General features: G+C 37.0%; 97 protein-coding genes, 5 tRNA genes, 3 rRNA genes and 1 pseudogene (2 of these 106 running past the window's edge). 54 read left to right on the forward strand and 52 right to left on the reverse strand.

Annotation, left to right across the window (positions count from 1 at the left end):
- A protein-coding gene (locus LB076_RS02070; RefSeq protein WP_066335356.1) for an ABC transporter permease crosses the window boundary here: on the reverse strand, positions 1 to 398 show its 5' portion. 853 nt of this gene lie to the left of the window's left edge; only the first 398 of its 1,251 coding nucleotides appear in the window; it begins with the start codon at positions 396 to 398; its stop codon lies off the left edge, out of view.
- Between the two features lie 196 nt (positions 399 to 594).
- Between LB076_RS02070 and purH the strand changes: the two genes are divergently transcribed.
- The 6 genes from purH (at position 595) to rodA (ending at position 7,826) form a co-directional block, all read left to right on the forward strand.
- Positions 595 to 2,121, forward strand: coding sequence for a bifunctional phosphoribosylaminoimidazolecarboxamide formyltransferase/IMP cyclohydrolase (purH, locus tag LB076_RS02075; RefSeq protein ID WP_066335358.1), 1,527 nt, complete (start codon positions 595 to 597; stop codon positions 2,119 to 2,121).
- A 54-nt stretch (positions 2,122 to 2,175) separates the two neighbouring features.
- Positions 2,176 to 3,204 (forward strand): rod shape-determining protein, encoded by a 1,029-nt coding sequence (locus LB076_RS02080; protein ID WP_066335359.1) that lies wholly within the window; start codon positions 2,176 to 2,178, stop codon positions 3,202 to 3,204.
- A 100-nt stretch (positions 3,205 to 3,304) separates the two neighbouring features.
- Positions 3,305 to 4,129 carry a rod shape-determining protein MreC gene (gene mreC, locus LB076_RS02085; protein WP_066335366.1) on the forward strand — a complete coding sequence of 275 codons (825 nt, stop codon included), beginning with the start codon at positions 3,305 to 3,307 and terminating at the stop codon, positions 4,127 to 4,129.
- The gene (locus LB076_RS02090; protein WP_066335368.1) at positions 4,122 to 4,628 is read left to right on the forward strand and encodes a rod shape-determining protein MreD; all 507 of its coding nucleotides are present in this window, start codon (positions 4,122 to 4,124) and stop codon (positions 4,626 to 4,628) included. The genes mreC and LB076_RS02090 overlap by 8 nt, the downstream gene beginning before the upstream one ends.
- Positions 4,625 to 6,571 (forward strand): penicillin-binding protein 2, encoded by a 1,947-nt coding sequence (gene mrdA, locus LB076_RS02095; protein WP_066335369.1) that lies wholly within the window; start codon positions 4,625 to 4,627, stop codon positions 6,569 to 6,571. Before LB076_RS02090 ends, mrdA begins: the two co-directional genes overlap by 4 nt.
- Before the next feature lie 19 nt (positions 6,572 to 6,590).
- A complete protein-coding gene (gene rodA / locus LB076_RS02100; RefSeq protein WP_066335373.1) occupies positions 6,591 to 7,826 on the forward strand; it encodes a rod shape-determining protein RodA in 1,236 nt (411 codons plus the stop codon).
- A 26-nt stretch (positions 7,827 to 7,852) separates the two neighbouring features.
- Here rodA and LB076_RS02105 read toward each other — a convergent pair whose 3' ends face one another.
- From LB076_RS02105 to LB076_RS02115, 3 genes are read right to left on the reverse strand one after another with little or no spacing between them, the layout of a single operon-like run.
- Complete coding sequence (locus LB076_RS02105; protein WP_066335378.1) at positions 7,853 to 8,686, reverse strand: DNA/RNA non-specific endonuclease; 834 nt, start codon at positions 8,684 to 8,686, stop codon at positions 7,853 to 7,855.
- 24 nt (positions 8,687 to 8,710) lie between these two features.
- Entirely contained in the window at positions 8,711 to 9,817 is a 1,107-nt protein-coding gene (locus LB076_RS02110; RefSeq protein WP_066335379.1) for an ABC transporter permease, read from the reverse strand.
- A gap of 16 nt (positions 9,818 to 9,833) precedes the next feature.
- Complete coding sequence (locus LB076_RS02115) at positions 9,834 to 12,050, reverse strand: carboxy terminal-processing peptidase (protein ID WP_066335381.1); 2,217 nt, start codon at positions 12,048 to 12,050, stop codon at positions 9,834 to 9,836.
- A 206-nt stretch (positions 12,051 to 12,256) separates the two neighbouring features.
- Between LB076_RS02115 and surE the strand changes: the two genes are divergently transcribed.
- The 5 genes from surE to LB076_RS02140 are packed head-to-tail and all read left to right on the forward strand — an operon-like array spanning position 12,257 to position 16,993.
- Positions 12,257 to 13,036 (forward strand): 5'/3'-nucleotidase SurE, encoded by a 780-nt coding sequence (gene surE, locus LB076_RS02120; protein ID WP_066335382.1) that lies wholly within the window; start codon positions 12,257 to 12,259, stop codon positions 13,034 to 13,036.
- Positions 13,029 to 13,301: a hypothetical protein gene (locus LB076_RS02125; protein WP_066335383.1), complete on the forward strand. Its 273-nt coding sequence runs from the start codon at positions 13,029 to 13,031 to the stop codon at positions 13,299 to 13,301. Before surE ends, LB076_RS02125 begins: the two co-directional genes overlap by 8 nt.
- Before the next feature lie 10 nt (positions 13,302 to 13,311).
- Positions 13,312 to 14,424, forward strand: a complete 1,113-nt coding sequence (gene lpxB / locus LB076_RS02130) for a lipid-A-disaccharide synthase (protein WP_066335386.1) — start codon at positions 13,312 to 13,314, stop codon at positions 14,422 to 14,424.
- A 4-nt stretch (positions 14,425 to 14,428) separates the two neighbouring features.
- Positions 14,429 to 14,926 (forward strand): C40 family peptidase, encoded by a 498-nt coding sequence (locus tag LB076_RS02135; RefSeq protein ID WP_066335388.1) that lies wholly within the window; start codon positions 14,429 to 14,431, stop codon positions 14,924 to 14,926.
- A 36-nt stretch (positions 14,927 to 14,962) separates the two neighbouring features.
- A complete protein-coding gene (locus LB076_RS02140) occupies positions 14,963 to 16,993 on the forward strand; it encodes a ComEC/Rec2 family competence protein (protein WP_066335390.1) in 2,031 nt (676 codons plus the stop codon).
- Between the two features lie 4 nt (positions 16,994 to 16,997).
- On the opposite strand, the gene LB076_RS02145 is transcribed toward LB076_RS02140, so the two are convergent.
- The 6 genes from LB076_RS02145 to LB076_RS02170 form a co-directional block, all read right to left on the reverse strand.
- Positions 16,998 to 17,453: a hypothetical protein gene (locus LB076_RS02145; RefSeq protein ID WP_066335392.1), complete on the reverse strand. Its 456-nt coding sequence runs from the start codon at positions 17,451 to 17,453 to the stop codon at positions 16,998 to 17,000.
- Between the two features lie 89 nt (positions 17,454 to 17,542).
- Entirely contained in the window at positions 17,543 to 18,013 is a 471-nt protein-coding gene (locus LB076_RS02150; protein WP_066335394.1) for a thioredoxin family protein, read from the reverse strand.
- 38 nt (positions 18,014 to 18,051) lie between these two features.
- Entirely contained in the window at positions 18,052 to 19,593 is a 1,542-nt protein-coding gene (locus LB076_RS02155) for a peptide MFS transporter (RefSeq protein WP_066335395.1), read from the reverse strand.
- Between the two features lie 33 nt (positions 19,594 to 19,626).
- Positions 19,627 to 21,141 carry a peptide MFS transporter gene (locus LB076_RS02160; RefSeq protein ID WP_066335398.1) on the reverse strand — a complete coding sequence of 505 codons (1,515 nt, stop codon included), beginning with the start codon at positions 21,139 to 21,141 and terminating at the stop codon, positions 19,627 to 19,629.
- Between the two features lie 26 nt (positions 21,142 to 21,167).
- Complete coding sequence (locus tag LB076_RS02165; RefSeq protein WP_066335400.1) at positions 21,168 to 22,682, reverse strand: peptide MFS transporter; 1,515 nt, start codon at positions 22,680 to 22,682, stop codon at positions 21,168 to 21,170.
- A gap of 7 nt (positions 22,683 to 22,689) precedes the next feature.
- Positions 22,690 to 24,858 carry a S9 family peptidase gene (locus LB076_RS02170; RefSeq protein WP_066335406.1) on the reverse strand — a complete coding sequence of 723 codons (2,169 nt, stop codon included), beginning with the start codon at positions 24,856 to 24,858 and terminating at the stop codon, positions 22,690 to 22,692.
- A gap of 651 nt (positions 24,859 to 25,509) precedes the next feature.
- On the opposite strand from LB076_RS02170, the gene LB076_RS02175 reads away from it, so the two are divergent.
- Positions 25,510 to 26,826: a hydroxymethylglutaryl-CoA reductase, degradative gene (locus LB076_RS02175; RefSeq protein WP_066335409.1), complete on the forward strand. Its 1,317-nt coding sequence runs from the start codon at positions 25,510 to 25,512 to the stop codon at positions 26,824 to 26,826.
- A 44-nt stretch (positions 26,827 to 26,870) separates the two neighbouring features.
- Positions 26,871 to 27,788, forward strand: coding sequence for a GYDIA family GHMP kinase (locus LB076_RS02180; protein ID WP_066335410.1), 918 nt, complete (start codon positions 26,871 to 26,873; stop codon positions 27,786 to 27,788).
- An 87-nt stretch (positions 27,789 to 27,875) separates the two neighbouring features.
- On the opposite strand, the gene LB076_RS02185 is transcribed toward LB076_RS02180, so the two are convergent.
- The 6 genes from LB076_RS02185 to LB076_RS02210 all read right to left on the reverse strand — a co-directional run bounded on the left by LB076_RS02185 (position 27,876) and on the right by LB076_RS02210 (position 34,112).
- Entirely contained in the window at positions 27,876 to 29,972 is a 2,097-nt protein-coding gene (locus LB076_RS02185; protein ID WP_066335413.1) for a peptidylprolyl isomerase, read from the reverse strand.
- A 90-nt stretch (positions 29,973 to 30,062) separates the two neighbouring features.
- Positions 30,063 to 31,322 (reverse strand): hemolysin family protein, encoded by a 1,260-nt coding sequence (locus LB076_RS02190; RefSeq protein ID WP_066335417.1) that lies wholly within the window; start codon positions 31,320 to 31,322, stop codon positions 30,063 to 30,065.
- A 3-nt stretch (positions 31,323 to 31,325) separates the two neighbouring features.
- Positions 31,326 to 31,520, reverse strand: a complete 195-nt coding sequence (locus LB076_RS02195) for a hypothetical protein (protein ID WP_066335419.1) — start codon at positions 31,518 to 31,520, stop codon at positions 31,326 to 31,328.
- Positions 31,521 to 31,541: 21 nt separating this feature from the next.
- Complete coding sequence (lptC, locus tag LB076_RS02200) at positions 31,542 to 32,096, reverse strand: LPS export ABC transporter periplasmic protein LptC (protein ID WP_066335421.1); 555 nt, start codon at positions 32,094 to 32,096, stop codon at positions 31,542 to 31,544.
- Positions 32,097 to 32,134: 38 nt separating this feature from the next.
- On the reverse strand, positions 32,135 to 33,385 hold the full coding sequence (bamG, locus tag LB076_RS02205; RefSeq protein WP_066335424.1) for a BamG family beta-barrel-assembly machinery protein: 1,251 nt from the start codon (positions 33,383 to 33,385) through the stop codon (positions 32,135 to 32,137).
- Positions 33,378 to 34,112, reverse strand: coding sequence for a type III pantothenate kinase (locus LB076_RS02210; protein ID WP_066335489.1), 735 nt, complete (start codon positions 34,110 to 34,112; stop codon positions 33,378 to 33,380). Before LB076_RS02210 ends, bamG begins: the two co-directional genes overlap by 8 nt.
- A 100-nt stretch (positions 34,113 to 34,212) precedes the next feature.
- On the opposite strand from LB076_RS02210, the gene LB076_RS02215 reads away from it, so the two are divergent.
- The 3 genes from LB076_RS02215 to LB076_RS02225 all read left to right on the forward strand — a co-directional run bounded on the left by LB076_RS02215 (position 34,213) and on the right by LB076_RS02225 (position 36,725).
- A tRNA-Phe gene (locus tag LB076_RS02215) sits at positions 34,213 to 34,285 on the forward strand.
- Positions 34,286 to 34,686: 401 nt separating this feature from the next.
- Complete coding sequence (locus tag LB076_RS02220) at positions 34,687 to 35,904, forward strand: BaiN/RdsA family NAD(P)/FAD-dependent oxidoreductase (RefSeq protein ID WP_066335425.1); 1,218 nt, start codon at positions 34,687 to 34,689, stop codon at positions 35,902 to 35,904.
- 86 nt (positions 35,905 to 35,990) lie between these two features.
- Entirely contained in the window at positions 35,991 to 36,725 is a 735-nt protein-coding gene (locus LB076_RS02225; protein WP_066335426.1) for a hypothetical protein, read from the forward strand.
- A gap of 82 nt (positions 36,726 to 36,807) precedes the next feature.
- Here the strand turns inward: LB076_RS02225 and LB076_RS02230 are convergent, their stop codons facing one another.
- Positions 36,808 to 37,284 carry a TspO/MBR family protein gene (locus LB076_RS02230; protein WP_066335429.1) on the reverse strand — a complete coding sequence of 159 codons (477 nt, stop codon included), beginning with the start codon at positions 37,282 to 37,284 and terminating at the stop codon, positions 36,808 to 36,810.
- 140 nt (positions 37,285 to 37,424) lie between these two features.
- Between LB076_RS02230 and LB076_RS02235 the strand changes: the two genes are divergently transcribed.
- The 10 genes and pseudogenes from LB076_RS02235 (at position 37,425) to queA (ending at position 46,998) form a co-directional block, all read left to right on the forward strand.
- Entirely contained in the window at positions 37,425 to 38,513 is a 1,089-nt protein-coding gene (locus tag LB076_RS02235) for a diphosphomevalonate decarboxylase (protein ID WP_066335432.1), read from the forward strand.
- 64 nt (positions 38,514 to 38,577) lie between these two features.
- A complete protein-coding gene (locus tag LB076_RS02240) occupies positions 38,578 to 39,516 on the forward strand; it encodes a mevalonate kinase family protein (RefSeq protein WP_066335437.1) in 939 nt (312 codons plus the stop codon).
- Positions 39,517 to 39,586: 70 nt separating this feature from the next.
- A complete protein-coding gene (locus tag LB076_RS02245; protein WP_066335439.1) occupies positions 39,587 to 40,540 on the forward strand; it encodes a geranylgeranylglycerol-phosphate geranylgeranyltransferase in 954 nt (317 codons plus the stop codon).
- Positions 40,541 to 40,757: 217 nt separating this feature from the next.
- Positions 40,758 to 41,198 carry a hypothetical protein gene (locus LB076_RS02250; RefSeq protein WP_066335442.1) on the forward strand — a complete coding sequence of 147 codons (441 nt, stop codon included), beginning with the start codon at positions 40,758 to 40,760 and terminating at the stop codon, positions 41,196 to 41,198.
- 161 nt (positions 41,199 to 41,359) lie between these two features.
- Positions 41,360 to 42,271 carry a pseudouridine synthase gene (locus tag LB076_RS02255; protein ID WP_066335444.1) on the forward strand — a complete coding sequence of 304 codons (912 nt, stop codon included), beginning with the start codon at positions 41,360 to 41,362 and terminating at the stop codon, positions 42,269 to 42,271.
- A 76-nt stretch (positions 42,272 to 42,347) separates the two neighbouring features.
- A complete protein-coding gene (locus LB076_RS02260; protein ID WP_066335450.1) occupies positions 42,348 to 42,710 on the forward strand; it encodes a nuclear transport factor 2 family protein in 363 nt (120 codons plus the stop codon).
- A gap of 162 nt (positions 42,711 to 42,872) precedes the next feature.
- Positions 42,873 to 44,008: pseudogene (gene chrA / locus LB076_RS02265) on the forward strand (chromate efflux transporter).
- A 110-nt stretch (positions 44,009 to 44,118) separates the two neighbouring features.
- On the forward strand, positions 44,119 to 44,445 hold the full coding sequence (locus LB076_RS02270; RefSeq protein ID WP_066335454.1) for a nucleotide pyrophosphohydrolase: 327 nt from the start codon (positions 44,119 to 44,121) through the stop codon (positions 44,443 to 44,445).
- 83 nt (positions 44,446 to 44,528) lie between these two features.
- Positions 44,529 to 45,752 carry a 3-phosphoshikimate 1-carboxyvinyltransferase gene (gene aroA, locus LB076_RS02275; RefSeq protein ID WP_066335459.1) on the forward strand — a complete coding sequence of 408 codons (1,224 nt, stop codon included), beginning with the start codon at positions 44,529 to 44,531 and terminating at the stop codon, positions 45,750 to 45,752.
- Between the two features lie 196 nt (positions 45,753 to 45,948).
- On the forward strand, positions 45,949 to 46,998 hold the full coding sequence (gene queA / locus LB076_RS02280) for a tRNA preQ1(34) S-adenosylmethionine ribosyltransferase-isomerase QueA (RefSeq protein ID WP_066335461.1): 1,050 nt from the start codon (positions 45,949 to 45,951) through the stop codon (positions 46,996 to 46,998).
- A 163-nt stretch (positions 46,999 to 47,161) separates the two neighbouring features.
- Here queA and LB076_RS02285 read toward each other — a convergent pair whose 3' ends face one another.
- Entirely contained in the window at positions 47,162 to 47,896 is a 735-nt protein-coding gene (locus LB076_RS02285) for an SIMPL domain-containing protein (protein WP_066335463.1), read from the reverse strand.
- A 195-nt stretch (positions 47,897 to 48,091) separates the two neighbouring features.
- Here LB076_RS02285 and kynU point away from each other — a divergent pair, with 195 nt between their 5' ends.
- The gene (gene kynU / locus LB076_RS02290) at positions 48,092 to 49,375 is read left to right on the forward strand and encodes a kynureninase (protein ID WP_066335465.1); all 1,284 of its coding nucleotides are present in this window, start codon (positions 48,092 to 48,094) and stop codon (positions 49,373 to 49,375) included.
- A gap of 36 nt (positions 49,376 to 49,411) precedes the next feature.
- Here the strand turns inward: kynU and LB076_RS02295 are convergent, their stop codons facing one another.
- On the reverse strand, positions 49,412 to 50,974 hold the full coding sequence (locus LB076_RS02295; protein ID WP_066335468.1) for a hypothetical protein: 1,563 nt from the start codon (positions 50,972 to 50,974) through the stop codon (positions 49,412 to 49,414).
- A 219-nt stretch (positions 50,975 to 51,193) separates the two neighbouring features.
- On the opposite strand from LB076_RS02295, the gene LB076_RS02300 reads away from it, so the two are divergent.
- From LB076_RS02300 to LB076_RS02340, 10 genes are all read left to right on the forward strand, one after another.
- Positions 51,194 to 51,556 (forward strand): ISAon1 family transposase N-terminal region protein, encoded by a 363-nt coding sequence (locus tag LB076_RS02300; protein ID WP_070786662.1) that lies wholly within the window; start codon positions 51,194 to 51,196, stop codon positions 51,554 to 51,556.
- A gap of 13 nt (positions 51,557 to 51,569) precedes the next feature.
- A complete protein-coding gene (locus LB076_RS02305) occupies positions 51,570 to 52,523 on the forward strand; it encodes an ISAon1 family transposase (RefSeq protein ID WP_198402045.1) in 954 nt (317 codons plus the stop codon).
- Between the two features lie 354 nt (positions 52,524 to 52,877).
- Positions 52,878 to 54,212, forward strand: a complete 1,335-nt coding sequence (locus tag LB076_RS02310; protein WP_066331830.1) for a tyrosine-type recombinase/integrase — start codon at positions 52,878 to 52,880, stop codon at positions 54,210 to 54,212.
- 11 nt (positions 54,213 to 54,223) lie between these two features.
- Positions 54,224 to 55,225, forward strand: a complete 1,002-nt coding sequence (locus LB076_RS02315) for a hypothetical protein (protein ID WP_066331832.1) — start codon at positions 54,224 to 54,226, stop codon at positions 55,223 to 55,225.
- Positions 55,226 to 55,296: 71 nt separating this feature from the next.
- Positions 55,297 to 55,584 (forward strand): helix-turn-helix domain-containing protein, encoded by a 288-nt coding sequence (locus LB076_RS02320; protein ID WP_066331834.1) that lies wholly within the window; start codon positions 55,297 to 55,299, stop codon positions 55,582 to 55,584.
- A 6-nt stretch (positions 55,585 to 55,590) separates the two neighbouring features.
- Positions 55,591 to 55,887, forward strand: coding sequence for a hypothetical protein (locus tag LB076_RS02325; protein WP_066331836.1), 297 nt, complete (start codon positions 55,591 to 55,593; stop codon positions 55,885 to 55,887).
- Positions 55,888 to 55,899: 12 nt separating this feature from the next.
- Positions 55,900 to 57,321: a hypothetical protein gene (locus tag LB076_RS02330; protein ID WP_066331838.1), complete on the forward strand. Its 1,422-nt coding sequence runs from the start codon at positions 55,900 to 55,902 to the stop codon at positions 57,319 to 57,321.
- A gap of 4 nt (positions 57,322 to 57,325) precedes the next feature.
- The gene (locus LB076_RS02335) at positions 57,326 to 57,679 is read left to right on the forward strand and encodes a helix-turn-helix domain-containing protein (protein WP_066331846.1); all 354 of its coding nucleotides are present in this window, start codon (positions 57,326 to 57,328) and stop codon (positions 57,677 to 57,679) included.
- Between the two features lie 169 nt (positions 57,680 to 57,848).
- Positions 57,849 to 58,025 carry a terminase gpP N-terminus-related DNA-binding protein gene (locus LB076_RS13585; protein ID WP_078055239.1) on the forward strand — a complete coding sequence of 59 codons (177 nt, stop codon included), beginning with the start codon at positions 57,849 to 57,851 and terminating at the stop codon, positions 58,023 to 58,025.
- Between the two features lie 267 nt (positions 58,026 to 58,292).
- Positions 58,293 to 58,505, forward strand: a complete 213-nt coding sequence (locus tag LB076_RS02340) for a hypothetical protein (RefSeq protein ID WP_066331851.1) — start codon at positions 58,293 to 58,295, stop codon at positions 58,503 to 58,505.
- A 172-nt stretch (positions 58,506 to 58,677) separates the two neighbouring features.
- On the opposite strand, the gene LB076_RS02345 is transcribed toward LB076_RS02340, so the two are convergent.
- Positions 58,678 to 58,759: transfer RNA gene (locus tag LB076_RS02345), tRNA-Leu, on the reverse strand.
- Positions 58,760 to 58,871: 112 nt separating this feature from the next.
- Between LB076_RS02345 and LB076_RS02350 the strand changes: the two genes are divergently transcribed.
- On the forward strand, positions 58,872 to 60,263 hold the full coding sequence (locus tag LB076_RS02350; protein WP_066331853.1) for a dipeptidase: 1,392 nt from the start codon (positions 58,872 to 58,874) through the stop codon (positions 60,261 to 60,263).
- A 128-nt stretch (positions 60,264 to 60,391) separates the two neighbouring features.
- On the opposite strand, the gene LB076_RS02355 is transcribed toward LB076_RS02350, so the two are convergent.
- Positions 60,392 to 61,750 (reverse strand): saccharopine dehydrogenase family protein, encoded by a 1,359-nt coding sequence (locus LB076_RS02355; RefSeq protein WP_066331855.1) that lies wholly within the window; start codon positions 61,748 to 61,750, stop codon positions 60,392 to 60,394.
- 161 nt (positions 61,751 to 61,911) lie between these two features.
- Here LB076_RS02355 and LB076_RS02360 point away from each other — a divergent pair, with 161 nt between their 5' ends.
- Positions 61,912 to 62,298 (forward strand): DUF423 domain-containing protein, encoded by a 387-nt coding sequence (locus LB076_RS02360; RefSeq protein WP_066331857.1) that lies wholly within the window; start codon positions 61,912 to 61,914, stop codon positions 62,296 to 62,298.
- Between the two features lie 80 nt (positions 62,299 to 62,378).
- Complete coding sequence (gene pckA, locus LB076_RS02365) at positions 62,379 to 63,980, forward strand: phosphoenolpyruvate carboxykinase (ATP) (RefSeq protein ID WP_066331859.1); 1,602 nt, start codon at positions 62,379 to 62,381, stop codon at positions 63,978 to 63,980.
- An 89-nt stretch (positions 63,981 to 64,069) separates the two neighbouring features.
- Here the strand turns inward: pckA and LB076_RS02370 are convergent, their stop codons facing one another.
- Complete coding sequence (locus tag LB076_RS02370; RefSeq protein ID WP_066331862.1) at positions 64,070 to 64,795, reverse strand: PH domain-containing protein; 726 nt, start codon at positions 64,793 to 64,795, stop codon at positions 64,070 to 64,072.
- Between the two features lie 148 nt (positions 64,796 to 64,943).
- Entirely contained in the window at positions 64,944 to 66,119 is a 1,176-nt protein-coding gene (locus tag LB076_RS02375) for a glycosyltransferase (RefSeq protein WP_066331863.1), read from the reverse strand.
- A gap of 124 nt (positions 66,120 to 66,243) precedes the next feature.
- On the opposite strand from LB076_RS02375, the gene LB076_RS02380 reads away from it, so the two are divergent.
- The 3 genes from LB076_RS02380 to LB076_RS02390 are packed head-to-tail and all read left to right on the forward strand — an operon-like array spanning position 66,244 to position 72,119.
- Positions 66,244 to 69,336 (forward strand): glycosyltransferase family protein, encoded by a 3,093-nt coding sequence (locus LB076_RS02380; RefSeq protein ID WP_066331864.1) that lies wholly within the window; start codon positions 66,244 to 66,246, stop codon positions 69,334 to 69,336.
- 4 nt (positions 69,337 to 69,340) lie between these two features.
- Entirely contained in the window at positions 69,341 to 70,579 is a 1,239-nt protein-coding gene (locus LB076_RS02385) for a hypothetical protein (protein WP_066331867.1), read from the forward strand.
- Positions 70,566 to 72,119: a cellulase family glycosylhydrolase gene (locus LB076_RS02390; protein WP_066331870.1), complete on the forward strand. Its 1,554-nt coding sequence runs from the start codon at positions 70,566 to 70,568 to the stop codon at positions 72,117 to 72,119. Before LB076_RS02385 ends, LB076_RS02390 begins: the two co-directional genes overlap by 14 nt.
- Here LB076_RS02390 and LB076_RS02395 read toward each other — a convergent pair.
- Both LB076_RS02395 and LB076_RS02400 read right to left on the reverse strand, forming a co-directional pair.
- The gene (locus LB076_RS02395; protein WP_066331872.1) at positions 72,116 to 73,294 is read right to left on the reverse strand and encodes a glycosyltransferase; all 1,179 of its coding nucleotides are present in this window, start codon (positions 73,292 to 73,294) and stop codon (positions 72,116 to 72,118) included. The genes LB076_RS02390 and LB076_RS02395 overlap by 4 nt on opposite strands.
- 51 nt (positions 73,295 to 73,345) lie before the next feature.
- Positions 73,346 to 74,602 (reverse strand): MATE family efflux transporter, encoded by a 1,257-nt coding sequence (locus LB076_RS02400; protein ID WP_066331874.1) that lies wholly within the window; start codon positions 74,600 to 74,602, stop codon positions 73,346 to 73,348.
- A 328-nt stretch (positions 74,603 to 74,930) separates the two neighbouring features.
- Between LB076_RS02400 and LB076_RS02405 the strand changes: the two genes are divergently transcribed.
- A complete protein-coding gene (locus LB076_RS02405) occupies positions 74,931 to 76,991 on the forward strand; it encodes a surface lipoprotein assembly modifier (RefSeq protein ID WP_066331876.1) in 2,061 nt (686 codons plus the stop codon).
- A gap of 473 nt (positions 76,992 to 77,464) precedes the next feature.
- Here LB076_RS02405 and LB076_RS02410 read toward each other — a convergent pair whose 3' ends face one another.
- The 11 genes from LB076_RS02410 to ruvC form a co-directional block, all read right to left on the reverse strand.
- Positions 77,465 to 78,166 carry a LytR/AlgR family response regulator transcription factor gene (locus LB076_RS02410; RefSeq protein ID WP_066331879.1) on the reverse strand — a complete coding sequence of 234 codons (702 nt, stop codon included), beginning with the start codon at positions 78,164 to 78,166 and terminating at the stop codon, positions 77,465 to 77,467.
- Positions 78,167 to 78,180: 14 nt separating this feature from the next.
- Positions 78,181 to 78,498: a histidine kinase gene (locus LB076_RS02415; protein WP_066331882.1), complete on the reverse strand. Its 318-nt coding sequence runs from the start codon at positions 78,496 to 78,498 to the stop codon at positions 78,181 to 78,183.
- Entirely contained in the window at positions 78,485 to 79,522 is a 1,038-nt protein-coding gene (locus LB076_RS02420) for a sensor histidine kinase (RefSeq protein ID WP_066331885.1), read from the reverse strand. The genes LB076_RS02415 and LB076_RS02420 overlap by 14 nt, the downstream gene beginning before the upstream one ends.
- Positions 79,522 to 80,655 (reverse strand): FIST signal transduction protein, encoded by a 1,134-nt coding sequence (locus LB076_RS02425; RefSeq protein ID WP_066331888.1) that lies wholly within the window; start codon positions 80,653 to 80,655, stop codon positions 79,522 to 79,524. The genes LB076_RS02420 and LB076_RS02425 overlap by 1 nt, the downstream gene beginning before the upstream one ends.
- A gap of 2 nt (positions 80,656 to 80,657) precedes the next feature.
- Positions 80,658 to 82,955 carry a PAS domain S-box protein gene (locus tag LB076_RS02430; protein ID WP_066331890.1) on the reverse strand — a complete coding sequence of 766 codons (2,298 nt, stop codon included), beginning with the start codon at positions 82,953 to 82,955 and terminating at the stop codon, positions 80,658 to 80,660.
- A gap of 4 nt (positions 82,956 to 82,959) precedes the next feature.
- Positions 82,960 to 83,502, reverse strand: coding sequence for a heme NO-binding domain-containing protein (locus LB076_RS02435; RefSeq protein ID WP_066331891.1), 543 nt, complete (start codon positions 83,500 to 83,502; stop codon positions 82,960 to 82,962).
- Between the two features lie 11 nt (positions 83,503 to 83,513).
- Positions 83,514 to 83,927, reverse strand: coding sequence for a response regulator (locus LB076_RS02440; protein WP_066331893.1), 414 nt, complete (start codon positions 83,925 to 83,927; stop codon positions 83,514 to 83,516).
- A 118-nt stretch (positions 83,928 to 84,045) separates the two neighbouring features.
- On the reverse strand, positions 84,046 to 84,228 hold the full coding sequence (locus LB076_RS13945; RefSeq protein ID WP_066331895.1) for an MmcQ/YjbR family DNA-binding protein: 183 nt from the start codon (positions 84,226 to 84,228) through the stop codon (positions 84,046 to 84,048).
- A 31-nt stretch (positions 84,229 to 84,259) separates the two neighbouring features.
- Positions 84,260 to 85,033, reverse strand: coding sequence for a cyclase family protein (locus LB076_RS02450; protein WP_066331922.1), 774 nt, complete (start codon positions 85,031 to 85,033; stop codon positions 84,260 to 84,262).
- Between the two features lie 11 nt (positions 85,034 to 85,044).
- A complete protein-coding gene (gene hemW, locus LB076_RS02455) occupies positions 85,045 to 86,178 on the reverse strand; it encodes a radical SAM family heme chaperone HemW (protein ID WP_066331897.1) in 1,134 nt (377 codons plus the stop codon).
- Between the two features lie 62 nt (positions 86,179 to 86,240).
- Positions 86,241 to 86,795, reverse strand: coding sequence for a crossover junction endodeoxyribonuclease RuvC (ruvC, locus tag LB076_RS02460; RefSeq protein ID WP_066331902.1), 555 nt, complete (start codon positions 86,793 to 86,795; stop codon positions 86,241 to 86,243).
- A gap of 158 nt (positions 86,796 to 86,953) precedes the next feature.
- Here ruvC and LB076_RS02465 point away from each other — a divergent pair, with 158 nt between their 5' ends.
- Together LB076_RS02465 and LB076_RS02470 are read left to right on the forward strand one after the other, a co-directional pair.
- A complete protein-coding gene (locus LB076_RS02465) occupies positions 86,954 to 87,922 on the forward strand; it encodes a lysylphosphatidylglycerol synthase domain-containing protein (protein ID WP_066331904.1) in 969 nt (322 codons plus the stop codon).
- Between the two features lie 12 nt (positions 87,923 to 87,934).
- Positions 87,935 to 89,056: a glycosyltransferase family 2 protein gene (locus LB076_RS02470; RefSeq protein WP_066331905.1), complete on the forward strand. Its 1,122-nt coding sequence runs from the start codon at positions 87,935 to 87,937 to the stop codon at positions 89,054 to 89,056.
- On the opposite strand, the gene LB076_RS02475 is transcribed toward LB076_RS02470, so the two are convergent.
- Entirely contained in the window at positions 89,031 to 89,747 is a 717-nt protein-coding gene (locus LB076_RS02475; RefSeq protein ID WP_066331908.1) for a DUF4184 family protein, read from the reverse strand. The genes LB076_RS02470 and LB076_RS02475 overlap by 26 nt on opposite strands.
- Complete coding sequence (locus LB076_RS02480; protein ID WP_066331910.1) at positions 89,747 to 90,223, reverse strand: hypothetical protein; 477 nt, start codon at positions 90,221 to 90,223, stop codon at positions 89,747 to 89,749. The genes LB076_RS02475 and LB076_RS02480 overlap by 1 nt, the downstream gene beginning before the upstream one ends.
- A 217-nt stretch (positions 90,224 to 90,440) precedes the next feature.
- Here LB076_RS02480 and LB076_RS02485 point away from each other — a divergent pair, with 217 nt between their 5' ends.
- A complete protein-coding gene (locus tag LB076_RS02485; RefSeq protein ID WP_066331912.1) occupies positions 90,441 to 90,938 on the forward strand; it encodes a DUF456 domain-containing protein in 498 nt (165 codons plus the stop codon).
- Between the two features lie 609 nt (positions 90,939 to 91,547).
- On the opposite strand, the gene rrf is transcribed toward LB076_RS02485, so the two are convergent.
- From rrf to LB076_RS02510, 5 genes are all read right to left on the reverse strand, one after another.
- A 5S ribosomal RNA gene (gene rrf, locus LB076_RS02490) occupies positions 91,548 to 91,657 on the reverse strand.
- A gap of 126 nt (positions 91,658 to 91,783) precedes the next feature.
- Positions 91,784 to 94,666: ribosomal RNA gene (locus LB076_RS02495) — 23S ribosomal RNA — on the reverse strand.
- Between the two features lie 124 nt (positions 94,667 to 94,790).
- Positions 94,791 to 94,864 (reverse strand) — tRNA-Ala (locus tag LB076_RS02500).
- A 94-nt stretch (positions 94,865 to 94,958) separates the two neighbouring features.
- Positions 94,959 to 95,032, reverse strand: a tRNA-Ile gene (locus LB076_RS02505).
- Between the two features lie 128 nt (positions 95,033 to 95,160).
- Positions 95,161 to 96,674: ribosomal RNA gene (locus LB076_RS02510) — 16S ribosomal RNA — on the reverse strand.
- Together the 16S, 23S and 5S rRNA genes with 2 tRNA genes alongside form the textbook arrangement of a ribosomal RNA operon.
- Before the next feature lie 704 nt (positions 96,675 to 97,378).
- Here LB076_RS02510 and LB076_RS02515 point away from each other — a divergent pair.
- From LB076_RS02515 to LB076_RS02535, 5 genes are all read left to right on the forward strand, one after another.
- Complete coding sequence (locus LB076_RS02515; protein WP_066334588.1) at positions 97,379 to 97,744, forward strand: ISAon1 family transposase N-terminal region protein; 366 nt, start codon at positions 97,379 to 97,381, stop codon at positions 97,742 to 97,744.
- A 151-nt stretch (positions 97,745 to 97,895) separates the two neighbouring features.
- Positions 97,896 to 98,123 (forward strand): transposase, encoded by a 228-nt coding sequence (locus LB076_RS13815; RefSeq protein WP_257785937.1) that lies wholly within the window; start codon positions 97,896 to 97,898, stop codon positions 98,121 to 98,123.
- A gap of 54 nt (positions 98,124 to 98,177) precedes the next feature.
- Positions 98,178 to 98,543 (forward strand): ISAon1 family transposase N-terminal region protein, encoded by a 366-nt coding sequence (locus LB076_RS02525; protein ID WP_070786667.1) that lies wholly within the window; start codon positions 98,178 to 98,180, stop codon positions 98,541 to 98,543.
- A gap of 10 nt (positions 98,544 to 98,553) precedes the next feature.
- Positions 98,554 to 99,507 carry an ISAon1 family transposase gene (locus tag LB076_RS02530; RefSeq protein WP_198402047.1) on the forward strand — a complete coding sequence of 318 codons (954 nt, stop codon included), beginning with the start codon at positions 98,554 to 98,556 and terminating at the stop codon, positions 99,505 to 99,507.
- Between the two features lie 26 nt (positions 99,508 to 99,533).
- Complete coding sequence (locus LB076_RS02535; protein ID WP_232505670.1) at positions 99,534 to 99,929, forward strand: transposase; 396 nt, start codon at positions 99,534 to 99,536, stop codon at positions 99,927 to 99,929.
- Positions 99,930 to 100,307: 378 nt separating this feature from the next.
- On the opposite strand, the gene LB076_RS02545 is transcribed toward LB076_RS02535, so the two are convergent.
- From LB076_RS02545 to LB076_RS02585, 9 genes are all read right to left on the reverse strand, one after another.
- Positions 100,308 to 100,381: transfer RNA gene (locus tag LB076_RS02545), tRNA-Asp, on the reverse strand.
- An 84-nt stretch (positions 100,382 to 100,465) separates the two neighbouring features.
- Positions 100,466 to 101,395, reverse strand: a complete 930-nt coding sequence (locus tag LB076_RS02550; protein WP_066334812.1) for a DUF58 domain-containing protein — start codon at positions 101,393 to 101,395, stop codon at positions 100,466 to 100,468.
- Between the two features lie 149 nt (positions 101,396 to 101,544).
- Positions 101,545 to 101,862 (reverse strand): thioredoxin, encoded by a 318-nt coding sequence (trxA, locus tag LB076_RS02555; protein ID WP_026712447.1) that lies wholly within the window; start codon positions 101,860 to 101,862, stop codon positions 101,545 to 101,547.
- A gap of 335 nt (positions 101,863 to 102,197) precedes the next feature.
- Positions 102,198 to 103,127 (reverse strand): outer membrane beta-barrel protein, encoded by a 930-nt coding sequence (locus tag LB076_RS02560; RefSeq protein WP_066334813.1) that lies wholly within the window; start codon positions 103,125 to 103,127, stop codon positions 102,198 to 102,200.
- A gap of 238 nt (positions 103,128 to 103,365) precedes the next feature.
- Entirely contained in the window at positions 103,366 to 103,941 is a 576-nt protein-coding gene (locus LB076_RS02565) for a peroxiredoxin family protein (protein WP_066334815.1), read from the reverse strand.
- 62 nt (positions 103,942 to 104,003) lie between these two features.
- Positions 104,004 to 108,530: a DNA polymerase III subunit alpha gene (gene dnaE, locus LB076_RS02570; protein WP_066334817.1), complete on the reverse strand. Its 4,527-nt coding sequence runs from the start codon at positions 108,528 to 108,530 to the stop codon at positions 104,004 to 104,006.
- A gap of 200 nt (positions 108,531 to 108,730) precedes the next feature.
- Positions 108,731 to 111,058, reverse strand: coding sequence for a DUF2309 domain-containing protein (locus LB076_RS02575; RefSeq protein ID WP_066334819.1), 2,328 nt, complete (start codon positions 111,056 to 111,058; stop codon positions 108,731 to 108,733).
- Positions 111,059 to 111,060: 2 nt separating this feature from the next.
- The gene (locus tag LB076_RS02580) at positions 111,061 to 112,494 is read right to left on the reverse strand and encodes a proton-conducting transporter transmembrane domain-containing protein (protein ID WP_066334821.1); all 1,434 of its coding nucleotides are present in this window, start codon (positions 112,492 to 112,494) and stop codon (positions 111,061 to 111,063) included.
- 10 nt (positions 112,495 to 112,504) lie between these two features.
- A complete protein-coding gene (locus LB076_RS02585; RefSeq protein WP_141672831.1) occupies positions 112,505 to 112,822 on the reverse strand; it encodes a hypothetical protein in 318 nt (105 codons plus the stop codon).
- Between the two features lie 658 nt (positions 112,823 to 113,480).
- On the opposite strand from LB076_RS02585, the gene leuC reads away from it, so the two are divergent.
- Both leuC and leuD read left to right on the forward strand, forming a co-directional pair.
- On the forward strand, positions 113,481 to 114,875 hold the full coding sequence (gene leuC / locus LB076_RS02590) for a 3-isopropylmalate dehydratase large subunit (RefSeq protein ID WP_066334824.1): 1,395 nt from the start codon (positions 113,481 to 113,483) through the stop codon (positions 114,873 to 114,875).
- A gap of 170 nt (positions 114,876 to 115,045) precedes the next feature.
- A protein-coding gene (gene leuD / locus LB076_RS02595) for a 3-isopropylmalate dehydratase small subunit (RefSeq protein ID WP_066334831.1) crosses the window boundary here: on the forward strand, positions 115,046 to 115,343 show its 5' portion. 299 nt of this gene lie beyond the right edge of the window; the window shows 298 of its 597 coding nt (coding positions 1-298); it begins with the start codon at positions 115,046 to 115,048; the stop codon falls past the right edge of the window.

Consider the following 115,343-nt stretch of genomic DNA (forward strand, 5'->3'; position numbering starts at 1 on the left):
ACCGGAATTACATTAACATCGCTAACCAATTTGGAGTCAAATTTTATACTTTCGTTTTTAACAAACAATTGATAAGCTACTTTCTCGGTATCCTTCAATGTGCTTTCTAAATAAGTGTATTCGTCATAATTAACATCCGGAAACTGTTCTCTCTTCCATTTTGGAACATCCGACGGACCAAAAGAAAAACGCATCAGATAAATAGTATTTTTATCTAAACTGCTCAAATCTTTAGCAATTTTTTTGTCCAAAGAGTCTACCGCAGCAAGTACCGCAATGATAGATAAAATCCCAATAGTAACCCCTAGCAAAGAAAGCAAAGTGCGTAACTTATTGTTCATCAAAGCGTTTATTGCAAAGACAAAGCTCTCCTTTAGTAATCGAAAATAGACTATCATAAATGTACGTATTTCAGTTAAAGTAAAATTCTACAAATTAAATTCAAAATCCTAACAAAATAGGTTTTCCTTCTTAAAACCGCCCTATTTTACCCTCAAAATAAAATAAGCAGTGTAATTATACATTATCTCTTTTTCAAATGGTTTAATTTTAACTTTAAAAAACTATTTTTGTGCTTTATAAACATAACTACACATGGATACAACAAAAACAATTCAATCTGCATTAATTTCCGTATTTTCCAAAGAAGGTCTTGAACCTATTGTAAGACTTCTAAACAGTCAAAACGTTACACTTTATTCTACCGGCGGAACTGAGGAATTTATTAAAAACCTAGGCATACCAGTTGTAGCTGTTGAAGACGTTACCTCTTACCCATCTATTTTAGGCGGAAGAGTTAAAACATTACATCCAAAAGTTTTTGGAGGCATATTAAACCGTCAAGACAATCCGAGTGATGTACAACAAATGAAAGAATTTGACATTCCTCAAATTGATTTGGTAATTGTAGATCTATACCCTTTTGAAAAAACAGTAGCCTCTGGCGCTAACGAGTCCGATATAATTGAAAAAATAGATATTGGCGGAATTTCTTTAATTAGAGCTGCCGCAAAAAACTTTAAAGATACTGCAATTGTAGCATCTGTTACAGAATACAGCCTATTATTAGGAATGCTTTCTAATCAAAACGGAGCAACTACACTTGCAGACCGAAAACTACTAGCCGCAAAAGCATTTCAGGTTTCGTCTCATTATGACACCGCTATTTTTAATTACTTTAATACCGACGAAACGGTTTATAAAGAAAGTATTACAGACGGAAAAGTATTACGATACGGAGAAAACCCACATCAAAAAGGGTTTTTCTTCGGAGATTTTGAAGCCATGTTTGACAAAATACACGGCAAAGAATTATCGTACAACAATTTATTAGACGTTGACGCAGCCGTAAACCTAATTAACGAGTTCAAGACAAACGGCCCTACGTTTGCCATTTTAAAACACAACAATGCTTGCGGGTTAGCTTCCAGAAATACCATTAGCGAAGCATATAGTGCTGCCTTAGCTTGCGACCCAACATCTGCCTTTGGTGGCGTTTTAATTGCAAACACCAAAATTGATCTTGCAACAGCAACGGAAATCAACAAACTGTTTTGTGAAGTAGTCATTGCGCCAGAATTTGACGCAGAGGCAATTAGCATTTTGCAAGAAAAGAAAAACCGAATTATATTGGTACAAAGAGAAGTAGCCTTGCCATCAAGACAAGTAAGAACCTGTTTAAACGGTTTGCTCATCCAAGACCGAAACACCATTACCGATACTAAAGACGCCCTAAAAACCGTTACCCAAACCAGTCCAACAACACAAGAAATTGAAGATTTGATTTTTGCCTCAAAAGTATGCAAGAACACCAAATCCAACACTATTGTATTTGCAAAAAACGGCACGCTTATTTCCTCCGGAACTGGACAAACCTCTCGCGTAGATGCTTTAGTACAAGCAATTGAAAAAGCCAAAACATTTGGTTTTGATCTACAAGGAGCCTCCATGGCAAGCGATGCGTTTTTTCCTTTTCCAGACTGTGTAGCTCTAGCAAAAGAAGCTGGTATAACCGCTGTTATTCAGCCAGGAGGATCTATCAAGGACGAATTAAGCATCAATTATTGCAACGAAAATAAACTTGCAATGGTATTTACCGGAACACGTCATTTTAAACATTAATTTGTTTAACTTTGTTTGCTCTTAATTTTTAACTTTTAAACCCCTAAAAGACTTATGGGATTTTTTGATTTCATGACTGAGGATATTGCGATAGACCTTGGTACCGCTAATACTTTAATCATACACAATGATAAAGTTGTAATTGACAGCCCGTCAATTGTTGCCAGAGATAGAATTTCTGGCAAAATAATCGCAGTTGGTAAAGAAGCCAATTTGATGCAGGGTAAAACACATGAAAACATTAAGACAATAAGGCCTTTGAAAGATGGTGTAATTGCAGATTTTGATGCTTCCGAAAAAATGATTAGTATGTTTATACGAAGCATTCCTGCATTGAAAAAAAGAATGTTTACACCAGCCCTAAGAATGGTAGTATGCATTCCGTCTGGAATTACCGAAGTAGAAATGAGAGCCGTAAAAGAATCTTGTGAAAGAGTAAACGGAAAAGAAGTATATTTAATACACGAACCAATGGCAGCCGCTATAGGTATTGGTATAGACATCATGCAACCAAAAGGAAACATGATTGTAGATATCGGAGGCGGAACCACCGAAATTGCAGTAATTGCATTAGGCGGAATTGTATGTGATAAGTCCGTAAAAATTGCAGGAGATGTATTCACCAACGACATTGTCTACTACATGCGTACCCAGCACAATCTTTTTGTAGGAGAAAGCACTGCCGAGAAAATAAAAATACAGATCGGTGCCGCTATAGAAGATCTAGAAACAGCACCAGAAGATATGTCCGTACAAGGTAGAGACTTACTAACTGGTAAACCCAAACAGGTGGATGTTTCTTATAGAGAAATAGCCAAAGCGTTAGACAAATCCATCCAACGAATTGAAGATGCGGTTATGGAAACCCTATCCCAAACCCCGCCAGAATTGGCTGCAGATATCTACAATACCGGAATTTATTTAGCCGGTGGTGGTTCTATGCTCAGAGGCTTGGACAAAAGAATTTCGCAAAAAACAGACTTGCCAGTTTATATTGCCGAAGACCCATTACGAGCTGTAGTTAGAGGTACTGGAATGGCACTTAAAAACATTGTAAAATTCAAAAGTATCTTGATCAAATAAGACAATCCAAAAGGTAGCATTTCACTAGATTTAGAATTAATTTACCTTTAGTGAAATGCCGACCCAAGGAAATCTTCAACCACTATAATACAAACAAGAAATGCAGCAAATCTTTAATTTCATATTCAAGAACAGTAATCGGTTGCTGTTTTTGTTGTTATTATGCATTTCGCTATCCCTTACTATACAATCCCACTCGTATCACAAAAGCAGAATAATTAGTTCGGCTAATTATGTAAGCGGTGGTGTTTATGAAAAAATCCATAATGTAAGCGAATATCTACACCTAAAAACACAAAATGACGCTTTGGCCATTGAAAATGCAAGACTTAAAAGCTTGTTATTTAAAACCAAAGACTCTACTGCAATCCAAAAGTTTCAAAATCTAAAAATCCATGTTCCCGAAGACGTTATGGTCTCCAAGGTAATACATAACTCATACAATGTTCATGAAAACTTTTTGACCTTAAACTCCGGTTCCTTAGAAGGCGTAGAGCCAGATATGGGAGTAATTAACAACCTCGGTATTGTAGGTATTGTAGATAAAACTTCGGCACACTATGCAACGGTAATTAGTATCCTCAATGTAAAATCACAAATAAATGCTAAGGTAAAAAAATCCAATCACTTTGGCTCTTTAGTTTGGAACGGCAAAAGTACTGGTTTTGTACAATTAATTGATGTTCCTAGATTGGCCTCAGTCAGAAAAGGAGACACCATTGTAACTGGAGGACAATCTGTGATTTTTCCTGAAAATATAAATATTGGTACCATCAACAAAGTATATATAGACAACAAAACCAACTATTACACCTTAGATGTCAAGCTCTTTAATGACATGACCAACCTAGGCCACGTGTATGTTATTAAAAGTAAAAATAGAGACGAACTTAATAATTTAGAAAAAACAACGAAAAATGAATAGCACTTTGTTAGTCAATATTTCTCGGTTTATTTTATTATTAACCGTTCAAGTAGTTGTTTTTAACAACATGACCTTTTTGGGTTTTATACTACCCATGCCGTATATTCTCTTTATTATATTGTACCCAGTAAATGGCAATAAATCCGGACTATTGTTTGCTAGTTTTATTCTAGGATTAATCATGGATTTATTTTGTAATTCTGGAGGAATACACGCCACAGCCTGTTTGACACTTGCTTACTTAAGACCTTCAATATTTAAATTTTCATTTGGAGTAAGTTACGAATACCAAACTATTAAATTAAACGATAGCCTAACCCCAGAGCGTTTTTCATTTATACTACTAGCGGTGGTTATCCATCATTTTACCTTATTTATACTAGAGGCTTTTCAGATAAGTTTCTTTTTGGACATATTAGTTCGCGCTTTACTGAGTGCTATTTTTACCATAATCAGTTGCATTATTATAATATACCTTATTAAGCCTAATAAACGATGAGAAAATTACTGCTGCCTTCTTTAATCCTTGTTGCAGCATCTTTGCTACTAATTCGGATTTTCTATTTGCAGGTTATCAATGACACTTTCAAATTAAAATCAGAAAACAATGCCATAAAAATAAAATACGACTATCCAGAACGAGGTTATATCTATGACCGAAATGGCAAGTTATTGGTAGCAAACCAAGCCTCTTATGACATTATGGTAATCCCTAGAGAACTCAAAAACATTGACACCTTAGAGTTTTGTAAATTATTACATATAACCAAAGAAGACTATATTAAAAAAATTGCTAAAGCCAAAGTATACAGCCCTAGACTTCCGTCGGTATTTTTGCCACAATTAAACAAAAGTGAATTTGCTGCTTTTCAGGAAAAAATAAGAAAATTTGAAGGATTTTATTTTCAAAAACGTTCTCTACGGGATTACGAAGTAGATTTTGGCGCCAATATATTTGGTTTTATAACCCAAGTAAACGAACGTTTGATCGAAAAAAACCCGTACTACAACAGCGGCGATTTGATTGGCCGACAGGGCGTAGAAGAAAGTTACGAAACTATTTTGAGAGGAATCAAAGGTGTTAAATATTTTCAGAAAGACAAATACAACCGAGAAATAGGTTCTTATAAAGACGGAAAATTTGATACCATTGCCGTACAAGGTGAAGACATTACCTTAGCTCTAGATGCCGATATTCAGCGGTATGGCGAACAGTTAATGATTAACAAAAGAGGCGGTATTGTAGCCATAGAGCCTCAAACAGGAGAAATACTCGCATTGGTAACCGCTCCATCGTATGACCCTTCTATATTGGTAGGTAGAGAGCGTTCCAAAAACTACACCCTTTTGTATTATGATTCTATAGCAAAACCACTCTATGACAGAGGCTTACTTGCAGAATATCCTCCTGGATCTCCTTTTAAAATCATGACCGGACTAGCGGGATTACAAGAGCAAGTTATTGACGAGAACACTTCTTTTTATTGCTTAGGTCGTCGTGGCTTTATGGTTTCAAGAGGACACTTTATGGGTTGTCATAGTACGGCTGGTGCTTTTCAGTTGCATAATGGTATTTACCAGTCTTGTAACACTTATTTTGCCAATGTTTTTATTAATTCTATTGATAAAAATCGCACCCCTAATAAATCCATTGACATATGGAGCAACCATATAAAGAGTTTCGGACTTGGTGAATTTTTAGGATACGATTTACCTACAGGTAGAAAAGGGAAAATTCCCGATTCCAAAACCTATAAAAAAATGTACCCAAATTGGCAATGGAGCGGTAGAACCGTAGTATCCAATTCTATTGGACAAGGAGAAGTTTTAACTACGCCAATTCAGCTAGCAAACATGATGGCTGCTGTAGCCAATGAAGGCTATTATTATACCCCTCACATCATCAAAAAAATTAAAGGAGGTACCATTGACCCTAAGTTTACGGTAAAACACCAAACCAGCATTGACAGAAAATATTTCAAACCAGTAATACAAGGCTTGTATGATGTATATAATCTGGGAACAGCAAGAAGCTTACGCGTAGAGGGAATCCCTATTTGTGGAAAAACTGGAACTGCCGAAAATTTTGCCAAAATTGATGGCAAAAGAGTCAAACTAGAAGACCACTCTATATTTGTAGCCTTTGCGCCCAAAGATAATCCCAAAATTGCCATAGCCGTTTTGGTAGAAAATGGAGGGTATGGAGCGGCAATTGCGGGCCCAATAGCTAGTTTAATGATCGAAAAATATTTGCGAAAAAAAATAACGCGAGTAGATCTAGAAACCCGAATTTTAAACATCAGTCTTAAAGACCGCTACGCAAAATTAGGAGGCATGAAAGAAGGCAAAGCTATTGAATCTACCCCAAAGACAGAAAACACCAAAGAAGCGCCCAAAACAACCAACAATACCGCCGTAAAAGACAGCACAAAGCAAAACTAAAAAAAGATATTCATTTCGAATGAAAAATCAAAGCATCAAGAAAAACCTAGACTGGACCTGTATTCTCATATATTCTGCATTAGTGATTATGGGCTGGCTTAATATTTATTCGTCCTCTCTTTCGGCAACAGACGATACGTCTCAAAAGCAACTGATATTTATATTGCTTACCATTCCGCTTATTTTTGTTTTATTGGCATTGGACGGTAAGTTTTACGAAAAATATGCCAGTATTATTTTTGGTGCTGCATTACTGCTACTAGCTGGGTTGTTTCTGTTTGGAAAAACCATTGCAGGCCAACGCTGTTGGTATGCTATTGGCAGTTTTACCTTACAACCATCGGAATTTGCCAAAGCAGCCACTTCACTTGCTCTAGCTAAATTTTTGAGTGATTCTCAGATTAATTTAAAAGAAACCAATAGACAATTTCAGGCATTGGCAATCGTTTTCTTGCCTGTTCTTTTGATTTTGCCACAGCCCGATCCAGGTAGCGCGCTTATTTATAGCGCCTTTATATTAGTATTGTATCGAGAAGGACTTCCTTCTTGGTATGTATGGACTGGTTTTATAGCCATACTGCTTTTTATCCTTACACTTGTATTTGAGCCATTGTACATAATTTTAATTGCATTGGCTATCCTCTTGTTTTTATATTATAAATCCAGACTAGGAGATCGTAATGCAGTACTTAGCGGTATTATTTTTGCACTGATCTCAGGCTTTGTTTTATCGGTAGATTATGTATTTAATAACGTATTCAAACAACACCACCGGGATCGTTTCAATATTTTATTAGGCAAAACAGTAGATCTAAAAGGCATCGGATACAACACCAACCAATCCGAAATTGCAATTGGATCTGGAGGATGGCTCGGAAAAGGCTTTCTGGAAGGCACTCAAACCAAAGGTGGCTTTGTTCCAGAACAGCATACGGATTACATATTTACAACCGTAGGAGAAGAATGGGGTTTTGCGGGATCACTAGTTGTAGTGGGGCTATTTACTGGTTTATTATTGCGTGTCATCTATCTTGCTGAAAGACAAAAAACAAAGTTCAGTAGAGTATATGGCTATTGTGTAGCAGGAATACTTTTTGTGCATTTTTTTGTTAACATAGCAATGGTAGTAGGTATATTTCCTACCATTGGAGTACCACTTCCATTCTTTTCTTATGGAGGATCTGGACTTTGGGGTTTTACTATTTTGCTTTTTATCTTTCTAAAAATGGATGCCAATAAAGTAAATGAATGGTAACCATTGAGACCAAAGCAGTGCTTTGATTAAAAAGCCCATGCTTTATAACTGCTATTTTGTTCCAAACTATCTTCTAATTGGTCTTCCAATTTAGGAAAAAAATCTATGCCCGTTCTTTTTTCAATAGCATCTACAGACACCACAAAGCTATACAAAGGCTTATCACTCTTTTGATTCGGGATTAAAAAAGCAATCATTTTATAATTTCCGTTCGAGTCATCCAAGATAATTTTATAAAAATAATCTGGCACCAATACTTTTTGTTTTCCAATGGTTTTGCGGGTATTATTTAAAACTCCCGCAGTAACCACATAAACACCATCATACTTTTGTGCCCAATAACGTACTTTTTGCTCTAAGCGATTCCAGACTCCTGCATTAAAATCATGGTTTTGAGGTGCTATATTGGAGGTATAAAAAGTATCGTTATAGGCATCTTTGGCAAACTCCATATCTGCAGCTGGGCAAAGATGGCCTTTATCATAGCCCGAATTTTTATAGTTTCTCCAATCCGCAGACTGGGATTTCACCATCGGATCCTCTATAAAATAGGGTCTTTTAAAATCTTTGTTCACTATATAACTCTTTTTGAGTTCATAAGCCAACCATTCTGCCTGTTCTGCTCTTTCGTTGTAAGACAGTGTATAATATGGGTGTTTTATTATAGAATTAGTGGTAGAGGTGGGCAAATAATCCAAACTTTCCGATAACAGTATTTGGCTGCCCATGGAGGAACTCTTTTGACTACTGCTTGTCTGGCTACTAAAGGAAGAGGGATTGTCTGATTTTATTTCTTTTTTGCAAGAGCTTAAAACAGCAACTATAAATAGTACTTTTATAAATTGTAAGGGTGTTTTCATGCTATATTTTTTATAACTATTAAATTATTGTTTTACATCTAAGGCGTCGCGCAGGGCATTCCCCATCATCATGAAGGCCAAGGTTAGAGCCATAATTGCCAAACCAGGAACCATCGCCAGATAAGGCTTGCCCAAAATAATGTAACTATAATGGTCTTTAATGATGCTACCCCAACTCGGGATGGGTGGTTGTGCTCCTAATCCCAAAAAACTCAGACCACTTTCCACTAATATCGCACTAGCAAAATTGGCTGCAGATATAACAATTACAGGTGCCATAATATTGGGCAAAATATGGTTAAATACAATTCTAAAATCACTAAAACCTAAGGCTCTTGCAGCCGTTACATACTGCATTTCTTTGGCGCTAATTACCTGCCCTCTAACCACACGCGCTACCTCCACCCACATGGTCAAACCTACGGCCACAAATACTTGCCAAAAGCCTTTGCCTAAAGCAAGTGTAATTGCAATAACCAACAAAAGTGTGGGTATAGACCAAATAATAGTAACAATCCACATAATAAAAGCATCTATTTTGCCTCCAAAATAGCCTGCTATAGCGCCAAAAAACACCCCCACAATCAGCGAAATAACCACTGCAACTACCCCTATTGAAATGGATACTCTAGAGCCAATGATCATTCTACTCAACAAATCCCTACCATATTTATCGGTGCCGAGATAAAATGTTTTTTTGGTTATATACTCCTGTGCTACTTGTTTTGTGGATGCCAATCCCAAAAAGGCAGACAAAGGAACTTCTTTGGTTATTACTAAAGAAGGCACATCAGAATAAGCCGTGTAAACAATTGCATCTTCTTTGAGAGAATAACCCGAAATAGGTATTTCGGTTGCACTATTGGCTTGCCCAAAAAAATAATCTGCAAACTGTTTTTTTTGTTTTTCTTCTAAAGGAATAGCAAGCATTTGAACTTCAAAACCCGGAGGCTTAGAATGAATAGATAAATGCATTTGATTGGCATTCTTGGAAGCATCTGGAGCCAAAACGTACGCAAAAATTGCCACCATTACTAAAATAAAAATGAATGCAAAACTAAAAACGCCCCAAAAATTTTTTTTAAATTTTTGGAGCGCAATAGCAGTTAAAGATTGTGTTGTATTATTCATTTAGGGTTTTAAAATTCTAGGATTTTGCTAATTGATCGTCCTTTTGTTTGTCTTTTTTTTGTCTGGCTAAGTTTCTTTTTTGGTCTACACTAGTTTGTAAGTCGTCTAGAACATTTAAGGCTTCTTCAATATAGATATCTTTAGCTAAACTCTCATGCCAACGTACTCTTTTTTCTTTTAAACTGGCATCTTTGTCCATCTCTTGCATCTCATAAGGCAAGGAATTAAATACCAAACCGTTTTTATATTGAGTCAACGGACGGTATTTTTTGGCCTTTTCTTCTATTTGGCTTTGTGTCAATTTAAATTTTTCCATGTTTAAGCTGTAGGTATTATCGTTGCTACGGCTATCTATCCATTTGGCATTTTCTTCAATTAACTGAAACTGCGGATTACTAGCAATCCGTTGTTTACTATTATTAATTGCTAGGTTAAATCGTTGGGTTTTGTTCCAGAGGGTATACGTAGCGGGATCAATTTTGTCCCACGGCATGGCATTATCTACATCACGCTCACCCATTTTTAAATAAGCATATCGGTCTGGCATTACTACATCACTACTAACTCCTTCGAGTTGGGTAGAACCTCCGTTAATTCTATAGAACTTTTGGGTCGTTGTTTTTAATGCGCCCAAATCACCAATGGTATTGCTTCTGATAAATTGGTTTAGATCTATAACATTCTGAACCGTTCCTTTTCCGTAGGTTTGTTTACTTCCTATAATGATCCCTCGTTTATAATCCTGAATTGCTGCTGCCAATATTTCGGAGGCCGAAGCAGAAAAACTATTCACTAAAATTACCAATGGACCATCCCACTCAATTTTTTTGTCTTTGTCATACAAAACTTCTTTTTTTCGGCCCGACGATTTTATCTGCACAATAGGACCTTGTTCTATAAACAATCCTGCAATATCTACAACCGTAGATAAAGAGCCACCGCCATCATCCCTAACATCCAAAACAATTCCGTCTACTGCAGCTTCTTTAAATCGCTCTACTTCTAGGGCAATATCTTTGCCAGCATCTCGGCCATCTTTGTTCTCAAAATCGATATAAAATTTAGGCAAATAAATCACGCCGTATTTCAAACCATTTTTCATAACCACACTAGACTTAGCATAGGTTTCTTCAATTTCGACAATGTCTCTAATTATAGAAATAATTTTTATGGTCCCATCTACTTTTTTAACCGTAAGGCGTACTTCGGATCCTTTAGGACCTTTTATTTTTTTGACTACATCATCCAGACGCATGCCCACAATATCCACGGATTTATCCGCACCTTGAGCTACTTTCATAACAATATCGCCCGCCTCTAGCTCTTTGCCTCTCCAAGCTGGGCCTCCGGATATGAGTTCCGAAATTTCTGTATAATCATTCTTTTTTTGCAAACGGGCACCAATACCTTCTAGTTTTCCACTGATACTTACATCAAAACGCTCTTTTTCTTCTGGAGCAAAATAATTGGTATGTGGGTCAAATCGGGCAGTAATCGAGTTGATATAAACCGAAAACCAATCCTGTCTATCCAAATCATTCATAAAACCAAAATATTCGTCTAATGATTTTTTGGCATTATCACGGGTTTCTTTTTCTAATTCTGCATAGGTTTTAAACGCATCTTCGTTAACTACTTTTTTTGCAGCCGGATCCGGGTTTTTTTTGGCATCTTCATTTTTTGCTTTTAAACGATCGGTCAAAGAGGATAATGTGGATAATTTGATCTGCTTGCGCCATCTTTCCTTTAACTCCGTACTGTTTTTAGCATACAATGCTTTTTCATAATCGGTATTAAAAGACTCCTCCTCTTTATAATTAAATGGTGCTTTTAAGACTTGACTATAAATGTTTTTGCTCTCTTGCATTCTTTTCATCAAACGAGTGTAGGTAAGATTAAAAAAACTCAAGTCTTTCTGTAATAATTGGTTGTCTAATTGGGTTTCAAACTTGGCAAATTCGTCTATATCCGATTGCAAGAAAAACCGCTTAGAAGGATCCAAGGCCTGAATGTAATCTTTGTAAATACCCTTCGAAAAATCATCGTTGATTTCTGCTGGACTATAATGGCCTTTTTCTACCACAAAGGTCAACAATTCTAGCAATAGCTTGTCTCTATCTGGATCGGGTTCGTTTCCGGATTTAATTTTAAATGCAAACAATGTTACCGAGAGTAAAACAATTGTAAGGAGTATTTTATAATTTCTTTTCATAAAGATAATAATTGTATTCATCCATTTTTTAAACTAAGTTACGGTAAAAACTATGCCAGTTATCTGGACCGCTCTATAAATTTTTGTTAAAGATATAAAAATGTTTTTTTGTTTTAGCTTTAATGGCTGATGTTAATAAATTTTGCTTCCTTTGTTTCTAATTCTATCCTAGGATCCTCTTGGAGGATATTGGGATAAATTACAACTAAAATTTAAATTAAAAAAATATGTCCAAAAAAAAACCATTAATATTAGTGACAAATGATGATGGAATTACTGCACCAGGAGTACGTGCCTTGATCGCAGTTATGGCAGAAATTGGAGACGTATTGGTAGTTGCTCCAGACAAACCACAAAGCGCCATGGGCCATGCCATTACCATAAACAACACTTTGTATCTCAACAAAATATCCAAAGAAGGAGACGCCATCACGGAGTATAGTTGCTCTGGAACACCTGTAGATTGTGTCAAGTTGGCCGTAAATGAAATTTTGAAAAAAAAACCAGACCTATGCGTATCTGGTGTAAACCATGGCTCTAACTCATCGATAAATGTTATTTATTCTGGCACAATGAGTGCTGCTGTGGAGGCAGGTATTGAGGGAATTCCTGCCATCGGATTTTCGCTTTTGGATTACGATTGGAATGCGGATTTTGATACCATAAAGCCATTTATAAAAAAAATAACCCAAGAAACCCTAGCCAACGGCTTACCAAAAGACGTTGTTCTGAATGTCAATTTTCCAAAATTAAAGAAAGAAGACATCAAAGGAATCAAAATTTGCCGTCAAGCGAAAGCCATTTGGTCCGAAAAATTTCACAAAAGAATCACCCCACAAGGCAAAGACTATTACTGGTTAGCCGGAGAGTTTGTCAATTTGGATCAAGGCCAAGACACCGACGAGTGGGCATTAGCAAATGACTATATCTCTGTGGTCCCGGTACAATTTGACCTCACAGCCCACCACAGCATCCAACAACTTAATACCTGGAAATGGAATGAATAAAAAAGAATTACTCTACGGTTTTTTATTAGGCGTATTGGGCACCTTGCTAGGGAGCTACCTCTTTGTGACCCTATTTACAGAATATAGCTTTTGGATAGGATTCCAAATAATGAAATCGCAAGGAGCATTAGGCAAACTAATTACCTTAGGCTCTATACCCAATCTGGTTCTTTTTGCGGTATTATTACGACTCAACAAAGAACAAAGGGCACGTGGAGTGGTCTTTGCTTTATTGGCTATAACCCTAATTACGGTACTACTTTAAAACATTCTAAATGAAATATTATATCCTAGCTGGCGAAGCCTCCGGAGATTTACACGGATCTAACCTTATTAAACAAATTATACAACAAGATAAAGAGGCGCAAATACGATGTTGGGGAGGAGATTTAATGCAAGAGGCTGGAGCAGAATTAGTCTCGCATTACAAAGAGCGTGCCTTTATGGGATTTGCCGAAATACTCAAAAACCTATCCTCTGTTTTAAAATTTATTCGCTTTTGCAAAAAAGACATTGCTGCTTTTAATCCCGATGCTTTGGTGTTTATTGACAATTCTGGTTTTAACCTGCGTATCGCTAAATGGGCAAAACCAAAGGGTTTTAAAACCTTTTATTACATCAGTCCGCAAGTTTGGGCCTCCAGACCCGGAAGAGTAGAGACCATCAAAAAAACCATTGATCACATGTATGTGGTCTTGCCTTTTGTAAAACCTTTTTACAAAAAACACCATTATGACGTTACTTATGTAGGACACCCGCTCTTAGACGCTATTGCCAACCAAAAAAGTGTGGACCCAATACTTTTTAGACAAGAAAACCAATTATCTAACAAACCAATAATCGCCTTACTGCCCGGAAGCCGAAAGCAAGAAATCACAAAAATGCTAGCCGAAATGCTACAGATGGCACCCCATTTTCCGGAGTATCAATTTGTAATTGCCGGAGCACCAAGTCAAGAATATGCCTTTTACAAACCATTTATTACCCACAAAAACATTGGCTTTATTAGCAACAAAACCTACGACTTATTAAAAATTGCCACTGCTGCATTAGTAACCTCTGGAACAGCAACATTAGAAACCGCTTTATTCAAAGTGCCCGAAGTAGTTTGTTATAAAGGAAATTGGATTTCATACCAAATTGCCAAACGTATAATCACCCTAAAATACATCTCCTTAGTGAATTTAATAATGGACAAAGAGGTCGTTAAAGAATTAATACAAGAGGATTTTAATTCTAAGAACATTCAAAAAGAACTTGCTAAACTTCTCGAGCCCCATTACAGACAAAAATTACTTGCCGAATACGAATTGCTGGAGCAAAAATTAGGCGGAAAAGGTGCTAGTGAGAAAACAGCCACACGGATCATTCAGGAATTAAAAAAATAAAAACATGAAAACGGTTTTTTATTGCATTGCTATTTTAGTGTTTTTTAGCGCCTGTAAATCCAATACTGGCATTGCAAATGCTAACTCTAAAAAGAAAGAAAAAACCAACTCAGGCTTAGCCGAATCCATTGTTGCTTCTGCCCTGCAAAATTTAGGCATTGGTTATAAAACGGCTGGCACCACCAAAGCGGGTTATGATTGTTCTGGACTTGTATTCACGGTATATGGCAACCACAATATCCAACTCCCTAGAACGTCGCTACAACAATCTAAAACAGGATTGTTTTTAGGAACTGACATTTCAAAAGCAAAAAAAGGCGATCTTATCTTTTTTAGAACCAACAACCAATCGCCAATCAATCATGTTGGAATAGTAACTGCGGTAGAGGATCAAGAGTTAATTTTTGTACACAGCTCCACCTCAAAAGGCGTTATTCTATCTTCAACCAAACAACCGTATTACAAAAAAACATTTGCTCAAGTAAACAGAGTCGTGTTTTAAAGCAGTTATATAGTTAAAATTCTGTACTTTAGAACTATGAAAGTACTTCAATATCCTTTAACGCCTATTACAGTCTTTTTTATATTAGGAATTCTGCTTGCTAATATGGCAAACATAAATCCCAATACTATTTACCACTGGTTTGGCATGGCTATTACCCTACTAGTTGCTGCTTGTTTAATTTCTATTAAAAGAGCTATAAATCCACTTTATTTTTTGTCAAGCGTTTGCTTACTTGCACTTGCACTTGGAACCATTGCACAACTAAGCCATTCTAGCAATTCACAAAAACACCATTACAACCACCACCCTACCGCTTTTAGCCAGACGCAAGAAATAAAACTGCTGGTGCGCGAAAAACTAAAAAACACGCCGTATCACGATCGGTATGTAGCATTACTAACCCAAATAAACGGGCGTAATGCTACCGGCAAAATAATCGTACAGGTTACAAAAGATAAAAAAGTACCGGGTTTAATTCCAGGAAGCAGTCTGAAACTCCAAGGCAGACTACAAAGACATAAAAAAACGCTACATCCAAATCAATTTGATTATGGTAAGTACTTAGATAGCAAGCAAATTCATGCACAACTTTATACCAACTACGCCAACATAGCCATAGGTACGGAGTACCAAAAAGACCTTTGGTATTATAGTGCCCTATTGCGAAACAAAATTGTCCAAAACCTTAAAGAAAGTAATTTTAACCAAACCGAATTAAATGTAGCCACGGCTTTGATATTGGGCCAAAAACAAGAAATAACACCCGAAATCCTACAAGATTACAGATACGCTGGTGCCACACATATTTTATCGGTTTCCGGATTGCATGTTGGTTTTATAGTAGTGCTGCTAAATTTTGTTCTAAAACCATTTGGCAACAATCCAAAGGGACGTTTGATAAAACTACTTTGCACTCTTTTCTGTCTGTTTTTCTTTGCTTTATTAACCGGATTATTGCCTTCGGTGGTGCGCTCGGTAACTATGTTTTCTTTTGTTGCAATAGGATTGTTTATAAATAGAAAAAATGCTATTTATTACACTTTAGTCGTCTCTTTGTTACTTATTTTAGTTTGCAAGCCTTCGTTTTTATTTGAGGTAGGTTTTCAACTTAGTTATCTCGCCTTATTCTTTATTGTCTGGCTGCAACCCACTCTTTCCAAAATTGTGACACCCAAACAGAAAATAACCCGTTATGTTTGGGATCTTTTTACCGTAACCTTAGCAGCACAATTAGGAACTTTACCGCTAAGTATTTATTATTTTCATCAATTTCCGGGACTGTTTTTTGTGACCAATTTAGTTGTTATTCCGTTGGTAAGTCTCATTATGATTTTGGGTATAAGCGTGATGTCTCTGGCAGCAATCGGCTACGTTCCTTTTATCCTTTCTAAACCATTAGAGTATGGAATTTATGGCTTAAACTACCTTATCAGCACTATTGCATCCCTAGAGCAATTTATACTTAAAGACATACCCCTAAACCTGGAATTAATGCTTGGTATGTATTTAGGGATAGTAACTTTGGTTATTTGGATCAAAAACTACAAATACAAGCAGCTAATTCTGGTATTACTTGCCATAATAGGAGTACAAATTACCTACTTTAAAACCCAATGGCAGATCCAGAAACAACAAGAGTGGATTGTTTATAACATAAACCGAAGTACTCTGATTTCGAGCCGAAAAGGAACTAAAATTTCGCTCTACGCAAACCAAAAAACTATCGCTGCAAAGCAAAAGGTTCTTAAACCATATCAAATTGCTCACTTTAGTAGCATTCAAAACATCCAAAAAATACCAAATTTTGCTTATTTTAACAAACACAAAATAGCAATTATAGATAGCTCCGGAGTATATATCCAAAACAGCCAACCAGATGTGCTGCTGCTAACGGCATCTCCCAAAATAAATTTAGAAAGAGTACTACAATTACTACAACCTAAAGTTATCGTTGCAGATGCCTCCAATTATAAATCCCTACAAAACCAATGGAAAGAAACTTGCAAAAAACAAAAAATCCCTTTTCATGCCACTGCCGAAAAGGGATTTTTTATTCTGAAATAAGGTTTTATTCGGATGATCTTGCTAAAATTTGTTTGGCATCCGAAATCCAAGATGCAACTCCTCCGGCTTTGTAGCCAATTTTACCTATCAATTCATAATTTATTTTGCTCTTCGTTACGCGTACATTTGCAAAACAAATAGTAGGTAAGTCTTGGATTCCAAATGCCGCTTTTAAGGCTAAATTGCGTTGCAAAAATTCATTGGAGGTATCCTGAGTCAAATCTAATTTAACTAAAACAACCGCATCTCTTGACCAAATAGCAAAATCTAAGGTATTTAGAATCTGCACATCTAATAGGCCTTTGTTTACAGTTGCATCTGTAAATAAAAGCAACATGGGCTTGCGTTGTTTATTACTTATTGTTATAGCTTCACTAATATTGGTGTTCCAATTTAAAATTTGAGCATGCATACTACACGAAAACAATAAGAAAAGTAAAAAAAGGGATTTCTTAATCATAGCGTTTGTTTTTTGGATTACTATAAATATAGTAAAAAAAACAATTATTTAACAATTACATATCCAATTAATTACATACGCATAAATATTTAGCGCTTTTTTTTATCTAAAATCTTAGTTGCTACTGCCAACCATGCTTCTGGACCACCAGCCACATAGCCAGTACTACCTAAACCTTGAAAATTTACTTTGCCATCTGCTGCTTTTACTGCATTGGCAAAGTGAATGGTAGGAAATCCTTGAATACTAAAGGCCATTTGCAAATTGCTATTTTGGGCTTTCAACTCCGGGGTTTGCTCTATAGCTCTTGGATAATCTAATTCTACTAAAACCACATTTTCCTTGGCCCATTTTGCAAACGTATCCGTTTTTAAAACTTCTTTTTGCAGCCGAATACACCAGCCGCACCAATCACTACCCGTAAAGAACAACAACATAGGTTTTTTCTTCTTTTCGCTAATTTTGATAGCTTCTTTAACATTGGTATGCCAAACTAACTCCTGTGATTGCGCAAATTGCACTCCAAAGACCAATAATAATAGGATACAAAATTTTTTCATTATAGTTATATTTTATACAATTTAATACAAGGCAGGTGTTATTTTACACCATGCATTAATTTTTTCATCACCGGAGAAAGCGCAACCATTATTAGTCCTGCAGCAATAGGTATGATGGTAAATATCAAAAAGAAAGTAGACAAACTATATTGTGTTGTAATTTTTTCTATCATTCCTCCCATAGATCCTGCAATTTTATTTCCCATACCAATGAATAAGTAATACACACCAAACATGATGCCAATCCATTTGGCCGGAACTAATTTACTAACATAAGATAATCCTACTGGAGAAATACATAACTCTCCTATAGTATGAAAAAGATATGCTGCTATTAACCAAAACATACTCACTCTAACTACAGATTCTGTATTGATACCCATACTTCCGTAAGCCAAAAAGCCAAATCCCAAACCTAACAAGGTAAGTCCTAGACCAAACTTTAGTGGTCCCGAAAGATTGTATTTACTCTCCCACCATTTTGAAAAAACAGGAGCAAGAACCACTATAAATAAAGAGTTTAATATCCCGAACCAGGTTGCTGGAACTTCCGTTCCGGTAGAGTTATACTCTCTTGCAACTTTCCAAAGTACAATACCCCATATAATTACAAAACTTATAGATAAAATTAGATTACCTATAGAATATTTTTTGAAGGTTTTAGAAAACAATTTAATTAAAACATACGTAATAATTAACAACGGTACTATGGTCAATAACGTATCGGCAATTTTAAACATAGAGGCACTGCTTCCAAACAATTCTCTTTGGGTGAATTTTTCGGCAAAAATAGTCATCGATCCTCCAGCCTGCTCAAACGAAGCCCAGAAAAAGATCGTAAACACGGAAAAGATCAATACAGCAATAATTCTGTCCCGAACCACATTTGCTGGTATGTTTTCTGAGGCGGCTTTATCTTTAGACTCTTGTTTAGATGCAGCAGTTGGTTTAAGACCTATAGCACCAAAAATATTCTGAGTAAAGTAAAATTGTAACATTCCAAAGAACATAAAAATTCCGGCAAGTCCAAATCCCCAACTCCAAGATATTTTTTCACCAATATAACCACAAATCATGATTCCTAAAAAAGCTCCGGCATTAACTCCCATATAATACAAAGAGTATGCTCCATCTTTCTTTTCCGGGTGGGACTCGTAAGCATACGAAATAATAGAAGTCATATTTGGCTTGAACAAACCATTGCCCGCAATCAAAAACCCAATACCTATGTATAAAAACAGTGGGGTTTCGAATGCCATTGCTGCATGCCCTAAAGTCATTGCAAATGCTCCTAAAATAACTGCCCAACGATATCCTAAATATTTATCGGCTAGATAACCTCCTATCACTGGCGTAAAATAAACCGACATGGTGTACGTTCCGTATAAACCCAAAGCATCTTCTATACTCCAGGCCCAGCCCCCTTTGGCTATCGAAGACGTTAAGAACAAAACCAACAAGGCACGCATGCCGTAGTAAGAAAATCGTTCCCACATTTCTGTAAAAAACAAAACAAACAATCCTGCAGGGTGTCCTAAAACAGGGTCTTTAAAAAATTGATCCGTGGTATCTTGACTCATATATATTAAATTAAAATTGTATTAATCCCGTTATTATTTTTCATTATCCTCAGCACCGTGAGTCAAACGTTTTAGGGGTTTTAAAAGCATCAAAAACAAAGCCCCCACTATAATGGTAAATAGTAAAATGCCTAAAAAAACCGTGTATTCTCCTAAATCACTAGCCGATTCGCCTATAATACCTGCTACTTTATTTCCTAAACCAGTTGCTGCAAAATAAACTCCCATCATCAACGAAGCATATTTTACAGGAGATAGTTTTGTTATAAAAGACAAGGCAACCGGCGAGATGCATAGCTCTCCAATGGTATGAAACAAATACGCCATAACTAACCACAACATACTAGAAGAACCTGATTTGCCAAATTCTTGTGTGGCAAAAACCATAAACAAAAACCCAAATCCCATAATTATAATACCAATGGCCATTTTAAAAAGAGACGAAGCTTCGGATCCTTTTAATTTGCGTTTAGCCCAGTAAGAAGCAACAATAGCTGCAAAGATAATAATAAATGCTGCATTTAGACTCTGAAACATCACCGTTGGCACCTGCATTCCAAATAAAGCTCTATCGGTTTTGGTCTCTGCATATAAATTCATCAATCCTCCTGCTTGTTCATAGGCACCCCAAAAGATAATCACCATAATAAACGAAAGCAGCAAAACTAAGAAACGATCTTTATCAATTTGCGAATCTAACTCTTTGTAAATCATCATCATTAAGGCAGTGATAACTGTTAGAAACAAAAACAACACACCAAATCCCCAGCCTAAAGAATACCAACCCACTAAAGATAACAGGGTTAAAACTATGGTAAAGAACAACTGTTTTTTGGAAATCAATAAATTTTGAAAAAGAGCCCCATAAGAACTCTCATCTACCGCACCCACTTGTTGCACCTCTAGGTTGCCAACTTGGCTTAAATATTTTTGTCCCCAAACATATACCACCAGACCCAGTACCATTGCAATACCTGCCAGACCAAAGCCAGCGTGCCATCCCCATTGCATTACTACAAATCCAATGACCATTGTGGCTAGTAGAGAACCTGTGTTGATTCCGATATAAAAAATACTAAATCCTTGGTCTCTACGGATATCGCCTTGCGCATACAAACCGCCAACCATGGTAGAAATATTTGGTTTTAATAATCCAACCCCTAAAATTACCAATCCTAAACCAGCATAAAAGGCCCATGTATCTGTAATTGCCAACACTCCGTGCCCTATACAAAGCACTACGGCTCCAAGCAAAACAGCTTTTTTTTGCCCTAGGAGTTTATCCGCAATCATTCCTCCGGGAATAGACATTACGTATACCAACATGGTATACCATCCGTATAAGGCTAACGCTTCTTGGCTAGTCCATCCTAAACCGGGACCTCTTGCATCTCCAATGGTTTCTGTGGTCATGTACAGCACCAACAAGGCTCTCATTCCATAATATGAAAAACGCTCCCACATTTCTGTAAAAAACAAGATAAATAATCCGGTTGGATGACCAAATAATGTAGATTTTAAAGGTGCATCTGTGGTTGTGTTTGACATAATTTATTTTTAGGTTAGTATATTTTTTATTTAACTTCTTGCATTAATTTTTTTACGATTGGCGAAATAGCAATTAAAATAATTCCGGCAATTAAGGCATATAGTGCCAAATCTTTATATCCATCGGCATATACCGTTAGTTTTTCGAGGTTGGTAGCGTTTTCTGAAGCTTCGGCAATATTTGCTCCTAATAGTCCCGCAAAATACTGGCCATAGGCACTGGCCAAAAACCACATCCCCATCATTACGGCCTGGGTTTTGTTTGGCGAAAGCTTAGTCATTACAGACATTCCTATCGGAGACAAACAGAGTTCTCCAAATGTAATTATAAACCATCCAAATGTAAATAAATCCAAAGAGGTTTTTCCGGTGGCATCTGCAAAAAATTTAGTGTAATAAAACACATAAAACCCTCCTGCAAGAAACAAAAAGCCCAATCCGAACTTTACAACGGTATTGGGTTCTATTTTTCTTTTGTGCATCCAAAGCCAAACCAAACCAACCAGGGCAGCAAAAGCAATAACAAAAAAGGAATTGGCCGAATTATTGACTCCGTTAGGATCTAACGGGATTCCTAGAACGGTATTGTTTAAATTGTGAGCAGCAAACAAGCTCAAGGAGCCACCGCTTTGTTCAAAAAACGCCCAAAAAAAGATAGAAAAAACAATAAAGACCAAAGCAGCCATTAGTTTTTTGTTTTCTGCAACAGAAAAATTTCTCATCTCATAAAACAAATACAATAGAGAACTCGGCCCGATGATAAACATAAAAATGTCCGTGTAAGCGGTGTTAGAAACCATAGTCATTACCACCGGAATAACAATCAAAGAGCCAATATAAGTAGCAATTTCAAATATTTTTCGTTTGGATTTATTTAAATTAGACAAAGGCGAAAGCCCTATATCTCCTAAACTTTTTTGTGTTTTGGCAAACGTAAGTAAACTAATGCACATTACAATTGCTGCAAAACCAAAAGCAACGTTCCAACGCAAGTGTGCTGGAACTATAGTATTTAGCATCGAGCCATTTGCTACAGCAATACATAAATACCCACCAATTAGTGCCCCTAGATTAACTCCAGCATAAAACAAAGAAAATCCTGCATCTCTACGGTGGTCGTTTTCTTTATATAATTTACCTACCATCGTTGAAATGTTGGGCTTAAAAAAACCAGTCCCAATTATAGTAAAACTTATCCCAAAAAAGAAAAATTCCTTAGGATTGAGGGCCAAAATAACACTCCCAACAATCATTAACAACCCACCCCAAAACAGGGATTTCCTGTATCCCAGAATTTTATCCGCAAACAAGCCTCCTATAAAAGTAAAAGCATAAACGAAAGCCTGTGTTGCTCCGTATTGCAAATTAGCTACTTTGTCATTCATGGCTAGCTGACTAACCATAAAAATAACCAACATGCCGCGCATGCCATAAAAGCTAAAGCGCTCCCACATTTCGCTAAAAAACAAATACCACAATTGCTTTGGGTATTTGCCTTCAAAGTTCTGAATTTGTTGTAACGATGGACTAGTTGTATTCATTGCTGGATTAAAGGTTTGCGTGTATAAAATTGGTCATTTTATTAAACAACTGTATTCTAGTCATGCCACCGTATATTCCGTGGTTTTTGTCTGGATAGATCTGAGAGTCAAACTGTTTATTTGCCTGAATTAAAGCTTCTATCATTTGCATGCTATTTTGCAAATGTACATTATCATCCGCACTACCATGAATTAGCAAATACTTCCCCTTTAGTCCATTCACATAATTAATTGGAGAATTATCTTCATATCCGCTGGCGTTTTCTTGCGGCGTTTGCATATAGCGCTCGGTATAAATGCTATCATAAAACCTCCAGTTGGTTACGGGTGCAACGGCGATAGCCATCTTAAATATATCCGCACCTTTAAACAAACAATTTGAAGCCATAAATCCGCCATAAGACCATCCAAAGATGCCTATTCTGGACGCATCCACAAACGAATACTCTGCCAATACTTTGGCTGCATCCATTTGATCCTCTACCTCATATTTTCCGAGCTGTAATTGTGTTACTTTTTTAAAATCAGAACCTTTAAATCCAGTTCCTCTTCCATCCACACAAGCTACAATATACCCTTGTTGTGCTAACATCATAAACCAATAATCATTGGCGCTATTCCATTTATTGGCCACTTGTTGGGATCCTGGACCCGAATATTGGTACATAAATACGGGATATTTTTTGGTAGGATCCAAATCTTTTGGCTTCATTATCCAAGCATTCAAAGCATTTCCTTTTGGGGTTTTTAGAACAAAAAACTCTTTGGATGGCAAATCATACTTTATTAAATCGCTAGACAATCTAGCGTTATCTTCGATAACCTGTAGCGTTTTGGCAGATTTTGTTGCAACCAAAGTATACACCGTAGGCTGTTCCGTGCTTGAAAAAGCATTTATATAGTATTTAAAGTCTGGACTAAATGTAGCATGGTTAGTTCCTGTTTTGGAGGACAATGTTTTTTTATTTTTTCCGTTCAAGCCGATACTATAAATCGCTCTATTGATCGATCCGTTTTCGGTAGATTGATAAAATATCGTTTTCGATTTTTGGTCCAACCCATAATAAGAGGTTACTTCCCAAGATCCATTGGTGATTTTGGTTTTTAATTGTCCGTTTTTGTCGTACAAATAAATATGATTAAAGCCTTCTATTTCGCTGGTCCATATAAAGCTATTATCATCCAAAAAAGTGAGGTCGTCGGTAATGTCAATATATGCTGGATCTTTTTCGTTCAAAATCACTCGGTGAGCCGCGGTAGTACCGTCAATAAATAATAAATCCAAATTGTTTTGATGGCGATTTAAAACTTGTGCCGACAAAACATTAGCATCATTGGTCCATTGCAAACGAGCTATATAAAAATCCTGGTAATTGTCTAAAGCAACCTTTTGGGTAGTTGTATTTGCCACGTTGTAAATATGCAACGAAACCACTGCATTTTTTTCGCCCGCTTTAGGATATTTGAACGTTTCTATAGAAGGATATAGTGCCGTACCAAAAACGGACATCGAAAATTCCGGAACATCAGTTTCGTCAAAACGGATATAGGCTAATTTTTGGCTGTCTTTACTCCAGTCAAATGCTTTTACAAAAGCAAATTCTTCTTCGTAAACCCAGTCTGTAATTCCGTTAATAATAGCATTTTTTTTGCCATCGGTGGTTAGTTGGGTGCTGGTTTTGGTAGCAATGGTGTAGATAAACAAATTATTATCTTTTGCGTAGGCAATACTTTTGCCATCCGGAGAAAATGTAGGCTCTTGTATCTGAAAATCGAACAATTTTACCAGCTCTTTAGTGTTGGTATGGTATAGATAATAATCCGCCGTAAAAGAATGTCTGAATATTTTTTGGGTATTGCATGCTATCAAAATATTTTTTTCGGAGGCATCCAGTTTGTAGCTATCCATGCTAGACAAGCCCTTGTGGTCTTTGGTATCAATTAATGTGGCGACTTTTTTTAAGGTAGCAAAATCATACAAATCAATCTGCATGGTTTTTGCAGATGTATTGGTATTCAAAACCGTATATTGGTTGGTGTTTTTTAACGATTGTAACGCATCCATGCCTTGAGGCTGAAAGGATCCAGTAAAAATATCCTCTACTGAAATTTTTTGTTGCCCAATAACGGTCCAACACAAAAATAAAAATAAGAACAAAAAGGATTTAGAATTCATAGATTTGTTTTAAAGATAAAAAAGAGCCCAATTTTAGTGAAAATTTTACAATTAGTTTACATTTTGTATGTTAAATATTAAAAAAAAATTAACAACCACGCTCCTTTCAATGCTTAAAAGGCTGTTGTTTGGAACTCAAAAAACCAGGTTCTGACCTCTAATTTGCAAAAATTCGAGAAAGAAAAACGCTGACAACACGGGCAAAAATGGCGTTGTTTCTGCTAAACCTTTTTGGAACTACCCGATAGTTGTAACCAAAAAAACACATAACCAATACAAATACAGACACTTAATGATTTGCAACAAAAACAACTCCCGCCATTTTAAAACGTGTTTTACTAAAACACTACGCCCTTAAAACTCCATGATTTAGAATAAAAATAAAACCCTAATTATTGGTTAGTCCTGCCAATCCACCAACAAAAAAAATTGCATTTTTCTTACTTTAAAAAACCGTACAAACCACCAACGGCCAACTATCTTCTCATGGATTGCACCAAAGAACAACCGTCATTTAAGGGTATAAAACAGAAAGATCGGTTGCTTTTACGGCAGTATTGCTGGCAAGTAGCTTAGAAACTATATAATTTATTGGCTTTTAAAAGTCCGAAATCTGTATCTTTGTTGTAAAACAATATCACCATCATTAGTATGAACCACCCTATTTCTGGATTTTCAAAATTATCCAAAGAAGAAAAAATAAATTGGATTGCTAAAGAATATTTTTCTGCTCCAATCGATGCGGTAGCGTTATTAAAAAACTATTGGAACTCCGACGAAAAACTACAGCAACTACACGATGAATTTATTGAAAACACCATCACCAATTTTTACATTCCTTTGGGCGTTGCTCCCAATTTTTTGATAAACGACCATTTTCGAACAATTCCCATGGCAATTGAAGAGAGTTCTGTGGTAGCGGCAGCAGCCAAAGCAGCAAAATTTTGGTCTAGCCGAGGTGGATTTAAAACCATAGTGAGCAACACCGAAAAAATAGGTCAAGTACATTTTATATACTACGGAGACCCTTCTAAATTAGAACACTTTTTTGCCCAAACCAAAGCAAGGTTTTTTACAGATACCCAAAGCATTACTAAAAACATGCAAAAACGTGGAGGCGGAATTCTATCCATCACCTTAAAGAACAAAACCCATTTATTGGCTAATTATTTTCAGTTGCATGCCACGTTTGAAACAAAAGACAGCATGGGGGCTAACTTCATCAACTCTTGTTTGGAGCAATTTGCAAAGACCTTACAATCAGAAGCCCAACAATACGCTGGGTTTACGCAAGAAGAAAAAAATATTTCGGTTATAATGAGTATTCTCTCTAACTACGTGCCAAACTGTATTGTGCGTGCGGAGGTTTCTTGCCCTGTGGAAGATTTAGAAGAAAAAGGCATTCCAAACCCATTAGAATTTGCCCAACGCTTTGTACAAGCAGTACAGATAGCAGAAATAGAACCCTACAGAGCCGTTACCCACAACAAAGGGATCATGAACGGAATAGATGCCGTAGTGCTGGCTACAGGAAATGATTTTAGAGCCATTGAAGCAGCTATACACGCCTATGCGGCACGATCGGGCACTTACTCTAGTTTGTCTCACGCCAAGATAGAAAACGGGATTTTTAGTTTTTGGCTTGAAGTACCATTGGCTTTAGGAACCGTTGGCGGCCTTACCTCTTTGCATCCATTGGTAAAATTATCTTTAGAAATGCTAGAAAATCCTTCTGCAAAAGAGTTGATGCAAGTGGTTGCCGTAGCAGGTTTGGCACAAAATTTTGCTGCTTTGCGCTCGCTTACCACCACCGGAATTCAAGAAGGCCACATGAAAATGCATTTGAACAATATTCTAAATCAGTGTAACACTACCAATGCAGAACGCGTTGCTATTCAGAATTATTTTAATACTAATGCGGTAACACACAGCGCAGTGATAGATTACATTGCTACACTACGGAACTAATTTTCAAACAAACGTTGCTAATTAAAGCAACACCCCTTTGTACGATGAAAAAAACCTATTACAGTAACGGAAAATTATTAATCACCGGCGAATATCTTGTTTTAGATGGAGCCAAAGCACTAGCCTTACCTACCAAATTTGGTCAAAATTTAATCATTGAAAAAGGGGAAAATCAAGCCATTTATTGGAAAAGCTACGATGTAGACCAACACATTTGGTTTGAAGACAGTATTAGTTTTGCAAGTATTATCACACCACAACAGACAGCAGAACCTTCTGTAAAAACAACCCTAACCGCCATTTTGCACCATGCGTATCTAGCAAATCCGCGTTTTATAGACCAAGCATGCGGATACCAAATAACAACACAGTTGACTTTTCCAAGAAAATGGGGCTTAGGCACCTCTTCTACGTTGATAAATAACATTGCACAATGGCTACAAATAGACGCTTTTAAACTACTTAACGCTAGTTTTGGAGGCAGTGGCTATGATATTGCTTGTGCGCAACACCACTACCCTATAACCTACCAATTACAGCATGGAAAACCTAAGGTAGTAAAGCACTCTTTTGTACCTAGTTTTAGTGACCAAATTTATTTTGTTTATCTCAATCAAAAACAAAGTAGCAAAACAGCAATTGCCAAATACAGAAACCAACACCATCCTGCATTAGAAAAAGACCTGGCATTTATAAATGCAATTACAACCGAAGTTTTAGAGGCATCCAAGATAGAAACATTTGAACATGCTTTAGAAAAACACGAAAGCAAAATGAGTCATATATTACAAACCAGTACTATTAAAGAACTGCTGTTTGCAGATTTTGAAGGCCAAATTAAAAGTCTTGGTGCTTGGGGAGGAGATTTTGTTATGGTTACCTCAAAAACAAATCCTATCCCTTATTTTCAGGCCAAAGGCTACCCTACTGTTTTGAGCTACCAAGAGATGATTTTGACCTAAAGTAAAAGCCTTAAAATAAGACCTAAAAAAACTCGATACTTTGTATCGAGTTTTTTTTGAAATTAATAATAACTACTTAATATATTATTAGTAATTAAACTGTTTTCTATTGTCTTCAATAGTTGCATTATCTTTAAGTGCCGGCAATACTCTATTGGCATATCCAGCAGATTGCGATTTTAATTTAGATACATATGGTGTAAAATCTTTTAAAGCAACCGCTTTTAAGGTAGCCATATTTTTAACCACATATACTCCTGTATTGCCTTCAATTGGGGCAGAGATTTTATTTTTTGCTAAAGCAAAAGCAGTACCTACCACTTGAGCTTCTTGTCCAACTGCTCCTAATGTAGGATTGTCTAGAGTAACATCCGTTGCTTGCTGTACGCTTGCTCCTACCGTTTTGGCAATAGCCTCTAGGGAACTTCCTGTCATTTTTGCTTTTATGATTGCTGCTTTTTTCTTGTTTTTAAGGATTGACTCTACATAAGACCTTCCTTGTGTCACAGATACCAAACCAGAGTCATCAATGCTTTTTACACGAGCAATTACATGCCCTACATTGGCAACTTCAAAACGTTTAACGGCACCTATTTCAGAATCTTTTTCGAAAGCCCATCTAACAATTGTTCTTTGGTTCCCAAGGGTTCCAAAGTTTTCTTGCATGGCAGATACTGTTACTGGGGCAGCAATAGTAAGTCCCATTTCTTTTGCTAGTTTCGCAAAATCTTTTTCGGCAGCTTCCATCTCAAATTTGGTAGATTGGGTAAAAATCCTGTCTGCTGTTGCCTCAGATGCTTCTACTTTCTGTGCTACTGTAGCCAACTTGATCCCATCTTGTTTATCTGTGATTTTTATAATATGAAAACCAAAATCTGTTTCTACTAAACCTATTTTGCCAATGCTGTTGTTAAAAACAAAATCATTAAATGGTTTTACCATTTGGTTAGGTCCAAAGAAACCTAAATCCCCACCTTGTTGTGCCGAAGAATCATCGGAACTTGTAAAAGCCATCATTAAAAAACTGTCTGGATTAGCTGTAATTTGAGCAAATAATTCTTGTGCTTTTTCCTTGGCTTCTTCTTTGGTTCTTTGCTCTTTTTGGTTAGGCACCTTTGTTCCTTGGTAGCTAATCAAAATATGACTTGCCTTTGCAATAACGCCTGCTTTTTTACCCATAGACTTAGATATACAGTAATATTTTCCGTACATATAAGGCCCATAAACTTCGCCAGGAGCTAAATTAAATAATTTATCTGCATCTATAGCTGGTAAGTCTTTTTTGGCTACATAGGTAGAATCAAAGGCTACATCTGAATTAGTATTTACAAATTCAATCGTATTCTTTGCTGTTTTAAATCCAGACAAAGTATCGTTTTTGTTGGTCTCTTGATTGTAAACTACGCTTCCGTTCAAAAGGCCTGTAATTTTAGTTTTAACTTCTTCTACGTCTTGTTTAGAGGCTTTGTCTTCTATTAAAACGTATTCAATTTCACGAGATTCATCTGCTTTAAATTTTTTCTCGTTTTTCTTCATATAGGCTACAACTTCATCATCTGTAATTTTTACATCACTGTCTTTAACGGTAGAATACAATCCAGCAACATATGCAAAACTAACTTTGTCAGCCTCCATTTGGTATTGTAGTTTTCCTTCGGCTTGTGTAGTATATACTGCTGCTTTAATTAAGGTATTGTAAATTTGATACTTTGCATTTAACTCGGCATCTTTTTCTCTTTCTTTTAAAAATGGTGCTTGTGCAGGATTGGTTTTAAAATATTCCTTAAACTTAGCCAAATCAAAAATACCCGCAGCATTTAGAAACAAAGGGTTTTGCCCAATATTTTGATCTGCTTTTAACACCTCCAAAATATGTTTTTCGCCAACTCTTAAACCTAGTTTATCAAATTCTGCAGTTAATAATGCTACCGAAACCTCTTGGTCCCAAACTTTATTGGCTGCAGCGGTTGACGAAATTCCTTCGCCACTTTTTTCAACATTACTTACCTTAAGTCTAAAGTCTTCAAATGAAACACCATTTCCATTAATACTTCCTACGTCTTTTGATGTACTGTCAAAACTACCGCTTTTGAATAAATCACCGATGATAAATGCAAATAAACCTAATGCTATAACTGCAATCATTAAAGCGGAACGTTGTCTAATTTTTGATAAAACTGCCATTTGTTATTGTTGTTAATTTTATATTCAGTTTGCGAAAATACAATTATCTAAGTAATAATTATACTAGTAGGGTTTTATTTTACAAAAAAATTACTCTTTAACGGTTAATTTAACTAATTCAATTTTTTTGTTTGTGGCTTCTTCTATTTGAAAATGATAATTCCCGATGGTGATTTCTTCGCCAACAAGAGGTATTTCTTTGGTAAAATCTACAATGAAACCTCCTAATGTTCCGTAAGAATCACTCTCCGGAATTGCTAATTTGTAGGTCTGGTTTAAGTATTCTACATCAAAACGGGCAGAAAAAACATAATTATCCTCTGCCAACACCTGTTCTATTAAGGCTTCGTCGGAATCGTGTTCGTCCTCAATTTCGCCAAAGAGTTCTTCTACTATATCCTCAATGGTTACTATCCCTGAGGTTCCGCCATATTCGTCCAGTACTACGGCTACACTTTTTCTTTTTTTGGTCAGCAAGCTCATCACGTCTTTTATAAAAACTGTCTCCGGAACAAACTCCACCGGAATTATAATAGACTGTATGGTTTTTGGTTTTTTGAACAAATCAAAAGAATGCACATAGCCCAAAATATCGTCCAACGAATTTTGATAAATCAATACCTTGGAATAGCCCGTTTCAATAAATAAAGCTTTTAATTCTTCTACGGTTTCAAAGATATCCATGGCAACAATTTCGGTACGAGGACTCATCACGTCCCTGGCTTTTACACTCGAAAAATCTAACGCATTTTGAAACATTTGAATTTCAGAATCCACCTCATCTTCATCTTCAACAGAACTCATTTGCTCCGTAATGTAATCTCCAAGTTCTATTTTACTAAAAAACAAAGGAATTTGATCGCCATCTGTTCTAAAAAATTTTTTTAAAACAAAATCCGAAACCCAGATAAAAAAGGTAGAAATAAAGTAAAAAAGCTGGTAAAAAAAATAGGCAGGAATAGCAAAAACCTTAATCAAAACATTGGCATAGATTTGAAAAAAAACTTTTGGTAAAAACTCCGCCGTCAACAAAACCACCATGGTAGACAAAATGGTCTGGAGCAGCAAGTTAGAAAAGTCCGAAAAATTGTACGCCAAAGAATCCATCCAACGCATTAACAATTCGCCCATAAAGAACCCATAAACCACTAAGGCAATATTGTTGCCAATAAGCATTGCTGCTATAAATTTGGAGGGTTTTTCGGTAAGTTTTGTCAGTATTTTGGACAGAAAATTATCTTGTTTTTTTTCAATCTCAAGATAAATTTTATTGGACGAAATAAATGCAATCTCCATTCCTGAAAAAAAAGCACTCAGTATTAAGCATAGTATAATAATGCTAATTTCCATAAACTAGGATTTTTTGTTGCGATCTTCCATCCTTTTGGCAAATTTTCTTCTAAAGAAAAACATAAAAATAGCCAACCCTGCTATTAGCAAGCTCAACAATGGCGTTGCTAAAGGATCGTTCCATTTCATTACACTATCATAAACAAAATAGCATGCAAAAATAAGGTAAATATATGGGGTAAATTTCATGTAGCTCATACTGGTGTTTTTTTGGTTTTTTTATTCTGCTGACTCAATTGCAGCGGTTATTTTTTGGGAACGTACTACTTTAAAGTCTCTACTAAAATCAATTCCTTGACCATTAGAAACTCCTTTTGCATCCGTAAATTTAAATTTTTTTTCTGTAAAAAACCATTCGTTCTTTTGGTCATAATACAATTGCTCGGTCTCTAACAACTGCCCTTTTTCGGTGGCTATTTTTACTTTTCCTTGTAGGTCAATAATTCCAGTTTGTTTGTAAGATACGGCATATCTGGCCGTAACTCTAGTCTTGGATGCATTGGCGTCATAAAAAGTAACATCTATCCCTTTAGGAAACTCGGTAAAAGGAAAATCTACCGTGGCAAAGTCAAGCATTTTGGGACTTATCAAGACTACCTTAACCAATCCAGAATCGGTGTATTTTAAATTTACATTATCGGCATCGCCGTTAGGGGTAAATTCAGTAAAATTAATTTTTTGTACTTCTTTAAAATTACTCTCACACCCAAAAAACAGAGTCACAGCTATTGCCGTGACTACAGGTACTATTTTGTATTTTTTAGATAAAATCATTTATAGATAAGGGCTCAGAGTTATAATAATTACCAATACTAATCAAATTTTCGTTTTTGAAACCACTTATCATTAAAGGAAAGCCCAACACTAATATTGGCGTAATCCTCACGCACCAAACCAGCTGCGGCTGTACCTCTTCTGCCTAATTCTAATCCTACATTAACATTGGAGAAGCTTCCGGTAATTGGCATTCCAACTCCTACGGTTATTGCCATGTCGTTTATAGATTTGGAGTTAACCATTAGGCCTGTTTTTTCGTATCTAAAACCTCCTCGGTAAACAATTCGTTCGAGATAGTTATTAAAAGAGGCATAATTAGGAATAAAATACCCTCCTAGACTTATACTACCATAACGACCATACCCAACATTATCGACTGCATTGTACGTATTGGCCTCTGCGGTTGCTTTTTGATACGCAACTTTTCCGCCAACGAGCCATTTTCTGGACTCTCCAACACCTGCGCTTAAAGACAACTTACTAGGGAATGTTAGTTTTTTCTCTGTTTTTTCTTCCAGCAAAACATCTACCACTGTGGTATCAAAAGCATAATTATAAAATACCGTAGCAATATTGCGGGTGTTCTTAGAATTTAACGTGCTTTCTAAACTATAATTTATACTGCTATAAAAGTTTAATTTTGGGGTGATTTTTCTTTTATACATTGCGCCTAGATTAAAATTTACTCCAGACAAAGTAGAAGTACTTAATTCTCTAGAACCCAAAGTCACTCCAGTTATGTACTCTAGATTATTGGTTTTTATAGTTCCAAAATTATAATTAACATCAGCACCTACATTAAAATTAGGCGTTATTTTATAAGCCGCACCTACAAATGCCTTATTCAAACCTCCAGAACCGTTGTATCTGCTGTTATTCTGATCCGCTACAGAGGCCAAAGATTGTATTTTGTAGCCAACCGACGAATAGGGAACCAAACCAAAACCTACACCTAATTTTCCTAAAGGCAATCCTACGGCAAGATAATCTAGAGTAGTTCTGCTTGCTTTTTCTTCCTTGGAGTTAGATTGCAGTTTTGTACCGTTATAGGTTGCTCCAACGGTAAAACTTGTCAATGCTAGATTGGCAAAACTGGCAGGATTTTCTAAATTAATATGGATACTATCTTGCTCTACTGCAACTCCAGCCATGGAACGGTTCTCTACTGTCCCTTTAAACATTAGCTCTCCTATACCATAAAATGAATACGGAGAAGAAGCGCTTTCTTGAGCAAAGGAAACTAGTGTAAAAAGCAAACAAGCGCTTAGTATAATTTTTTTAATCATTTTTGATTTTATATTGAAATGTTTGGTACAAACTCTCTAAAAGAAAATTTGAATTGGCAAATATGGTATTTTTTAATCGTTTAGCCAAAAATTCTGTATCGCCACCCGTTAAAATTATTATAAAATTTGAATCAAGTGCCTTATATTCTGCAATAAATCCATCTATTTCATAGACCAATCCATTTACCACTCCAGAATGGATAGAAGAGTCTGTGGTAGTACCCACAAAACCATCTGGATCTGACAAGCTGAGCAAGGGTAGTTGGGAGGTATGCTGGTGCAATGCTTGGTACCGCAAACGCAAACCTGGAGATATAGCACCACCCAAATAATTGTCTTGAGCATCAATAAAATCGTAGGTAATACAGGTTCCGGCATCAATCACCAATCGGTTTTGACCCGGAAATTGCAACGTAGCTCCAGAGGCCAACACCATCCGATCTATGCCTAGCGTTTGTGGCGAGGCATAGTGGTTGTTAAAAGGAAAGTGATCTGTTCTGGAAATAAAGAAAACAGCAACACCATTTGCAGCGTCCAAAAAGGCTTCTTTGGGCGTATGGACCACCGAAGCAACTACAATAGCGTGTATTTTGGGAAAACGAACCAATAATTCTGTAATTTTTTTTGAAAGTTCTTTTGTCTCAAAAACAAACCACTCCAGAACACTATCTTGCTCAAATACAGCTGCTTTAGCCCTGGTATTCCCTACATCAATTATCAAAATCATATACTGCTTTTTGTATCTTGCGAAGGTAAGCATAGATTTTTTTTTAAAAAAGCATTGTGTAAACAAAAAAACATTATATATTTGCAACCGCAATAAGCAAGGTACCTTAGCTCAGATGGTAGAGCAATGGACTGAAAATCCATGTGTCCCTGGTTCGATCCCTGGAGGTACCACAAACAAGGCTGTTCTTAAAAGAACAGCCTTTTTTGCTTTTTAAAACCAACGTCGAACGCCAAACCACTGCCCATAACGTATTCTAAAAGCCATTTGCATTTAGCACCAATTCTATACAATGGGTGCTTTTTAATTTTAATTACCTTTGTCCAAAAAAGCAATAGCATGCTAACAATTGTTCCTCGGGCTGCCAACCCAAATAACACATTGTTTGGTTTTCAAAAAAGCAACCAATCCCCGAACAAGTAGCTACCAAAAACAGAAAACACAACAATAAAAACTTCTGTTTTTTGCTTAAAACCGAAGACATAATCCGACTAAAAAGCGACCATCCAGAACCAATCCTTTGCGATTAGCCCGACAGATTGCCGCTTTTGCTTAAAGCAAAAATAACAAAAACATGAATCACGATTTTAACATTCTAATAGTAGGCGGTGGTGCAGCAGGATTTTTTACAGCCATTAATCTGGTAGAAAAAAATCCAAAACTAAAAGTAGCCATACTAGAGCGCGGTGCCGATGTATTGCAAAAAGTACGCATCTCTGGAGGCGGGCGTTGCAATGTAACTCATGCATGCTTTGAACCTAATGAATTGGTACGCTTTTATCCTCGTGGTGAGAAAGAACTCCGCGGCCCCTTTCATCAATTTTGCTCAGGAGACACTATGGAATGGTTTGAAAAACATGGCGTAGCACTAAAAATTGAAGACGACGGAAGAATGTTTCCGGTTTCTAACTCCTCCCAATCTATTATTGATTGTTTTTTAGAAGCCACTCAAAAACTAGGCATCAAAATCCTGACTGGACAAAGCGCGCAATCCATATTTAAAAAAGACGAGCTCTGGAAGATAGAAACCCAGTCCGAAAATTATATCGCCGAAAAATTAATCCTAGCCACCGGAAGCAACCCAAAAATATGGGAAATGCTACAAACCTACGGTCATGGCATTGTAAATCCAGTTCCTTCTTTGTTTACCTTTAATATCAAAGATCCCAGAATTAAAGACTTGCCTGGCATTGCTACACTAGCTACCGTAAAAGTAAAAAACAGCAAACTCGAATCTACTGGTCCGCTATTAATCACCCATTGGGGAATGAGTGGCCCTGCGGTTTTAAAATTATCGGCTTGGGGAGCCCGGATTTTGCACGACCAAAAGTATCAGTTTGCCATTAATGTAAATTGGCTAAACAACGTTACGGCCACAGATGCCGATAAAAAGCTAAAAGAAATCAAACAAGAACACGCCAAGAAAATCGTTTCTAAAAAATCCCCCTTTGAATTACCTAATCGTTTGTGGGAAAACCTAGTGCTGGCAGCCAAAATTCCGGCCGAAACCAAATGGGCAGACATCTCTAAAGCACAACTACAGGATTTGTCCCAAGAGCTAACTAATGGAACCTTTCAGGTCAACGGAAAAAGCACCTTTAAAGAAGAGTTTGTTACCGCTGGCGGAATAGATTTAAAAGAAATTAATTTTAAAACCATGGAAAGCAAACTGCATTCTAACCTTTATTTTGCTGGCGAAATTGTCAATATTGATGCCATTACAGGAGGATTCAATTTTCAAAATGCATGGACTAGCGGATTTATTGTAGCAAACGGAATTGCAAATAGTTAGGATTAATTAACAGTCTTTTGCAGATTTACTAAGTTTTCATTAAGAAAATCCTAATACCTTTACTATCCAGTTATTAGATGCTACTTATGAAACTAAAATTACTGCTTTTTTTGCTGTTTTCTTGTGTGTATGCTGGTTTTTCGCAAATTATACACGGAAAAGTAAGCTGCGCAATGTATCCCGTTTTTAACGCCGAAGTCATTAATGCCAACACCAAAGTGCTTGCCACTACCGATACGCAAGGCAAATTTAGCATTGCTGCAAAAACTGGCGACGTGCTTGTTTTTATATCCAAAGAACACTACCTAAAAAAGAGCAGCGTGAACCCTAACCTATTTACAAACGGAGAATGGGTTGTTGAATTGATTTTAAAGGCAGAAGAACTGAAAGAAGTACTCATTACTAATATGCCATCTATAAAACTAAGCACCAACACTACATACGAACAAACCAAAATAGACCAATATGCTTTAGAGAAAAGAGCAACCACTCCAAAAGTACTAGGAGTGTATACTGGCGAGTTAGAAAACAGTCCGAATCTTCAACGAATTGCCGGAATGCTTGTAGGTTTATTTACCAAAGAAAAAGAACCCATCAAAAAAGAAGCTCCTCCAATTCTATTCAAAGATTTAGCAAAATCCAGTTGCAAAGAGTCGTATTTTTTAGAAGAATTGCAACTCAAACCAGATCAAATAGATTTGTTTCTGGAATTTTGTGATGCCGACCCCAAATCCAAAACAGCTACAGGCAACACACTGCATATAATGGATTTTTTGTTTTCCAAAAATATAGAATTCAAAAAACTAGCCCCTAGTCACTAACCAACACAAACCTAAATCCTCTTTGGCAAGACTATATAAGCTCCCTAATTTCGGATTTTTTGGATTAAAAAACTCTTGGAGATTACCTATTTAGCCACCAAATACTGGCATTCAAAACCATCGCAAAACTTACCCAACCCAAATAGGGCAAAAACAAATAGCCTGCAATTTTATTAATTTTAGAAAATTGGTTGTAGGTCTCTAAAATCATTAGCCACAACAGCACTATCTCAATTCCGGCCAACAAAACATTATGCAACCCAAAGAACAAATACGACCACAAAGAATTTAACCCCAACTGAATGGCAAAAACCATCAAGGCATTCTTGACCAATTCTTTTTCAAAATCCATGCGACTCCAAACCAGCCCCGCAGCAATCCCCATCAGGATATAGAGCATACTCCAAACGGGTGCAAAAATCCAATTAGGCGGATTAAAACTTGGCTTTATTAAGGTAGGATACCAAGTTAGAATCTCAGCACGGGTTATAATTCCGGCAAAATACCCTACAGCCAAACAAGTAACAACAATGGTGAGTATTTTAGTAATTTTATTCATGTGGTATTTATTTAATCGTATTTAAAAAGGCGCAAACAAGGCTTGCTACCACAAATTTAAGCAAACTTTTTGTGCATTAATTCAAATAAAGCAAAAACCTATAAAACAAAAAAAAGTATCTTTGTAAAAATTTATAATTCATGGTAACAACACACTATTTTATACCCAAAAAACACACTTCCTCTTTAGAAAATGGCAGCTTTCAATGGAGTGCTCCCAGCAATATTGCTTTAGTAAAATATTGGGGCAAAAAAGACCAGCAAATACCCGCAAACCCATCTGTGAGTTTTACCCTGAACCACTGCAAGACCATCACTAAATTGACTTTTGTCAAAAAAGAAAACCAAAACACACTTTTGTTTGATTTGCTTTTTGAAGGGCAACCAAAAGAAGATTTTAAACCCAAAATTCAAAAATTTTTAGAACGAATAGAAAAATACCTGCCCTTTCTAAGAGAATACCATTTTACAATAGACACCCAAAACACGTTTCCGCATAGTTCTGGTATTGCCTCGTCAGCATCTGGAATGGCAGCATTAGCGCTGTGTTTAATGAGCCTAGAAAAAGCTCTAAATCCAGCAATGACAGACGATTATTTTTATCAAAAAGCTTCTTTTTTGGCACGATTGGGCTCTGGGAGTGCTTGCCGAAGCATAAAAGGACAGCTGGTTGTATGGGGACAACAACAAAACATCACCGGAAGTACGGATTTATACGGCATTCCATTTCCAAATGCGGTGCATGCCAATTTTAAAAACTACCAAGACACGATTTTGCTGGTAGATAAGGGCGAAAAACAAGTTTCCAGCACCCTAGGACATGATTTAATGCACCAACATCCGTATGCCGAAAGACGTTTTGAACAAGCGCACGAAAATTTGGATACATTGCAAGCCATTTTTGAAAGCGGGGATTTAGACCAATTTATTAAGGTGGTAGAAAGCGAAGCCTTGACCCTACACGCCATGATGATGACCTCAATGCCTTATTTTATCTTAATGAAACCCCGTACTCTTGAAATCATTTCTGCCATTTGGAGCTTCCGCAAAGACACAAAAATACCCGTTTGTTTTACACTCGATGCTGGTGCAAACGTACATGTATTGTATCCCGAAGCAGTGGCCGAAAAAGTTTTGCAATTTATTAAGGATAAATTAGTTGGCTTTTGTCAAAATGGGCAGTACATTTGTGATCAAATTGGAGATGGCGCATTGCCAATGGCTAATTAGTGGCAAACCAGTGGCAACTTTTATTAAATAAAACAAATTACCAATTGTTAATTCACAAGTAATTATGAAAGGACCTTTATTTTATTCAAAAATACTACTCTTTGGAGAATACGGAATTATCCGAGACTCTAAAGGGCTATCCATTCCGTATAATTTTTATAATGGTGCGCTAAAAAGAGACGAAAATCCTTCGGCAGAAGCCTTGGAGTCTAATGCAAGTTTGAGCCGTTTTGCAACCTACCTAGAAAGCCTACAAATACAGCAACCAAAATTAGTTGCTTTTGATATCGCTACCCTTACAAGCGATATTGCCTCGGGGATGTATTTTGATTCGAGCATTCCGCAAGGATACGGTGTGGGAAGCAGTGGCGCATTAGTTGCTGCAATTTATGACAAATACGCCCAGAACAAAATCACGGTTTTGGAGAACTTGACCCGAGAAAAATTGTTAGAATTAAAAACTATCTTCTCAGAAATGGAGAGCTTTTTTCACGGTAAGAGTTCGGGACTAGATCCTTTAAACAGTTATTTAAGCATTCCTATTTTAATCAATTCTAAAGACAATATTGAAGCAACCGGAATCCCCAATCAAAGCTTGGACGGCAAGGGTGCAGTGTTTTTGTTGGACTCCGGAATAGTAGGCGAAACCGCACCAATGGTCCACATCTTTATGGAAAACCTAAAAGACAAAGGCTTTAGGGCTATGCTAAAAAATCAATTTGTAAAACACACCGATGCTTGTGTGGAGAATTTTTTGGGCGGAGACATGAAATCCTTGTTTAGCAATACCAAAAAACTATCTAAAGTAGTATTGAGTCATTTTAAACCCATGATTCCGGAACAATTTCATGCCATTTGGCAAAAAGGAATTGACACCAATGAGTACTACCTAAAATTATGTGGTTCTGGCGGTGGCGGCTATATCTTAGGTTTTACCCAAGATTTAGAACGTGCTAAAATTGCCTTGAAAGAATACAAGCTTGAAGTGGTTTATCAATTTTAATAGCACTTCAGAAAACAAATGAAAAGCTTAAAATTCTTTGTGATTTTAAGCTTTATTATTTTAAGACAACATGGTATTATCCCAAAAACAACAGCTTTTTTTAAAAAAAACAATCAGTTTGTTCTCTGTAGTTAGAGGATACAATATTCCTATTATTATTTTGGCCCAGTATCTTTCGGCTATATTTATTTTAGCTCCTGAGAAAAGAGCCATTGCGGTTTTGTTGGATTTTAATCTGTTTTTGCTCGTTTTTGCCTCTGCAATTACGATTGCCTCTGGGTATATTATTAATAATTTTTATGATAGTCAAAAGGATTTAATCAACCGACCCAACAAATCCATGTTGGATACATTGGTGCGTCAATCTACAAAACTCCGGGTGTATTTTTGGTTGAATTTTTTGGCGGCTCTACTGGCATTGCTGGTTTCTTGGCGGGCGTTGTTGTTTTTTTCTGCTTATATCTTTTTAATTTGGCTGTATTCGCATAAAATAAAAAAATACCCCGTGGTGGGCAATGTGACGGCGGCAGTGATGGCGGTGATTCCTTTTTTTGCCTTGCTGTTGCATTATTATAATGACATGAGCTTTGAGGAAATAGAAACCTACAAAAGTCATTTTGCGGTAATATTTGCACATGCTTGTTTTTTGTTTTTATTATTGCTAATCCGAGAAATGATTAAGGATTTAGAAAATATTAAAGGAGATTTGGCCAACAATTACCAAACTATTCCGATCCGTTTTGGCGAGAAGATTTCTAAAACAATCATTAGTGTGCTGACGCTTTTAACGGTGGTGCCGGTGTATGTTTTAATTGATGTGTATGATGTGGGGTATATGGATATTTATTTTTATTGTTGTTTTATAGTACTGCTTTTCTTTTTGAGACATCTCTGGAAACACAATACTAAAGCGCAGTATGTGTTGCTTCATAATGTTTTGAAATTTCTTATTGTGGCGGGAGTGTTTTGTATTGTGCTGATTAATCCGTCTGTGTTATGGAACGGAAAAGAATTGTTGTTCTAAAAAAAAAGATTCTTGAAGCGGTTTTCTAGCCCCGATTGAAACGGCATCCTTTTACTTTTTTCTTTAAAAAGTAAAAGATAGAGTGGAAAGCGGGAAATTGCTCCTGAAAAAAAGTCGCATTTTGTAACGGACTATCCAATAGATGGCAGATATTTTGTCGGAGAACGGAGAATTCAATACTTTGATAAATCAATAAATAAAAATTGCATTCTTAACTATGAAAATACTAATGGATAATATGCTTTATCTAAATAAATCAAAAATTTTATTAATATTTACAGCTCTTTTCTGCTCAAATATTTATTCTCAAAATACAATTTTAGGAGAGTATTGTCGTAAAAAAACATATGATTCTACAGGAATTGGTGTAAGGAAAAATTGCTATATATTTAAAGTTGATATGGCGTTTGAACAACAAGTTTCAACTGATATTCTAATGATATTTACTGGAAAATACTATATTACAGGAGGTAAATTAATTTTAGTATTCGATAATGAAAAACCAAAAGAAGATGTTTTTGATATACTTAAGAATGAAAATGGTAAACTAATTATTCGATATAAATGTTTAGATTGTAAAAGTAAAAAAATAAAACTATTTAAAAAAATAAAAACATCTGCCAACAGCCGTTTGGCAAGATTGCGAATTTTGTGGTAAGTTCACGTTTACGTTTCGCAAGAAATTTTATCTTTAACAGAAAATATAAGGTTACGAATTTCGCAACCTCGCCAAGCGGGGACACGATGGCCCGCATTTTAGGCAACGGTTATTGATTGCCAATGATATAAATAGTATCTTTGCGCAAATTAGTGATTATTATGAATAACAAGGAAGGCAATAGTAAGAAAACTGGTGGGAGAGCAAATAGCTCCAGACCAAATTCCAATAAGCCAAAACCTGCCATGCAGAAACGGGCTCAAGGGCCAAAAAAAGTTAAAGTAACTACTAAAGTTGCCCAGACTGCTGCTACTGATAAAGTAGAAAAAAAACAAAACCAAGCTCCAAAGAGGGTTAAGGCTAAAGACGAAATTCGTTTGAATAAATATATTGCCAATTCTGGTGCGTGCTCACGTCGGGATGCAGATATCTACATTCAATCTGGAACCGTTAAGGTTAACGGTGTTCCGGTTACGGAGATGGGATATATGGTAAAACCAGGAGATGTGGTTAATTTTGATGGGGCGACTTTGACTCCAGAGAAAAAAGTCTATATCTTGTTGAATAAACCCAAGAACTTTACTACGGCTTTGGATGAAGGCCAGGAGTTTCGGAATGTTTTGGAATTAGTAAAAGGATCTACCACCGCTAAAATTGGCGCCATTGGAAGAATGGATAAAAATACTACCGGATTATTGTTGTTTACCAATGATACGGATATGATTAGAAAATTTACGCTTCCTAGCCAGAAATCTTCTAAAATATACCACGTTTCTTTGGATAAAAACTTAAAATTTGAGGATTTAGAAAAAATAAATAAAGGATTAGTTCTAGATGGTCACCGCGTTTTTGTGGAAGATGTGAGTTATATTGAAGGGGAAGCCAAAAGCGAAATTGGTCTTAAATTAAGATCTGCAAATGTGAAGGTGGTGCGTTCTATATTTGAACATTTTAGCTATGATGTGTTGCGTATTGATCGGGTTGCTTTTGCGGGTTTGACCAAAAAAAACTTACCAAGAGGAAACTGGAGATTGCTAACGGCTCAAGAAATCATCAATTTAAAGAACGTATAGATTTTTTATAAGAACCTTAAGAATAAGAATCCTTTTCATTCGTGATCAGGATTTTTTTTATGAAACAAAACTGCGTATGTCATCCGAAAAACTACAATCAATTGCCTTTAAATGGATCGAGGCTTTCAACAACAAAGACCTAGACAAACTACTCTGCTTGTATGACGAGCAAGCGGTACACTTTAGTCCAAAATTAAAAATAAAAAACCCCGCTACCAATGGCTTAATTACGGGCAAAGACGCTTTGCGCGAATGGTGGCAGACTGCCTTTGATACCATAGCGGGTTTGCAGTATAAACTAAGTACCTTGACTACCAATGAGGACCGTGTTTTTATGGAATATACCCGAATTACGGATCAGGATGCGCCCCTATTGGTTGCAGAGGTTCTGGATATTAGAGACAACAAAATTGTTGCCTCTAGGGTTTACCACGGATAAAAACATGGTGTAAAACTGCTAAGTCCACTTGTCTGAACCCTCTAGCTTAAGCTCTTTATAGTTGGTTGCCGGGTATTTAATTAAAATTTAATTTTTGAATACGCAACCCAATGCATTTTATATTTATTTTAGCATTTTTTAGAAAACTACAGAAATTAAAAAATGGAAAAGCACGTAGATTGTAAAGAAATTGCTGCCTTGTTTTTAAAGTTAGGATTTATTGGCTTTGGAGGGCCTGCTGCGCATATTGCCATGATGCGGCAGGAGGTTGTGGTCAAAAGAGCGTGGCTAACAGAGGCCCATTTTTTGGATCTTATAGGCGCCACGAGTTTGATACCGGGCCCCAATAGCACGGAAATGGCAATCCATATTGGCCACGAAAAAGGAGGCGTCAAGGGATTGGTGGTCGCTGGATTATGCTTTATCTTGCCGGCGGTACTCCTTACGGGGGTTTTTGCGTATTTGTACCAAAACTACGGCCAAATACCTAGTGTAAAAACTTTTTTGTACGGAATCAAGCCTGCAATTATTGCCATTATTTTGGCTGCAATTTATCCATTGGCCAAAAAATCATTAAAAACAATACCCCTACTTTTGCTTGGGATTGCTGCTTTGGTGCTGGCGCTATTGCGATTTAACGAAATTTATATTCTTTTTGGGTCTGGATTAGTAGCCTTGGCATTTTCAAAAATAAAAAACCAACCAACCTGGAGCTGGCTACCGTTACTGACGCTAGAGTTACTGACGCTAGAGTTACCTAAAACAGCACTGGTAGCGGTTACTAACTGGAATTTGTTTTGGCTGTTTCTAAAAATTGGATCCGTGCTCTACGGTAGTGGCTATGTGTTGTTTGCTTTTTTGGACACCGAACTTGTGGCAACCGGAATGCTGCCAAGAGCTACCTTAATAGATGCCATTGCGGTGGGCCAATTTACACCTGGACCGGTTTTTTCGTCTGTAACTTTTGTTGGATACCAACTCCATGGTTTGCAGGGAGCTATGGTAGCTACTATTGCTATTTTCATACCCTCGTTTTTGTTTGTTGCTTTATTGAATCCTTTGGTTCATAAACTTCGTAATTCGAGTTCCTTTCGTATTTTTTGGATGCCGTAAATGCTGCCTCGGTAGCCGTTATCTTTGCTATTTGTTTGCAAATGGGCAAAGAGGCTATATTGGATTGGCGTACCGTAATCATTGCAGGGATTAGTGTGCTAATCACCTTCGGTTATCCTAAAATTAATAGCGCATTTATAGTATTGTTTGGTGCTTTGGCAGGTTATATTTTGTATTTGGTGTAATTTTGGAGACAAAATCACCAAAAAGTAGCATAGGAATCAAATAGGCAATGGCTTAAAAACACTTAAATTACTTTGCGTAACTTTGTTGCCAAAAAAAAAAAACAATTACAATGGATTTAAAAAATTCTCAATTAGAAGTAGACCGTTGGATCCAAGAGCACGGTGTTCGTTACTTTAATGAACTAACCAACATGGCCCAACTCACCGAAGAGGTTGGCGAAGTAGCTCGTATTATTGCCCGCAGGTATGGGGAACAATCCGAAAAAGAAAGTGATAAAAACAAAGATTTGGGCGAAGAGTTGGCCGATGTTGTCTTTGTTGTACTGTGTCTTGCTAACCAAACTGGCATTGATTTGCAAGCTGCCTTTGATAAAAAAATGGATTTAAAATCTATTAGAGACAAAGACCGTCATAAAAACAACGAGAAACTAAAATAATGTTATAAGTAGGTACAAAACTTTGGCAAGACGTTTATTTAAAATAAATTTGTCCAAACAGTCCCATCAATTCTTCAAAAAAAATGAATTTACTAGTACAAACAAACCATCCCAACATACAGGCACACCTTGCTATTACTGGATCCAAAAGCGAAACCAATAGATTGCTATTATTGCAAGCCTTATTCCCTAACATTACTTTAGAGAACACCTCCAATTCAGACGATAGCGAGGTTATGCAAAAAGCCTTAAACAGACAGGATCAAGTAGTAGATATTCATCATGCAGGTACTGCCATGCGTTTTTTAACTGCTTTTTTTGCAGTAAGCGAAGGCTCCGAAGTAGAATTGACGGGCTCCCAACGCATGACAGAGCGCCCTATAAAAGTTTTGGTAGATACCCTAAAACAATTAGGAGCAACTATTTCTTACAAAAATCAAGTAGGCTATCCTCCTATTTTAATAAAAGGACAAAAAATAACCGCATCCAAAGTTACTATCCCTGCAAATGTTAGCAGCCAATACATCTCGGCCTTGCTCTTAGTAGCACCCAAATTAGAGAACGGAATAGAGCTTACCTTAGAAGGTGAAATCACCTCTGTGCCGTATATCAAAATGACCTTGGCATTGCTAAATGATTTGGGTATTGCAACACGTTTTACGGCAAATACAATTCAGGTTTCTGCAGCTAAATCCGTACCTACCAAAGTAATGACTGTAGAGTCAGACTGGAGCTCAGCCTCTTATTTTTTTAGTATTGTAGCCCTAGCAGATGCCGCAAGCATAACCCTTAGTAGTTTTGCTCAAAACAGCCTGCAAGGAGATTCTGCATTGGTAGCCATTTACAAACAAATGGGTGTCTCATCCGAATTTAAAGACAACAGCCTAACGCTGACCAAAACGGCCGACTTTAAACCAAAAGCCATCCATTTAGACCTCAACAATACTCCAGATATAGCACAAACTATTGTAGTGACTTGCTTTGGTCTTGGGTTGTCCTGCCATCTAACCGGATTGCATACCCTCAAAATTAAAGAAACAGACCGATTAGAAGCGCTACAAACAGAGATGACCAAACTAGGAGCTGTAGTGCGTGTTACAAACGATAGTTTAACATTAGAGCCCGCCACTGTCAGACATCCAAAGGTAAAAATAGCCACCTATAATGACCACCGAATGGCAATGGCCTTTGCACCACTGGCATTAAAGATGCCAATAGTTATAGAAAATGCCGAAGTAGTGTCTAAATCGTATCCTGATTTTTGGGAAGATTTAACAAAACTAAACTTCAGCACTACCCAAGTATAACACACAAGGACACTATTTACAACAAATAACCCATAAAAGAGTGCTTTTGGTGCCCTAAAACCAAATTAAACGCTAAAATACTTGACAACGCCTATCGGACAGTTGTATATTTGCAACCACTTAGTTAGTTGCTAATTAAACTAACTGCTGTTTCGCCCTGCGCATCGTCAAGGGGTTAACTTAATTATAGATATAAATGAAATTATCCCATTTTCAATTTGATTTACCAAAAGAACTTCTAGCGGAATTCCCTTCCGAAAACAGAGACGAAGCCCGCCTTATGGTTATTGACCGCAAAGCACAAACCATCGAACATAAAATGTTTAAAGATGTAATTGATTATTTTGATGATGGAGATGTTTTAATCCTAAATAACACCAAAGTTTTTCCAGCACGTTTGTACGGAAACAAAGAAAAAACAGGCGCAAGAATTGAAGTATTTTTGTTACGAGAACTCAATGCAGAACAACGCCTTTGGGATGTATTGGTAGATCCAGCCCGTAAAATACGAATTGGTAACAAATTATATTTTGGAGAAGACGACTCCTTAGTAGCAGAGGTAATTGACAATACCACCTCTCGTGGAAGAACTCTACGTTTTCTTTACGATGGTTCTTATGAAGAATTTAGAAAAAAACTAACCGAACTAGGAGAAACACCTATCCCAAAATACATCAGTAGAGATGTAACTCCCGAGGATGCAGAGCGTTACCAAACCATTTATGCCAAAGAAGAAGGTGCTGTAGCGGCTCCAACTGCTGGACTGCATTTTTCTAAACATTTATTAAAAAAATTAGAGATTAAAGGGATTAAATTTGCCGAAGTCACTCTACATGTTGGTTTAGGAACCTTCAATCCTGTAGAAGTAGAGGATCTATCCAAGCACAAAATGGACTCCGAAGAATTAAAAATATCTCAAGAAGCCTGTGATATTGTAAATACAGCAAAATCTCAAAAAAAACGTATTTGTACCGTAGGAACTACCTCAATGCGTGCCGTAGAAAGCTCCGTATCTTCACACGCAACACTAAATCCATTTGACGGGTGGACCAACAAATTTGTTTTTCCGCCACATGATTTTACCATTCCAACTTGTATGATTACCAATTTTCATACTCCTAAGTCTACGTTATTGATGATGGTATCTGCATTTTGTGGACACGATTTAATGAAAAGAGCCTATGCCGAAGCCATTGAAGAAAAATATAAATTTTACTCTTACGGTGACGCCATGTTGATCATCTAATCTACCATAAAGGTTAATTCACTAAAAATCCCGTACTAGCACTAGTCGGGATTTTTTTTTGACGCAAGTCCAATCGATCGGGCCCGCGATAGACTTTATTTTTTAATACTACTGCTACCGGACTACACGTATACAAAGGTTGTTATGGCTTAACCTATTACTCCTACTCTACTTGGTAGACTAATTTAACGGTAATTGTAGCTGTTTTATTTTTAGAGTTGGTATTAAAAGAGCCTCCGTAAGAATAATCTTCTGAAGAATTTTGGGCAATAATCTGAAATACTCCCATATCGGATTTTTTTAATTTTCCTAAATCGGCATTGGCGTTGTCTGCAATACTCTGGGCTCTTGTGCTGGCATCTTTGGTGGCTTCGGCAATCATTTGGACTTTTAATTCTGCTAGTTTGGTATAATAATATTCTGGTGCATTAGAGTAAAACTCAATCCCAGAATTGATCAACTCACTAGATTGACGAGATAATTCTTCTATTTTATTAACTTCTTTAGACTGAATAGTAACCCTCTGGCTTAAAGTAAAGCCCGTAAACAAATTCTGTCGGATGGTTCCGTTTTCATTATAGGTTGTTTCAAAATTTTTATTAAAATCTACCGCCGAAAAAACAACATCCTTGGCAGCGATTCCTTTTCCAGAAAAATACTTTTTTATTTTTTCTCTATCGGCATCTAAAGAGGCATAGGCTTCTTTTAGGGTAGTGCTTTTTCGGCTAAAAGAACCACTCCAAACAATTAGATCCGAAATAAAATCTGTTTTACCCAATCCCGTTACGCTGATGGTATCACTGCTTTTGTTTCTGTTTTGAAAAGCATTAGAAAACAAAAATGCGCAGACCACTAACGCTACCGATAAAATAATTGCATTCACACTGTTTTTATACATCTGGACTTTTTTTTAATTCTCTCAAATTTAATGCATTATTCTCATTTACCACTACTTTATATTCCTAAAAGAACCATTATTTTATAAAAAAACAGCACCCTCTCCCCATGCTGGCCAAAGCATTTGTTAAAGCCTCTCTGGTTAGATTGCAAAGCCAACTAATAATTGTTATTTTTACCCTACAAAAATAAAAGTATGCTTTTTAAAAACACCAAGGCATTTGCGCAAGAATGCGATGCACAGGATCCACTACACAAATACAAGTCCGAATTTATTTTCCCGAAGGTAAACAACCAAGATGTGATTTATTTTACCGGAAACTCTCTAGGGTTACAACCCAAAAGAACCAAAGCTTATGTGGATGAGATTATGGACGATTGGGCAAATCTTGCTGTAGAAGGCCATTTTTATGCCCAAAAACCTTGGTGGGATTATCACGAACGCTTTGCCGAACCATTGAGCAAAATAGTTGGCGCCTTACCCTCTGAGGTTACGGTTATGAACACCCTAACGGTCAATCTGCATTTATTGCTGGTTTCGTTTTATAGACCAACCAAAACACGTTATAAAATATTGTGCGAAGAAAAAGCATTCCCTTCGGACCAATACATGCTTCAGAGTCAAGCCGCATTTCATGGCTATGCACCAGATGATGCTATTGTAGAGATAAAACGCAGAGAAGGAGAACACAACCTACGACTGGAAGACATACTTGCCAAAATAGAAGAACTGGGAGATGCTCTGGCCTTAGTTATGATTGGCGGGGTCAACTATTATACTGGGCAAGTTTTTGACCTACAAGCCATCACTGCAGCAGGGCATCAGGTAGGTGCAATTGTAGGCTGGGATCTTGCGCACGCCGCAGGAAACGTTACGTTAGAACTACACGACTGGAACGTAGATTTTGCGGCCTGGTGTAGCTACAAATACATGAATTCTGGTCCTGGTAACGCCTCTGGGGTTTTTGTTCATCAAAAACACCACGATACGGATTTGCCTCGTTTTGCAGGTTGGTGGGGGCACAATAAAGAACGTCGTTTTAAAATGGAACCCAACTTTGATCCAATTGTGGGTGCCGATGGCTGGCAAATCAGCAACTTACCCGTATTGTCTTTGGCTCCCTATTTGGCATCCGTAGAGATGTTTGCCGAGGTTGGGATGGAGGCTTTAATCCAAAAAAGAAGCGTACTTACTGCATATCTAGAATTTGTGCTGCAAGAAATTGACAAAGAAGTAGCTAGTAGTTTTGAAATAATCACACCTACCAATCCTGCAGAAAGAGGCTGTCAATTATCGGTGTTTTTGCATGGAGAAGGCCGTCGTTTGTTTGATTATTTGATGCAAAACGGGGTTGTGGTAGATTGGCGCGAACCCAATGTTATCCGTTTGGCTCCAGTACCGTTTTATTGTTCTTTTGAAGATGTGTACCAGTTTGGACAAGTGTTAAAAAAAGGAATTAACCAGAAAACGTCCAACTAAATCAAACGTATTTATTTTTAGCTATTTACTGGTATTTTAAATAACTAGTTGCTTTAAAACAGCTGCAACATTTCGCCACAAAAAATTAAAAAAAGATTTTTCGGGCGCTCTTGTCACCATTACCGTGGTTGTTTTTAGATGACCATTGGTGTCTTTTTTGACCATTAGATTAGCTAAAGCACTTTTTAACACACTCTTTTTTTGTGGGTTTCTTTTTTGATAAAGGGTAACTTTTAGATTGTGGTATTTTAGAACTGCTGTTTGGTACGATTGGACCGCATTTCCTTTAATGGTAAATTCCAAGACCTCAAAAACCCCTGTGGTAGTGGTATTTATATAGGGCTTTATAAATGGAGACAGTTGTTTTGCTTGCAAATCATACACTTTTCCTGTAAAGGTAAAGGCATCTTTTGGGTCCAAAACATTAAAACGCCATTGTACCTCAAAAGGAGATTTTCTCATAAATTTACAGCGGATGGCAATCTGAACATCCGGGCATTTTTGTAGCTGGTAGCCACTCTGTATTTGAGTGGCTATCAAATTAAAATTATCAAATACTAGTTTTCCAGCCCCTTTTTTAAAGTTTATTTCTTCTTCGTAGATTACTACCGAATTGCGCACCAAAAGCGTATCTACGCGCAAAGGGAATTTTAAGTCTCTTAAGAGCTGGCTATACATTGGTTTTGGGGTTTTGTCGTCTGCCGGCATTTTATTTCTATAAATTGTTGCCTGTAGTTTTTCAACAGCTATTTTACCAACATTAAAATAGGGTTTTTCGTCTTTAAAACCCCAATCCATCTTTAGAACGACAATTGCAGAAGACTGTATCTTGAAAAGATCTTTTTCTGTTTGCAACTTACTCACAAATTCTGAGCGGCTGTATTCTGGTATCCATTGAAAACCTGTAATTTTTAACGTATTTTTGGTTGTCTCAAAATTTTTGGCTCTCATATGGTAAAAATCCGTAGCTCTATAATAAATACTGTTGCTTTTAATTTTATAGTCTTGGTATAAAAACGGAATTTTTTTACGCAAAGTAGTTTGGTCAATTACTATATGGTTTATTTCTGCCTCCAGGTTTTTTAAACTTACCGTATGCTTGTTATTTGGACTTTGAACTACATCTAGACTTTGCACAACCACCTTAAGGCTAGAAATTTCTATAGTTTTATCAAAAGATCCCTCTGTTGTAGGATCCGTATTTTTGTTTTGGTTTAAAGTCTGGATACTATTCTGAAACACTACTATTTTTGGAACTAGTATCGTAACACTATTGGCTTTAAATTTTTGTTCAAATAGTAGCGCTCCTATTTTAAATTGCTGAATCTTTATCTCCGAAATTTTAGAATAAAAAACTCGTTTATTTTTAACTAGTGATTCTTTCTTTTTGGGAATTAAGACAATACCCGTAACAGAAATACTTTGTGTTACTAAATCAATACGCAACGATTGATAGGTAATTGCATGATTTGCCGTGTTTTCTGGAGATATAATTTCGGTAATATTTTTCTGGATCCAAAAATGCAGCCCTACATTTGCCAAAATAAGCAACGTTGACAAAACAAGTATTCCAAGTGCTATTTTTTTGAATGCAGTCATTTTTATTGCGTTTGGGATTACAAAGTTAATAAGTACGCATCTTCTTAAGTTACTTCTTTACTTACAAGAGTTATAACTTTATAACACGAACAGCAATTAGGGCGCACTATTTAATATCCAACTATGGTATAAAAGAGCTGGTAGCATAGTCGCGGATCAAGTCTAAATGTTGTGGGGAAATATTAAATTTAGATATTTGCATTTTAAAATTTAATACAAATGCAAGATTCTTTTGTCGACCTTCTCAAGTTGTTACTTCCTGAAATTATAGTTGAATACTTTGAACTGACTTCCTATAAAAAAGAGGAAGAGATACTTCATCTTTACTTAAAGGAGATTAATTCAATTCCTAAAGAACATCGACAATCAAAATTGAGCTCAAAAGGATTCTTTGATGAAATAACAGTTCAGGATTTCCCTATTCGTGGGCATCAGGTATATCTTCATATCACTCGAAGAAGATGGCTGAATGAAGATACTGGAAAAGTAGTTTTTAGAGATTGGAATTTAGTAGCAGACGGAACTCGGGTGACACAGGAGTTTGCGTCTTTTTTAAAAGAGATCCATAGATTCCAAGCCTAATGATTGCAATGCTATCGCCTCTTTCTATGGCGTTAGCGGTAAGAATCTACAACATCAATACAAAGATTTCTTAAGTGATTTCAAAATATGGGATCAAAAACTACACGCAAAACAATGGCTTATATTTCCAGAAAACATAGGCAAACGCTTATCAATTGACGAAACCTCCTTGTCCAATGGCGAACTCTATACTATTTTGACCAACAAAGCTGGAAAGGGAAAGAAAGGAACTATAGTCGCTATGATTGCTGGAACCAAAGCAGAAACAGTAATTGCTATTATCGAAAAAATACCGCTTAAACTACGAAATTCTGTTACCGAAATAACTCTTGACATGGCAGCAAACATGGGATTGATTGCTAAAAAATGTTTCCCTAATGCTACTCGCGTCATCGACCGGTTCCATGTTCAAAAATTGGCTACAGAAGCTTTACAGGAAATAAGAATTAAATACCGTTGGCAAGCTATAGACCAAGAAAATCAGGCAATAGAAAAAGCGAAGAAAAACAAGAAAAGGTTTGAGCCTGAAGTATTGACTAATGGAGATACTATTAAGCAGTTACTTGCTAGAAGTAGGTATTTCTTATACAAGAATAAATCAAAATGGACGGCGAATCAATTACAACGAGCATTATTGTTGTTTGAATTATATCCCGACATAAAAGAAGCTTACAATCTATCTCAAGAATTACGGAACATTTTTGAAAACACAACGGATAAAATCATTGGTTTTGCCAGACTAGCTAAATGGCATGAAAAAGTAAATCAATCTGGTTTTAAGTCTTTCAATACAATCTCAAGATCGATAATGAATCATTATCAAAGCATATTAAACTATTTTGATAACAGAAGTACTAATGCATCAGCAGAATCCTTTAACGCCAAAATAAAAGCTTTTAGATCTCAGTTTAGAGGTGTTCGAAATGTAGAATTCTTTCTTTTTAGGCTAACTACTATTTATGCCTAATTCTTGTCGCTCCACAGGTTTTGGGATTGATCCAATTCTTGTCGCTCCACAGGTTTTGGGATTGATCCATAGTCGCTCCTTGGCTTTGGTATTATTATAAAACAAAAAACCCTTAAAATAAAAATTTTAAGGGTTTTAGTATTTTAAAAAGTGCGGATAATAGGACTAACCAACTCTTTACGGGTTAGTTTTTGTTATCCTACTAATTTTAATAAAAACCTCCATAATCTTAATGTTTTCAATAGTTAACAACTATCAACAAAGTTAAGTAAGATTAAGCTAGATAAAAATAAACACAAATATTGTCGGCGAATTGTCGGCAAAGTATTAAATTAGCCCCAAATAAATGAAGCTATGAAAGTACGGTATTTTGTAATTAAAGGAAAAAATCAATACACCCCAATTTATATAAGGTTTTGGAACGGTCGCCAATTCGACCAAAAGGCAAAAACGGGGCTAACTGTAAACTTTGAACATTGGAACAATACCAAACAACAAGTGAAGCCCAAAGCGGACGAAACCCAAAAGGATTTTATCAATAATAATTTAAGGGATTTAGAAAAGTACACCATTGAAAATTACAATATCGAATACAACTCAAAACAACATATCGGTAAAGATTGGCTAAAGACAAAGATTGATTTGTTTTTTGGTCGTACAAAAGTAGATGAACAGTATAAAATTTATTTTTTGGATTGGGTACAAAAGTTTATTGATGAAGCCCCGATAAGGCTACACAAAGGCAAACCAATTTCAAAAAGAACTATCCAACATTACACAACCACACTACATAAGCTTAAAGCCTTTGAGGCTACACAAAAGACCCGTTTACGCTTTGAAAATATAGATTTGAAGTTTTACCGTGCCTTTGTCGATTATTGCCGTTCAGTCGAAAATTTAGGAAATAATACAATCGGGGGATATATCACTAATTTTAAAATGTGGTGCAAAAATATTGAACTAGAGGGCTATCCAATAAATCCACAATATAAACACTCGGACTTTTCAGCAATTCAAAACGAAACTAAAGACGTTTATTTGAATGAAGCGGAAATAAACAAAGTATTTGAGCATAATTTTAAAGACAATTTACGCTTATCAAACACTAGAGATTTATTTATTATCGGATTGCGTACAGGGTTGAGAATATCCGATTTTTTAAGACTAGGTCAAAGCAACCTAAACGGCAAAAACATTACGATTACAACGTTTAAAACGGGTCAAAAAGTAATTATTCCAATACATAAACAAGTAAGGCAAATTTTAGACAGACAAAACGGGGCTTTACCTCATACTATTTCAGACCAAAAGTTTAACGAATATGTAAAAGAAGTTTGTCAGGAAGTCGGAATAAATGAAGTTGTAGAGGGTGCAAAAATGAAAAAAATAATCATAAAAGAGAAAACCGAAACAACCCCCGAAGTTGCAATACACCGTAAAGAAACGGGGGATTATAAAAAATGGGAGTTGATTAGTTCCCATACTTGTAGGCGTTCTTTTGCGACTAACCTTTACGGCAAATTACCCAATAAAACTATAATGGCAATTACAGGACACGCCACCGAAACCCAATTTTTAAGCTATATAAAAATTACAAATAGCGAGTTTGCCGATATTTTGGGGGCGCATTGGGAAAATGAAGCAACCAACGAACCAACCGAAAGCAATAATAATTTAAAAGTAATTTAAAGCCCGTTTAAATGATTGAAAATATAAATTTCAGACTATTAAATATTGATAAGTATTTAAAAGAAATAGCCACAACTTACTACAATATAGGGCAAATTTGCGACTTACCTTTTTACGAAAGATTATCTAACGAATTAGCTTTAAAAGAGTATAATCGTTTTAGTAGGCGATTAGCAAAAGGGATAACCGCCCAACCATTGGCACGGCTTACAAATAGTGAGATTGAAACTAAAAAATATTATGAAAATGAAATTAAAACTTTAAAAAGCGCATTGCACAAAGTCCCTTTTTTAGATTGGTTTACCCCCGATAAGATAAACACAAATAGCAAATATTTTTATTTTAACACTAAAGAACTAGAGGAGTTTAAGCCCAATACAGACAATGTATATACTTGGATTAATGGATTAATGCCAACAATGTTAGAGGTTTCAATTGATGAAATAGAAAATGAGTTTGTTAGTAGTCCGTTGCCTAAAATTGACTACTACAAAAACAAATTATCTAAATTGAAAAATGAGGATTTTATTTATTTAGAAAAGATATTAAACGGGGCTTTAATTGAAAAATTAGACAATAAAAATATTTGTAGTAAATTTTGTTTTGAAGTAATAAAAATCAAAGAAATACAATATTTAGAGAAAAAAATATTTGAATTAGAAAACCCACAAATTGAAATAGAAATTTCCGAAACTACGACCAATAAATTAACTCAAAAGCAAATAGCGTTACTATTTCAAAGCCTTTCAGAAATTGGAATTTTCAACAAACAAAAAGTAAGTCAAGACAATTCGAAACAAGCCGAATTGATTTGCTTATTAAGCGGGATTGATTACCCAAATAAAATAATCGACACCAAATTTTATAAACATTGGTTGTCTGTTCAGTCGGATAACGACAAAGAAAATGTAAGAACTAAACAAAATTACACAAGCTTATTAAAACACGCCAAAAGCATTGACTTTAAAGAACTTGAAGCAAAAATAGAGAGTGATTTAAAAACAATAAAATAAAGAACGGACGACCTTTACCCCCGTCCTAGCCTTAATCTTTATAGAGGTTTGCACCATAAAATTATATATTTATGAGTGCAACCGCTATCACTACAGTACAAGTACAAGGGATTTCAGTAGAAACCCTTTTAGGGAAATTTGACGAATTGAAAAGTCAAATAAAAGAACTTCAACAACAACCACAAGCCGACCGACTTATAACAAGGGATGAAACCGCCAAACTTTTAGGGGTTTCACTTGTTACGCTTCATAATTGGGTCAAGTCAAATATTTTGATTGCTTACCGTGTTGGGAACAAAGTAAGATTTAAGGAAAATGAGGTTTTAGCTTCGCTTCAACAAATTAACTCTAAACGCTAATTTGTTATGAAAACAGAAATTATAACCAACTGTTTAGACTTACTAGCAGGATTTGAACTAGTAGCCCCAACCGAACAAATGGGCGTCTTTTTGTCAATCATTGACACGCTTGGAAGTTACACCAAACCCACTAAAAAGAGGGACACCACGCCTATAGTAACACAAAAACTTAACGCCTATCTATTTGTTAGCAATGTGCGTAATGCTTGTAAATTGGGCGTTACGGGTGCAATCACACCAAAACAAGCCCACGAAACGGCTTTAAGCAACTTGGAAAACGCTCTAACTGAATTATTAAAATAAGTAGGTTAAAGAGTGATTGACGGTATAAAAATAAAGTGCAACGGGACAACCGCCCACGATTGGCAAAGCAATATTTTATTAAAATTTTACAGTAGTATAGATGAAGCTACGGGCGAAATTTTGACTAAAAATAAGGTCGCTTTTTATCGTGGGTTATCGTTCCATTTGATACCGTCCACCGTTTCGGATGCGGTGCATTGCTTTATAAAAGGCTCTTTAGCCGTATTTCACAATTACGGACTAAATAACGCCTACGACTTCGATTTTTCAATGTTAAGCAATACTATACAGGAACTTAAAGAAGTCTTTGCAGTCAATCCAAACACCGCCCAAATACAAACTTTTGAAGCTGGGGCAAACCTCAACATTAACCAACCTATCAAACAAGTTATTTCGGGGCTACGGGCTTATCAGAATGAAAATTTTGTTTTGTTGAAAATCGAGGGGGCAAACGTGGGGCGTATGATTTCACGGACTGAATACGCTTTGAAAATTTACGACAAAGGCAAACAATCAGGAACTAACAAAAACCTTTTAAGGCTCGAATATGCTTTTAAGAAGTCAAGGCACGCCCACAAATTCAGCATTAATGTATTAGCCGACTTATTGGACGTTTCCAAACTTGAAGCCGTTAAAATGGCTTTGTGTGAGTTTTGGGTTAATGTAATTTTTTATGACAAAGGTTTGAAGCTTCGGGATATGAACGACAAAGAAACTAAAAAAATGCTTTACTACTTGGATGCTACCAATTGGGCGAAGTTTAGCAGGATGCAACGCAAAAGGGCAACGGTTCATTTTAAAGAACTTTCGGGGCGTTTCAGCACCTCAACAACTCAAACCGAAATAGGCGAATTATTGAGGTTAAAATTGGACGAATTGACATCCGTAAAACGTTACGATTTCCCCAACTTTTTGAAAGGAAATGACAGCCAAAAAAGAGGGTCGAAAATGTTACGTTTTCCCCCTTTAGATGAACAGGGAAATAGTAACATAAAACCATTAAAAAATAGTATCAATTCAATCAATAAAAAAATGGTCGAAAATGGGGCAAAAAATCAAGTTCGAGAATGTTGTAAATGTGGTTCGAATATTTCCCATAAAAAGCCAAATTCTAAATATTGCTCAAAGCATTGTAATAATTCAACACAAGCCAAAAAAAGAAAGATGAACAGACAAAATATAAAAGAGTTCGAAAATCAAAATTTGTCTTTATTACTGCATAACCTAGCCAAAAGTAATTTATTGCTATTGGTCGAATATGCCACCGATACGGGAACGTATGCCGATAGATTAGAACAAAAGGAAATTAACACCAACCCCGATTGGATTTGTGCAGTTATAAAAGTAACCATTGAAGCCGAACCCGTCCCGATCGTTTTAACCTCTTACCGTGCAAGAAAACTAATAAAATCAATTAATAAATTAAATACCTAGAATTATGAACACAACCACCACAAGCCAAACTAAATGGCAAACAGTTAGAAAGAACGGAAGAAAAACAAACGTTGAACGTTTGAGACTTAAAAACCTAGCCTTTAAATTACTGCAATCGGGATTAACTCAAAAGGAAACCGCAAAAAAAATAGGAACTTGTAAAGAAACAATAAGGATATGGGCTAACCAATACCCCGAAGCCCTTACACCCCAAACACACCCCGAAAATTTAACACCTCAAAGCAATGTTTCAGATTTACTACAAAATAGATTTATTAAAATGTTAGAGAATGAAGAAACCACACTGCCCGATTTATTAGCAATGAATAACCTAATAAAAGAACATAAAAAAGCGTGATTTGAGTAAAGAAAGATACTTTAAGGCTATGTTTTTGTATGGGGGGTATATATGTTTTCTGAACTAAAAAAGTACGCTTAAAAGCAAAAAACAAAGTGCGTTTTAAAAAAGTGAATTTAGTTCAATTTACTACCATTTAAGTTTAAACTAATTACTAAAAATTCAACTTATGAAATTATTTGATAGCAAAAAAGCCTTTGAATACTATTGCAAAGAACTCAATAGCAAAGAGATAGCCAAATTATTAGATTGTTCACATAGAACGGTACAAAATTATATGAGTGCCGAAAATTGGAAAGAAAAAAGAAAAGGCTTAAACATAAGTAAAAGCCTTTCAAGGGATTAAGTTTATAAAACCCTCGTAACCTAATACAACCCTCACGCTATGCAATCCCTACCACAGTGAGCGTTATCGTTAATGAGCATTATTAAAAACTTGACTTTGCAAATGTAATTAAAATTTATATATTTGTTGTTCTTAAACTACGACCTTAAGAACTAAAAAAAAGCTCCCTTGTATTATGTGGGCGGTATCGGAAACGACCGCAAAACGCTGTCGTAGGCGTTAGAACCACTAAAATATGAGGGTTTTATATTCTTAAACTACGACCTTATGAATGCAAAGAACAAATTACCCGATTTCTTAAAAGAACAATTAAAAACAATTGACGGCTTAACAAAACGTAATAATCAATTAAGCCAAGATTTTGAAATTGAAAAGAACTGTAAGAACCAAGCCTATTTTTTTATTTTACAAAATGGCTATTTTGATGAATATTTAGAATACACAAAGGAGAATCCCGTTGAACCCGTACAAGCAAGATAATTTTAATATTACCACAATCCCGAAACCTCGACCCTAAAAAGTCGGGGTTTTTTATTTGTCCCAATTTGAGCAAAAAACCCGTTTTATTTCAATTGTCGGCAATTTGTCGGCAAAATACCAAAAGAAAAAGGCTTAAAACATTGATTTTCAATGCAATAAGCCTTTGTTTCTGTGCGGATAATAGGACTCGAACCTACACGCCTTGCGGCACCAGATCCTAAGTCTGGCATGTCTACCAATTTCACCATATCCGCGTGTAATTGTGGGTGCAAATATACGGATAAGTTTGAATATTCAAAGCTTTTTTTAAAAAAAATTATTATTCTATTTTTTGTACTTTTGAAATTATAAAAAATCATTCAATAAATGGAAAATATCAAGTCATACGTTCAAGAAAACAAAGATCGTTTTATCAATGAATTAATAGAATTACTAAAAATACCATCCGTTAGTGCCGATACCGCATACTCGCAGGATGTAATAAATACTTCCGAGGCCGTTAAACTGAGTTTGGAAAAAGCAGGTTGTGATTTAGTAGAAATCTGCGAGACAGATGGCTACCCTATTGTATACGCCGAAAAAATAATTGATCCAACCCTACCAACTGTATTGGTTTATGGCCATTATGACGTTCAGCCAGCAGACCCAATTGAATTATGGACCTCACCACCTTTTGAACCTGTAATTAAAACCACAGACATCCATCCTGAAGGAGCCATTTTTGCTCGTGGCGCCTGCGATGACAAAGGACAAATGTACATGCATGTAAAGGCTTTTGAGTACATGATTCAGAACAACAACCTTCCTTGCAATGTAAAATTCATGATTGAGGGCGAAGAAGAGGTAGGAAGCGTAAACCTGAAAACATTTGTTGAAAACAATACCGAGAAATTAAAAAACGATGTCATTTTAATTTCGGATACCGGTATGATTTCTAACCAACAACCTTCTATCACCACAGGTTTAAGAGGATTGAGTTATGTGGAGGTAGAGGTTACAGGCCCTAACCGAGATTTACATTCTGGGCTCTATGGTGGTGCTGTTGCCAATCCTATCAATATATTAGCTAAAATGATCGCTTCGTTACACGACCAAAACAACCACATTACCATTCCTGGTTTTTATGACAATGTAGAAGAATTATCCTTAGAAGAAAGAGCCGAAATGGCTAAAGCGCCTTTTAGCCTTGAAGAGTACAAAAGCGCTTTAAACCTAAACGATGTGTATGGCGAAAAAGACTATGTAACCAACGAAAGAAACTCCATAAGACCAACTCTAGATGTAAACGGAATCTGGGGAGGATACATTGGAGAAGGCGCTAAAACAGTGATTGCAAGCCAGGCTTTTGCAAAAATATCTATGCGTTTGGTTCCAAACCAAGACTGGGAACAAATTACAGAGTTGTTCACCAAGCATTTTTTAAGCATAGCTCCTGCCGGAGTTACCGTTAAAGTAAAACCACACCACGGAGGACAAGGCTATGTAACTCCTACTGATAGCATTGGCTACAAAGCTGCAAACATGGCATATACAGAAACCTTTGGAGTACCTGCCATTCCGGTACGCTCTGGTGGTAGTATTCCAATTGTTGCTTTGTTCGAAAAAGAATTAAAAAGCAAAACCATTTTGATGGGATTTGGCCTAGACAGTGATGCCATTCACTCTCCGAACGAGCATTTCGGAATTTTTAATTACCTAAAAGGAATTGAAACTATTCCGTTGTTTTACAAATATTTTGTAGAATTGAGCAAAAAGTAAAAACATTGGCTTGTTACAATCCGTTGTTTTGCATGGATTTATCTAGCTAGAACACCTTAATTAAAAACCAAAATCCGCTGACAAAGTTAGCGGATTTTGGTTTTTATATACTAAAGAAAAGAATTCTATTATTCCAATCTATAGCCAGTATAAGGAAGTATTTGTTCTTTAAAGACAACACCATGCTCTTCTAATTCTTTCAAAATAGGCAAATACACTTCTTTGTTTATAGGCAATTGCACTCCAGGTGTTTTTATTTTTCCGTTCAAAATTTGTAACGTAGCCATAGCCACCGGCAAACCTACTGTTTTAGCCATGGCAGTATAGGTTTGATCTTCTCCTAAACAAACCATTTTGGAGTCTATTTGTTTTTTTTCTCCATGCAATTCGTAGCCAAACTTATGGTACATTACAATCATGTCTTTGTCTTGCGCTTGCAAGGTCCATTTGTCGTTTAGTATTTTTTCTAATATTTGTGCGGGCGTAGCCTTATGCAGTCCTATCTTTTTATCTTTGCTAAACAAATCTAACTCTACTAATTTATCCCACATAATGTCGTCTTGATCTATCTTTAAAATCAAACGTGTTTTGATCTCAACAGAATCCGTCGGGTGGTAAGGCAAAAACGAATTGACAAAATCCCGATAACTCATGGACGCTGAATTTTCCAAAACATAGGTATCGTCGGTCATGCCTAGTTGCACAAACATATTCCACGCTTTAGAGAACCCAACGCGCCGTATGGTACCCCGGTACAAGGTAAGGACGTCCTCTAAACCATATACCTTTTTGTATTTTAATGAATCTCTATTGGAATACGCCTCAAAACGACCATAACCTTCTACATCCAAAAATTCCGTTCTTCGGAATAAATTACAATACGGAACGTATTTGTAAGTTCCTTCTTGCAAAAATTTAGCAGCACCGCCTTGCCCTGCTAACACCACATTGCGTGGAGCCCAAGTAAATTTGTAATTCCATAGATTGGTATCCGACTCTGGAGCCACCAAGCCGCCACAAAAAGATTCAAACAAAATCATTTTGCCTCCCTGATCTCTTATGCTGTCAATTACCTTCATGGCACTCATGTGATCTATCCCTGGATCCAGACCTATCTCATTCATAAAAACCAAATTATTTGCTTTTGCGGCAGCGTCTAACTCTTGCATTGCATCGCTTATATAAGAGGCCGTTACTAGGCTTTTTTTATACACAATACAATCTTTTGCTACCTCAATATGCAGCTGGGCAGGCAACATACTAATAACAATAGTAGCGTTGCTTATGGCTTGTTTTCTTTGTTTTTCGTCAAAAATATCCAGGGCTATAGCTGTTGCACTGGGATGGTTTTTTGTTTTCTTTTGGGCTAATGCCAAAGATAAATCTGCAATTACAAGATGCAAATTCTCTTTTTCAGCATTATTTAAAAGATATTGTATCAAAGAAGAAGCAGATCTTCCGGCACCTATAATCAAAATTTGTCTCATAACTATTTAAATATAACACAAAAATACAAAATTGTTGCATTTATAATAAGCCGCTCACATAAAAACAGTTAACAATTTCTGTAACCTAATCGAAACAATATGCCAAAAATCTTTTACCTTGCATATTTAAGAAATATTTTTGTAACTAAATCTACAAAACCATGAACAAAAAAATAATTACTACAGCAGCTTTATTAGGGGGTATTGCCATAATTTTGGGTGCATTTGGGGCTCATGCCCTAAAAAAACTACTCACAACAGACCAATTAATCACTTTTGAGACTGGGGTACGCTACCAAATGTACCACGCGCTGTTTTTATTGTTTATTGGAAACTGGAGCAATATTGCCGAAAAAACAAAAAAAATAATCCTCCATTTAGTACTTTGGGGCGTCGTATTGTTTTCGGGTTCTATCTATTTATTAGCCACAAATGACCTCACAAACTTTGGTTTTGAAGTAATTGGTTTTGTGACTCCTATAGGCGGTTTGTTACTTATAACTGCTTGGGGTGTTTTATTTTTTGAAAATAACAAGAAAACAGCATAAAAATAAAATTATCAAATAGTATCTAAAATATAATATCTATTTTTGCAGTTATATAAATTAAACAACTCAATTATAATTTCATGAATAATAACACACCGTTTACGAAAACGATTTCTATAAGTAACTTAGGAATTGAAAACGCAAAGATTCATTACCAATTATCCGCTAGCGAATTACACGATAAAACAATAGCATTAGGTCAGGGTTCCGAAAATTCTACAGGCGCATTAGCCATCCATACCGGAGAGTTCACAGGGCGTTCTCCTCAAGATAGATTTATTGTAAAAGACACCATCACTGAAGACAAAATCTGGTGGGGCAAAGTAAACATTCCGTTTGAACCTGCTGCTTTTGATGCATTATATAAAAAAGTTACTGCTTACCTTAGCAACAAAGAGGTATACGTTAGAGACTCTTATGTATGTGCCGATAAAAACTACCAGCTAAATGTAAGAGTGGTTACCGAAACGCCATGGGCAAACTTGTTTTGCTACAACATGTTTTTGCGACCAGACGATGCACAGTTAGAAAATTTTACTCCAGAATGGACTGTAATTTGCGTACCAAGCTTTATGGCAGATCCAGCCGTAGACGGAACGCGTCAAGCAAATTTTGCGATTTTGGATTTTACCAAAAAAATTGCATTGATAGGCGGAACGGGCTATACCGGAGAAATGAAAAAAGGGATTTTCTCTGCGCTTAATTTTATTCTTCCGGTAGACAAAAACACCCTACCAATGCACTGTAGTGCCAATGTGGGAGACAACGAAGACACGGCCATTTTCTTTGGATTATCTGGTACCGGAAAAACAACCCTTTCGGCAGATCCAGAAAGAAAGCTAATTGGTGACGATGAGCATGGCTGGACTAACGAGAACACTGTTTTTAATTTTGAAGGCGGATGCTATGCTAAAGTAATCAACTTAAGCGAAGAAAACGAGCCAGACATTTTTAGAGCAATCAAAAAAGGAGCCATCCTTGAAAACATTGTTTTTAAAGAAGGAACCAACGAGGTAGACTTTGATAATGTTTCTATCACTCAGAACACAAGAGTAAGTTACCCTATTTACCATATTGACAACATCCAACCCGGATCTATAGGCCGAAACCCTAAAAACATCTTTTTCTTAACGGCAGACTCCTTTGGTATCTTGCCTCCAATATCTAGATTAACACCAGGGCAAGCTGCGTATCATTTTATCTCTGGTTATACTGCAAAAGTTGCGGGTACTGAGGCCGGAATCACGGAGCCACAACCTAACTTTTCAGCTTGTTTTGGCGCACCATTTATGCCATTACACCCAACCAAATATGCCGAAATGCTTAGTAAAAAGATTCAAGAGGCAGATGTAAAAGTTTGGCTAATCAATACCGGTTGGACCGGAGGAGCTTATGGAACTGGTAGCCGAATGAAATTAAAATATACTCGTGCAATGATTACTGCCGCTCTAAACGGAGAGTTAGATGCCGTAGAATACCAAGAGCACTCTGTGTTTGGAATTGCCATACCACAAAGCTGCCCTAACGTACCGGACACTATTTTGAACCCAAGAAACACTTGGTCAGACAAAGAATTATACGATACTAAGGCCGCAGAATTAGGACAAAAATTTAAAACAAATTTTGCTCAATTTGAAGAGTTTGCCAACTCTGAAATTATGGCTGGCGGGCCTAAGGTTTAAATTTACAACAAACTAATTACCCTACAAAAAGAGAGCTATCCGTAAAGAATAGCTCTCTTTTTTGTAGGGTATACTTAAAAAAAATTAGATTACATATATCTCAGAATTTCATTTTTGTAAGCATCGTATTCTCCTTGCAAAATAAGTCCGTTATCCAAGAGTCTTTTGTAATTTTGCAGTTTTACAAACAGCTCCTCTTGAGACAATTCAGGCAACGGGATATCTTTAGGAGTATCCATTCTAGGACTAAACTCTTGCTGGCTTTCTGTATTGTAATTTGTTTGAGACACCGAAATTATTTCGGCATAATTTGTTACTTCTTCCGTCACAACTTCTTCCACAATTGCCCCTGTAACCGCAGCAGTATCCACTACTTCGGGAGTAATTTCTTCAACAAGTATATTATTGTTGTGCAAAGGTGTTTTCAAACCATCCATTTGTTCTTTGGCGTAGGTGTATAGCTTTCTGGCTTGCTTTTTTGGAATATAATCAATAGATAAGCTTAGATCACTTTTAGTTGAGAATGAAAAATCCGAGCCTAAAATATTTTCTTTAACAAAAGCAGCAACAACATCTTCCCAATCGTAATCCACAAAATCCATTGATAAACCTAAGTTTTTAGGTTTACACAAAATGATGCGTTTATTAGTCAAGACAATACTATCCGGAAAAACCGTAATAGCTGGCTTTTTTTGAACTCCAATATATCCTACTTCTTCTTTTTTCATCAAAAGATCTTGCAGTTTGGATGTGATTTTCTCTATTGCTTTGGGATCTTGATCTTCGTTCCAGAATTTTTTAAGTTGCTCTTTCATAAGGTTAGGTACGGCATTATTTGGGGTTGTTTTAAATTGTTTTTTTATACAAAAATAAGATCAAAATAGTATGGATAAATCCAGAAGCGATTGTTTTTTTTGAATGTAACGGATATAACCCAAATCTAAAGCAGAATTTAGCCGCCGATTACCTGTAGTGTATTGCAATTTGTCCTATCTGAAAAACAATCTTTAAAGAGTCTTTGAAAGACAATTTAGAACCATCTGCATGGATCCAACGTTTTAAAGGAACTTCGCAAACTATTTTTTTGGTTTCTTGGTCTCCGTATATTTTTTTCATACGCATAAAAATTTCAACATCAAACAACCATTTAGTCAAGAATTTGGTCTGAAAGGTATTTTCAATAACCTCTTTACTCATAATTTTGGCACCACACTGGGTATCGTTAAACTCCATACCAATGGTTTTTCGGATAATTAAATTAATTATTTTACTAATTATAGCACGTGCCGATTCTTTGGTAATATCGGCACCCATTCTGGCCATTCTGGAGCCACTCACAATTTTAAAATTTGAGTTTGAAATTGTTTTAACCAAATCATGAAAATCCGAAAAGTCTGTAGATAAATCCGCATCTAAAAAACCTATGTAATCAAATTGATCTTGTTTGGCTAGATGGAGCATTCCCAAACGAACTGCTTCGGCCTTGCCGCCATTTTGGGGGCAATCATAAATACTGATATGGTCTTCGTTTCCTTTTCGTAATTCTTCCAGAACGGCTAAGGTTTGGTCGGTACTCCCATCATTTACAAAACACAAATGATAGCCTAAGTTTGAGCTTATAAAGGCTTTAAAATCCTCTCCCAACAGCCGTAATTCTTCATTATAACAAGGGATGACCACACCTATGCAGTTGTTTTGAATAATTTGATTTTTTTTGGTGGTGCTGCTTTGGTTTTCGCCAACGCCGATTAAACGCTTCACTCGGGCACCAATCTCGCTCAAACTCAAGGGTTTTTTCATGTAGTCATCTACGCCTAAATCAAAGCCTTTTACAATAATATCTTCGTCCGTGTTGCCAGACAATATCATCACTGGCGTGTTGTGTTTTTTAATTATTTTTATATGTTTGGCTACTTCAAGACCGTTATGTACATGTTGTGATGTATCGGTTGCCGTATTCTCTACTTCCGAAAAAGGCATGTTGATATCTGCAATAACTAAATCTGGCGCGTACAAATCGTATTTGTTGATCCCGTCCAAAATAGTATTCGAACAGATCACTCCATATCCTAAATCCACAAGACATTTCTCTAATGAAAGAAGAACTAATTCTTGGTCATCAATAATTAAAATTTTCATACGGATCTAATTTAAGGCAGTTCATCACTAGTAAATATACTAAATTAAAGCCTACTTTGACTAGATATAACCCGTTAATTAACAGTTTTATTATTACATTTACAAAAACATCAATTTATACGCATTGGCAAAAGAAAAAACAAACAAATATTTAATTGTAGCGCTCTTAATTGGCGTGGTTTTTCATGGCAGCGCCCTTTTTTATACTCTAGAAAGCACCTATGATGCGCTAATACACATGTTTTTTGCGCAGCATTATGCCAGCAGTTGGTTTGAACCCTGGAATTATAGCTGGTACACCGGCTTTACGGTTATGGGATATCCGCCGTTGGTACACCAGGCCATTGGATTGCTTTCGCTACTTGGCGGGCTAAAATTTGGTTTGTTTACCGTCGCAATAATCGGAATTGTACTCTTTATAACTGGTGTTTATAGGTACACTTTAATGATTACTGGAGACAGAACCGTAGCAGGCTATGCGGCAATTGTAGCCGTATTCTCTTCTTCTTTTGTGGAAACGCTCCATATTTTTGGACAATTACCCAGTATTATTGGGATTTCTGTTTTAATGCATTGCATGCCTGAGATTTATCTTTGGATTAAAACCGGAAGAACACGGTATCTCTTTCGGGCTTTTTCGCTTTTGGCCGTGACCATAACCTCGCATCATGTTACGCCTATTTTTGGAATGATTTTTTTTATTTTTCCATTGATTGGAATGGTACTTATGGATGTCTCTAGAGAACAAGTAAATTCGTACAAAGAGATTCGGTTTACATTATTTTTACAATCCTTTTTTAAACTTTTCAAACGGATTGTTGTCTTTGGTGCCGGATCCTTGTTTTTGATTGTTTTTTGTATTTTTCCGTACTGGATAAACTCCAAGGCTAATCCCATTACTCAGGTACCGATACCGCACGGAAGTCGAGATAATTTTTTGGAAGTGACCTCCTCTGGCTTGATGTTTTTTGTGATTCCGTGGGGAATTTTATTTTTTATTCTTCCCTATATTTTATACCGCTACTTTAGCAAAAGATACCTTTGTTTTGGGCTATCCATCTCTTTATTGATTGTGCTAGGCACAGGCGGAACCACTCCAATCCCGTTAAAAGTTTTGGGCGAAACTGCCTTTAATATCCTTACGTTAGATCGTTTTGCGTTGTGGGCTTCTATAATGAGTTTGCCTCTATTTGGAGAATTTGTTTACCGTCTGGTTGAGGGCGATTTAAAAACGGCTATCCACAACCGCTTTGGCAATGTGTACCACCGAATTGTGTGTGCCTTGTTTGCAGGATCTTTTTTGTTTTTTGCAGGATTCACCATTACATTGGGGTATTTTAGGCCTTTCCAGCCGCAGAAAATCAACACCTTACCGTTGGTTAATTTTTTGAACCAAGACCAACACGACCAATGGCGCTATTTGCCTTTAGGATTTGGAGACCAAATGGCTACCTTATCTTCGCAAACCAAAGCAAAAACCGTAGACGGAAACTACCACTCAGCACGGAGGCTTCCCGAATTGACCACCAGAGCCATTGAGCGTTTAGAAAACTCCAAGTTTAGAGGCATGGAGGGTATTGGATCCTTGCAGCAATTTTTGACTGTTCCTGAAAAATACAACCTGAAATATGTTTTTTCTAATGATAAATTTTACGACCCGATACTCTATTTTTGTGGCTGGCATCGGCTTTCTTTGTTAGAAAATGGCATTATGGTTTGGGAAAAACTAAACGTTAATCCGTTGCCTAAAGTACTACCCAAAGACGAAGTGCCTTTGTATCTCAAATTGATGTGGGGTATAGTGCCAATACTCACGGTATTGATTGCTTTTGTGATAAACATACAAAGCATTTTTTATAAAGCTTTGAAGTTAAAAGAAGAACCCAAGCCAGATTTTTTTCGTTTTGCTATTGCTTACAAAAAATTTCCGTTTTCAATAATCGCCATACAGCACCTTTGGGTATTGTTGCTCTTGGGGATTATTGGGTCCAATGTATATGGCTTTTATACCAATAATGCTACCCAAATAAGCCCCGAAAATGTAGTGAAAGCCTATTATGATGCACTAGATTTTAAATATTACGAAAAAGCGCACGCGCTAATTAATCCCGAAAGCAAGATGTCTATATCCCAATTTATGCTCGAAACTTCGGTGGCAGACGGCATTTTAAACTCCTATGCTAAATTAGATGCGATAACCATTGAAAGCATTCAGAAAGCAAAAAACAGAAGCACGCTTGTGGCAAAAACCAAATGGATTACCCCCTTGGAGGTGATCCATAAGGAGTACTACCACGAGTTAATTAAACGCAAGGGGAAATGGTATTTATTGCCTCAAAAACTGCCTTTGGATATTCCGCCAGATCAATTTTTATCTGATAATACAACCGCATATTTCAAACAAGGAAGACGCAAGATAACCACCCAACAGACCTATCATGAAGACGTGCTCAAACAACCCGAATTAGAGATCCTGAGTGCAAAACTAATTCAGTACGGTAAAGAGTATCTCATTATTGGCGAATTACAAAATATTGCCAACACGCCCGCTGATGTAGTGGTTAAGGCAACTTTATACAATAAATACAACCAAACGTTAGCTAGTTTTAATGCCAAAGACGTTATTAAACATAAAATTTTGCCCAAAGAAACCACTAGTTTTAAGATTCATTTTGAAGAAGTATCTTGGCTTGAAAACAACCGAACCCAGCCCACTACATTTAACCCCAAAGAATTTACTCCAAAGGATATTAAAGAAACCCCTGCAAATTTTGATATTCAATCTGCTGGAAATGTAGCCCTAACGGATTTTTATATCCAAGTTGCACTATCGGACCTAACAATAGAGGACAACCGTTTAAAAGGAACCTTGTTTAATTATGGCATCCAAGAGGTTACCGTTCCGGAGCTATTGATATCCTACTATAACCAAGATAAAGAGCTGCTTTATGTGGACAATCATTTTTTGCGAGAAGGCATTCGGGTGCAACGCAAACAATATTTTGACTATCCTATGTTGGATTTGTCCCATTGTCGTATTGTGCAGTCTTCGTTGGATAATTGCTATGTCAATGGACTACCCAATGCAACTCTTGCCAAAACCATTGTACCTAACAGAAGCAAAGAGGCCGAAAAAGAAGTACTCCAAAAAGTAAATGGAAAAGGATTTAGTTACATTAAGATAGAAATGAACAACTATATAGGCAACCCAAGATGATCCGATGATGCAAAAAATTTCGTTATTCGTGCTGCCCTTTGTTCTGTTCTTTTTGTTTGTTTTTGCCATTGTCAAAACAAATAAAACAGAACCTAAACTACTATTGCAAACCACCCAAAAGACTTTTGCAGCAGCAAACCCTATTGTTTTGACCTTTGCTACAGATGCCAAGACAGAACTTCGGGCAAAATTATTTATAATACATACTTACGGAAAGACGGTTTTAGAAGCAACGGCAACTAAGGCGCATCTTAGCTTTAGGATTCCTTCCATTTATTGCCGCAAAACAGGGCTAGTATCTTGGTATTTGGTGCACAACCAAAAAACCCTTAATCAAGGAACTTTTGAAATTATACCCAATGACGCTAGTGCAACTCTTTTAGAAAATTATTTAGGCCCACCCACCATACTCGCTGGCAAAAAACACTTTACGATGTTGGTTGCGATCCCTACAGATGCTTATGATAATCCCAAACAAAATAATACCACGGTTGTGATAAAAGACCAATTTTTGGACCGTATTACCGTTAGTTCTAAAAAAACGGCATCTTTTATCGCTTGGAAAAACATTTATTCCAGAACCAAATCAGGCAAAATGCTGGTATCTAGCCAATGCAACTCCACTAGCTCTAAAGAGTTTGAAACCGAAATAACCCCTTCGGTTGCTACTAATTTTAGCATTCAAGCTACTCGAAATCACGCCTTTGCAGATGGCAACCAAATCACTACCCTAGAAACTACTATAATTAGAGATCAATACAACAATATTGTAGCAGATGGCACTTTGGTTACGTTTCAAATTACCACCAAAAACAATACTTTACTTAAAACCTATGCTGCAACTATAAACGGAATAGCCAAAGGACAGCTACTGCATCCAGATCATGCAGAGAACTACCAAATTAAAGCCTACATAATCGGAATAGCCCAGAGTAAGCCTATTGTAGTTCGATACCAAGCGCTAATTGGTACTTTTGCGTACCAATTTTCGGATCAAAATCGCAAAATAACTGTAGGCCCTCTTACTAGTTTTATGCAACAAAGGGTACCAGACGGTATTAAAGTAACTTTAAAAATACTACATAACCAAAAAGTAATCGAAACTAAAATTGCAGAGACCGCCAAAGGAATGGCGAGATTTTATCTTCACGCTCCTTTTTATAAAGAAAAAGAATACCAATTTGAAATCACTACCTTAGGGATCACGCAACAAACGCAACTAAAAAAATATGAGTCTCATTAATAATAAGAATATTTACAAAACGGCTTTTATTCTCTGTTTTATTTTAATCAGTATTTTTACGCTATTGGGCTTTGCCAAAGTGTTGGATTACTTAAATACCGGAGCAGACAGAACCACCATGCTGCATCTCGAAACAAAAAGTGAAGAGGTCTATCTGCCAAAAGTAAACTGGACAAAACAAAGCAACCCTGCACGGGTTATGGAAAAAAATACTCTAGGAAAAATAGAGCAAGATTATTTGTTTTCTTGGCACGTAAAAAACAACGCCCTAGCAAACAATACCACCAAAGGTATTGCAGATTATTACACCCAAAATACGCGAGAAAACCTATACCGCACTGTTGCCTACAATAAGGCCCATCAAATCTCTATTGAAAACACTACTTTAAAGCATTTTCCAGAATTAGAATTTTATAGCCAAGACGGCCAATTAGTGGTTTTTACGGACAAAAATGTCATTGCATTTCAAAAAGTATATCAAAACAAGCAACTTATCACCACCGTACAAGATACCGCAACTTATAGAGTAATGATGCTATTGGAAGATGGTTTTTGGAGGGTGCGTCATTTGCTTAAAATGAAGCCGGCCGTTTTTGCCGCAGACACCTTAAAACCGAGACCCATTTATACTATACAAAAAAATACCATCCTAAAAAATACCATCCCTTTTGTGATCCGAGGTATTAATTATTACCCTCGAAACTCGGCTTGGGACACCTTTGGTGCTTTGTTCCAGAAAGACACCATTGCCAAAGATTTGGAAATTATAAAAAAAGCAAACCTAAATACCATACGGATTTTTATTCCCTACCAAGATTTTGGAAAAGCCACAATAGATCCCGAAAAAATGAAAAAATTAAAGGTTTTTTTGGATTTGGCCGAAACCAAAAAACTAGCTGTAGTAGTTACTCTATTTGATTTTTATAGCGACTACACCCTAGAGAGTTGGACCCTAACCCACCGCCATGCAGAACAAATTGTAACTGCCTTTAAAGACCACAAAGCCATATTGGCATGGGATTTAAAAAACGAACCCAATTTGGATTTTGAAAACAGAGATAAAGACAATGTTTTGAACTGGCTAAAACACCTCATCCCGGTTATTAAAGAAAGTGACCCAAATCATTTAATCACCATTGGTTGGTCTAACGCCATAGAGGCTACCAATTTGGCAGACCAAGTAGACTTTATATCGTATCATTTTTATACGGATCCAAAACAATTGGAACAGCAAACAAATCGTTTATTAAAAACCACCCAAAAACCAGTAGTAATACAAGAATTTGGCGTACCATCTTATGGTGGTATCTGGAATTTATGGGAAGGAAGTCCAAAAAAACAAGCACGCTACCATCAAAAAATGCAAGCCTATTTCAAAAAAAACAACTATAGTTTTATGTCTTGGACCTTATACGACTTTCCGCAGGTACCCAATCAAGTAGCTGGCAAATGGCCATGGCAAAAAATACGGCAAAAAAAGTTTGGGTTCTTGGATGACAAAGGCAAACCCAAACCTGCTTTTAAATACCTTTCTAACTAAGATTTAGATTGGATTATTTTTTTGAAAGTATCCATATACATATCCGTTATTTTATCCATAGAAAGCGCACTGGCTGCATTAAAATTTTGCATTGCAATGGCCTTTCTAGCGGCATCATTGGTAATAATTTTTTCTAAGGCTTGGGCCAAAGAGGCTGCAGACTCCGGGTCAAAAAATACTCCTTTGTACCCCTCTTCTTCCACCAACAATGCAAGATCTCCTAAATCCGGCATTACCACAGCCTTGCCATAACTTCCTGCCTGATGCAACACTCCTGAGCTTCCAGTAGTAGAGGTGTACGGAAATGCAACTACTGCGGCTTGTCCAAAAATGGTAGCTACGTCTTTTTCGTCTACATAGCCTGTAAATCTAATCCCGGGTACTTCACGGTATTTTTCCTGCACTTCAGCAAGATAACCCGGAGTATTAGGGCTGTCTGTTCCTGCAATTACTACTTCAATATTTTCGGCACTGTTTTGGCGGATTAAAATGGCTGCTTCGATCAGAATTTCGACTTTTTTGTAGGTTCCAAATTTTCCGAATGCTAAAATTTGTTTCGGCCCTGGAGCCAAATCAAAACAGGGCGTTTCAATACTTTCAAAAGTTCCGTGCGGAATTAATTGCACGTTTTTTACTTTGTATTTGTTTTCTAAAACAGTAACGTATTTGTTTATAGTAACGGCAACTACATCGGATTTTAAAATAAATCTGGTCAGTGTAGTTCCTACAAAATTATAAAATTGCTTTGCTAGTTTGTTGGTAGTAAAACCCGCACTTTCTAAATCTACCTGCTCCAATATATTGTGCAACAAAGATACGGTCGGCACTTTGTTGTTACGCAAAACCATCGGAATCATTAATCCCAAAGCAGCAGGAATTTTTTTATCTCCAAATTTCATAAACTGCAAGTTGATTAAAACGGCATCTGGTTTTTCGTGTCGCAGAACCGCACTGATCGAAAAAATAGTGGTATAACTATTAAAAGACCAACACTCGTGTACGCTAACTTTATGGCTGTTCTCAAAATCCAGATCTTTGGGTGCTTGGGTTGTATCGGTCAATAAAACTACTTCTGAAACTTCGTTTTTTTGAACAAAATTTTTCACTAAATGGTATCCGTACTCATTCAAGGTTACTTTACTTGGCGGAAAAGCGGTAATTATAGCAATTTTCATATTCAGAATGATTTTTAGTTAGTCTTACAAAACACAGTTTGTTTTATATTTTTATTTTATTTTTTTATTTTTATAGAAAAAATAGCACAACTGAAAAAACAACAAAACCACCATTGCAATAATTTGCATGTGCACCACTTGCTCTAAACTAGCATGGTACCGCATAATTAATCCTATTTGTGTGGTTCCTAGAACAGCCGAAACTACCACTGGAACATAATGGTCTAAAGACAAATAATAATACGCAAATATATTGGCCACGGCAAACAATGAGGTGGCAAGGGCGTATTTCCATAACAAAAAAGAAATCGATAGGTAAGCATGTCCAAACATTGCATTTACAACCAATTCTGGAAAAAGTGCCGTAAAACCTACTATTAGTACAGACAAAAAACTGATGTAACCAACATATTTTAACAAAATAGGCAAGGTATCCTGGCGGTCTTTTTTCATTTGTATTACTTTAGGTAACAACAGCATAACAAACATCCAGGCTACAAAATACACCACACGTCCGATCAACGCCAGCGAGGCATATAGTCCGGCTTGTTGGCTATCAAAATAATGTTTGACCAAAACAATATCGCTGTTGTTAATTATAATTTGAGTTAACTCATAAAATGCTGTTAGCATAAAAAAAGCAGCAATAGAGCGGCGGTCTAATTCGGTAGAAATCGGATGTTGAAAAGCGCTAAAAATAGTTTTTTGGAAAGGGAACAACCCAAATACAAACGAAAAAACGATCCCAAGGGCTACAATAACAGAACTGGCACTATCCGGAAACAACAACAAGGCAGCAATGGTTACCACTAGTCTGCTGGCCATTTCGGTCTGGTAAGTAGTGGCTAGTTTGTGTAATGCATTTTGCCCTTGGTACAGCCCTCTGTTGATGCTCATCATAAAGTACAACGGAATTCCAATCCCAAATATAAAAAACATTGCTGCGGTTTTGGTATGAAAGAGTCCTTGCAATTGTTGGTGCCAAAAAACAATAGCTGCACCAAACAAAATCCCCAAGATTAAAGCATATTTGGCAACCCATTTTATAAAAACAAGTAGCATCTGGTCTTGGTATAAAACCGCATATTTAGCAGCTACAATTTGAAAGGTCATACCTACAAAAGAAAGCATTAACAACAGCGTAATAAGGATTGCTGCATCTGAAAACGCAACAGGCCCAAGCATTCTGCCTAACACCAAATTATACAAATAATTGCCTGCGTTTACCAACAAAATGGTCAGCATAAAACGTTGTTCCGGAGATACCTTTCTGGGTATTTTAGCCATTACGTTGGAAATTATCTTCATCGCTAATTATTTTTAATTTAAAAACATACTCCAACTACTTTCGTAATATTGTTAATGCAAAACCAAATTGTTTCAGTATCCGTACCTTTTTTAAAAAAAAGCGAGTTACACACTGGTTTACTATCTTTTAAAGATATCCTATTTTAACAATTTAACGAAGTTTTAACGCAATAAAAGTATAAATTTGAACAAATCGTCCAATTTAAAAGGATTTTAAATCGATTATAAAACAAATTACAACGCAATTAAATAAATGCCTTAAAATAGCAGCTGAATTATACATTTTTAATCCTTAACTTGCATCAAGCAACCTCTGAATGTTAATTTTATGAAAATTACACAAAACGCTTTTCTACTCTTATTCCTTTTTTTAAATGGCGCTATCCAAGCACAAGACATGAAAACTGGATTCCAACAACTTGAAAAAGGCGATTTTGCGCAAGCAGAAGTTTTTTTTGAAACGATCTTAAAAGAATATCCCCAGAACAAAACCGCGCAATTATGTTATGCCAGAGCTTTGGGGTTAAACAACCAACCCGAAAAAGCATTGGATCATTTTATAGAACTCAAAGAGGCTTTTCCGGGAGATCTAGAGATAGAACTCAACTATGCCGAAGCGCTCTTGTGGAATAAAAAATTTGAACCAGCAAAACTTTTTTACCATACATTGGTTGCTAACAACCCTACAAATTTTGTGGCCCATTTGGGCTATGCCAATACCTTATCTAATCTAAAAGAATATCCAGAAGCTTTGAACCAAGTAAACAAAGCCTTAGATTTATCTCCGGGTAACCCAGGGGCTTTAACCTCCAGAAAATACATTAAATTAGGATATGCCAACCAAAATCTAAACCAGAAATTGTATGACCAAGCCGAGGCGTATTATGAAGAAATACTTATCGATTTTCCGGAGGATAAAGAAACCCTGCTCAATAAGGCCAATTTGTATTTAATTACCAAAAACATCCCCAAGGCAAAAAAAACCTACGCCGTGCTAGCAAAAAACAACCCAATAGTGGCTCTGAACGGGCTCTCTTTGATAGAACACCTTGCTGGCAAAAACAAAAAAGCGTTAGAAACCGCAACAACTGCAACAAAAAAAATCCCAGAAAACAGCCCAGCATCTTTACAAAAACAAACCCAAGAAAGGTACGTACAGGCGTTAATCTGGAACAAAAAATACAAAGCAGCAACCACAAAAATCGATACACTTAAGACCCAATACCAAGATGAAAACTGGCTCTTAGCACTGGCAGCTACATTGGCTATTTACAAGAGCAATTTTAAAGAAAGTATTGGTCACTATGGCGCCATATTGGCCAAAGACAGCACTTCTTTTGATGGAAATCTAGGTATTGCAAATGCGTATTATGCCTCCGGAGAAGTACAGCATGCACTGGATGCAGTAGCACAAACCTTGGTAGTTTTTAAAGACCAAAATGATGCGGTACAGTTTTTAAAAAAAATAAAAGAAGAATACACCCCAGTTATAGAGCAAAAATTTTCTTATGCTTATGATAATGGTAAAAACACCGCAAAGGCAGCACAGACAAACATTAGTATTCCTTTGGCTATCCAATGGAGCCTACAGAGTAGTTACCAATACCGAGAAGCCGAAAACACCATCACTAAGGCTAGTGCCAAAACCAATGATTTTTGGGTAGGCGTAGATTATAATTTCCATCCCAAAATTACGTATACATTTAAAGCAGGGGTAACGGCGGCAAATTCTAGCAACAATCGGTATAACCAAACCTTAATTCATACTTTTTTTAAAATGAAACCTCTAAAATTACAAGATTTAGAAATAGGTTTCAAAAGAGAAATGCAAAGTTTTAATGCCGATTTGATTGACAAAAAAATTGCAACAAACAACTACTACCTCAACTATAATTTGAGCACCAATTTTAATTTTGGCTGGTTTACGCAATATTTCTTTACAAACCAGACCGACAACAATAGTCGTAATTTATTATTTACCTCTTTTTATTACAACTTTATGTCCAACCCTGTGCTAAAAGGAGGTTTTAATTACCAATATATTGCTTTTAAAAACCGCATTCCGTTGGACTATTTTAGTCCCAAAAAATTCCATGCCGTAGAGGTTTTTTTAGAAGTTCTTAAGGACGAGAAAATTGCAAAACCAAAATCTTGGTTTTACCATGCTAATTTAGCTACAGGTTTTCAGTTTATTGAAGATAATGACCGACAATGGACGTATCGAATTCAAACAAAATTAGGTTATAAATTCTCGGATCGTTTGCTTGCCAATATTTATGGCATCAACAGTAATATTGCCTCTGTGTCTGTAGCAGGATTTACCTATACCGAAATCGGCTTAAGGCTTAAATGGAATTTATTTGAAAAACCTATTTTTGAGTTAAAATAGGATAATTGTACTACAATTTTGGATTTTATTTAAAGACCGACGCTTTATTTTATAAAAAAAGACTGCTCGTGGTAGCAGCCTTTTATACTAAACAATGCGTTTAGAATCAATTTGTTTTTAGAATCGTATAAAACTTAAAAATCACGACTCCTTACCACTTAAAATGGTATAAAAGGCAAGATCCTTTTTTTCAAATCAATGATCTGGGGCAAAAAGAGTATTTGTCTTACATTCTACTTTATAAAGGTACGCACAACCTATAATTTTTGAAATAACTTTTCGGCAGAATTGCATTTCCCTTCGACGAATGGAACTTCAAAACCGCTGTCTGTCTTTTGTTTACAAATAGTTTTTTATTTGATCTGGCAATCCTCAACCAATACCCTCTTTTTAATAAACGGCAGAACAAGGCTATTGGTTATAACCAAAGCCCTACAACACGTATAAACAGAGTGCATTTCCTAAATCAAAATTTAGAGCACATTTATTCTATTTAATAATTCGGTCTTGTTGGATCTGCTTACCGGAACTACATTTTTGCCGATCAATACACTATTGTCTTCAATGTCAATTATTTTTTTGACGTTGATAATAAAAGAACGATGGACTTTCAAAAAGATCTCTTTAGGGAGTTTATGTGCAATATTTTTGAGGGTAGAATGCACCATATAATTTTTGGATTCGGTTTTTATATGTATGTAATCTCCTTTGGCCTCTATTAAATCTATAGAATTTAATTCAATCTTAATGAGTCGTCTATCTACGTTAATATAAAAATCCGTAGGCACAACACTGGCAGTGGTGGCTGTAGTAGACTCGTTAAGAGCCAGAGCATTTACTTTGTCAATGGCTTTTAAAAAACGCGGAGCAGTGATGGGCTTTAATAAATAATCCACGATACAATCGTACTCAAAAGCTTCTATAGCAAAATTGCTATCTGAGGTAACTAAAATAGTGTGCGGTGGATTTTTAATGGTTTGTATGAGGTCAAAACCAGTAAAATTAGGCATGTGTATGTCTAAAAAAATCAAATCCACCTGATTTTGATTTAAAAATTTAATTGCATCCATAGCATTCGAAAAAGTAGCAACCACCTCAATATTTGTATGGGATACAATAAATTGAGTAAGGATTGCTCTTGCCATCTCTTCATCGTCTATAATAATGCAATTCATCTAAAGCTTTTTTTTTACAAATGTAAGACGTACTCTTGCATTAGCTTTAGTAGCGATTCAAAATCGTTTTTTAAAGCTACAGAGTTGTCGTTTAAGTTATTTTCATAATCAGAGGCAAGATAATAACTTTTTTCCAGACCTAAGATAGAAATTTTATGCTTGAGTTTATGTACGGCTTGTGCTGCTTCTAGATAAGCCTCTTTTTGCATTTGATTTTGATACAAAGCAATTTCGGTGGGTAGTTCTTTTTTTAAGATACTAATTATCTTAGATTTAAAACTGGTATCGCCACCTGAGAGTTCGTTTATATAATTTAAATTAGGTGTTTCCATGGTTCTTGGGTAAGTTAAAATAAAAAGTTGTCCCTATCTTTTCTTGGCTTTCTAGCCATATTTTTCCTTTATAAAATTCTATTATTTTTTTTACGATAGAAAGTCCAATACCCGATGATTTGCCATCATTGTGTAGTTTAGAGAATACGTCAAATATTTTGTCTTGATAGACCTTAGCAATCCCTATCCCGTTATCTTTAATTTCAAAAAGAACGTCATGGGCTGTTTCGGAGCTACTTATTTCTATCAAAACTGCTTCTTTATCGTTATATTTTATGGCATTTTGAATTAAATTTTGAAACAATTGCTTAAATCTAAAATCATTACCAAGGAGTTTCGGTAATTTATTTTTTAGGGTAATGGTAACATGGTCTGGAACCGCAATGGTGATTAAAACATCTGCAATCATGACATTTAAATCAATCCATTTATTGTCTTTGGATTGTTGCTCTACCGCAGAATAGTTTAGTATTCCCTTAATAAGCAAATCCATTTTTTCTACATTAGAGAGAATGAGATTTAAGGACTGTAGATTTTTACTATCCATCATTTCTTTATTATCCTCCATAAACCAATTAATCAAAGTATCAATACTCCGCAAAGGTGCCTTTAAATCGTGCGACACCATGTGGGCATACTCATTCAGGGCTTTGTTTTGTTTTTCTAAATGTACCAAAAGCTCTTCCCGTTGTTTGTTAATGCGTACGATTTCCGAGGATTGTTGTTTGATGTATTGTAGCGAATCAAAGCGTACTTTTTTGGGGTTTAATTCTGGGTCTAAATTCATGGAGTCCAATATAGATTGGAGGTTTTTGTTTACTTCTTTTAGACTCTCTGCTTCGTCCCGCAATTTTTGGTTGGCCTCAAATAATTCGTTCGAACTTATTTTCATGGCACGCTGTAGCATTTCCATTTGGGACTCGTAATTTTCGTAAGATTCGTTTACGGCTTCCAAAAAAAGGTCTAAATCATTTAGTCCTCCACGAAGTTTTTTGGCCAGTTGTCTTTTTAATAATGAATGCATTATTCGCTAATTAAAGTTAATGTCATGGTTTGGTTGTGCAATTCACAAGAGGTACTTCCGTTAAAAGGAGCCATCTCTCCATAAGAATAAAAACCTGCCATAGCCGTAGTGTCTCCAATAATTTCTTGTACTTGTTCCAGTTCTTCTTCTACGCGTTGGTTCATTACTAATTTTCTACCTATACAACTCACTAACAAGGCCAATTGCGGCGGTGCAGCTCTTTGGTTCATAGCTAATCTTGCTGCTATCTGAGCTCCTTGAGCTATGCCGTCTACAGAGGCCATCATGAGTTGCACTCTAGCATTTTCGGGAACATCTCCGGCCAGAATCATGGATTGATCGGCGGTGTTAATGTTTAAAATAGTACGCACAACGGCCTCTTTTTTGCCTTTTGGAGTTACGTTTAAAGGATACAACAAAGATGCCTGTGGCAATTCGTTCGATTTGTCTCCTAGGTATTTTTTGTACAAGTCTAATGCTGGCTGGCCATCAATTTCATAGAGTATATTGTCCTGAGATTTAGTTATTATTCGTTCTGGTCCAAAAGGAATCCAACCTCCAAAACTGGCGTAAGAAACCTCTAAACTTTCTCCATAGAAGCCTATCAAAATCACTTCGCCTTCTTTTGGATTTTCTTTATAAGAAGCTATTGTTTTTTCAAACCGGGCATCATCTCCACACATCCCGCCTGTGATAGATGTTTTTAAATCGCCATTAGTCTCTAGTCCCGTAATCAGAGAATCCCCATTAACAAAACTGCCTTCAGATAAAACAAACAAATGTTTTAAGCCCTGTTTTGGAATTTTGTTGTACAATGTTTGCCCTAATTTGGTCGCATTTTTATTAAAATTAAAAATATTTTCTCGTTCTATTACAAAATGTGCTTTTTCAAATTCAATAACCGTTACGGAGATGGACTGGTCATAGACACTGCAACCAATTATTTCTCCAGAAGTAGATCCAAACACAAGATCCGTATACGGAAATTCGTTTCTTATTTCCTCAATAACTTCAGACTGTTCTAGCAAATAGCGGTTGCCAAAAACCAATACTAACGGATTTTTTAATAGTATTTTTTTCTGAAAATAGTACCAAGATGTATTGGCTTGCTTGTAGGCTTGAATTATTTTCATGTTTATTTATTTAATTTTACAAAAAAAGTAGTTCCTTTTCCTTCTTCACTCTCTAGCCAGATTTCACCTTTATAGAAAGTAACTATTTTTTTTACAATAGACAACCCCAAGCCTGTGGAGTGTTTGCTATTGGTGTAAGCCTTGAAGGTTTCAAATATCTTGTCATGAATTTCCTTGGGCATCCCTACGCCATTATCCTTAACGGCAAAAACGTAGTGAGTCGCTGATTCTTCGGAACTAATTGCAACCAAGCCAACTTCTTTATCGATATAATTTACGGCATTGCCGATCAAATTTTGGAACAGTTGCTGTATCCTAAATCGATCTGCCTTAATTATAGGTAATGGGTTTTGGATTGTAATACTAATATGTTCCGGAACATGAATAATATCTATTATACTACTGACAATTTCATGGGTATTTACTTTTTCTCTTCGGGTAGCTTCTTTATCAATTTTAGAGTAGGTTAAAATGCCCTCAATTAAATGGTCCATTTTTTCTACTTTGTGTTCAATTAACGAAAAATATTTGATAGTCTGTGCCTCAAAGTTGGTTTCGTTTTCTTCTTTGATCCAGGAAATTAAAGAATTAATGCTCCGTAAAGGGGATTTTAAATCATGCGAAACAATTTGCGCATAGTCCTCCAGTTCTTTGTTAGTTTTGGCTAAATCATGAATTAAATTTTCTTTTTGAGTTTCCAATAACTTTTGTGCTGTTATGTCTTCCTCAATAGCAAAATATTTAATAATACGGCCTTCTTTGTCATACAATGCTTGTCCTTGTATCCGAACCCAATATTTGGTTTTATTTTTAGAATAGTTTAAAATTTCGCAATTAAAGGGCAAGCCTTTTTTTATTTGTTCTCGCAAATAGTGCACGGCCTCTTTGTCCGAGTTTTCTCCTTGCAACAAAGGACCAGGTTTCTGACCTATAACCTCTGATTGGGTATATCCAGACATTTTTAAAAAACTGGTATTAGCCCACTCTATCTTTCCCTTGGCATCACAAATGATAACGGAATTGATGTTTTTTTCGGCAATTAAAGAGAGTAAATACAGCTGCTGTTCTTGGTTTTTTTGGGTAGTTATGTCCAAGTGAATCCCTATCGAACCAATTAGATTGCCATGAATGTCGTAATTAGGAGCGCCACTTATAAGCCAGGTTTTATTTTCTTTACTCTTTGTTATAGCAGTTATTTCATAAGAATCTGGCACGCCTTTAACCCGAAGTTTGTTTTTAGACTCCAGTATTTTTCCGCCTTCTTGAGTCAAGAATATCCCCGAAGCATTGCGGCCTAATAGCTCTTGCATACTAAAACCGCTCATATCCAGAAAGCTCTGGTTTGCCATTGTAATGGTATCTTTAAGATCTACTTCTAGCAATCCTAAATTCATGTTTGCAATAATACTTCGGTACTTTTCTTTTTCTATTTCTAAACTTTCGTCGTATCTTTTTTTGAGGGAAATATCTTCTAGAATGGCAAAATATTGAGTAACATTTCCTTGAGAATCACGGATCGGCTGTCCTTTTACACGAGACCAAAATGGCGTGCCATTTTTTCGTGCGTGAAACAATTCTACCTCAAAGGGCAGACCGGTATAAAACAGGTCTATCATTTTTTTTAACTCCTGCCTATCTGTGGCAAGCGTTTGTCCTAACTCAATTGGGGTTTTGCCTATAATTTCTGGTCTGGAATATCCAGTTAGTTCTACAAAAGCATCGTTACACCAAAAAATCCTCCCGTCTAGTTTGGTAAAAACAATACCATTCGTATTAGCACTAGCTACATAGGATAATCTATTGAGTTCTTCTTTATCTTTTTTGAGTTGGTTTTTTTGGGTGTTGATGGTTAGCAACAATTCTTTTAACTCTTTGGAAGTATTTTCTGCATTGTTCAAAACGTGTAGCAAATCCAGTAAGGGATCGTTTGGGGCAAAATCATCAAAGGTTAAATGCCGATCCATCACTTCGTTCATGGAAGTAAACCAAGGGGATCCTACAAATAATAAAGAAACACCCATTTTGACAAACTGTCCTCGTAGGGTTACATTTGTTTTGGCATATTCTAGCAAGAGGTGTTGCTCGCCATGGTTTACCAATTCTTCAAAAGTAACCGTGGTTAGATGCGGTCTTTTAATTTCAAAATCAGTGGTAAATAAATTTCCTTGTTGAAGATCTGGACAAATTTTGGCAAGGCTCTTACCAAAATTACTCAGGCGTAGATCCGGACGTATCTGAAAATAAAACGGAAACAAGTTATTAAAACTTTCCTCGTCAAAATGAAATCCAGATCCTGTCATACTTTTACCAATTTACTTTAAATATTTCGTGAGAACTACCGGCATTTCTGGATTGAATTAAATCCAGCACCACCGGAGTTTGGTATACTATTGCTAATCCTTGCAAGATGCCTCTCACAAAATCCTGAAGCCCTTCTCTTTTAGAAAAATAATGCAAATGGAGCGCATTTGGAGTGATATCGGTTACTTTAAATTCTGGAGGGGTTAGTTTGGGGTAAACCAACATAACTCGGTTATGAAAATTGGGTAAATTGATCAAAAAATCTCGCAAATTAGTCCCTCCAGATTCCATCAATCCAGGATATTTTTCTTTGGTTGTTTTAACCACCCACCATTCTCCAAACGCAATTAAAACCGCACTCAAGGTCATTTGCATTTCTTGCGCAACGGCTCCCGCAATTTTGTACGTTACTTCATCATCATAAATTTCATTACTCAAAAAAAAGTCAATGTCAATACCACTTTTTTCATGAATAATTTCCCATTTTTCTCTACCAAAGTTAGCTACAACTAAATCTTCAATGGATTTATTGACAATTCCGTACATCTCGTTTTTTTTTAAGTGTTGATTAATTCATTGGAGCTCCAATAGGCAATTAATTTAGTAATTCTATCTACATAATCTTCGTATTTTAAAGGTTTAATCATGTAGCCCGCAATTCCTATTTTATAACACTCTAAAACATCTTTATGATTGCTGGAGGTGGTCAAAATAATTGCCGGAATGTATTTTAAATACGCATCTGCTTTTAAAATCCCTAAAAACTCAATACCATTAATTTTTGGCATATTCAAATCCAATACAATTATATCTGGAACAAACTCCTTGGATTGGAGTAGTCCAATTGCCTCTTCGCCGTTATTGGCTTCTACAATTTTATGATTTAATTTGGAGGTGCTTAAAACTCTATTGAATTTCATTACCTCAATTTCATCGTCTTCTATAAGCAATATATTTAGTGCCTTAATCATTAATTTTAGATATTATATTTTGAAATATAAATGTAAGACCAATATACTAAAAAAAACAATACCAATCGGTAGTCATGGCTGCAATGCGGACAAATAACACAAAACCATCGATGAATGGTTAGCCTATGGTAGCCTGCTGTTTTTTGGGCAATTTAGGGGTACCCGCTTCCCATAATGGCAAGGAGGTCAAAGCAACCATTTTGCTGCCTACTTTAAAAACCAACGTATGCACACCAAATGGAAAATCTGCCGTTACGCCTTTTTTAGAAAGACAATAATTGTAATAGTTCTCTAAATCCATACACTAAAAATTAACCTCTTTTAAAAAAAAATCAAACTGCCTTAGTGGCAAATAAAACAGGTCTACTAGGGCTGGCATCATTCTCAAAAGAAGCCATTTGTAAGTTCAGCACATAACTACCATCCGCAACCGAATCTTTCACAAAAACCATCTCCGTTATGGTAGCCTGCATTCTCGCATCGGCATTCAAAACCCTTACATCCGTTACGTTCCAAAAAGCTTTGTGGGCCAAGAGTTTGCCTGCATCTTTTTCTTTATCCACGCTAGGCAAATCTACCAACAAATGCATTATACCGCTTTCGCGAAAGAAACGCGCCGCCGCCTGCTCCAAATAAGGAGGGTTGGTATGCGAGTATTTTCGGGAAACCTTACTAGCCTCGTTGGGCAATGTTCGTATAATAAGCGCCTGAGGCGTTTTGCCATTTAGGGCTTTTTGGACTGCTGCTTGCGTCACGACCAAATCGCCATCCTTTTTTTCAGGAAACACAGAGACCAACTCCGCACTAAAAAAAAACTGCTGTAAGGCTTGATTAACACTATAAAAATCATGGGTAATATGCCCCAGACATTCCGTGTGTGTACCATGGCCATGTGGATTAAAGGTTATCGAATTAAAGTTGGTCGAAGACATCCCTTCAGACACCTTGCCAACCCATTCTTCAAACCGAACTGGTGCTATTATTGGTTTGTCAATATACCAAGCAATCGGATTGGCATCGGTGTTGGTAATTGGGATCGAAATATCTATCGGTTCGGACAAATCAATTTCAAATTTGCTATGTTGCTCTACAATGGTTGCTTTCAATACAAGGGATTTTATTCCAAATTTACCCAAAAAAGAGCAGATGCAATACCGTCTGTCAAAAATTTTCCCTTTTGGGTAGGCCTCAAGATGTTGTTTTCGATAAAAAGCAAATCATCTTGCAAAAATTTTTGTGCTTGCTTGTGCAAATAATCCAAATAAACTGGACCAAAGTCTGAGGATATGATCTCTAATGCCACCCCCCAAATGGTGCGCAGGCCAGTCATTACATATTCATTATAACGATCTGATACCGATAAAACTTCGGTTTCATTGGGTAGTTTTCCGGCGGCAATTGCCTTTATATACAGCAAATTATTAGCCTTATTCCAACTCCTTGAAACCCCATTATAGCTATGTGCCGAGGGACCAATCCCGAGGTATTTTTTGCCCAACCAATAGGCCGAATTATTTTTAGAAAAATAATCTGGTTTGCCAAAGTTGGATATTTCATAATGAACAAAACCTGCTCTTTGCAGCTCTGCAGTCAAAATCATAAAATGTTCCTGAGCTACTTCGTCTTTTGGTGCGGCTATTTTGCCTGTTTCAATTAATTTTTTTAATGCCGTTTTGGGCTCTACCGTTAAGGCATAGCTGGAAATATGTGCAATGCCAAAAGACACTGCTTTTTGAATATTTTGTAGCCATTTTTGGTTGCTCATCCCCGGAATTCCATAAATTAAATCCAAAGAAATATTATCAAAATATTGGGTAGCTAGTTGTAAACATTCTTCGGCTTGTGCAGCATTGTGTGCCCGGTTCATCATTTGCAAATCGTCTTCAAAAAAAGATTGAATACCGATAGACAGCCTATTGATTTTACTCTCCGAAAAAGCAATAATACGCTCCCTAGACAAATCGTCTGGGTTGGCCTCAAGGGTAATTTCAGGGCTATCCACAACGGTATAATGGGCGTATACTTGTGCAATCAAAAAAGTAATTTCGTCTACGCTCAATACACTAGGGCTGCCTCCGCCAAAATAAATAGTTTCTATTTTTTCTGTTTGGGATTCGTTTTTGCGCAAGCGAATTTCTTCGGCCAAAGCTAAAAGCATTTGTTCTTTCGTTTTCATTGAAGTCGAAAAATGAAAGTCACAATAATGACAGGCTTGTTTGCAAAAAGGGATGTGTATATAAATTCCTGACATATCAATGGTCTGGGGTTATTAATTAGCTTGGCAATTAGGGTCTGAAAGCAGATTTTGCTGCTTTATTTCTTAACGCGTTCTTCGTTTTGTTTTACAAAAGCGTCCCATCCAGAATAACTTTTGGCACCAATTACTTTTCCAGAATTAAAAAAATGACAAACTGCCGCGGCCAATCCATCTGTAGAGTCCAGATTTTTGGGCAATTCTTTCAAACCCAACAACTGTTGGAGCATTTTGGCTACTTGTTCTTTGCTTGCATTACCGTTTCCGGTCACGGCCATTTTTATTTTTTTGGGTTCGTATTCTGTAATGGGTATGTCTCTGGATAATCCAGCTGCCATGGCCACGCCTTGTGCACGTCCTAATTTAAGCATGGATTGTACGTTTTTGCCAAAAAAAGGAGCTTCGATTGCAATTTCATCTGGATGATGGGTGTCAATTAACTCAATGGTTCTTTCAAAAATAACTTTTAATTTTTGATAATGGTTGTCATATTTGGATAACAAAAGTTCGTTTAATTGTATAAATTCCATTTTTTTATGGACAATTTTAATCAACCCAAAACCCATAATGGTGGTTCCGGGATCTATACCTAATATGATGCGTTCGTTTGCCAAAAGATTTGTTTTAACATTAATTTTGTTTGCATAAACTCCAAAGTAAACCCAAAACCCCGTGGGATTTTAGACGTGTTTTTTTTAGTATTTTCTACTTATTTAGTAGCTAATTTTTGCCCGATAGCATTTTCAAAATACTTTTTAGTTTCTTTGTGCTTATGATTTCAATTTCTCACAAAACTAAGCAATTCTTGGTAGTTCTAATCAAAGTTTGGATTGTTGCTGCTGCCTTTTATTTTATTTATAACCAATTGGCAAGCAACAGCCAACTGGACTGGGTACAATTTCAAGAAAAATTCAGGAAAAATAAATCCATTTCTGGCATTGCTTTTATTGTCTCTCTTAGTATCCTGAATCGTTATTTAGAAATTCTAAAATGGCAAAATCTAGCTTCTTTCCTGAAACCAACCTCCGTATCTCAAGCCACACAACAAGTTTTGGCAGCGTTGACTGCCGGAATATTTACACCCAACGGAATAGGAGAATATGCTGGCAAAGCACTTTTTTACGAAAAACAGCAAACCAAAAAAGTGCTTTTTTTAAATCTAATCTGTAATGGAATCCAAATGGTGTGGACTATTTTTATCGGTATTTTGGGACTGCTTTATTTTAATTTTAAATACCAACTACTCTCTACGCCTACTGTTTGGTTGCTTCTTGGAGGGGTCGTGTTGGTGGTTTTGTTCTTGTTTTCTATAAAAAAAAGCACTCTAAAAGGCTATTCTATTCAAAAAATAATTCATAAAATAAATGCCATTCCAAAAGCAATACACCAAAAAAACATTTTGCTAGGTCTTTGCCGCTATCTGGTTTTTTCGCATCAATACTATTTTTTATTTCTAGCTTTTGATGTTCATTTGCCTTATTTGACCTTAATTTCTGCAGTAGCCAGCGTGTATTTTTTGGCTTCGTCATTGCCCAGTTTTCAGTTTTTAGATTTTGCAGTAAAAGGCAGTGTTGCTATTTTTTTCTTTACCATTCTGGGCGTAAATGAATGGATTGTAATCTTTGTATCGACCTTAATGTGGTTTCTAAATATTGTTTTACCGGTTATGCTCGGAAGCTATTATGTGCTTCGATTTAAAAGTCCTGCTGATGCCCAGCAGCAAACAAATAGTATTTCTTAAATTTTTATACCAATGATTTTATTAACATCAATACTACTGATAACTATCTATTGTATAACAATTAGCGGGCTTTGTTACGGTTTTAATAAAATAAAAACCTACCAAAAGTCCGATTTAAAACCCCAAACTAAATTTAGTATTGTGGTGCCTTTTAGAGACGAAGCCCAAAATTTGCCTCTATTGTTAGATAGCTTTTCCCAATTGAATTATCCTAGCCATTTATTTGAAGTACTCTTGGTGGACGATGCCTCTAAAGAAGCTTTTCGTCCAGAATGTTATCGATTTGGCATTCAGATCATCCAAAACCACAGACAAACCAATTCTCCAAAAAAAGATGCCATCCAAACCGCAATAACTACGCTAAATACCCAATGGATGGTTACCACCGATGCCGATTGTGTGGCTCCCAAAAACTGGCTACTCACCTTAGACAATTATATACAAACCCATAAGGTGGCAATGCTTGCCGCTGCAGTGAATTATGATGGCACCAACTCTTTTTTGCATCAATTCCAACAACTGGATCTCTCTAGCCTACAAGGAGCAACCATCGGTAGTTTTGGTCTCGGACAGGGCTTTATGTGCAATGGTGCAAACTTTGCTTATACCAAAGCTTTTTTTGAAGAACTCAACGGATTTCATGGAAACGCTACCATCAGTAGTGGAGACGATGTTTTTCTGTTGCAAAAAGCCATGGCACACGCACCCGAAAAAGTACATTATCTAAAATCCAAAAATTGCATTATAACCACCAAACCACTAAACAACTGGAAATCTTTATTTTACCAAAGAGTACGCTGGGCTTCCAAAACAAGTGCTTATCAAAGTTTGTTTGGCAAACTACTAGCAGTGGTTGTTTTTGGCGGCAATGTCTCTTGGATTTTATTAGTAGTACATGTAGTTATAGAGGCGAACCAGAGACTTACAGCAGTAATTTTTATCTTGCTTAAAATGAGTGTAGACATCCTTTTACTCTTACAAACAAATGCTTTTTTGAACACCAAAAAAAGATCTTATCTCTTGGCAGCAAATTTGTTTTATCCGTTTTTTAGCACAAGTGTTGCTATTTATTCTCTATTTGGAAAATACGAATGGAAAGGAAGGTATTTCACTCGTTGTTATTTTTTTCTCTAAAAAGCAAACCAACAGCTGTAATTGCTAAAAAACCCGAAAACAAAACACTCACAATAAGACTCCCTAGTTGGTCAAATTCTAGTCCAAACCAAAAACGTGTAGCCAAAATGACAGCCCAAATTCCTAGTGTTGAACTCCAATAAACCAACAATTTATTTTCAACAGGGTCTGGAATCACAGGCAGTTTATAAACATGCCAAAACAGCAAAATTAAGCCCAACATACTACTGCCATGTTGAGCAATTGTATATACCGGAAAAGAAAAAAAAGAATTGTTTAGGAAAGGAATTTTTTGAACCAAATAGCCATCCCAATGCGTCATGGAATCCCAAAAAATATGAGAAACAGCTCCCAAGAAAAAAGAACTTATAACTATAAAAACATGTCTTCTAAAGTAAGTCATCCAGTTTTTATTTTTTAATAATTGCAATCTACCGCTAATGCAAAAAGGCAAATGGTTAATTAACGGCTTTTTAATAATTTCATGAAAAGCAAAAATTACCAGAAAGCCAAGAGGAAAGTCAATTAAAAAAATACCTAAAAAAGTATGGCTCCATTGGCTATGCATTTTCATTCTAAAAAAATACTCCAAATCTGGAGACATCGATCCTACAACCAAAGCTGTAGCGGAGCAGTATTTCTTCTTAAAAAAAGGCAAAACAATAGCAGGATGAGAAAAGGTAAAAGGCATTACGGTTCTGCTTTGATAATTACCGGTAATATAAATTGTGTTTTGACCGGAATACCTCTTTTTATTGCAGGACTAACCTTTGGAAAATCTATCAAGCGAGCATGTAAGATACTGTCTATTTGCATCACATCATAGGCTACCGAATCTTTAGGAAATTGGGGTTCAAACTTCATTTTAGAACTAGGATACACCGTAACCTTTACCGCAATAGTATCTAATTCAGGGTAAAGCGTAGCAAGAGAATCCATGCGTATTTTTTCTTGGATTAAAGTAGCCAAGTATTCAAAAAAACAATGCTGTCGTTCTAGCTTTGTTTCCATCTTATTACAATCCACAAAAGAAGGATATTCATCCACTTCATTCCAATCAATTGCATTTAACTCCTTTTGTAATAATTCTTTTTCAGAAGGAATTTGTTTGTCAAAATAGTTACAAGAATTAAATACTAAAAATAATATGAGGAGATAGTACTTCAATGGTGTGGGTTTTCAAATTTACTTATTGGCGCAAAAATACGATTAATTTTAGAGAAAACTTCCTTTTTTGATTTCAAGATATTGCTTGCAAACCGTATAAAAAGCAACCGTATTTAAATCCACCACAATAAACAAACCCTCCAATTTACTTTGAGTAAAGCACCGAAGCAACAAATAAAAGTCCTATTTTTATAAAAAAAGAAATAAAACCCACTTTATGGACTTAGTATTTTTAATTATCGGATTAGTACTTATGCTAATCGGTATACTAGGAAGCGTACTTCCAGTACTACCAGGTCTATTTTTTAGTTGGCTAGGTCTCTTACTGCTTTATTTTACCAAGGCCGTGCCTGTAGACTATTGGGTTATTGGCAGTACATTAGTAATAACTCTGGTGCTTTCTATACTAGATTATATAATCCCTGCCCAAGGAACCAAACGTTTTGGAGGTAGTAAATATGGCATCTGGGGAACCAACATCGGGTTAGTCCTCGGAATAATCCTCCCAATCCCATTTGGTGTTATAATAGGCCCATTTTTAGGAGCATTAACAGGCGAACTTCTATTTAACAACGCTTCGAGCAAAAAAGCTTTCAAAGCCGCTACAGGATCTTTTTTAGGTTTTTTGGGTTCCAGTTTTATACAATTATTAGCAACAGTCCTTTTTTTAGGGCTATATATATTAATTGCCTGGAAATATAAAGAGCAATTTTAGGACTAAAATAAATTAAAACTCGATTATAGAAAATGTGAGCGTATTAAAGCAACCACATTGGTAAGCTAAAAGTAAATCGATCTGGATTTAAATCGGAACAATACAATCTCAAGATCAATAATCAATCATTTTAAAACTACATTAAACTATTTCAACAATTGAAATACGAATACTTCGAAAGAAACGAAATTCATAAGCTTCTTTAAAATTCATAATTAAAATAGTAATAATCTTTTAATACTAAAATTAAAGCGTTCAGAAATCCGTGTAAAGGCGTTCTGAAAATTGATTTTTTCTTGTTTAGATTATCAAACCTTTTTGGATAACCCACAACATTTGCGCATGATTCAGTACAAATGCTTCGGCAGAATCTTTCAACGAAAAAATAAAAGCATTAATATCGCAATTTGAGATGTAATAAAAGTTGATTTGCCCTTTTTAAGAACAACAAAATTGGATCCAATGGGTTTTAGATATAAAACAAAAAACCCTTATCCGATTAGGATAAGGGTTTTTTAAAAAGAAAGGCGACGGATCGAGGCTTTTAGCCGACACGTCGTACCTATAAAAAAAAAGAACCCCAACTTTTACAAGTTGGGGTTCCATAAAGAAAGGCGACGACATACTCTCCCACATAACTGCAGTACCATCTGCGCAGGCGGGCTTAACTTCTCTGTTCGGGATGGGAAGAGGTGAGCCCCGCCGCAATAACCACCTTAAGGTCGTTTTGCAATGGGTAAATTAGCATGGTGCTAATAAACATTACAGAATATCGTAACATACTGAGATAAAGAAAAAAATATAATTAGAAAGTTTCCCCAGCCTCTTACGAAGCTGGAAAGGGTGTACATAAGCTTACGGATTATTAGTACTACTCGACTATGACATTACTGCCTTTACATCTATAGCCTATCAACGTGGTCATCTCCCACGATCCTTAAAAGAAATCTCATCTTGTGGTGGGTTTCGCGCTTATATGCTTTCAGCGCTTATCCCTTCCAAACGTAGCTACTCTGCCATGCCACTGGCGTGACAACAGATACACTAGAGGTTTGTCCAATTCGGTCCTCTCGTACTAGAATCAGATCCACTCAAATTTCTTGCGCCCACAGTAGATAGAGACCGAACTGTCTCACGACGTTCTGAACCCAGCTCGCGTGCCACTTTAATGGGCGAACAGCCCAACCCTTGGGACCTTCTCCAGCCCCAGGATGTGACGAGCCGACATCGAGGTGCCAAACCCCCCCGTCGATATGAGCTCTTGGGGGAGATCAGCCTGTTATCCCCGGCGTACCTTTTATCCTTTGAGCGATGGCCCTTCCATGCGGAACCACCGGATCACTATGCTCTACTTTCGTACCTGATCGACCTGTATGTCTCTCAGTCAAGCTCCCTTATGCCATTGCACTCTACGCACGGTTACCAAGCGTACTGAGGGAACCTTTAGAAGCCTCCGTTACTCTTTTGGAGGCGACCACCCCAGTCAAACTACCCACCAAGCAATGTCCCCCGCAATGCGGGGTTAGGCCTCAGACAAACAAAGGGTTGTATTTCAACAATGACTCCACAACGCCTAGCGACGCCACTTCATAGTCTCCAACCTATCCTACACATCATTTGTCCAAGGTCAATACTAAGCTATAGTAAAGGTGCACAGGGTCTTTTCGTCCCACTGCGGGTAAGCGGCATCTTCACCGCTACTACAATTTCACCGAGCTCATGGCTGAGACAGTGTCCAGATCGTTACACCATTCGTGCAGGTCGGAACTTACCCGACAAGGAATTTCGCTACCTTAGGACCGTTATAGTTACGGCCGCCGTTTACTGGGGCTTCAATTCAATGCTTCTCCGAAGATAACATCTCCTCTTAACCTTCCAGCACCGGGCAGGTGTCAGGCCCTATACTTCATCTTACGATTTTGCAGAGCCCTGTGTTTTTGATAAACAGTCGCCTGGACCTCTTCACTGCGGCCAGCATTGCTGCTGGCGACCCTTCTCCCGAAGTTACGGGTCTATTTTGCCTAATTCCTTAGCCATGAATCTCTCGAGCACCTTAGAATTCTCATCTCGACTACCTGTGTCGGTTTGCGGTACGGGTACTATTAACCTGAAGTTTAGAGGTTTTTCTTGGAAGCGCTTAGGTGTACTATCTCTTTGTCCGAAGACGCCGAGTACTATCGTATTTCCCCAAGCCGCGTGGATTTGCCTGCGCAGCCTATAGGTACGTACTTCAACGAACTATTCCGTCAGTTCGCGACACTTTCATTACTCCGTCACCCCATCACAGTTAAAACTAGTACGGGAATATTAACCCGTTGTCCATCGACTGTCCCTTTCGGGTTCGCCTTAGGTCCCGACTAACCCACAGCTGATTAGCATAGCTGTGGAAACCTTAGTCTTTCGGTGTGCGGGTTTCTCGCCCGCATTATCGTTACTTATGCCTACATTTTCTTTTCTAATTAGTCCAGCAACCCTTACGAATCACCTTCAACCCCATTAGAATGCTCCCCTACCACTTACGTATTATCGTAAATCCATAGCTTCGGTAATATACTTATGCCCGATTATTATCCATGCTCGTCCGCTCGACTAGTGAGCTGTTACGCACTCTTTAAATGAATGGCTGCTTCCAAGCCAACATCCTAGCTGTCTAGGCAGACAAACCGCGTTCTTTCAACTTAGTATATATTTGGGGACCTTAGCTGATGGTCTGGGTTCTTTCCCTCTCGGACTTGGACCTTAGCACCCAAGCCCTCACTGTTATGAAACATTATATAGCATTCGGAGTTTGTCAGGAATTGGTAGGCGGTGAAGCCCCCGCATCCAATCAGTAGCTCTACCTCTATATAACTTAAACATAACGCTGCACCTAAATGCATTTCGGGGAGTACGAGCTATTTCCGAGTTTGATTGGCCTTTCACCCCTACCCACAGATCATCCCAAGACTTTTCAACGTCAACGGGTTCGGTCCTCCACTTTGGGTTAACAAAGCTTCAACCTGTCCATGGGTAGATCACACGGTTTCGCGTCTAACACTACTGACTAAAGCGCCCTATTCAGACTCGCTTTCGCTACGGATCCGTGGCTTAACCACTTATCCTTGCCAGCAACGTTAACTCGTAGGCTCATTATGCAAAAGGCACGCCGTCACCCCACGAAAGGGCTCCGACCGCTTGTAAGCGTATGGTTTCAGGATCTATTTCACTCCGTTATTCACGGTTCTTTTCACCTTTCCCTCACGGTACTGGTTCACTATCGGTCTCTCAGGAGTATTTAGCCTTAGCGGATGGTCCCGCCAAATTCAGACAGGATTTCTCGTGTCCCGCCCTACTCAGGATACCACTATCCATTATAGCACTTACCTATACAGGACTATCACCCTCTTTGGTTCTACTTTCCAGTAGATTCTAGTTCGTTTTACATGGAATATCGTGGTCCTACAACCCCAAAATTGCCGTAACAACTTTGGTTTGGGCTAATCCGCGTTCGCTCGCCACTACTTACGGAATCACTTTTGTTTTCTTCTCCTCCGCCTACTTAGATGTTTCAGTTCAGCGGGTTTGCCCACCCGTAGGTGTACTATGTCTTCAACATAGTGGGTTGCCCCATTCGGGTATTTACGGATCAATCGATGTGTGCTCGTCCCCGTAACTTTTCGCAGCTTATCACGCCCTTCATCGCCTCTGAGAGCCAAGGCATCCCCCATACGCCCTTATTTTGCTTATTGTACCAATCTTAAAATTAATTAAGACCGTTTTTTTTGTCTTTTACTACTAATAGTAAAAAACGCTTTCTACTTGTAATATTTTCTTATCTCAATATGTCAATGAACTTTTTTCCTTTCGGAATTGTGGAGAATAACGGAGTCGAACCGTTGACCTCCTGCGTGCAAGGCAGGCGCTCTAGCCAGCTGAGCTAATCCCCCATTTCTAATCTTAAATTATGAATGTTGAATTTTGAATTAAGGTATTCATACTCATACTTCTAAAATTTCCTTATATATAACTAATCCTAAATTGTTGTCTCGGACAGACTCGAACTGTCGACCCCTACATTATCAGTGTAGTACTCTAACCAGCTGAGCTACGAGACACTCTTCATTCTTAAATTATTTGTTCTTTTTTTAAATTAACAGCAAGAGTAATAAAATTTTAAGCATAATGACCAACTTCTCTTTTCGTCTCTTTCCCTAGCGTGCTTGCGCTAACACTAAGGCTCTAGAAAGGAGGTGTTCCAGCCGCACCTTCCGGTACGGCTACCTTGTTACGACTTAGCCCTAGTTACCAGTTTTACCCTAGGCAGCTCCTTGCGGTCACCGACTTCAGGCACCCCCAGCTTCCATGGCTTGACGGGCGGTGTGTACAAGGCCCGGGAACGTATTCACCGGATCATGGCTGATATCCGATTACTAGCGATTCCAGCTTCACGGAGTCGAGTTGCAGACTCCGATCCGAACTGAGAACGGTTTTGTAGATTCGCTCCTATTTGCATAGTGGCTGCTCTCTGTACCGTCCATTGTAGCACGTGTGTAGCCCAAGGCGTAAGGGCCGTGATGATTTGACGTCATCCCCACCTTCCTCACAGTTTACACTGGCAGTCTTGTTAGAGTTCCCGACTTGACTCGATGGCAACTAACAACAGGGGTTGCGCTCGTTATAGGACTTAACCTGACACCTCACGGCACGAGCTGACGACAACCATGCAGCACCTTGTAAATTGTCTTGCGAAAGGTCTGTTTCCAAACCGGTCAATCTACATTTAAGCCTTGGTAAGGTTCCTCGCGTATCATCGAATTAAACCACATGCTCCACCGCTTGTGCGGGCCCCCGTCAATTCCTTTGAGTTTCAAACTTGCGTTCGTACTCCCCAGGTGGGATACTTATCACTTTCGCTTAGCCACTGAACTTGCGCCCAACAGCTAGTATCCATCGTTTACGGCGTGGACTACCAGGGTATCTAATCCTGTTCGCTACCCACGCTTTCGTCCATCAGCGTCAATCAATTAGTAGTAACCTGCCTTCGCAATTGGTATTCCATGTAATCTCTAAGCATTTCACCGCTACACTACATATTCTAGTTACTTCCTAATAATTCAAGTCAGACAGTATCAATGGCCGTTCCACCGTTGAGCGATGGGCTTTCACCACTGACTTATCTGACCGCCTACGGACCCTTTAAACCCAATGATTCCGGATAACGCTTGGATCCTCCGTATTACCGCGGCTGCTGGCACGGAGTTAGCCGATCCTTATTCTTACAGTACCGTCAAGCTGGTTCTCGAACCAGGGTTTCTTCCTGTATAAAAGCAGTTTACAATCCATAGGACCGTCATCCTGCACGCGGCATGGCTGGATCAGGCTTGCGCCCATTGTCCAATATTCCTCACTGCTGCCTCCCGTAGGAGTCTGGTCCGTGTCTCAGTACCAGTGTGGGGGATCTCCCTCTCAGGACCCCTACCCATCGTAGCCTTGGTATGCCGTTACCATACCAACTAGCTAATGGGACGCATGCTCATCTTTCACCGATAAATCTTTAATAGTGATCTCATGCGAGACTGCTATACTATGAGGTATTAATCCAAATTTCTCTGGGCTATCCCTCTGTGAAAGGTAGATTGCATACGCGTTACGCACCCGTGCGCCGGTCTCTAGTTCCGAAGAACTATACCCCTCGACTTGCATGTGTTAAGCCTGCCGCTAGCGTTCATCCTGAGCCAGGATCAAACTCTTCATCGTATATTGTTTGCTTATCTCTAAGCTATTTATTTTTGACTGAAGATCTATTGGTTCTTTTTTATTCTTGCATTTCTATTACTCTTATTCTTTGTCTTAAGATCTCTCTTAAAACGGCTGTCAATTCAATATGTCTAGGAACGTGTCTTATCTTGTTTCTCGTTTCGTCGGTCAATTTTCGTGACTCTCGAAGCGGGTGCAAAACTACAACTTGTTTTGGTAACTGGCAAGAAAATTTTGAGGTTTTTTTAAAAAATAATTTTTTAATTTTTTCTCTATTTCTCTTAGCAGTATATCAAATAACGTCGCTTGTTTAGCGGGGTGCAAATGTAAACTTTTGCTTTAATTCTCACAAGCTTTTGAACTCTTTTTTGAAAAATAAATTTTCGCCTTGATTTCGTCTGCTTGCCAGTATTTGAAAGAACTTGTTTCTTATTGCGGGTGCAAAACTACCGCCTTTTTTCGGTTAATCAATACTTTTTTTACCTTTTATTTACCTTTTCTTAATAAGAATCGCTAACTGCTTTGTTTTTAATTCTATACAAATGCTTCTTTTGTTGCTTTTATAGGTCTTCGCTGCTGTTTTTGTGGTTATTCTGCCGGTTTTAGGGGTTTGGTGGTTGTTTTTTGCATGTGTATCGGATCAAGTCTAAATGTTGTGGGGAAATATAAAAATAGAGATATTTGTATTTCCAAATCAGATACAAATGCAAGATTCTTTTGTCGACCTTCTCAAGTTGTTACTTCCTGAAATCATAGTTGAATACTTTGAACTGACTTCCTATAAAAAAGAGGAAGAGATACTTCATCTTTACTTAAAGGAGATTAATTCAATTCCTAAAGAACATCGACAATCTAAATTAAGTTCAAAAGGGTTCTTTGATGAAATAACAGTTCAGGATTTCCCTATCCGTGGGCATCAGGTATATCTTCATATCACTCGAAGAAGATGGCTGAATGAAGATACTGGAAAAGTAGTTTTTAGAGATTGGAATTTAGTAGCAGACGGAACTCGTGTAACCCAGGAGTTTGCGTCTTTTTTAAAAGAGATCCATAGATTCCAGCCCAAATGATTGTAATGCTATCGCCTCTTTCTATGGCGTTAGCGGTAAAAATCTACAACATCAATACAAAGATTTTCTAAGTGATTTCAAAATATGGGATCAAAAACTACACGCAAAACAATGGCTTATATTTCCAGAAAACATAGGCAAACGCTTATCAATTGACGAAACCTCCTTGTCCAATGGCGAACTCTATACTATTTTGACCAACAAAGCTGGAAAGGGAAAGAAAGGAACTATAGTGGCTATGATTGCAGGAACCAAAGCTGAAACGGTAATCGCTATCATTGAAAGAATCCCTCTTAAACAACGAAATCTAGTCACCGAGATAACCCTAGATATGGCAGGAAATATGGGGCTCATTGCCAAGAAATCGGATCAAGTCTAAAAGTTGTGGGGAAATATAAAAATAGAGATATTTGTATTTCCAAATCAGATACAAATGCAAGATTCTTTTGTCGACCTTCTCAAGTTGTTACTTCCTGAAATTATAGTTGAATACTTTGAACTTACTTCTTATAAAAAAGGAGAAGATATTCTTCATCTTTATTTAAAAGAGATTAATTCAATTCCAAAAGAATATCGTCAATATAAATTAAGCTCCAAGGGATTCTTTGATGAGATAACTGTTCAAGATTTTCCTATTCGTGGACATCAAGTTTATCTATATATCACCCGCAGAAGATGGCTGAATGAAGATACTGGAAAAGTAGTTTTTAGAGATTGGAATTTAGTAGCAGACGGAACTCGGGTGACACAGGAGTTTGCGTCTTTTTTAAAAGAGATCCATAGATTCCAGCCCAAATGATTGCAATGCTATCGCCTCTTTCTATGGCGTTAGCGGTAAAAACCTACAACATCAATACAAAGATTTCTTAAGTGATTTCAAAATATGGGATCAAAAACTACACGCAAAACAATGGCTTATATTTCCAGAAAACATAGGCAAACGCTTATCAATTGACGAAACCTCCTTGTCCAATGGCGAACTCTATACTATTTTGACCAACAAAGCTGGAAAGGGAAACAAAGGAACTATAGTGGCTATGATTGCAGGAACCAAAGCTGAAACAGTAATTGCTATTATCGAAAAAATACCGCTTAAACTACGAAATTCTGTTACCGAAATAACTCTTGACATGGCGGCAAACATGGGATTGATTGCTAAAAAATGTTTCCCTAATGCTACTCGAGTTACAGACCGATTCCATGTGCAAAAATTAGCGTTAGAGGCTTTACAAGAAATCAGGATCAAATACCGCTGGCAAGCCATTGACCAGGAAAATGAAGCCATCGAAAAAGCGAAGAAAAACAAGAAAAGGTTTGAGCCTGAAGTATTGACTAATGGAGATACTATTAAGCAGTTACTTGCTAGAAGTAGGTATTTCTTATACAAGAATAAATCAAAATGGACGGCGAATCAATTACAACGAGCATTATTGTTGTTTGATTTATATCCCGACATAAAAGAAGCTTACAATCTATCTCAAGGATTACGCAACATTTTTGAAAACACAACCGATAAAATCATTGGTTTTGCCAGACTAGCTAAATGGCATGAAAAAGTAAATCAATCTGGTTTTAAGTCTTTCAATACAATATCTCGAACCATAATCAATCATTATCAAAGCATATTGAACTATTTTGATAATAGAAGTACTAATGCATCAGCAGAATCCTTTAACGCCAAAATAAAAGCTTTTAGATCTCAGTTTAGAGGTGTTAGAAATGTAGAATTCTTTCTTTTTAGGCTAACTAATATTTATGCCTAATTTTTGCTGCTCCACAGGTTTTAGGATTGATCCATTTCTTATACAAGAATAAATCAAAATGGACGGCGAATCAATTACAACGAGCATTATTGTTGTTTGAATTATATCCCGACATAAAAGAAGCTTACAATCTATCTCAAGGATTACGGAACATTTTTGAAAACACAACTGACAAAATCATTGGTTTTGCCAGGCTAGCTAAATGGCATGAAAAAGTAAATCAATCAGGATTTAAGTCTTTCAATACAATATCTCGAACCATAATCAATCATTATCAAAGCATATTAAACTATTTTGATAACAGAAGTACTAATGCATCAGCAGAATCCTTTAACGCCAAAATAAAAGCTTTTAGATCTCAGTTTAGAGGTGTTAGAAACATTGAGTTTTTCCTTTTTAGGCTAACTAATATTTATGCCTAATTCTTGTCGCTCCACAGGTTTTGGGATTGATCCCAGGTTTTGGGATTGATCCCAGGTTTTGGGATTGATCCCAGGTTTTGGGATTGATCCCAGGTTTTGGGATTGATCCCAGGTTTTGGGATTGATCCCAGGTTTTGGGATTGATCCGTTTGTTTTGCAAAAAAAGGAACACCAAGACACAACGACTATAAATCAATTGTAACGAATGGCTTTTAAATCAAAAAAGCCATCCACAGTAAAGTGGAAAGCTTTTCATTGGTCTAACTACTAAACCAGGTCTTTTGACTACGAGTCAAATGGACCAAACAACACAACTAATTTTAAAAACCTTATGGGACAAAAAAGCCTTTCTAAATAGAAAGGCTTTTCCCAATATTGCGGTCTGGACGGGACTCGAACCCGCGACCCCCTGCGTGACAGGCAGGTATTCTAACCAACTGAACTACCAGACCCACTGCTCTATTGCGGTGGCAAAGATACAATATAATTTGACGTGTACAACTATTTTTGACATAAAAAAATAGAAATAGAAAAAACTAAGATCCAAACTGTTGTTTTTCAGACAAATAAGAAGTTATTATTTGTTCAAAATCTCCATTTACCGTTACCGGAATGTATTTAATCTTGTTTTGAGAACAATTTAGAGACACTTTCTTAAAGTATTGCGTAAGCTCATGCTGGTACACTTCCTTAATATTGTCTGCATAGAGCAATACCTCATCTTGGGTTTCTAAGTCTATAAATTTTCGGGGCGTATTATCAAAGTCAAAATCCAGTTCTGTCTTAGCATCTATAACATGAAAAAGCACTACTTTGTGTTTATTGTGTTTTAAATGTTGTAGTGCGGCAAACAATTTTGCTTCGTCTCCACTCTGAAACATGTCTGTAAAAAGAACAATCATAGAACGTCTATGTATTTTCTGAGCAATTTGATGCAGATACGTTATTGTATCGGTACTTTTTTGGCTTTTAACCGGATCCAACAACGCCTCCAACGCATGCAACAACATATGGTGGTGGCGGTCGCTTCCTTTCTCGGGAGCATAATATTCGTAGCTATCCGAAAAAACACTCAATCCAACAGCATCGCGCTGTTTTTTGAGCAAATTCATCAATACCGCTGCCGCAAGTACTGAAAACCCAATCTTGTTTTCGTGAAAACTTTGGTTGGGTTGCAACTCTGGATAGTGCATCGAGGACGAATTATCAATAATAAGATGGCATCGCATATTGGTTTCTTCCTCAAACTGCTTAGAATACAACCGATCTGTTTTTGCAAAAAGTTTCCAATCAATATGTCGGGTACTTTCTCCCGGATTATAAACCTTATGTTCGGCAAACTCGGCCGAAAATCCATGAAAAGGACTCTTATGCATGCCCGAAACAAAGCCTTCTACAATCTGGTTTGCAACCAACTGTAAGTGCTGAAAACGGGATATTTTACCAATCTGCGAATCTAATTTCATATTACAAAAGTATTACAAACAACAAAGTGCCTTAAACCAAATCAGCCTAAAAGTACATCAAATACCATCCAAAAACAAAAAAAGGGTTGACTAACAGCCAAACCCTTTAACAACTAATTTCAGATGCTTACTTTAATACAATCCTACAATTACAACAAAGCGTCTAAACTATCCGCATAGGTTTGCTTTGGAGCAACACCTACTTGTTTTCCTACTACTTCTCCGTTATGGAAAACCAAAACAGTAGGAATATTTCTTACACCATATTTAGCAGCAAATTCTTGGTTAGCATCCACATCTACCTTCCCAACAACTACCTTACCTTCATATTCAGAACTTAGTTCATCAATAATTGGCCCTACCATTCTACAAGGCCCACACCATGCTGCCCAAAAATCTACCATTACCGGTTTATCTGATTTCAAAACTACTTCTTCAAAAGTAGCATCTGTTATTGCTAATGCCATACTATTTTATATTTAATGTTTATCGTTTTAACCAAATGTTAAACTAGATTACAAATTTAGAAATTAAAAACAAATAGTACACTATTCTAGAATTACTTTTGATTATAAATCTATTGTAAAAAACTATTAAAAAAAACCAAAAAAAGTAACTCTATAGCCATTTGGAGCCACTTCCTGCTATCCGCTATATCTTTTTATCCTGAAAAAAATCAGGATAAAAAGGATGCCGCTACTATCAGGGCTAGAAAAAAAAAGAATCCAATAGATGTTATTAATCCAAAAAAAAAGACCCTCTAGATACAGAGGGTCTTTTTTATATTTTATCTAATGGCAACTTAGAGACTATATTTCAAGCCTAAAGTCAAACCAAGTCCACTAATCCCAACATAAGAACTCACATCATCCGAGGCTTTAGATCTATCGTATCCCGCTTTATTTGTCAATTTGTTGTTAGAGCTAGCAGTAATTTGTTCCACATAATTTACATGATTTTCTGCATAAGAACCATCTCGGAACGAAGTAGTGGCATTCAATTTATCTACACCGTTTTCCGTATAAACCTCCGTTTCTTTAGATTTGCCATGAACCGTAAAGTTTCTATACTCCAATTCTCCAAAAACAGAAATATTTTTTCCTAATTTATAAGACGTACCCACTACGGCCATAAAACCAATGGTAGGATTAGGCAATACTTTTTCTTTAGCATACGCAGTAACAACTCCTACTGGAGTGGTATAGCTTCTATTGGTTTCGATAGTCAGATTTCCGACCACAGGAACAATAACCCCTACTTTAGTATATGGTTCAAAGCCTTTGCTTTCGCCCAAAAACAACACCACCGCTGGAGCTAAATCTAAAGCAGTAATCTGGCCTACTGCCGTACCCGAAACAAATACAGGCCCAGGAGCTACTAATTTATTTTTGGTATCTACCATAGTTTTAGTACTACTTTTAAAGAAATTTACTCCCATCTCTACACCCAAACGTGTAGAAAAACGATATCCTGCAGTTAAGCTAGAACGAAAACCCTCGCCAAAAGAACCCGTATTGGTTTTTCTAGAAACCAGAGTAGTTCCATCGGCCCCAAAAACATCCGTATTAGGCAAAGAACCCGAAACAACTGGAAATTCTGTTGCTGCAGTTTGTAAAAAATACGATCCGCCTAACTTAAAATACCAATTCTCGTTATTGGTATTTTCTTTTTCTTGCCCCAACATAGTTAGAGAACAAGCCATCATCCCTAAAATTAGTAAGTTTTTTTTCATGATTAGTTTTTTTTTAAAGTTTTGATTTAGTTCTTACAAACATAATAATTTTAAAATTATGCTTTAGCCTTGCAACAAAAAACAGGATACAAATAAAAGAATTGCTTTTTTGTACAAAAACCCTTCATAAAGCCATACCTCTGCTTATTGCATGGCTAAAAATACGTTTTTTTGTTACATAAACCCAACAAAACTGCATTAAATACTCTTAAATAGAATTTTTAATTGTTGCATAGGGTCACAAATTTTTTAATACCGCCAATAGCAATTCTCCTTTAAGCCGTGTGGTATACTTTGGATTAAGATACATAAAGGCTATCTCTCGCTTATCATCCACAACATAAACGGTTGGTACGGGCAAAAACCCGGGATTTTTACCCTCAGAATAGCGGTCTAGTTTTGGTTTGTCTTTCTTAAATGCTACTCCTATGGCTTGTGCAAATTTTCCTTCACTATCCGAATACAAGGCATAATTAATACCTCCTTCCGAGATGGTTTCTTTTAAAAAACTTGGCGCATCGGGGCTTACCGCAACAATTTTGTAGCCTAAATTAATAATTTGAGATTCAATGGTCTGCATGTCCATAAGTTGGGTACTGCAATAAGGACACCAACCACCACGATAAACAAGCAGTACGGTTTTTTGTGCAAACACCTCTTTGCTGGAAATAGATTTACCTTCAGGGTCGGTAAGTTCTATTACCGGAATTTTTTCTCCTATTAATAATGGACTTATATCTTCTGCTCTTTGGGCGATCTGGGCTTGCACATGAAGTGCCAAGGAGAAAAACAGTAGTGCTATTCTTTTTTTCATGGTTTTATTTTTTAGTGAAAACGATACTTCTAAATGCTTTGTTTTCCCGTTGAGGAGTATTCTTAATTGAGTTTAAAATTGATTTGCATTTTTTCGAGCGCCATCAAAAGTGGTTTGGATATATTTATTTTCAGACGTCTGCTTGGCATACTCAATTTAGTAACTACTTTTATTTCTTCGATTTCGTTTACGGTAACTACTCCAGAGACTTCAGAATCTGAAGCATCTTCATCAGGCATTAGGTCGTTGTCTTGCGTATCTGGTCCCGAAATTTTTTCGGTAACTAGTTTTTTTGTTTTCTCTAATTCCATCACTTCAAAGGCAACTTGATTATCGCCTTTGTATTCTTGAAACAAATGGTTTAGTTGTTGTATAAATTCGGGATCTAGATCTTTTATGTTTAACAAAACAACTAGTTTTTTGGCAAAATCATCCAACACATCCTGTAGGTATTGTACCAACATAAACTGTATTCGGGGATCGCTCTTTTTGCCGGTATCTTGATTGACCCAACCTTCTTTTACCAAAACCTTCATAAAGGTAAAGTTGTTTTGTATAAAAAAATGTCGAAATTTTAAATACTCTTCTCCAAAAATCTTAAACTCATAACTTTCATCATAGCCCTCTAGGGTAAATATCCCCCATCCTTTTCCGTTTTTGGCTACCCGATGCTGTACGTTGTTAATGATGCCGCCAAAACTTAGGTTTTTGCCTACGTAGAACTCTAGGTTTTTAAGCGCTTCGAGTTTGGCATTACAAAAATATTTCATTTCAAATTTGTAATCGTCTAGAGGATGTCCCGAAATATAAATCCCTACAACTTCTTTCTCTTTGGCTAGTTTTTCCATGGTGCTCCAATCTTCGCACGGGGGCACCACGGGTTCTTCTATTTGTACGTTACTAGACTCGCCAAACAAACTTACCTGCGAGCTGTTTTCATTTTCCTGAAATTTAGCACCATATTTAATCGCTTTTTCGTAAAAAGTAATGCCATCTCCGTCATCATGAAAATATTGGGAACGCAACGTGCCTTCAAAAGAGTCAAAGCCTCCTGCAAGTATTAGGTTTTCTAAGGCTTTTTTGTTGGCTGCACGCAAATCAATGCGTTTGGTTAAATCAAAGACCGATTTGTAATGGCCGTCTTTTCTGTTTTCTACAATAGTATTCACGGCTCCTTGTCCTACGCCTTTGATGGCTCCCATCCCAAAACGAACTGCATAGGCATCATTTACAGTAAACTTATAGTACGATTCATTCACATCTGGACCCAAAACCTGCAATCCCATACGCTTGCATTCTTCCATAAAAAAAGTAACTTGTTTGATGTCACTCATGTTATTGGACAGTACCGCTGCCATATATTCGGCTGGATAATGTGCTTTTAGGTAAGCCGTTTGGTAGGCAATCCAGGCATAACAGGTAGAGTGCGATTTATTGAAGGCGTAACTCGCAAATGCTTCCCAGTCTTTCCAAATTTTTTCCAGAACTTTGGCATCATGCCCTTTGGCAGCGGCTTGTTCTACAAACTTTGGTTTCATTTTATCTAGAACCTCTTTTTGTTTTTTACCCATCGCCTTACGCAAAACATCGGCTTCTCCCTTGGTGAAATCTGCCAAGGATTGAGACAAAAGCATCACCTGCTCTTGGTAAACCGTAATTCCGTAGGTTTCGCCCAGGTATTCTTCGCAGGCATCCAAATCGTATTTGATTTCTTCTTCTCCGTTTTTTCTGCGTACAAAAGAAGGAATATACTCTAATGGTCCCGGACGATACAAGGCATTCATGGCAATTAAATCTCCAAATACTGTAGGCTTTAAATCCTTCATGTATTTTTGCATTCCGGGAGATTCGTACTGAAAAATCCCTACGGTTTCTCCACGCTGAAAAAGTTCGTATGTTTTTGGATCATCAATAGGAAACGTATCCGGGTCTAAATCGATATTGCTTCGGTATTTTACCAGCTTGACTGTATCTTTAATAAGTGTAAGGGTTTTTAAACCCAAAAAGTCCATCTTTAATAATCCCGCACTCTCGGCCACCGAGTTATCAAATTGGGTAACATATAAATCCGAATCTTTGGCAGTAGTTACCGGAACAAAATTGGTAATATCCGATGGGGTAATGATTACTCCACAGGCATGAATACCGGTATTACGCATGGAGCCTTCCAGAATTTTAGCCTGTTGGATGGTTTCGCCGGCTAACTCGTCTGAGTTGGCTATGGCAATGAGTTCTTTTACGTTTTCAAATTCATCAGAACGTAGGGCTTTTTTGACATCGTCTTCGTTCTCGGATATAAAGCGAGCCAAATTCCACTTAGAAGGCATCATTGCCGGGATCAATTTGGCAATTCTATCGGCTTCAAATAAAGGCAAATCTAGCACACGTGCGGTATCTCGAATGGCAGACTTTGTAGCCATTTTACCATAGGTGATAATTTGGGCTACTTGATTGGCACCATATTTTTTGATAACATAATCCATCACACGACCGCGACCTTCGTCATCAAAGTCAATATCAATATCGGGCATGGAAACTCGATCCGGATTCAAAAAACGCTCAAAAAGTAAATCGTATTTTATAGGGTCAATATTGGTAATTTTTAAACAATAAGCAACCGCAGATCCTGCAGCAGAACCACGACCAGGGCCAACAGAAACATCCATTTCTCTAGCCTTAGCGATAAAATCTTGTACAATCAAGAAATACCCTGGATACCCCGAGTTAGAAATGGTCAATAACTCAAAATCCAATCGCTCTTGGATGGACTCGGTTATTTCGCCATACCGCTTTTTGGCTCCTTCTATAGTTAGGTGTCTTAGATACGCATTTTCTCCCCTTACGCCATTATCCACTTCGTCTTCGGGGTTTACAAATTCTGGCGGGATATCGTATTTTGGAAGCAACACATCCCGATAAAGCGAGTAAATTTCTACCTTATCTACAATTTCTTGAATATTACTAATGGCCTCTGGCAAATCTGCAAAGAGTTTTTTCATCTCCTCGCCCGATTTGTAATAATATTCTTGGTTGGGCAATCCGTAACGATATCCTCGACCACGACCTATGGGGGTTGCTTGTTTTTCGCCGTCTTTTACACACAATAAAATATCGTGTGCATTGGCATCTTCTTTCTTTAAATAGTAGCTGTTATTGGTTGCAATTATTTTTATCTGATGCTTTTTGGCAAATGCAATCAAGGTTTTGTTCACTCGGTTTTCGTCCTCTTGGTTGTGGCGCATGATTTCGAGATAAAAATCGGAGCCAAATTGGTTTTTCCACCAAACCAATGCTTCTTCGGCTTGGTTTTCGCCAATATTTAAAATCTTAGCCGGAATTTCTCCATATAAATTTCCAGAGAGCACCATCAGATCCTCTTTGTACTTTTCGACTATTTTTTTATCAATTCGGGGTACATAGTAAAATCCATCAATATTAGCTATTGACGACATTTTGGCCAGATTATGGTAGCCTACTTTGTTTTTGGCCAGCAATACCACTTGGTAGCCGTTGTCTTTTTTGGTTTTATCCAAATGGTTTTCGCAAATATTGAACGTGCAACCAACTATGGGTTTGATTTCGGTTTCGGTTGCTTCTTGACCACTTTCTACCAAGGTTTTATTTTTGGCGGAAGCTGCTTTATTATGGTTCATAATGGCGCTCACAAAATGGAAAGCGCCCATCATGTTTGCGGTATCCGTCATGGCAACAGCCGGAAAACCATTTTTGGCCGTAGCCGAAACTAGGGGCCCAATGCCAATGGTAGATTGTAAAACCGAAAATTGGGTATGGTTGTGTAAATGCGCAAATTTGGCCTCTGCTAACACTTTTGTATTCTCTAAAAGTTCGTCTTTAGAGATTTTAACACTTCCTTTTTCGCCAAATTGTTGCCGGATTTTATCCGAGGCTTGTTTTAAATTGATGTGTTTTAATCCAATGAGCTGGATTTCTGTTGGGTTTTTATCTTGAAATTCCTTAAAATAGCTGGCCGGAACATCTAATTCTTCTTTGGTAAAACGTTCTCTACGTAGTAATTCTAAAAAACATCGGGTAGTTGCCTCCACATCGGCAGTGGCATTGTGCGCTTCAGAAAATGGTTTGTTAAATAAATATTGGTGTAGCTCTGTAAGGGTAGGCAACTTAAATTTGCCTCCTCGACCTCCGGGTAATTGCAATAGTTTTGCCGTAACCTCTGTACAAGTATCCAGCACAGGCATGGTAGCCATAGGAGACTCCACCCCCATCCGATGCAACTCAGCGCCCATAATATTTATATCAAAACCTAGATTTTGACCCACAATGTATTTAGCCTTGCTCAAGGCTTCATTAAATTTCTCCAAAACGGCAGCAAGAGGTATTCCTTCGGCGGCAGCTAACTCGGTGGATATTCCGTGGATACGTTCGGCATCGTACGGAATATTAAAGCCTTCGGGCTGAACCAAATAATCTTGGTGCTCGATGAGTTTTCCCATCGCATCGTGCAACTGCCACGCAATTTGTATGCAACGAGGCCAATTGTCTGAATCCGTAATGGGTGCATCCCAACGTTTTGGCAATCCTGTGGTTTCGGTATCAAATATTAAGTACATAGCTGTTAATCAATTGGTTGTATTTTGCTAAAAAAGCAAAAAAGGAATTTCAAATTTAGTCTTTTTTTACTTAAAGGAAAGCCAAGTTATCAACAAAAAAACACAGAAAACTGCTTTGTATTACTGGAAACAGCTTTCTGTTTTTATAAATTCGTAATTGATTAAACAACCATCCTCTGCATGGCATTTTGTGTTTTAGGTTAGTCAGATGCCGCAACCCAGTTTAAATCTTGTTGGTATTTTAAAATCTTGTTGTCTGCCAAAGGATCCATCACCAGTAGATAAATCCATTGGTTATCTAGCAGGTTTTTAAGATGTTTATTTCTAGACAAAATTGCAGTAACAGTAGATATTGGCGCTTGGATCATTACCGATAATCGTAAGGGTTGGTGGTACATTTCTTCGTCTGAATTGTTTACAGACTGCAGTGGAAGCCCTGCTTTTATGTCGCCTCCATTGCCTTGGACTACTCCAAATTTTCCGGTTACATTCTGTGTTATTTTTGAACCACTACCAAAAATATCGTTGTCAACTGTCGAAAAGTAGTAGTGATTATTAATCCATTGGGCTACCACCATTGGCCCTTGCATAATGCCTTCTAGGGCTGTGCCTTTGAGGTCGGTTTTCCAGTTATAGGAATGAAGAAAACAACGGCCGTCTAAGTTTTTATCTTTAGTTAAATTTCTTGGTCCTACAATAAATCCAGCATTTTTTGCCAGCCCCCATTCAGGTCGTGTTTCTCCCCAATTGTTTGCTTTTTTGTGTGCCAAAGCAACGCTGTCTTTTCTGCCTAGTCTTTCTTGCGTAGCCGATTTTTGTGTTGCGACTAAACTTGTTTTTAACTTTTGCAATACTTCTGTGTGCGAGGCAGGAACTTCTGAGTCAAACAATACAATTGCATCTGTAGTTGTGTTGTGTTCGGCTCCTATAAAAACAGTTGTAGCAGGGATAACAATGCCAAAATCTCGGTTTAGTGCTTGTTTTACTGCTTTCATGTTGGCCAATTTAGCAAGCATTCTGGCGTTGTGTCTCCCCGGACTTGCAGCGCAAGCCCCACAATCTAAACTAGATGCAAAGGCATTGTTTGCCGAATGGCTTCCGTGGCCTGCAAAAACAATTAGTGGCGCAAATTGCTCCCATCCTAGCAAATCAAATGCAGATTTGACGATAGCAACTTTTTCTTCCAATGGAATAGGTAGCTCTACGTCCTCATGATTGCAACTAGTTTTGATTTGAGGCTCCATTATAGACTCTAATTCGCCTTCGTTTTTATTATTTTTTGGATACAAATAGCCCGGCAAAAGCGTTTTGGTTAATAATGAAATTCCGTAAAAAACACCCGATCCTTCTACATACCCAAAGGCAGACGGAAGCATGTTTTTCATTCTTTTTAGAAAAAAGTTTTTAAATTCTAGCTGTTTGTTTTGCCGTTGGTAGTGTGCCAATTTTTCTGATTGATTGGTTTGTGCCACCTCAGACACCTGGTAGGCAGAGTTCACAATAGGAGGGCAGGATTTGCGAGTAGTACCGTCCTTTATACTTTTATAATCCATTGCGATGCCAAAAAAACCAGCATAGCCAAAAGTTTCATACGGTCCATTTTTTTCGATATGTCTTCTAATTAATTCGGATCGTGTATCAATGCAAAACACTAATTGCGCCTCTGGACTCTCTTTATTGGTTACTGAAATTTGGTTTGTTATTTGGTGGTTTTCCAAGAGTTGAACAAGGCCATTTTGCCAACTTTGATCCCAAGCTTTCAGCCAGATACCTTGCAGTTTTGATACGTTATTAGGGCTTGATTGAGCCACTGTTTTAGGCACTATGGCTGTTCCAGTTTTTTGAGCAATCCATAATCTTACAGCCAAATAATCCTGCAAGTCAACCGGATATTTTTCTTGCCATAAGGAGTTGGATTCGCTTCTATATTTGATATATCCAGTCCATCCTGGTAGTGCAGCCAAATGGTGCGTGAAGATTTTTGTTATTTCTGCCTCGGTGTAGTTGTTTAAAATAGTATTTAAAGTCTCGCTGCTTGTAGTTGGAATTTCAGCAATACCAGTTTTAGGAAGATCGGTATCGTAAATAGCAAGTTTTCGCCATGCGTTGTAAAAACCTTCCCTTTTGTTAGGCATTTCCCATTCGGCTAAACCTTCGTCCATAAAAGCTGCAAGCAATTTTGCTATAATGGTGTCTAGGGCATGCGCCTTGTTTGCACGCTTTTTTGGCGGAACCGCTTTCATTTGGTTCAAGTAAAACTCAGGAGACTCCGTTAGCTGGTTTTCTTGCAATAACTTTACAAGTGTCTTTTTGTTTATTTCTCCATTATTCCAAGCTTGACTAAAAACAGCCGTTTCAGGAAAAACTTTAGCGTTAAGCATCCTTTTAGCTTCAGCTACAGCTTCTTCAAATGGCATTTGCTCGTATCCTGATAATGGGTTTGAGGTAACAAAGGAGTATAGGGGCCAGGTTTTTCCAATACTCTTTGCTGCTTCTGCAATACTTTTTTTAATACTGGAATGGATCATACTTATTTGGATTTAGATAGCAAAATAGTTCTTTTGGCAGGTTGTGAGAGGTTTAGTAACGTCATGTATAGGTGCGGGTATTTGCGATATATTCCTAATTTCATGATAAAGAAACCTACAAGAAATACGACTCCAAATCCAATTTCTATTGTTGTTAGCGATTGTGGGGCAGCAATCATCGGCATGCTTTGCATCAAACTAGTTATGCAGTTGTACACCAATGCGTAGGAGACTATTCCGATGCTAAATAAAAGTATCGGCAAATAGATTTTTTGCAAAGAACTAAGGCTTTTTTCTTTTAGAATAGTATGCGTTACTTGTCCAACCGTAATGGCAACAATCAAAGTCAAGAAGATGCCGCTATTAACAGCTATTACTTTACCGGTCAGAATATTGAAAAGATACGCGCCTATCATTCCAAAAAGTAAAACCAGTAGTGCTTGCCAAGGTTTGGTTTTAATATTTTTTGGCTTGGTCGGTTTTACCATCCCAATCTCTTCATTTGCAGATAAAAAAAGCTGTGCTTTATAAAACCCATGAAGAATTAAATGCACTACCGCAGCATTAAAAAAACCAAGTCCACATTGCATAATCATAAAACCCATTTGTGCAATGGTTGAACAAGCCAATCTTTGTTTCACATTTACCTGAAGTAATTTGGTAAATTGGGCAAGTACTGCAGTCAATCCTCCAATGACAAAAAGAATGCTAAGCGTGTTTGAAGCCACTAAAACTGTTGAGAATAACGTTAGTAAAATTCCAGATCCATTTACAAATCCTGCATGCATCAAAGCAGAAGCTGGTGTAGGCGCTGTCATGGCCGAAAGTAACCAACGGTGGAACGGATAAATAGCGGACTGTATGAGTGCCGCCATGATAATGCACAATGCTGCAAAAAAAGTCCTCTGCTGAGGGACCGTATTTATTTGAGAAGTGATCCCACTTAGTGTGAAATCTTGGAGCTGAAAAGCAAGCAACAAAACCCCTATACTCAAAAAAATACTTCCGGAAACAAAATACTTCAAAGCAAATCGTGAAGCTTCTTTGGCTTCTTCCCATCGAGAATCACTACCTATTAATTGCGACATAAAAATTCCCATAGCCATCCACATGGCCAATAACAAGAACACATTGTTTGCCATCACAAAAATCATGATAGTAATTGTAAAACCAAGGCAAAGCAAAGAGAATTTGGTGTGGTATTTAAACCCTTTTAAATACTGGATTGCATAAGTACTCAGTAGAGCACTAAAAAAAGTTACCAAATTCCAGATCAACAAGGTAAATCCGTTGATTTTAAGTATGTTTCCTAGCTGTAGTTCGGGTATAAATGGATAGGCGTAGACTAGATAAATACTGTTTAGTAAGAAAAAAAACCATAGAAGATAGTTTATAATCCGGTTGGTCAATTGTTGCGATAGATTTTTTGATGGCATTGTTCTATTTTTAAGAGTGACTAGTTACCAAAGCGATCTCCAGAAGGCCGTTGATCGTTACCTTTGTTTGTAAACCTTTGGCGGTATTGACGAAGTTTTTGACCAATTGTTTGTCATTTTCGAGTGCTTGGATCCGGTCGTCTATCTCTTTTAAATTGCTTTTATGGTTTAGTTCCCATTTTTGTAATCTTTGCTTTTGGTGAAAATTTATTTTTTGGTCCAGTAAAGCCATTACAACTTCCAAAGCTTCGGAAGGAGTAAAAATACCTTTTATCAATGGAATGTTTTGCGAGGATTTACTCAGTTGCATTTGTGTCTCTAAATTCATGGTAGTCATTTTTAAAAGTTTTGTTTTTAAATCTGAGGCAAATTTAGAACGACAAATTCATTTATTTTTATTTATATTTATTATACTATACATAAGGATTATTTATGCATTATAAAATTTTTTGAAGCACTCAAGATCTAGTTTAATTTGGTGTTGCATTGAGAGATAAATGGCAACGTTTTGTTCCAATTTAGTTTCAAAACAAACCATATGTATTTTTGGATGTCGTAATAATTATTCTTAATAAATACCGCAAAACACGATGGTAAAACAACCCTAAAAACCACTTTAACTCCCTATTTGACTTAAGTGAATTTAAAGAATTATTACGAACTATCCCTGCTTATAATCTAAAAATACCTGGTTTTTTACTAAAAAATTAAAAAAAACACAACAAAACCAACAACTTATTAAAAACTAAAAAAAACAGCCAAACTCTAAATTATAATTACAAATACGGTTTTTTTTAATTTCTACTTGTGTAGTAGAAATAACCCATAGTATAAACAAGTCTACATTGGTGTACGTAATTTCATTTTGGGTATCGTATAAAACAAAATATCAAAACCGGTTCTAGAGATCTTTTTTTTACATTCGCCTACCTATTATTATTGCCCCAAATGTTGGAGTAATAAAATTACAATTAAAAAACATTAAAATGAGTAAGACATTATTTGACAAAGTATGGGATGCACACGTGGTACGCAAAATTGAAGATGGACCGGATGTGTTTTTTATTGATCGTCATTTCATACACGAAGTTACTAGTCCTGTTGCCTTTTTGGGATTAAAAAATAGAGGTGTTTCTGTTTTATACCCAGAACGCACCTTTGCCACAGCAGATCACAATACCCCTACAATTAACCAACATTTGCCAGTTGAAGATGCTTTATCGGCAAATCAATTGAAAGCTCTAGAAGATAATGCTGCAGAATACGGTATTTCGCACTGGGGATTAGGGGATCCTAAAAACGGAATCGTGCATGTAATAGGTCCTGAAAATGGGATTACCTTACCGGGTGCTACTATTGTTTGTGGAGATTCACATACTTCAACGCATGGTGCTTTTGGAGCAATTGCTTTTGGAATTGGAACCTCTGAGGTGGAGATGGTTTTAGCTACACAGTGTATCATGCAACCAAAACCTAAGAAAATGCGCATCAATGTTAATGGTGCTCTTAGTAAAGGTGTAAGCCCGAAAGATGTAGCCTTACACATAATTGCACAGTCTACCACCTCTGGGGGCACAGGATATTTTGTTGAATATGCTGGAGATGTTTTTACCAACATGAGTATGGAAGGCCGTATGACGGTTTGCAATATGAGTATCGAAATGGGTGCTCGTGGAGGAATAATTGCTCCGGACCAAAAAACATTCGATTTCCTTGAAGGTAGATTATATGCTCCAAAAGGAGAAGAATGGACTAAAGCAGTTGCTTATTGGAAAACATTAAAAACAGATCCAGATGCCGTTTTTGATGCCGAAATAAACATCGATGCCGCAACTATTGAGCCAATGATCACCTACGGAACCAATCCTGGAATGGGAATTGGTATTTCTAAAAAAATCCCGAACGCTAATCAAGTTCAAGGCGGTGCAGCAAGTTATAAAAAATCCCTAGCTTATATGGGCTTTGAAGAAGAAGACACCATGATAGGAAAACCAATTGACTTTGTTTTCTTAGGTAGTTGCACCAACGGACGTATTGAAGATTTTAGAGCCTTTACCGAAATTGTAAAAGGGCGTAAAAAAGCTGCTAACGTTACGGCTTGGTTAGTTCCTGGCTCTCATGTTGTTGAAGCACAAATTAAAGAAGAGGGTTTATTAGACACCTTAACCGAAGCCGGTTTTGTATTGCGTCAACCCGGATGTTCTGCTTGTTTGGCAATGAATGATGACAAAGTTCCTGCCGGAAAATATGCCGTTAGTACCTCCAACAGAAACTTTGAAGGACGCCAAGGTCCAGGTTCTAGAACCCTGTTAGCCTCGCCAATTATGGCAGCAGCAGCAGCAGTTACCGGAAAACTAACCGATCCGCGAGAGCTTTTTTAAAGAAGTTCCCATTTAGGCAAAAACATATTGGCTAATCTAAGGATGGTGTAAAATAATTATTTTTAGAACACAGACCCAAAAATTAATAGAAAAATCAAAATAGGCTCCTAGTCTTTAGTTCGTGGCAACAAGTCAAAAATTAAAAACACAAAGCCAAAAGCAATACAAATATGGCATACGACAAATTTAACATCCTTACCAGTAGTGCAGTGCCACTACCGATAGAAAATATAGACACAGACCAAATAATTCCTGCCCGTTTTTTAAAAGCCACAAAACGAGAAGCCTTTGGAGACAACCTCTTTAGAGACTGGCGCTACCATACAGACAACACTCTCAAAAAAGATTTTGTTCTAAACGATGCTACCTATAGCGGCAAAATATTAGTGGGCGGAAAAAACTTTGGCTCCGGCTCTTCTAGAGAACACGCAGCTTGGGCGGTCTATGATTATGGCTTTCGGGTAGTTG

Origin of the sequence: Flavobacterium crassostreae (assembly GCF_001831475.1) — a bacterium.
GTDB lineage: Bacteria > Bacteroidota > Bacteroidia > Flavobacteriales > Flavobacteriaceae > Flavobacterium > Flavobacterium crassostreae.

What these genes read in the sequence shown, in the direction of transcription:
- LB076_RS02145 (WP_066335392.1), bottom strand. Translation starts at nt 17,453, where the DNA reads ATGATTAAGAAATCCCTTTTTTTACTTTTCTTATTGTTTTCGTGTAGT.
- LB076_RS02155 (WP_066335395.1), bottom strand. Translation starts at nt 19,593, where the DNA reads ATGAGTCAAGATACCACGGATCAATTTTTTAAAGACCCTGTTTTAGGA.
- surE (WP_066335382.1), top strand. Translation starts at nt 12,257, where the DNA reads ATGTCCAAAAAAAAACCATTAATATTAGTGACAAATGATGATGGAATT.
- LB076_RS02105 (WP_066335378.1), bottom strand. Translation starts at nt 8,686, where the DNA reads ATGAAAACACCCTTACAATTTATAAAAGTACTATTTATAGTTGCTGTT.
- pckA (WP_066331859.1), top strand. Translation starts at nt 62,379, where the DNA reads ATGAATAATAACACACCGTTTACGAAAACGATTTCTATAAGTAACTTA.
- LB076_RS02270 (WP_066335454.1), top strand. Translation starts at nt 44,119, where the DNA reads ATGGATTTAAAAAATTCTCAATTAGAAGTAGACCGTTGGATCCAAGAG.
- mrdA (WP_066335369.1), top strand. Translation starts at nt 4,625, where the DNA reads ATGAGAAAATTACTGCTGCCTTCTTTAATCCTTGTTGCAGCATCTTTG.
- LB076_RS02550 (WP_066334812.1), bottom strand. Translation starts at nt 101,395, where the DNA reads ATGAAATTAGATTCGCAGATTGGTAAAATATCCCGTTTTCAGCACTTA.
- LB076_RS02110 (WP_066335379.1), bottom strand. Translation starts at nt 9,817, where the DNA reads ATGAATAATACAACACAATCTTTAACTGCTATTGCGCTCCAAAAATTT.
- bamG (WP_066335424.1), bottom strand. Translation starts at nt 33,385, where the DNA reads ATGATTAAAAAAATTATACTAAGCGCTTGTTTGCTTTTTACACTAGTT.
- LB076_RS02195 (WP_066335419.1), bottom strand. Translation starts at nt 31,520, where the DNA reads ATGAGCTACATGAAATTTACCCCATATATTTACCTTATTTTTGCATGC.
- LB076_RS02435 (WP_066331891.1), bottom strand. Translation starts at nt 83,502, where the DNA reads ATGTACGGAATTGTCAATAAATCCATTGAAGATTTAGTTGTAGCTAAC.
- LB076_RS02400 (WP_066331874.1), bottom strand. Translation starts at nt 74,602, where the DNA reads ATGAAGATAATTTCCAACGTAATGGCTAAAATACCCAGAAAGGTATCT.
- LB076_RS13585 (WP_078055239.1), top strand. Translation starts at nt 57,849, where the DNA reads ATGAAATTATTTGATAGCAAAAAAGCCTTTGAATACTATTGCAAAGAA.
- LB076_RS02170 (WP_066335406.1), bottom strand. Translation starts at nt 24,858, where the DNA reads ATGAATTCTAAATCCTTTTTGTTCTTATTTTTATTTTTGTGTTGGACC.
- LB076_RS02080 (WP_066335359.1), top strand. Translation starts at nt 2,176, where the DNA reads ATGGGATTTTTTGATTTCATGACTGAGGATATTGCGATAGACCTTGGT.
- LB076_RS02160 (WP_066335398.1), bottom strand. Translation starts at nt 21,141, where the DNA reads ATGTCAAACACAACCACAGATGCACCTTTAAAATCTACATTATTTGGT.
- hemW (WP_066331897.1), bottom strand. Translation starts at nt 86,178, where the DNA reads ATGTCAGGAATTTATATACACATCCCTTTTTGCAAACAAGCCTGTCAT.
- LB076_RS02575 (WP_066334819.1), bottom strand. Translation starts at nt 111,058, where the DNA reads ATGATCCATTCCAGTATTAAAAAAAGTATTGCAGAAGCAGCAAAGAGT.
- LB076_RS02245 (WP_066335439.1), top strand. Translation starts at nt 39,587, where the DNA reads ATGGTATTATCCCAAAAACAACAGCTTTTTTTAAAAAAAACAATCAGT.
- LB076_RS02135 (WP_066335388.1), top strand. Translation starts at nt 14,429, where the DNA reads ATGAAAACGGTTTTTTATTGCATTGCTATTTTAGTGTTTTTTAGCGCC.
- LB076_RS02360 (WP_066331857.1), top strand. Translation starts at nt 61,912, where the DNA reads ATGAACAAAAAAATAATTACTACAGCAGCTTTATTAGGGGGTATTGCC.
- LB076_RS02235 (WP_066335432.1), top strand. Translation starts at nt 37,425, where the DNA reads ATGGTAACAACACACTATTTTATACCCAAAAAACACACTTCCTCTTTA.
- purH (WP_066335358.1), top strand. Translation starts at nt 595, where the DNA reads ATGGATACAACAAAAACAATTCAATCTGCATTAATTTCCGTATTTTCC.
- LB076_RS02230 (WP_066335429.1), bottom strand. Translation starts at nt 37,284, where the DNA reads ATGAATAAAATTACTAAAATACTCACCATTGTTGTTACTTGTTTGGCT.
- LB076_RS02115 (WP_066335381.1), bottom strand. Translation starts at nt 12,050, where the DNA reads ATGAATACAATTATTATCTTTATGAAAAGAAATTATAAAATACTCCTT.
- LB076_RS02320 (WP_066331834.1), top strand. Translation starts at nt 55,297, where the DNA reads ATGAGTGCAACCGCTATCACTACAGTACAAGTACAAGGGATTTCAGTA.
- LB076_RS02310 (WP_066331830.1), top strand. Translation starts at nt 52,878, where the DNA reads ATGAAAGTACGGTATTTTGTAATTAAAGGAAAAAATCAATACACCCCA.
- LB076_RS02405 (WP_066331876.1), top strand. Translation starts at nt 74,931, where the DNA reads ATGAAAATTACACAAAACGCTTTTCTACTCTTATTCCTTTTTTTAAAT.
- LB076_RS02420 (WP_066331885.1), bottom strand. Translation starts at nt 79,522, where the DNA reads ATGCATTCATTATTAAAAAGACAACTGGCCAAAAAACTTCGTGGAGGA.
- LB076_RS02340 (WP_066331851.1), top strand. Translation starts at nt 58,293, where the DNA reads ATGAATGCAAAGAACAAATTACCCGATTTCTTAAAAGAACAATTAAAA.
- LB076_RS02285 (WP_066335463.1), bottom strand. Translation starts at nt 47,896, where the DNA reads ATGTATAAAAACAGTGTGAATGCAATTATTTTATCGGTAGCGTTAGTG.
- LB076_RS13945 (WP_066331895.1), bottom strand. Translation starts at nt 84,228, where the DNA reads ATGGATTTAGAGAACTATTACAATTATTGTCTTTCTAAAAAAGGCGTA.
- LB076_RS02090 (WP_066335368.1), top strand. Translation starts at nt 4,122, where the DNA reads ATGAATAGCACTTTGTTAGTCAATATTTCTCGGTTTATTTTATTATTA.
- LB076_RS02255 (WP_066335444.1), top strand. Translation starts at nt 41,360, where the DNA reads ATGAATAACAAGGAAGGCAATAGTAAGAAAACTGGTGGGAGAGCAAAT.
- lptC (WP_066335421.1), bottom strand. Translation starts at nt 32,096, where the DNA reads ATGATTTTATCTAAAAAATACAAAATAGTACCTGTAGTCACGGCAATA.
- LB076_RS02395 (WP_066331872.1), bottom strand. Translation starts at nt 73,294, where the DNA reads ATGAAAATTGCTATAATTACCGCTTTTCCGCCAAGTAAAGTAACCTTG.
- LB076_RS02325 (WP_066331836.1), top strand. Translation starts at nt 55,591, where the DNA reads ATGAAAACAGAAATTATAACCAACTGTTTAGACTTACTAGCAGGATTT.
- LB076_RS02190 (WP_066335417.1), bottom strand. Translation starts at nt 31,322, where the DNA reads ATGGAAATTAGCATTATTATACTATGCTTAATACTGAGTGCTTTTTTT.
- queA (WP_066335461.1), top strand. Translation starts at nt 45,949, where the DNA reads ATGAAATTATCCCATTTTCAATTTGATTTACCAAAAGAACTTCTAGCG.
- LB076_RS02470 (WP_066331905.1), top strand. Translation starts at nt 87,935, where the DNA reads ATGATTTTATTAACATCAATACTACTGATAACTATCTATTGTATAACA.
- LB076_RS02475 (WP_066331908.1), bottom strand. Translation starts at nt 89,747, where the DNA reads ATGCCTTTTACCTTTTCTCATCCTGCTATTGTTTTGCCTTTTTTTAAG.
- LB076_RS02350 (WP_066331853.1), top strand. Translation starts at nt 58,872, where the DNA reads ATGGAAAATATCAAGTCATACGTTCAAGAAAACAAAGATCGTTTTATC.
- LB076_RS02180 (WP_066335410.1), top strand. Translation starts at nt 26,871, where the DNA reads ATGAAAAAAACCTATTACAGTAACGGAAAATTATTAATCACCGGCGAA.
- LB076_RS02140 (WP_066335390.1), top strand. Translation starts at nt 14,963, where the DNA reads ATGAAAGTACTTCAATATCCTTTAACGCCTATTACAGTCTTTTTTATA.
- LB076_RS02410 (WP_066331879.1), bottom strand. Translation starts at nt 78,166, where the DNA reads ATGAATTGCATTATTATAGACGATGAAGAGATGGCAAGAGCAATCCTT.
- LB076_RS02585 (WP_141672831.1), bottom strand. Translation starts at nt 112,822, where the DNA reads ATGAATTTAGAGACACAAATGCAACTGAGTAAATCCTCGCAAAACATT.
- LB076_RS02415 (WP_066331882.1), bottom strand. Translation starts at nt 78,498, where the DNA reads ATGGAAACACCTAATTTAAATTATATAAACGAACTCTCAGGTGGCGAT.
- LB076_RS02485 (WP_066331912.1), top strand. Translation starts at nt 90,441, where the DNA reads ATGGACTTAGTATTTTTAATTATCGGATTAGTACTTATGCTAATCGGT.
- LB076_RS02355 (WP_066331855.1), bottom strand. Translation starts at nt 61,750, where the DNA reads ATGAGACAAATTTTGATTATAGGTGCCGGAAGATCTGCTTCTTCTTTG.
- dnaE (WP_066334817.1), bottom strand. Translation starts at nt 108,530, where the DNA reads ATGTACTTAATATTTGATACCGAAACCACAGGATTGCCAAAACGTTGG.
- LB076_RS02560 (WP_066334813.1), bottom strand. Translation starts at nt 103,127, where the DNA reads ATGAAAAAAAACTTACTAATTTTAGGGATGATGGCTTGTTCTCTAACT.
- LB076_RS02525 (WP_070786667.1), top strand. Translation starts at nt 98,178, where the DNA reads ATGCAAGATTCTTTTGTCGACCTTCTCAAGTTGTTACTTCCTGAAATT.
- LB076_RS02220 (WP_066335425.1), top strand. Translation starts at nt 34,687, where the DNA reads ATGAATCACGATTTTAACATTCTAATAGTAGGCGGTGGTGCAGCAGGA.
- LB076_RS02375 (WP_066331863.1), bottom strand. Translation starts at nt 66,119, where the DNA reads ATGAAAATTTTAATTATTGATGACCAAGAATTAGTTCTTCTTTCATTA.
- LB076_RS02295 (WP_066335468.1), bottom strand. Translation starts at nt 50,974, where the DNA reads ATGACTGCATTCAAAAAAATAGCACTTGGAATACTTGTTTTGTCAACG.
- LB076_RS02185 (WP_066335413.1), bottom strand. Translation starts at nt 29,972, where the DNA reads ATGGCAGTTTTATCAAAAATTAGACAACGTTCCGCTTTAATGATTGCA.
- LB076_RS02565 (WP_066334815.1), bottom strand. Translation starts at nt 103,941, where the DNA reads ATGAAAAAAAGAATAGCACTACTGTTTTTCTCCTTGGCACTTCATGTG.
- LB076_RS02465 (WP_066331904.1), top strand. Translation starts at nt 86,954, where the DNA reads ATGATTTCAATTTCTCACAAAACTAAGCAATTCTTGGTAGTTCTAATC.
- LB076_RS02515 (WP_066334588.1), top strand. Translation starts at nt 97,379, where the DNA reads ATGCAAGATTCTTTTGTCGACCTTCTCAAGTTGTTACTTCCTGAAATC.
- LB076_RS02225 (WP_066335426.1), top strand. Translation starts at nt 35,991, where the DNA reads ATGAAACTAAAATTACTGCTTTTTTTGCTGTTTTCTTGTGTGTATGCT.
- LB076_RS02440 (WP_066331893.1), bottom strand. Translation starts at nt 83,927, where the DNA reads ATGATTAAGGCACTAAATATATTGCTTATAGAAGACGATGAAATTGAG.
- mreC (WP_066335366.1), top strand. Translation starts at nt 3,305, where the DNA reads ATGCAGCAAATCTTTAATTTCATATTCAAGAACAGTAATCGGTTGCTG.
- trxA (WP_026712447.1), bottom strand. Translation starts at nt 101,862, where the DNA reads ATGGCATTAGCAATAACAGATGCTACTTTTGAAGAAGTAGTTTTGAAA.
- LB076_RS02425 (WP_066331888.1), bottom strand. Translation starts at nt 80,655, where the DNA reads ATGAAAATAATTCAAGCCTACAAGCAAGCCAATACATCTTGGTACTAT.
- LB076_RS02580 (WP_066334821.1), bottom strand. Translation starts at nt 112,494, where the DNA reads ATGCCATCAAAAAATCTATCGCAACAATTGACCAACCGGATTATAAAC.
- LB076_RS02430 (WP_066331890.1), bottom strand. Translation starts at nt 82,955, where the DNA reads ATGACAGGATCTGGATTTCATTTTGACGAGGAAAGTTTTAATAACTTG.
- aroA (WP_066335459.1), top strand. Translation starts at nt 44,529, where the DNA reads ATGAATTTACTAGTACAAACAAACCATCCCAACATACAGGCACACCTT.
- kynU (WP_066335465.1), top strand. Translation starts at nt 48,092, where the DNA reads ATGCTTTTTAAAAACACCAAGGCATTTGCGCAAGAATGCGATGCACAG.
- LB076_RS02335 (WP_066331846.1), top strand. Translation starts at nt 57,326, where the DNA reads ATGAACACAACCACCACAAGCCAAACTAAATGGCAAACAGTTAGAAAG.
- LB076_RS02300 (WP_070786662.1), top strand. Translation starts at nt 51,194, where the DNA reads ATGCAAGATTCTTTTGTCGACCTTCTCAAGTTGTTACTTCCTGAAATT.
- LB076_RS02370 (WP_066331862.1), bottom strand. Translation starts at nt 64,795, where the DNA reads ATGAAAGAGCAACTTAAAAAATTCTGGAACGAAGATCAAGATCCCAAA.
- LB076_RS02385 (WP_066331867.1), top strand. Translation starts at nt 69,341, where the DNA reads ATGATGCAAAAAATTTCGTTATTCGTGCTGCCCTTTGTTCTGTTCTTT.
- LB076_RS02240 (WP_066335437.1), top strand. Translation starts at nt 38,578, where the DNA reads ATGAAAGGACCTTTATTTTATTCAAAAATACTACTCTTTGGAGAATAC.
- LB076_RS02175 (WP_066335409.1), top strand. Translation starts at nt 25,510, where the DNA reads ATGAACCACCCTATTTCTGGATTTTCAAAATTATCCAAAGAAGAAAAA.
- LB076_RS02260 (WP_066335450.1), top strand. Translation starts at nt 42,348, where the DNA reads ATGTCATCCGAAAAACTACAATCAATTGCCTTTAAATGGATCGAGGCT.
- leuC (WP_066334824.1), top strand. Translation starts at nt 113,481, where the DNA reads ATGAGTAAGACATTATTTGACAAAGTATGGGATGCACACGTGGTACGC.
- LB076_RS02210 (WP_066335489.1), bottom strand. Translation starts at nt 34,112, where the DNA reads ATGATTTTGATAATTGATGTAGGGAATACCAGGGCTAAAGCAGCTGTA.
- LB076_RS02125 (WP_066335383.1), top strand. Translation starts at nt 13,029, where the DNA reads ATGAATAAAAAAGAATTACTCTACGGTTTTTTATTAGGCGTATTGGGC.
- rodA (WP_066335373.1), top strand. Translation starts at nt 6,591, where the DNA reads ATGAAAAATCAAAGCATCAAGAAAAACCTAGACTGGACCTGTATTCTC.
- LB076_RS02165 (WP_066335400.1), bottom strand. Translation starts at nt 22,682, where the DNA reads ATGAATACAACTAGTCCATCGTTACAACAAATTCAGAACTTTGAAGGC.
- LB076_RS02390 (WP_066331870.1), top strand. Translation starts at nt 70,566, where the DNA reads ATGAGTCTCATTAATAATAAGAATATTTACAAAACGGCTTTTATTCTC.
- LB076_RS02250 (WP_066335442.1), top strand. Translation starts at nt 40,758, where the DNA reads ATGAAAATACTAATGGATAATATGCTTTATCTAAATAAATCAAAAATT.
- LB076_RS02315 (WP_066331832.1), top strand. Translation starts at nt 54,224, where the DNA reads ATGATTGAAAATATAAATTTCAGACTATTAAATATTGATAAGTATTTA.
- lpxB (WP_066335386.1), top strand. Translation starts at nt 13,312, where the DNA reads ATGAAATATTATATCCTAGCTGGCGAAGCCTCCGGAGATTTACACGGA.
- LB076_RS02150 (WP_066335394.1), bottom strand. Translation starts at nt 18,013, where the DNA reads ATGAAAAAATTTTGTATCCTATTATTATTGGTCTTTGGAGTGCAATTT.